At 59.8% G+C, this 115,343-nt stretch carries 104 protein-coding genes, 4 tRNA genes, 1 other RNA gene and 1 pseudogene (2 of these 110 running past the window's edge); 52 read left to right on the top strand and 58 right to left on the bottom strand.

Features of this window, described 5'->3' with window-relative positions:
* The 5 genes from A9G06_RS03265 to A9G06_RS03245 all read left to right on the top strand — a co-directional run.
* On the top strand, positions 1 to 1,271 hold the 3' portion of the coding sequence (locus tag A9G06_RS03265; protein ID WP_069554254.1) for an NCS2 family permease. It extends 88 nt beyond the left edge of the window; the window shows 1,271 of its 1,359 coding nt (coding positions 89–1,359); the start codon falls outside the window, past its left edge; it ends in the stop codon at positions 1,269 to 1,271.
* Positions 1,272 to 1,509: 238 nt separating this feature from the next.
* Positions 1,510 to 2,580: a dihydroxyacetone kinase subunit DhaK gene (gene dhaK, locus A9G06_RS03260; protein ID WP_069554253.1), complete on the top strand. Its 1,071-nt coding sequence runs from the start codon at positions 1,510 to 1,512 to the stop codon at positions 2,578 to 2,580.
* Between the two features lie 9 nt (positions 2,581 to 2,589).
* Positions 2,590 to 3,219, top strand: coding sequence for a dihydroxyacetone kinase subunit DhaL (gene dhaL / locus A9G06_RS03255; RefSeq protein WP_021231630.1), 630 nt, complete (start codon positions 2,590 to 2,592; stop codon positions 3,217 to 3,219).
* A gap of 1 nt (position 3,220) precedes the next feature.
* Positions 3,221 to 3,937 (top strand): dihydroxyacetone kinase phosphoryl donor subunit DhaM, encoded by a 717-nt coding sequence (dhaM, locus tag A9G06_RS03250; protein WP_069554252.1) that lies wholly within the window; start codon positions 3,221 to 3,223, stop codon positions 3,935 to 3,937.
* A gap of 151 nt (positions 3,938 to 4,088) precedes the next feature.
* On the top strand, positions 4,089 to 5,171 hold the full coding sequence (locus A9G06_RS03245) for a glycerol dehydrogenase (protein WP_069554251.1): 1,083 nt from the start codon (positions 4,089 to 4,091) through the stop codon (positions 5,169 to 5,171).
* A gap of 89 nt (positions 5,172 to 5,260) precedes the next feature.
* On the opposite strand, the gene dhaR is transcribed toward A9G06_RS03245, so the two are convergent.
* The gene (dhaR, locus tag A9G06_RS03240) at positions 5,261 to 7,162 is read right to left on the bottom strand and encodes a dihydroxyacetone kinase operon transcriptional regulator DhaR (protein WP_069554265.1); all 1,902 of its coding nucleotides are present in this window, start codon (positions 7,160 to 7,162) and stop codon (positions 5,261 to 5,263) included.
* Between the two features lie 73 nt (positions 7,163 to 7,235).
* A pseudogene (locus tag A9G06_RS03235) lies at positions 7,236 to 8,136 on the bottom strand (LysR family transcriptional regulator).
* 155 nt (positions 8,137 to 8,291) lie between these two features.
* On the opposite strand from A9G06_RS03235, the gene A9G06_RS03230 reads away from it, so the two are divergent.
* The 3 genes from A9G06_RS03230 to A9G06_RS03220 all read left to right on the top strand — a co-directional run bounded on the left by A9G06_RS03230 (position 8,292) and on the right by A9G06_RS03220 (position 11,330).
* Positions 8,292 to 9,422 carry an agmatine/peptidylarginine deiminase gene (locus tag A9G06_RS03230; RefSeq protein WP_069554250.1) on the top strand — a complete coding sequence of 377 codons (1,131 nt, stop codon included), beginning with the start codon at positions 8,292 to 8,294 and terminating at the stop codon, positions 9,420 to 9,422.
* A gap of 390 nt (positions 9,423 to 9,812) precedes the next feature.
* Positions 9,813 to 10,772, top strand: a complete 960-nt coding sequence (locus A9G06_RS03225; RefSeq protein ID WP_069554249.1) for an alpha/beta hydrolase — start codon at positions 9,813 to 9,815, stop codon at positions 10,770 to 10,772.
* Positions 10,773 to 10,790: 18 nt separating this feature from the next.
* The gene (locus A9G06_RS03220) at positions 10,791 to 11,330 is read left to right on the top strand and encodes a hypothetical protein (protein WP_069554248.1); all 540 of its coding nucleotides are present in this window, start codon (positions 10,791 to 10,793) and stop codon (positions 11,328 to 11,330) included.
* A 152-nt stretch (positions 11,331 to 11,482) separates the two neighbouring features.
* Here A9G06_RS03220 and ydiK read toward each other — a convergent pair whose 3' ends face one another.
* Positions 11,483 to 12,568, bottom strand: a complete 1,086-nt coding sequence (gene ydiK / locus A9G06_RS03215) for an AI-2E family transporter YdiK (protein ID WP_069554247.1) — start codon at positions 12,566 to 12,568, stop codon at positions 11,483 to 11,485.
* Complete coding sequence (locus A9G06_RS03210) at positions 12,565 to 13,953, bottom strand: phosphatase PAP2 family protein (protein ID WP_069554246.1); 1,389 nt, start codon at positions 13,951 to 13,953, stop codon at positions 12,565 to 12,567. Before A9G06_RS03210 ends, ydiK begins: the two co-directional genes overlap by 4 nt.
* A gap of 185 nt (positions 13,954 to 14,138) precedes the next feature.
* On the opposite strand from A9G06_RS03210, the gene A9G06_RS03205 reads away from it, so the two are divergent.
* The 9 genes from A9G06_RS03205 to A9G06_RS03165 all read left to right on the top strand — a co-directional run bounded on the left by A9G06_RS03205 (position 14,139) and on the right by A9G06_RS03165 (position 22,273).
* Complete coding sequence (locus tag A9G06_RS03205) at positions 14,139 to 14,519, top strand: hypothetical protein (RefSeq protein ID WP_005340143.1); 381 nt, start codon at positions 14,139 to 14,141, stop codon at positions 14,517 to 14,519.
* Between the two features lie 256 nt (positions 14,520 to 14,775).
* Positions 14,776 to 15,174, top strand: a complete 399-nt coding sequence (gene hslR / locus A9G06_RS03200) for a ribosome-associated heat shock protein Hsp15 (protein ID WP_005340141.1) — start codon at positions 14,776 to 14,778, stop codon at positions 15,172 to 15,174.
* Between the two features lie 77 nt (positions 15,175 to 15,251).
* Positions 15,252 to 16,136, top strand: a complete 885-nt coding sequence (hslO, locus tag A9G06_RS03195) for an Hsp33 family molecular chaperone HslO (RefSeq protein ID WP_005340140.1) — start codon at positions 15,252 to 15,254, stop codon at positions 16,134 to 16,136.
* Between the two features lie 149 nt (positions 16,137 to 16,285).
* On the top strand, positions 16,286 to 17,911 hold the full coding sequence (pckA, locus tag A9G06_RS03190) for a phosphoenolpyruvate carboxykinase (ATP) (protein ID WP_005340139.1): 1,626 nt from the start codon (positions 16,286 to 16,288) through the stop codon (positions 17,909 to 17,911).
* Between the two features lie 193 nt (positions 17,912 to 18,104).
* On the top strand, positions 18,105 to 18,770 hold the full coding sequence (locus A9G06_RS03185) for a GntR family transcriptional regulator (protein ID WP_005340138.1): 666 nt from the start codon (positions 18,105 to 18,107) through the stop codon (positions 18,768 to 18,770).
* A 33-nt stretch (positions 18,771 to 18,803) separates the two neighbouring features.
* Positions 18,804 to 20,606 carry an aminopeptidase P family protein gene (locus tag A9G06_RS03180; RefSeq protein WP_069554245.1) on the top strand — a complete coding sequence of 601 codons (1,803 nt, stop codon included), beginning with the start codon at positions 18,804 to 18,806 and terminating at the stop codon, positions 20,604 to 20,606.
* A gap of 87 nt (positions 20,607 to 20,693) precedes the next feature.
* Positions 20,694 to 21,098, top strand: coding sequence for a nitrous oxide-stimulated promoter family protein (locus A9G06_RS03175; protein ID WP_005356534.1), 405 nt, complete (start codon positions 20,694 to 20,696; stop codon positions 21,096 to 21,098).
* Between the two features lie 112 nt (positions 21,099 to 21,210).
* A complete protein-coding gene (locus tag A9G06_RS03170; RefSeq protein ID WP_064339292.1) occupies positions 21,211 to 21,708 on the top strand; it encodes an N-acetyltransferase in 498 nt (165 codons plus the stop codon).
* A 97-nt stretch (positions 21,709 to 21,805) separates the two neighbouring features.
* Positions 21,806 to 22,273 (top strand): glycine zipper 2TM domain-containing protein, encoded by a 468-nt coding sequence (locus tag A9G06_RS03165; protein ID WP_069554244.1) that lies wholly within the window; start codon positions 21,806 to 21,808, stop codon positions 22,271 to 22,273.
* Between the two features lie 81 nt (positions 22,274 to 22,354).
* Here the strand turns inward: A9G06_RS03165 and amt are convergent, their stop codons facing one another.
* Positions 22,355 to 23,782, bottom strand: a complete 1,428-nt coding sequence (gene amt, locus A9G06_RS03160; protein ID WP_069554243.1) for an ammonium transporter — start codon at positions 23,780 to 23,782, stop codon at positions 22,355 to 22,357.
* 505 nt (positions 23,783 to 24,287) lie between these two features.
* On the opposite strand from amt, the gene A9G06_RS03155 reads away from it, so the two are divergent.
* Positions 24,288 to 25,211: a GGDEF domain-containing protein gene (locus tag A9G06_RS03155; RefSeq protein ID WP_069554242.1), complete on the top strand. Its 924-nt coding sequence runs from the start codon at positions 24,288 to 24,290 to the stop codon at positions 25,209 to 25,211.
* A 90-nt stretch (positions 25,212 to 25,301) separates the two neighbouring features.
* Here A9G06_RS03155 and A9G06_RS03150 read toward each other — a convergent pair whose 3' ends face one another.
* Entirely contained in the window at positions 25,302 to 25,925 is a 624-nt protein-coding gene (locus A9G06_RS03150; protein ID WP_069554264.1) for an outer membrane beta-barrel protein, read from the bottom strand.
* Positions 25,926 to 26,176: 251 nt separating this feature from the next.
* Between A9G06_RS03150 and A9G06_RS03145 the strand changes: the two genes are divergently transcribed.
* Positions 26,177 to 26,815, top strand: coding sequence for an exopolysaccharide biosynthesis protein (locus A9G06_RS03145; protein ID WP_069554241.1), 639 nt, complete (start codon positions 26,177 to 26,179; stop codon positions 26,813 to 26,815).
* A gap of 63 nt (positions 26,816 to 26,878) precedes the next feature.
* Here A9G06_RS03145 and A9G06_RS03140 read toward each other — a convergent pair whose 3' ends face one another.
* Positions 26,879 to 28,153: an amino acid permease gene (locus A9G06_RS03140; RefSeq protein WP_069554240.1), complete on the bottom strand. Its 1,275-nt coding sequence runs from the start codon at positions 28,151 to 28,153 to the stop codon at positions 26,879 to 26,881.
* A 471-nt stretch (positions 28,154 to 28,624) separates the two neighbouring features.
* Entirely contained in the window at positions 28,625 to 29,515 is an 891-nt protein-coding gene (locus A9G06_RS03135) for a sensor domain-containing diguanylate cyclase (protein ID WP_069554239.1), read from the bottom strand.
* A 348-nt stretch (positions 29,516 to 29,863) separates the two neighbouring features.
* Here A9G06_RS03135 and A9G06_RS03130 point away from each other — a divergent pair, with 348 nt between their 5' ends.
* Positions 29,864 to 30,181: a hypothetical protein gene (locus A9G06_RS03130; protein WP_005355042.1), complete on the top strand. Its 318-nt coding sequence runs from the start codon at positions 29,864 to 29,866 to the stop codon at positions 30,179 to 30,181.
* Between the two features lie 23 nt (positions 30,182 to 30,204).
* Entirely contained in the window at positions 30,205 to 30,840 is a 636-nt protein-coding gene (locus A9G06_RS03125; RefSeq protein ID WP_069554238.1) for a Vat family streptogramin A O-acetyltransferase, read from the top strand.
* A 116-nt stretch (positions 30,841 to 30,956) separates the two neighbouring features.
* Here A9G06_RS03125 and ppc read toward each other — a convergent pair whose 3' ends face one another.
* The gene (gene ppc, locus A9G06_RS03120; protein ID WP_069554237.1) at positions 30,957 to 33,590 is read right to left on the bottom strand and encodes a phosphoenolpyruvate carboxylase; all 2,634 of its coding nucleotides are present in this window, start codon (positions 33,588 to 33,590) and stop codon (positions 30,957 to 30,959) included.
* 230 nt (positions 33,591 to 33,820) lie between these two features.
* Positions 33,821 to 34,966: an acetylornithine deacetylase gene (gene argE, locus A9G06_RS03115; protein WP_069554236.1), complete on the bottom strand. Its 1,146-nt coding sequence runs from the start codon at positions 34,964 to 34,966 to the stop codon at positions 33,821 to 33,823.
* 272 nt (positions 34,967 to 35,238) lie between these two features.
* Here argE and argC point away from each other — a divergent pair, with 272 nt between their 5' ends.
* From argC to argH, 5 genes are all read left to right on the top strand, one after another.
* Positions 35,239 to 36,246, top strand: a complete 1,008-nt coding sequence (gene argC / locus A9G06_RS03110; RefSeq protein ID WP_069554235.1) for an N-acetyl-gamma-glutamyl-phosphate reductase — start codon at positions 35,239 to 35,241, stop codon at positions 36,244 to 36,246.
* A gap of 22 nt (positions 36,247 to 36,268) precedes the next feature.
* Entirely contained in the window at positions 36,269 to 37,048 is a 780-nt protein-coding gene (gene argB / locus A9G06_RS03105; protein WP_033115912.1) for an acetylglutamate kinase, read from the top strand.
* Between the two features lie 25 nt (positions 37,049 to 37,073).
* Positions 37,074 to 37,985: an ornithine carbamoyltransferase gene (locus A9G06_RS03100; RefSeq protein ID WP_069554234.1), complete on the top strand. Its 912-nt coding sequence runs from the start codon at positions 37,074 to 37,076 to the stop codon at positions 37,983 to 37,985.
* A gap of 56 nt (positions 37,986 to 38,041) precedes the next feature.
* Complete coding sequence (locus A9G06_RS03095; protein ID WP_021231255.1) at positions 38,042 to 39,277, top strand: argininosuccinate synthase; 1,236 nt, start codon at positions 38,042 to 38,044, stop codon at positions 39,275 to 39,277.
* A gap of 414 nt (positions 39,278 to 39,691) precedes the next feature.
* Positions 39,692 to 41,077 (top strand): argininosuccinate lyase, encoded by a 1,386-nt coding sequence (gene argH / locus A9G06_RS03090; RefSeq protein WP_069554233.1) that lies wholly within the window; start codon positions 39,692 to 39,694, stop codon positions 41,075 to 41,077.
* 75 nt (positions 41,078 to 41,152) lie between these two features.
* On the opposite strand, the gene A9G06_RS03085 is transcribed toward argH, so the two are convergent.
* Together A9G06_RS03085 and A9G06_RS03080 are read right to left on the bottom strand one after the other, a co-directional pair.
* Entirely contained in the window at positions 41,153 to 41,608 is a 456-nt protein-coding gene (locus tag A9G06_RS03085) for a hypothetical protein (protein WP_069554232.1), read from the bottom strand.
* Between the two features lie 246 nt (positions 41,609 to 41,854).
* Entirely contained in the window at positions 41,855 to 42,370 is a 516-nt protein-coding gene (locus tag A9G06_RS03080; RefSeq protein WP_069554231.1) for a ClbS/DfsB family four-helix bundle protein, read from the bottom strand.
* 133 nt (positions 42,371 to 42,503) lie between these two features.
* Between A9G06_RS03080 and A9G06_RS03075 the strand changes: the two genes are divergently transcribed.
* Complete coding sequence (locus A9G06_RS03075) at positions 42,504 to 42,836, top strand: hypothetical protein (RefSeq protein WP_069554230.1); 333 nt, start codon at positions 42,504 to 42,506, stop codon at positions 42,834 to 42,836.
* Between the two features lie 86 nt (positions 42,837 to 42,922).
* Here the strand turns inward: A9G06_RS03075 and A9G06_RS03070 are convergent, their stop codons facing one another.
* The 6 genes from A9G06_RS03070 to plsY all read right to left on the bottom strand — a co-directional run bounded on the left by A9G06_RS03070 (position 42,923) and on the right by plsY (position 45,277).
* Positions 42,923 to 44,095 (bottom strand): nucleoside recognition domain-containing protein, encoded by a 1,173-nt coding sequence (locus A9G06_RS03070; RefSeq protein ID WP_005355060.1) that lies wholly within the window; start codon positions 44,093 to 44,095, stop codon positions 42,923 to 42,925.
* A 105-nt stretch (positions 44,096 to 44,200) separates the two neighbouring features.
* Positions 44,201 to 44,276: transfer RNA gene (locus A9G06_RS03065), tRNA-Asn, on the bottom strand.
* Between the two features lie 8 nt (positions 44,277 to 44,284).
* Positions 44,285 to 44,360, bottom strand: a tRNA-Phe gene (locus tag A9G06_RS03060).
* Between the two features lie 3 nt (positions 44,361 to 44,363).
* Positions 44,364 to 44,439 (bottom strand) — tRNA-Thr (locus A9G06_RS03055).
* Between the two features lie 52 nt (positions 44,440 to 44,491).
* A tRNA-Phe gene (locus A9G06_RS03050) sits at positions 44,492 to 44,567 on the bottom strand.
* 47 nt (positions 44,568 to 44,614) lie between these two features.
* A complete protein-coding gene (gene plsY / locus A9G06_RS03045) occupies positions 44,615 to 45,277 on the bottom strand; it encodes a glycerol-3-phosphate 1-O-acyltransferase PlsY (RefSeq protein WP_042053596.1) in 663 nt (220 codons plus the stop codon).
* Positions 45,278 to 45,434: 157 nt separating this feature from the next.
* Here plsY and folB point away from each other — a divergent pair, with 157 nt between their 5' ends.
* The 3 genes from folB to A9G06_RS03030 all read left to right on the top strand — a co-directional run bounded on the left by folB (position 45,435) and on the right by A9G06_RS03030 (position 46,930).
* Positions 45,435 to 45,806 carry a dihydroneopterin aldolase gene (gene folB / locus A9G06_RS03040; protein ID WP_069554229.1) on the top strand — a complete coding sequence of 124 codons (372 nt, stop codon included), beginning with the start codon at positions 45,435 to 45,437 and terminating at the stop codon, positions 45,804 to 45,806.
* Complete coding sequence (gene folK, locus A9G06_RS03035) at positions 45,806 to 46,315, top strand: 2-amino-4-hydroxy-6-hydroxymethyldihydropteridine diphosphokinase (RefSeq protein ID WP_069554228.1); 510 nt, start codon at positions 45,806 to 45,808, stop codon at positions 46,313 to 46,315. The genes folB and folK overlap by 1 nt, the downstream gene beginning before the upstream one ends.
* Before the next feature lie 126 nt (positions 46,316 to 46,441).
* Complete coding sequence (locus A9G06_RS03030; protein WP_069554227.1) at positions 46,442 to 46,930, top strand: YbaK/EbsC family protein; 489 nt, start codon at positions 46,442 to 46,444, stop codon at positions 46,928 to 46,930.
* Here the strand turns inward: A9G06_RS03030 and mdtD are convergent.
* From mdtD to A9G06_RS03000, 6 genes are all read right to left on the bottom strand, one after another.
* Complete coding sequence (gene mdtD / locus A9G06_RS03025) at positions 46,902 to 48,326, bottom strand: multidrug transporter subunit MdtD (protein ID WP_069554226.1); 1,425 nt, start codon at positions 48,324 to 48,326, stop codon at positions 46,902 to 46,904. The genes A9G06_RS03030 and mdtD overlap by 29 nt on opposite strands.
* Before the next feature lie 68 nt (positions 48,327 to 48,394).
* A complete protein-coding gene (locus A9G06_RS03020; protein ID WP_069554225.1) occupies positions 48,395 to 49,522 on the bottom strand; it encodes a GTP-binding protein in 1,128 nt (375 codons plus the stop codon).
* 9 nt (positions 49,523 to 49,531) lie between these two features.
* The gene (locus A9G06_RS03015; protein ID WP_069554224.1) at positions 49,532 to 50,926 is read right to left on the bottom strand and encodes a D-arabinono-1,4-lactone oxidase; all 1,395 of its coding nucleotides are present in this window, start codon (positions 50,924 to 50,926) and stop codon (positions 49,532 to 49,534) included.
* A gap of 162 nt (positions 50,927 to 51,088) precedes the next feature.
* A complete protein-coding gene (locus A9G06_RS03010; protein ID WP_069554223.1) occupies positions 51,089 to 52,675 on the bottom strand; it encodes an EAL domain-containing protein in 1,587 nt (528 codons plus the stop codon).
* Positions 52,676 to 52,955: 280 nt separating this feature from the next.
* Complete coding sequence (gene acnB / locus A9G06_RS03005; protein ID WP_069554222.1) at positions 52,956 to 55,553, bottom strand: bifunctional aconitate hydratase 2/2-methylisocitrate dehydratase; 2,598 nt, start codon at positions 55,551 to 55,553, stop codon at positions 52,956 to 52,958.
* A 229-nt stretch (positions 55,554 to 55,782) separates the two neighbouring features.
* The gene (locus A9G06_RS03000) at positions 55,783 to 58,044 is read right to left on the bottom strand and encodes a patatin-like phospholipase family protein (RefSeq protein ID WP_069554221.1); all 2,262 of its coding nucleotides are present in this window, start codon (positions 58,042 to 58,044) and stop codon (positions 55,783 to 55,785) included.
* 234 nt (positions 58,045 to 58,278) lie between these two features.
* On the opposite strand from A9G06_RS03000, the gene A9G06_RS02995 reads away from it, so the two are divergent.
* Positions 58,279 to 60,189 (top strand): methyl-accepting chemotaxis protein, encoded by a 1,911-nt coding sequence (locus A9G06_RS02995; protein WP_069554263.1) that lies wholly within the window; start codon positions 58,279 to 58,281, stop codon positions 60,187 to 60,189.
* Positions 60,190 to 60,273: 84 nt separating this feature from the next.
* Here A9G06_RS02995 and A9G06_RS02990 read toward each other — a convergent pair whose 3' ends face one another.
* From A9G06_RS02990 to ampD, 6 genes are all read right to left on the bottom strand, one after another.
* Positions 60,274 to 61,236, bottom strand: a complete 963-nt coding sequence (locus A9G06_RS02990) for a sensor domain-containing diguanylate cyclase (RefSeq protein ID WP_069554220.1) — start codon at positions 61,234 to 61,236, stop codon at positions 60,274 to 60,276.
* Between the two features lie 124 nt (positions 61,237 to 61,360).
* Positions 61,361 to 62,788, bottom strand: a complete 1,428-nt coding sequence (lpdA, locus tag A9G06_RS02985; RefSeq protein ID WP_005336123.1) for a dihydrolipoyl dehydrogenase — start codon at positions 62,786 to 62,788, stop codon at positions 61,361 to 61,363.
* 148 nt (positions 62,789 to 62,936) lie between these two features.
* A complete protein-coding gene (aceF, locus tag A9G06_RS02980) occupies positions 62,937 to 64,826 on the bottom strand; it encodes a pyruvate dehydrogenase complex dihydrolipoyllysine-residue acetyltransferase (RefSeq protein WP_069554219.1) in 1,890 nt (629 codons plus the stop codon).
* A 119-nt stretch (positions 64,827 to 64,945) separates the two neighbouring features.
* Positions 64,946 to 67,606: a pyruvate dehydrogenase (acetyl-transferring), homodimeric type gene (aceE, locus tag A9G06_RS02975; RefSeq protein ID WP_005355086.1), complete on the bottom strand. Its 2,661-nt coding sequence runs from the start codon at positions 67,604 to 67,606 to the stop codon at positions 64,946 to 64,948.
* Between the two features lie 79 nt (positions 67,607 to 67,685).
* Positions 67,686 to 68,450, bottom strand: a complete 765-nt coding sequence (gene pdhR / locus A9G06_RS02970; protein WP_005336127.1) for a pyruvate dehydrogenase complex transcriptional repressor PdhR — start codon at positions 68,448 to 68,450, stop codon at positions 67,686 to 67,688.
* 278 nt (positions 68,451 to 68,728) lie between these two features.
* On the bottom strand, positions 68,729 to 69,304 hold the full coding sequence (gene ampD / locus A9G06_RS02965; protein WP_069554218.1) for a 1,6-anhydro-N-acetylmuramyl-L-alanine amidase AmpD: 576 nt from the start codon (positions 69,302 to 69,304) through the stop codon (positions 68,729 to 68,731).
* Between the two features lie 130 nt (positions 69,305 to 69,434).
* Between ampD and A9G06_RS02960 the strand changes: the two genes are divergently transcribed.
* The 9 genes from A9G06_RS02960 (at position 69,435) to yacG (ending at position 77,200) form a co-directional block, all read left to right on the top strand.
* On the top strand, positions 69,435 to 69,905 hold the full coding sequence (locus tag A9G06_RS02960; RefSeq protein ID WP_069554217.1) for a retropepsin-like aspartic protease: 471 nt from the start codon (positions 69,435 to 69,437) through the stop codon (positions 69,903 to 69,905).
* Positions 69,906 to 69,908: 3 nt separating this feature from the next.
* Positions 69,909 to 70,784: a carboxylating nicotinate-nucleotide diphosphorylase gene (gene nadC / locus A9G06_RS02955; RefSeq protein ID WP_069554216.1), complete on the top strand. Its 876-nt coding sequence runs from the start codon at positions 69,909 to 69,911 to the stop codon at positions 70,782 to 70,784.
* A 315-nt stretch (positions 70,785 to 71,099) separates the two neighbouring features.
* Positions 71,100 to 71,483, top strand: coding sequence for a prepilin-type N-terminal cleavage/methylation domain-containing protein (locus tag A9G06_RS02950; protein ID WP_069554215.1), 384 nt, complete (start codon positions 71,100 to 71,102; stop codon positions 71,481 to 71,483).
* 3 nt (positions 71,484 to 71,486) lie between these two features.
* Positions 71,487 to 73,193: a PilB family type IVa pilus assembly ATPase TapB gene (gene tapB, locus A9G06_RS02945; RefSeq protein ID WP_069554214.1), complete on the top strand. Its 1,707-nt coding sequence runs from the start codon at positions 71,487 to 71,489 to the stop codon at positions 73,191 to 73,193.
* Positions 73,194 to 73,432: 239 nt separating this feature from the next.
* Positions 73,433 to 74,674 carry a type II secretion system F family protein gene (locus A9G06_RS02940; protein WP_005336136.1) on the top strand — a complete coding sequence of 414 codons (1,242 nt, stop codon included), beginning with the start codon at positions 73,433 to 73,435 and terminating at the stop codon, positions 74,672 to 74,674.
* Positions 74,675 to 74,735: 61 nt separating this feature from the next.
* Complete coding sequence (locus A9G06_RS02935; RefSeq protein ID WP_069554213.1) at positions 74,736 to 75,608, top strand: A24 family peptidase; 873 nt, start codon at positions 74,736 to 74,738, stop codon at positions 75,606 to 75,608.
* Positions 75,609 to 75,621: 13 nt separating this feature from the next.
* A complete protein-coding gene (gene coaE, locus A9G06_RS02930; RefSeq protein ID WP_069554212.1) occupies positions 75,622 to 76,236 on the top strand; it encodes a dephospho-CoA kinase in 615 nt (204 codons plus the stop codon).
* A gap of 37 nt (positions 76,237 to 76,273) precedes the next feature.
* Positions 76,274 to 76,996, top strand: a complete 723-nt coding sequence (gene zapD / locus A9G06_RS02925; protein WP_005355104.1) for a cell division protein ZapD — start codon at positions 76,274 to 76,276, stop codon at positions 76,994 to 76,996.
* Positions 76,997 to 77,005: 9 nt separating this feature from the next.
* Entirely contained in the window at positions 77,006 to 77,200 is a 195-nt protein-coding gene (yacG, locus tag A9G06_RS02920; RefSeq protein ID WP_069554211.1) for a DNA gyrase inhibitor YacG, read from the top strand.
* 77 nt (positions 77,201 to 77,277) lie between these two features.
* On the opposite strand, the gene mutT is transcribed toward yacG, so the two are convergent.
* From mutT to rsmI, 20 genes are all read right to left on the bottom strand, one after another.
* Complete coding sequence (gene mutT, locus A9G06_RS02915) at positions 77,278 to 77,682, bottom strand: 8-oxo-dGTP diphosphatase MutT (RefSeq protein ID WP_019444787.1); 405 nt, start codon at positions 77,680 to 77,682, stop codon at positions 77,278 to 77,280.
* 74 nt (positions 77,683 to 77,756) lie between these two features.
* Positions 77,757 to 80,477, bottom strand: a complete 2,721-nt coding sequence (secA, locus tag A9G06_RS02910) for a preprotein translocase subunit SecA (protein WP_069554210.1) — start codon at positions 80,475 to 80,477, stop codon at positions 77,757 to 77,759.
* Between the two features lie 59 nt (positions 80,478 to 80,536).
* Positions 80,537 to 81,442 (bottom strand): M23 family metallopeptidase, encoded by a 906-nt coding sequence (locus A9G06_RS02905; RefSeq protein WP_005355107.1) that lies wholly within the window; start codon positions 81,440 to 81,442, stop codon positions 80,537 to 80,539.
* A gap of 140 nt (positions 81,443 to 81,582) precedes the next feature.
* A complete protein-coding gene (gene lpxC, locus A9G06_RS02900; RefSeq protein ID WP_005336146.1) occupies positions 81,583 to 82,506 on the bottom strand; it encodes a UDP-3-O-acyl-N-acetylglucosamine deacetylase in 924 nt (307 codons plus the stop codon).
* Positions 82,507 to 82,605: 99 nt separating this feature from the next.
* Complete coding sequence (ftsZ, locus tag A9G06_RS02895; RefSeq protein ID WP_005336147.1) at positions 82,606 to 83,757, bottom strand: cell division protein FtsZ; 1,152 nt, start codon at positions 83,755 to 83,757, stop codon at positions 82,606 to 82,608.
* Positions 83,758 to 83,796: 39 nt separating this feature from the next.
* Complete coding sequence (ftsA, locus tag A9G06_RS02890; RefSeq protein ID WP_005336148.1) at positions 83,797 to 85,056, bottom strand: cell division protein FtsA; 1,260 nt, start codon at positions 85,054 to 85,056, stop codon at positions 83,797 to 83,799.
* Entirely contained in the window at positions 85,037 to 85,789 is a 753-nt protein-coding gene (locus A9G06_RS02885; protein ID WP_005336149.1) for a cell division protein FtsQ/DivIB, read from the bottom strand. Before A9G06_RS02885 ends, ftsA begins: the two co-directional genes overlap by 20 nt.
* Before the next feature lie 97 nt (positions 85,790 to 85,886).
* Positions 85,887 to 87,341 carry a UDP-N-acetylmuramate--L-alanine ligase gene (murC, locus tag A9G06_RS02880; protein WP_005336150.1) on the bottom strand — a complete coding sequence of 485 codons (1,455 nt, stop codon included), beginning with the start codon at positions 87,339 to 87,341 and terminating at the stop codon, positions 85,887 to 85,889.
* A gap of 111 nt (positions 87,342 to 87,452) precedes the next feature.
* Positions 87,453 to 88,535, bottom strand: a complete 1,083-nt coding sequence (gene murG / locus A9G06_RS02875) for an undecaprenyldiphospho-muramoylpentapeptide beta-N-acetylglucosaminyltransferase (RefSeq protein WP_005355117.1) — start codon at positions 88,533 to 88,535, stop codon at positions 87,453 to 87,455.
* Positions 88,535 to 89,716 carry a cell division protein FtsW gene (gene ftsW / locus A9G06_RS02870; protein WP_069554209.1) on the bottom strand — a complete coding sequence of 394 codons (1,182 nt, stop codon included), beginning with the start codon at positions 89,714 to 89,716 and terminating at the stop codon, positions 88,535 to 88,537. The genes murG and ftsW overlap by 1 nt, the downstream gene beginning before the upstream one ends.
* Complete coding sequence (murD, locus tag A9G06_RS02865) at positions 89,713 to 90,996, bottom strand: UDP-N-acetylmuramoyl-L-alanine--D-glutamate ligase (RefSeq protein WP_005336156.1); 1,284 nt, start codon at positions 90,994 to 90,996, stop codon at positions 89,713 to 89,715. Before murD ends, ftsW begins: the two co-directional genes overlap by 4 nt.
* 4 nt (positions 90,997 to 91,000) lie before the next feature.
* Positions 91,001 to 92,083 carry a phospho-N-acetylmuramoyl-pentapeptide-transferase gene (gene mraY / locus A9G06_RS02860; protein WP_069554208.1) on the bottom strand — a complete coding sequence of 361 codons (1,083 nt, stop codon included), beginning with the start codon at positions 92,081 to 92,083 and terminating at the stop codon, positions 91,001 to 91,003.
* Complete coding sequence (murF, locus tag A9G06_RS02855; protein ID WP_069554207.1) at positions 92,077 to 93,432, bottom strand: UDP-N-acetylmuramoyl-tripeptide--D-alanyl-D-alanine ligase; 1,356 nt, start codon at positions 93,430 to 93,432, stop codon at positions 92,077 to 92,079. Before murF ends, mraY begins: the two co-directional genes overlap by 7 nt.
* Positions 93,429 to 94,961 carry a UDP-N-acetylmuramoyl-L-alanyl-D-glutamate--2,6-diaminopimelate ligase gene (murE, locus tag A9G06_RS02850; RefSeq protein ID WP_069554206.1) on the bottom strand — a complete coding sequence of 511 codons (1,533 nt, stop codon included), beginning with the start codon at positions 94,959 to 94,961 and terminating at the stop codon, positions 93,429 to 93,431. Before murE ends, murF begins: the two co-directional genes overlap by 4 nt.
* Positions 94,894 to 96,648 carry a peptidoglycan glycosyltransferase FtsI gene (locus tag A9G06_RS02845; protein WP_005336163.1) on the bottom strand — a complete coding sequence of 585 codons (1,755 nt, stop codon included), beginning with the start codon at positions 96,646 to 96,648 and terminating at the stop codon, positions 94,894 to 94,896. The genes murE and A9G06_RS02845 overlap by 68 nt, the downstream gene beginning before the upstream one ends.
* Positions 96,645 to 96,959, bottom strand: a complete 315-nt coding sequence (gene ftsL / locus A9G06_RS02840; protein WP_005336166.1) for a cell division protein FtsL — start codon at positions 96,957 to 96,959, stop codon at positions 96,645 to 96,647. The genes A9G06_RS02845 and ftsL overlap by 4 nt, the downstream gene beginning before the upstream one ends.
* A 3-nt stretch (positions 96,960 to 96,962) precedes the next feature.
* Positions 96,963 to 97,901 carry a 16S rRNA (cytosine(1402)-N(4))-methyltransferase RsmH gene (rsmH, locus tag A9G06_RS02835; protein ID WP_069554205.1) on the bottom strand — a complete coding sequence of 313 codons (939 nt, stop codon included), beginning with the start codon at positions 97,899 to 97,901 and terminating at the stop codon, positions 96,963 to 96,965.
* On the bottom strand, positions 97,902 to 98,360 hold the full coding sequence (mraZ, locus tag A9G06_RS02830) for a division/cell wall cluster transcriptional repressor MraZ (RefSeq protein WP_013723406.1): 459 nt from the start codon (positions 98,358 to 98,360) through the stop codon (positions 97,902 to 97,904).
* Positions 98,361 to 98,803: 443 nt separating this feature from the next.
* Positions 98,804 to 99,190: RNase P RNA component class A (gene rnpB / locus A9G06_RS02825), an RNA gene on the bottom strand.
* Between the two features lie 156 nt (positions 99,191 to 99,346).
* Positions 99,347 to 100,180: a 16S rRNA (cytidine(1402)-2'-O)-methyltransferase gene (gene rsmI / locus A9G06_RS02820; RefSeq protein ID WP_069554204.1), complete on the bottom strand. Its 834-nt coding sequence runs from the start codon at positions 100,178 to 100,180 to the stop codon at positions 99,347 to 99,349.
* A gap of 199 nt (positions 100,181 to 100,379) precedes the next feature.
* Between rsmI and A9G06_RS02815 the strand changes: the two genes are divergently transcribed.
* The 4 genes from A9G06_RS02815 to dolP are packed head-to-tail and all read left to right on the top strand — an operon-like array spanning position 100,380 to position 103,663.
* On the top strand, positions 100,380 to 102,167 hold the full coding sequence (locus A9G06_RS02815; protein ID WP_069554203.1) for a penicillin-binding protein activator: 1,788 nt from the start codon (positions 100,380 to 100,382) through the stop codon (positions 102,165 to 102,167).
* Positions 102,088 to 102,480: a YraN family protein gene (locus A9G06_RS02810; RefSeq protein WP_058057529.1), complete on the top strand. Its 393-nt coding sequence runs from the start codon at positions 102,088 to 102,090 to the stop codon at positions 102,478 to 102,480. Before A9G06_RS02815 ends, A9G06_RS02810 begins: the two co-directional genes overlap by 80 nt.
* 9 nt (positions 102,481 to 102,489) lie before the next feature.
* Positions 102,490 to 103,080 carry an SIS domain-containing protein gene (locus A9G06_RS02805; RefSeq protein ID WP_005336275.1) on the top strand — a complete coding sequence of 197 codons (591 nt, stop codon included), beginning with the start codon at positions 102,490 to 102,492 and terminating at the stop codon, positions 103,078 to 103,080.
* A gap of 4 nt (positions 103,081 to 103,084) precedes the next feature.
* The gene (gene dolP / locus A9G06_RS02800) at positions 103,085 to 103,663 is read left to right on the top strand and encodes a division/outer membrane stress-associated lipid-binding lipoprotein (RefSeq protein WP_005336277.1); all 579 of its coding nucleotides are present in this window, start codon (positions 103,085 to 103,087) and stop codon (positions 103,661 to 103,663) included.
* Between the two features lie 43 nt (positions 103,664 to 103,706).
* Here dolP and A9G06_RS02795 read toward each other — a convergent pair whose 3' ends face one another.
* The 8 genes from A9G06_RS02795 to zapE all read right to left on the bottom strand — a co-directional run bounded on the left by A9G06_RS02795 (position 103,707) and on the right by zapE (position 109,880).
* Positions 103,707 to 104,132, bottom strand: a complete 426-nt coding sequence (locus A9G06_RS02795; protein ID WP_005336278.1) for a ClpXP protease specificity-enhancing factor — start codon at positions 104,130 to 104,132, stop codon at positions 103,707 to 103,709.
* Positions 104,129 to 104,758 carry a stringent starvation protein SspA gene (gene sspA / locus A9G06_RS02790; RefSeq protein WP_005336279.1) on the bottom strand — a complete coding sequence of 210 codons (630 nt, stop codon included), beginning with the start codon at positions 104,756 to 104,758 and terminating at the stop codon, positions 104,129 to 104,131. The genes A9G06_RS02795 and sspA overlap by 4 nt, the downstream gene beginning before the upstream one ends.
* An 87-nt stretch (positions 104,759 to 104,845) precedes the next feature.
* Positions 104,846 to 105,580 carry a cytochrome c1 gene (locus A9G06_RS02785; protein WP_005336280.1) on the bottom strand — a complete coding sequence of 245 codons (735 nt, stop codon included), beginning with the start codon at positions 105,578 to 105,580 and terminating at the stop codon, positions 104,846 to 104,848.
* Positions 105,577 to 106,794 (bottom strand): cytochrome bc complex cytochrome b subunit, encoded by a 1,218-nt coding sequence (locus tag A9G06_RS02780; RefSeq protein ID WP_005336282.1) that lies wholly within the window; start codon positions 106,792 to 106,794, stop codon positions 105,577 to 105,579. Before A9G06_RS02780 ends, A9G06_RS02785 begins: the two co-directional genes overlap by 4 nt.
* Positions 106,795 to 106,796: 2 nt before the next feature.
* A complete protein-coding gene (gene petA, locus A9G06_RS02775) occupies positions 106,797 to 107,387 on the bottom strand; it encodes a ubiquinol-cytochrome c reductase iron-sulfur subunit (protein ID WP_005336284.1) in 591 nt (196 codons plus the stop codon).
* A gap of 295 nt (positions 107,388 to 107,682) precedes the next feature.
* On the bottom strand, positions 107,683 to 108,075 hold the full coding sequence (gene rpsI / locus A9G06_RS02770) for a 30S ribosomal protein S9 (protein WP_005336286.1): 393 nt from the start codon (positions 108,073 to 108,075) through the stop codon (positions 107,683 to 107,685).
* Positions 108,076 to 108,090: 15 nt separating this feature from the next.
* A complete protein-coding gene (rplM, locus tag A9G06_RS02765; protein ID WP_005336289.1) occupies positions 108,091 to 108,519 on the bottom strand; it encodes a 50S ribosomal protein L13 in 429 nt (142 codons plus the stop codon).
* A 266-nt stretch (positions 108,520 to 108,785) separates the two neighbouring features.
* A complete protein-coding gene (zapE, locus tag A9G06_RS02760) occupies positions 108,786 to 109,880 on the bottom strand; it encodes a cell division protein ZapE (protein WP_069554202.1) in 1,095 nt (364 codons plus the stop codon).
* Between the two features lie 140 nt (positions 109,881 to 110,020).
* Between zapE and A9G06_RS02755 the strand changes: the two genes are divergently transcribed.
* The 8 genes from A9G06_RS02755 to A9G06_RS02720 form a co-directional block, all read left to right on the top strand.
* Positions 110,021 to 110,401: a YhcB family protein gene (locus A9G06_RS02755; protein WP_005356646.1), complete on the top strand. Its 381-nt coding sequence runs from the start codon at positions 110,021 to 110,023 to the stop codon at positions 110,399 to 110,401.
* An 81-nt stretch (positions 110,402 to 110,482) separates the two neighbouring features.
* A complete protein-coding gene (locus A9G06_RS02750; protein WP_005336295.1) occupies positions 110,483 to 111,844 on the top strand; it encodes a Do family serine endopeptidase in 1,362 nt (453 codons plus the stop codon).
* Between the two features lie 109 nt (positions 111,845 to 111,953).
* Positions 111,954 to 113,078, top strand: coding sequence for an outer membrane-stress sensor serine endopeptidase DegS (gene degS, locus A9G06_RS02745; protein WP_069554201.1), 1,125 nt, complete (start codon positions 111,954 to 111,956; stop codon positions 113,076 to 113,078).
* 314 nt (positions 113,079 to 113,392) lie between these two features.
* Positions 113,393 to 113,752 carry a transcriptional regulator gene (locus A9G06_RS02740; protein WP_005355140.1) on the top strand — a complete coding sequence of 120 codons (360 nt, stop codon included), beginning with the start codon at positions 113,393 to 113,395 and terminating at the stop codon, positions 113,750 to 113,752.
* Between the two features lie 17 nt (positions 113,753 to 113,769).
* Positions 113,770 to 114,135, top strand: coding sequence for an SFCGS family glycine-rich protein (locus A9G06_RS02735; RefSeq protein WP_005355141.1), 366 nt, complete (start codon positions 113,770 to 113,772; stop codon positions 114,133 to 114,135).
* Positions 114,135 to 114,431 (top strand): DUF4312 family protein, encoded by a 297-nt coding sequence (locus tag A9G06_RS02730; protein WP_019444839.1) that lies wholly within the window; start codon positions 114,135 to 114,137, stop codon positions 114,429 to 114,431. Before A9G06_RS02735 ends, A9G06_RS02730 begins: the two co-directional genes overlap by 1 nt.
* Before the next feature lie 39 nt (positions 114,432 to 114,470).
* On the top strand, positions 114,471 to 115,247 hold the full coding sequence (locus A9G06_RS02725) for a DUF4311 domain-containing protein (protein ID WP_069554200.1): 777 nt from the start codon (positions 114,471 to 114,473) through the stop codon (positions 115,245 to 115,247).
* Between the two features lie 11 nt (positions 115,248 to 115,258).
* Positions 115,259 to 115,343 carry the 5' portion of a DUF4310 family protein gene (locus tag A9G06_RS02720; RefSeq protein WP_011707606.1) on the top strand. Its footprint extends 566 nt past the window's final position, so the window shows 85 of its 651 coding nt (coding positions 1–85); its start codon is at positions 115,259 to 115,261; the stop codon falls past the right edge of the window.

The following is a 115,343-nucleotide window of genomic DNA, read 5'->3' as shown; positions in this document are numbered from 1 at the left end:
GTCAGGAGCTGGTCGCGGGGCTGACCACCTTCCTGGCGATGGTCTACAGCATCATAGTGGTGCCGAACATGCTGGGCGCTGCCGGCTTTGAGCAGGGCCCGGTGTTTGTGGCCACCTGTTTGATCGCCGCCTTCGGCTCCCTGCTGATGGGCCTGTGGGCCAAGCTGCCGATGGCTATCGGTTGCGCCATCTCCCTCACCGCCTTTACCGCATTCAGTCTGGTACTGGGTCAGGGACTGAGCATTCCGGTCGCGCTGGGCGCCATCTTCCTGATGGGTGTGCTGTTTACCCTGATCAGCGTCACCGGCGTGCGCCAGTGGATCCTGGACAACCTCCCCTCCGGCATCGCCCACGGTACCGGCATCGGCATCGGTCTGTTCCTGCTGCTGATCGCCACCAACGGCGTCGGCATGGTGATTAAGAACGAAGGGGCCGGTCTGCCGGTGCAACTGGGTGAAGTAACCTCCTTCCCGGTCATCATGACGGTGTTGGGTCTGGCTGCCATCTTCGGTCTGGAGCGCCGCAAGGTGCCGGGCGGCATCCTGATGGTGATTATCGCCATCTCCATCCTTGGCCTTATTTTCGACCCGAAAGTGACCTGGCAGGGCTTCTTCGCCATGCCGAGCCTGACTGGCGAGAAGGGCTCGCTGGTGGGCAGCATGGATCTGCTGGGCGCCCTCAATCCGGTGGTCATTCCGACCGTACTGGCACTGGTGATGACCGCCGTGTTTGACGCCACCGGCACCATCCGTGCCGTGGCCGGTCAGGCGGGCCTCATCAACGAACGTGGCCACATCATCAGCGGCGGCAAGGCCCTGACTGCCGACTCCGTCAGCAGCATGGTGGCAGGCGCCGTCGGTGGTGCTCCGGCAGCCGTCTACATCGAATCTGCCGCAGGCACCGCGGCCGGCGGCAAGACCGGTCTGACCGCCGCGCTGGTCGGCGTGCTGTTCCTGCTGATGATCTTCCTCTCCCCGCTGAGCTATCTGGTACCGGCTTACGCTACCGCACCGGCCCTGATGTACGTCGGTCTGCTGATGCTGGGCAACGTCACCAAGCTGGACTTCAGCGACTCGGTCGATGCGCTCTCCGGCATGCTGTGCGCCGTCTTCATCGTACTGACCTGCAACATCGTGACCGGCATCATGCTGGGCTTCGTGGCGCTGGTCGTTGGCCGCATCTTCGCTGCCGAGTGGAAGAAGCTGAACATCGGCACCGTCATCATCGCCCTGGCGCTGGTGGTCTTCTACGCCGGTGGCTGGGCCATCTAATCCATTCGCATATTCCGGTTATAGCCAAGGGCCCTGCGGGGCCCTTTTTCATAGCTGTGAGTCAGCTAACAGTTTCCCGCTCGCTTGCCTTGCGCCGTTTCAGATTGAAACACCCATCCCCCTTCTGCTGTTTCAAATCCGAACCAAAACGCCCGTCATTTTTATCCCTTTTTCTGTCGTTAGACTGGCTCCATCAACCATTTGCCCACCCGAGCGGTGGCGAGCCAAGGAGTGAGCCATGAAGAAACTGATCAATGCCGTCGATGCCGTGGTCCGTGAACAACTGATGGGGATGGCAGCCGCCCACCCCGAGCTCAAGGTCCGTATAGAACCCCACTACATTACCCGCGCCGACTCCCCCGTGATGGGCAAGGTGGCGCTGGTCTCCGGCGGTGGCAGCGGCCACGAGCCGATGCACGGCGGTCTGGTGGGTAAAGGAATGCTGGATGGCGCCTGTCCCGGCGAGATTTTTACCTCCCCGACCCCGGATCAGATGTACGAGTGCGGTCAGGCCGTTGATGGCGGCGCGGGCGTGCTGTTTCTGGTGAAGAACTACACCGGCGATGTGCTCAACTTCGAAACCGCGGTCGAGCTGCTACACGGCGATGGCGTCAAGGTCGGCTTCTCGCTGATCGATGACGACGTGGCGGTCAAAGACAGCCTCTATACCGCCGGTCGCCGTGGCGTTGCCACGACCGTTCTGTGCGAAAAACTGGTGGGGGCCGCTGCCGAAGCGGGCTATGACCTGACCCGCTGCGAGGCGCTGGCCCGCCGCATCAACAACCAGAGCCGCACCATCGGCGTTGCCACCCACGCCTGCACCGTGCCTGCTGCTGGCAAGCCCTCCTTCACCCTAGCGGACAACGAGATGGAGTTCGGCGTGGGCATTCACGGCGAGCCGGGCATCGAACGCCGCCCCTTCACCGACCTCAATACCCTGGTGGATGACATGTTCAAGGAGCTTGCTGACAACACCCCCTATGGCCGCCCCCTGCGTCACTGGGACAGAGCCTCCGGCAGCTGGCAGGAAGAGCACACCTTTATCGAACCGCTCAACAAGGGCGATAGGGTTATCGCACTGGTCAATAGCCTCGGCGGCACCCCCATCTCCGAGCTTTATGGCGTCTATGGTCGCCTCGCCACCCTGTGCGAAGAGGCTGGCATCCATCTGGTGCGCAACCTGATTGGCCCCTACTGCACCTCCCTCGACATGACCGGCATCTCCATCACCCTGCTCAAGGTGGATGATGAACTGATGACCCTGTGGGATGCCCCCGTTCACACCCCCGCCCTGCGTCGCGGCTGCTAAGGAGAACCCATGTTAAGCAAGCATCACATCGTCAACTGGCTGCTCGACTGCGAACATATCTTCACCGAGCAGCGTGACTACCTCACCGCGCTGGATACCGATATCGGCGACGGCGACCACGGCCTCAACATGCAGCGCGGCTTCGCCAAGGTGGCCGAGAAGCTGCCCGCAGTGGCGGACAAGGATATCGGTCAGGTGCTGAAAACCACCGGCATGACGTTGCTCTCCTCGGTCGGCGGCGCCAGCGGACCGCTCTACGGCACCTTCTTTATCCGGGCCGCGGCCAGCAGCGACGCCTGCCAGAGCCTGAGCCTCAGTCAGCTGTGCAAAATGCTCAGCGATGGCGTCGAGGGGATCGTCTCGCGCGGCCGTGCCGAGCCGGGCGACAAGACCATGTGCGATGCCTGGTGGCCGGCACTGGCCGCCCTGCAACAGGCGCAGCAGCAAGAGCTGCCGCTCAATGAAGCGCTGGACAAGGCGGTGGCAGCCGCCGCAGCCGGTACCGAGGCCACCATCCAGATGCAGGCTCGCAAGGGTCGCGCCAGCTATCTTGGCGAGCGCAGCATCGGCCATCAGGATGCCGGGGCCACCTCGACCCTGCTGCTGCTGACCGCCCTGCGTGACAGAGCGAGGTTGTGACATGATCGGAATCGTAGTTGTCTCTCACAGCGCCATGCTGGCGGCCGGTTTGAAAGCGCTGGCCGACCAGCTCGGCAGCCCGGCCCGATTGCTGCTGGCGGCCGGGGTCGATGACCCCGACCACCCCATCGGTACCGATGCCATAGCGGTGATGAGTGCGATTGAAGAAGCGGATGACGGCAGCGGCGTGCTGGTGCTGATGGACTTGGGCAGCGCCCTCCTGAGTGCCGAAACCGCCCTCGAACTGCTGCCCCCGGAGCTGAGCGCGAGGGTGCGGCTCTGCCCCGCCCCGCTGGTCGAGGGTACTCTGGCCGCCGTGGTGGCGGCCGGTTCCGGCCTGACGCTGGACGAGGTGGCCGCCGAGGCGCTCGGTGCCCTTGGCCCGAAGCAGGCGATGCTGCCTGCCAGCGCGGCGCAGGCCGCCACCGAGACAGCCCCCGTTGCGGACGACGGCTGGCTGCGCTGCGAGGTGGTGGTGGATAATCCCCATGGCTTGCATGTGCGCCCCGCCGCCCGACTGGTGGCTGCCCTCAAGCCCTTTGCCGCCGAACTCAAGCTGCAAAAGGGGGATAAAGAGACCAATCCCCGCAGCCTGACCCGGCTCGCCATGCTCAACGTGCGTCAGGGCGATGCGCTCACCCTGCTGGCGCGCGGGGAGGATGCCAACGCCGCCCTGGCCTGCTTCCAGCAGCTGGCCGCCGAGCGTTTCGGCGACTGAGCTGCCTGTTTGAAGGCGCGGCAGCGACCTTATCGGCCAGCCGCTGCGCCACTGTTGTGCAAGTAAAAGACGAAGGAGTCCCCGGCACCGCCGCCCCTTCGCCCCTGTTAGTTTCAAAAGAAGTCTTATGAACTAGAGAGAGGGATAGAATATGGACCGCATCATCATCAGCCCCAGCAAATACGTGCAAGGCAACGGGGCCCTCGCCAATATCGGCAACTACGTCAAAGCGCTCGGCAGCAAGCCGCTTATTCTGGCCGACGCCTTCGTCACCAAGCTGGTGGGCGATACCGTGGCCACCAGCTTCCACGGCGCCGGTATCAAACCGGAGTTCGACTGCTTCAACGGCGAGTGCTCTCGCCCCGAGATCGACCGTCTGCTGGCCCGCTGCAAGCAGACCCCGTTTGACGTCATCATCGGCATCGGCGGCGGCAAAACGCTGGATACCGCCAAGTCGGTCGCTTTCTATCAGAAGGTGCCGGTGGTCATAGTGCCCACCATCGCCTCCACCGATGCCCCCACCAGCGCGCTGGCGGTCATCTACACCCCACAAGGGCAGTTCAGCGAATACCTGATGATCCCGACCAACCCCAACATGGTCATCATGGATACCGGCGTGGTCTCCCGTGCGCCGGTGCGGCTGCTGGTCTCCGGCATGGGGGATGCGCTCTCCACCTACTTCGAGGCGCGCGCCAACAAGGTCTCCGGTTGCCAGACCATGGCCGGGGGCGCCTCGACTCTGGCGGCGCAGGCCATCGCCGAGCTCTGCTACAAGACCCTGCTGGCCGATGGCTACAAGGCCAAGCTGGCGGTGGAACAGGGGCTCTGCACCAAGGCGGTGGAGAACATCATCGAGGCCAACACCTATTTGAGCGGAATCGGCTTCGAGAGCAGCGGACTGGCCGCCGCCCACGCCATCCACAACGGCCTGACTCAGCTGGCCGAGTGTCACCACCTCTACCACGGTGAGAAAGTGGCGTTCGGCACCCTGGTGCAGTTGGTGCTGGAGAACGCGCCGATGGCGGAGATCGAAACCGTTCTGGGTTTCTGCCGCTCGGTGGGCCTGCCGACCAACCTGCATATGATGGGGGTCAAGGAGCTGGATATGGCGCGCCTGATGGAGGTGGCCAAAGCCTCTACCGCCGAGGGCGAGACCATCCACAATATGCCGTTCAAGGTCACGGCCGAAGATGTGCTGGCGGCCATCGTCACCGCCCATCAGCTGGGGCTGTAACCACGCCACGACTGACTCTGCCATATAACACGGCCCCGCAACTGCGGGGCCGTTTCGTTTTCTGCGGGCCTCTTGGCGACGGCTCACCATCAGCCGTGATAGTCGGCGGGATCGATCTCGAGCAGCTTGAGCCGCCGCCACAGGGTGGTGCGGCTGATGCCAAGATGTTGGGCCATCTGGCTCACCTGCCCCTTGCAGGCATGGGCGCAGCGCAAGATGGCTTGCCGCTCCAGCTCCGCCAGCGTGAGCAGCGGCTGCCCCACCACCTCGTCGGCCACCCGCTGATAGCCGTGGCGAATGGCAGCGGGCAGCGCCTCGGGCGGGATCGGCCCCTGACCGGCATGAAGCAGCGCATGCTCGACGGCGCTGCGCAGCTCCCCCAGATTACCGGGCCAGGGATAGGCGAGCAGACAGTCGAGGGCCGCCGGACTGAACTGGCGCACCGGCTCGCGTCCCTGCGCCGCCAACTGCTGGCTGATCAGGCCCGACAGATCCGCCGCGCGCTCCCGCAATCCCGGCAGCCACAGCTCGCACGCCTGCAAGGCATAGAGCAGCTGGCGGCCAAACAGCCCCTCCTGCACCAGCTGCTCCAGCGGGGCGCTGCTGGTGGCGATGATCCGCACCTTAAGCGGCAGGATTCGGGCCGAATCGAAGCGCTGGATGCGGCCGGTCTTGAGCAGTTGCAGCAGCGCCGCCTGCATGGGGGCAGATAGACACTCCACCTGCTCCAGTACCAACGTGCCGCCGTGGGCCAGCTCGAACTTGCCCGCCCGCTCCTGCCCCGCCTCGTCGGAGCCCATCAGCTCCAGCGCCATCCGCTCGCTCGGCAGCGCCTTGCAGTTGAGGGTAATAAGCGGCCCGGCGGCCCGTTCGCTGCCAAAGTGGATCGCCTCCGCCAGCTGGGCCTTACCCACCTCCTCCTCGCCGCGCAGCAGGATCGGCCCCTGACTCTGGGCCGCCTGCCGGGCGTAGCGCAGCAGCTTGCGCATGGCGCTCGATTCGCCCACCAGCGCCGACAGCTCGGGCACCGTCTGGCGCAGCTGGTGAATGGCCCGCAGCCGATCGACCGGGTGCAGCAGGGCGATAAAGCTGACCCCCTCCGGCCCCGGCAGCGGCTTGAGGCTCACCAGCGCATTGATAAACTCACCCTCCTGCGCGCCGAGCCGCTCCAGCGTCACCTCCACATGGCTGAGCGGCGTCTGCCCCCTGATGGCCAGCTGCAACCGCTGGGGCAGCAGCAGATGCTGCTCCAGCGGTTGGCCGAGACAGAGCGCCGGATCGAGCCGCAGCCGTTGGGCCGCCAGCGCGTTGAGGTAGCGCAGCCGCCCCTGCGGATCCCAGGCCAGCACGCCGTCATCCATGCCATCGAGCAGGGCGTAAAGTTCGCTCAGGTGGTGCTGGGACTCCTGCATCAGGGTCTCCATCTGCAGCAGATGGGCCAGCTCGCGCCCGGCGCTGACGGTGAGCGCCAGATCGCCGGCGCTCGCCTCCTCCACCTTGCAGATCAACGCAATGATGGCGACCTGACGACCATTGCTGTTGTAGACCGGGCTGGCGCAGCTGTGCCAGGGGTGGAGGGTCTGGTTGAAGTGCTGAGGGCCGCTGACGCAGAGCGGCACCCCCTCCAGCGCCGCCAGATTGATGGCATTGGTGCCGATGCGCCCCTCGCTGAAAAAGGCGCCGGGGCCAAACCCCAGCACCGCCAGCTCGTGCAGGGTATCCGGGTGGCCGGTTTGGGCCAGCAGGCAGCCGCTCTCGTCGGTGAGCAGCAGGGCGCAGGGGCGCCCCTCCATAAATTCGTAGAGATCTTCGAGGGCCATCTCGCCAGTGGTGAGCAGGTCGCGCTTGCGCTGGCGCAAGCTCTGCAAGGTCTGCCCCTTGGCGCTGTGAGGCGGATGCCAGAGGGTGGCACTGGTCTGGTGGGCGCAGCGCAGCCAGGATGCCTGCAGATAGTCGGGCCAAGCGAGCAGCGGCTGAAGGTCAGATGGCATGGTCACAGCAATATCCGGCAAGATGTGAGCCGACCATTTAACCACGCCAGCGCACCCGATTCAGTGACCTGCCTCAGAGGGTGGCAAGCCCGTCCTCCTCCCGCTCGGCTTCACCGTCGGCAAATTGCTGGCCGAGCCAGTGACAGAAGGCACGGCACTCCGGCATCCCCTCGCTATCCTGATGCACCAGCAGATCCCACTGCGGCCCCTTGACCCGACGGGTGGAGAGCGGCAACAGCAGCCCCTGCTGACGAGCGGGACGGGAAAGCAGTTCGCTCACCAGCGCCACACCGAGTCCGGCGCTGGCGGCCTCCAGCAGCAGGCCGGGATCGGAGAAGTTGAGCCCACGGGTCTGCAGATGCAGATCCTCTCCCCCCCCTCAGCGTCCAGTGATGCCAATCCAGTTCTCGCTCGCCGTGCAGGGTGGTGCGCTCCCCCGCGGGTCGGGACAGCACGGTTGCGGTGGCCACCGGCAGCAAGCGATCCGCCAGTAGGTGCTGATGGCGACACTCGGCCTGCGGCCCGAGATCCCAGCGCAGGGCGAGATCAACGGTCTGCTCCGCCATATCGGGCTCTTCATCGCTGGTAAACAGCCAGAGATCGATGTCGGGATGCAGGCGATGAAACTCCCCCAGTCGCGGTAGCAGCCAGTGGCGAGCGATGGCGGTGCTGGTGTTGAGCACCAGCTGGTTCGGTTTGCGGTGCTGCTCCAGCCGCTGGATCCCCATCGCCAGCTGCAACAGCACGCTCTGGGTGGTCTCCAGCAGATCCTGCCCCGCATCGGTCAGCACGACCGAACGCCCCTGCCGGTGAAACAGCGGCTGGCCGAGCAGCTCCTCCAGCGAGCGGATCTGCTGGCTGATGGCGGACTGGGTCAGGTGCAGCTCCTGCGCCGCCTGATGAAAACTGCCGAGTCTGGCCGCCGCCTCAAAGCCCCGCAGCACGTTGAGCGGGGGCCACTGCTTGAACACCATTGATTAGCTCCACTTATCACTTTTACGGAAAATTGATCGTTTGTTCGCAGCCACAGCCACAGATAGTCTATTACTCAACGCAATTCGATTAACAGCGCTTGTCACTTCCGGTCATTCAGCGACAGCAAAGAACGCGCTTATCCAAGGAGTTTTTCATGCCATCCCGACGCAACGTATTGAAACAGCTGGCGGCCATTGGCGTGCTGGCCGGGCTCGGCAATCTGCCGGGCAAGGTCCACGCGGCCAGCGGCAATGCCGATGAGGATGCTGCCAGCGGCGAACCGTTCCATATGCCCGATGAGGCTGGCCCTCAGGCGCAGGTCTGGGTCGCCTTTGCTGCCAGTGCCGATATCTGGGGCCGCGACTACAAAGAGGTGCAGGCGACCATAGGGCGGCTGGTTAAAGCCATGACCCCTTACACCAAGGTGAGTGTGCTCTGCCGCGAAGAGGAGGAGGCGCTGGCCCGCCAGCTCTGTGGCGAGCAGAACACCCGCTTTATCGTCGCCGAGCTGGACGATATCTGGCTGCGCGATACCGGCGGGGTCTTCGTCCAGAACGGCGAAGGGGAGCTGGGGCTGGTGGATTTCAACTTCAACGGCTGGGGCGACAAGCAGGAGCACGAACAGGATGCGGGGGTAGCCGAACTGGTCAGCAAGCAGGCGGATGCCCACTATCTGCAGAGCAAGCTGACTGGCGAGGGGGGCGGCATCGAGGTGGATGGCAACGGCACCGCCATCATGACCGAGAGCTGCTGGCTCAACAGCAACCGCAATCCGGGGGTGAGCAAGGCGCAACTGGAGGCGGAGCTGAAAGCCAATCTGGGGCTGCGCAAAATCATCTGGCTACCGGGCATCAAGGGCAAGGACATTACCGATGCCCACGTCGACTTCTACGCCCGCTTTGTCCGCCCCGGGGTGGTGGTGGTCAATATGGACAACGACCCTGAGTCCCACGACTACGAGGTGACCCGCCAGCATATGGCCATCCTCAAGCAGGCCACCGATGCCGACGGCAACAAGCTGGAGCTGCATGTGCTGCCGCCCCCGCTCGATGTGCGGGACAACCGCTTTAGCCGCAGCCGCGACTTCGCCGCCGGTTATATCAACTATCTGCCGATCAATGGCGCGGTGATCGCCCCCGAGTTTGGCGACAAGGCCGCCGACAGCTACTGCCACGAGCTGCTGGCACGCCTCTACCCCGGCCGCGACATCGTGCAGATCAATATCGATCCGGTCGCCGCCGGTGGTGGCGGCATTCACTGCATCACCCTGCACCAGCCAGCCTGACCTTCCCCTACCCACTGATAACCCGGGGCGTTGCCACGCCCCGGGTTATTTATCCACGCCAATTACTAACCCCCAGCCCCGTATCTTGGCTAACTACGCAATATATTGCGTTATCCCGATCACACTCCAAGCATATTCACGCAAACAAGGTTGGGCGACGCTATCCATTGTAGAACCTGTAATCTACTTTTAATCAACGATAAAAATGTCAAAGGAGGACGTTGCATGAATACGTTCAGTATCAGAGATAGTAATAATGTGATTCAAAGTCACCTTTTCATGGCGGTTATCTGGATGATTCTGAGTTACATGGATGGTTATATTGACGGGTTAGTATTACCTTCTCTCTAACTACTGTTAGACCCGATATATTTTACTGGGGATAAAATTATGCTTGTAATTACGAATCGGAACATTGAAAGGAATTTCCTGAAGACAGGCATTGGAAATGAAAATTCATTTGGTGAAGAGTTAAATGCTAACGGTCCGAATGAAGTTCGTCTCGCTAATGCCACAAAATTGAATGGTATTTGGTCTTTGACTTTGGTGATGGAGCCTAAAATCCTCACAAGTGAAAACTTGCCGAGCCGCATCCAGTTCCAAGAAGTGCTGCATAGATGCAAAGAGAACAATCGCAATTGCCTTTTTTATGTTCATGGCTTTAACAAGCCCTTTGATGAGACACTTGAACAAGCATGGAAGCTCCAGGAAAGATATAACCTAGAGGTAATATTATTGTCATGGCCATCAAACACAGGTGGCTTCCCAATAAAAGAATATAAGAACGTAAAACGTATCGCCAGAACTTCTACCGGTGCAATGGATTCATCCTTTGAGAAATTGGCGCAGTACGTTCAAATGCCATTCAATCGAGATGCCCTCTTGTCATGTAATGTTACACTCAATTTGATGACGTACAGCATGGGAAATTTTTTGTTTCAAAGTTATGTTGAGGGTTCGCTGTATGATAATGAAACACGAATGTTCTCTAACGTAATTATTTGCCAAGCAGATTGCGACAATGAGGGGCACGAGAGTTGGGTAGATAAAATCCAAGCTGGGAAAAGGGTTTACATTACGATTAACGAGAATGACAAGATACTTGGTTGGTCTGATGCCAACTTTCAGAAAGATAGACTTGGAAGAACCGCTAAAAACCTGACATCGAAAAATGCAGTATATTTCGACTTTACTGAGAGTCCTGGCATGGGTAACACACACCAGATTTGGGGACAAGATACAAACAATGTTGTTAAAGATTTTTTTGCACGTGCTTTTAGCGGGTTGAAGGCAGAAGAAACACCAGGTCTTATTTTTGATCAACGTATTAACGCATTTAGAGTAGAGTGATATATACATGCGAAAGGGATGTCAAAAATCATTGTTACTTTTGACATCCCTAACATCCATGTTAAGCAATTATATATTACATCGCGTGGGGGATTAATTGTGCCGGATTTAACACTAAAGGAAGCATTTGATATATATCAAAAGCAAAGTGATAGTATTCATAAGATTTGGACATATTTTCAGATGATCTCCGTTGCAGTTCTTGGTTATACCATTGGCAGCAATAAGGACCAATGGAGCGCTGAAACATATTGTCTTATCGCTGGAAGCTATCTATTATTTGCAGTCGCAAATCAAGCGGCTATTATTCTTTCTCAAAAAGAACTTTATAAATTCGGATGTGCAGTAAAAGTCGTGGCGGAAAACAGTGGGGTAGTTGGAAAACAACTTGTCATCGAAACAATAATGCCATGGAAAGTAGCTTTATTTCATACACTTGCTACAACAGTAATCCTAGCCGCAATATTCGTAACATGGCACGATAAGAGCTCAAAAGCGGCATCCAATCCCATAACCAAAGCTGAAATTAGGATGCCCACATGTCTAAGCAAGATGTAGCCTAATCAGCACAGATAATTGGGTATCCTCTTTTGCCGCGACATAACCCTGAATCAACCTTCCTAATGCTATCACCATAAACAAAAGAGCCGCCCTTATGGGCGGCTCCTGGCATCAGCGATGGATGGCTGAATCGTCTTTTTACTGAATCGTCACTCGGCCTTGGGTGCTTCAACCGCCGCGGTCACCGGTTGCTCATCTTCCTTGATCCAGGCATCCAGCAGGGTGTAGCCCACCGCCAGCACCACGGGGCCGATAAACAGACCGATGATCCCCATGGTCAGCAAGCCGCCGATAACCCCCACCAGAATGAGGATCAACGGCAGATTGGCGCCGCGTTTGATCAGGAAGGGGCGCAGGAAGTTGTCCATGGTGCCCGCAAACAGTGACCAGACCAGCAGGAAGGTGCCCCATGTGGTTTCGCCGCTCCAGTAGAGGTAGCTGATACAGGCCAGCAGCACCGGGAAGGGGCCGATCTGGGCGACGATCAGCAGGAACATCACCACCACCAGGATCATGGCGTAGGGGATACCGGCAATCAGCAGGCCGACACCGGCCACCGAGGATTGCACCAGCGCGGTCACCACCACCCCCATCGCCACGGCGCGGATCGCCTGTGAGGCGAGCACGGTTGCATTGTCACCCCGTTGGCCCGCTAGCCGGTGGGCGAAGCGGCGAATGCCGGTCGCCACCACTTCACCGGAGTGATAGAGCAGGCCGCAGATACCGACTGTCAGCAGGAAGTGAACGAACAGCAGTCCCAGATTACCGGCCTGAGAAGCCAACCAGCGGGCAGTCTGGCCGAAATAGGGCGCCAGCTTGGCAAACAGCACCTGACCGCCGCTCGCCAGAATTTGCTGCCAGAACTCATAGAGCTTGCCGCCCACCAGCGGGATCTGTTGCAGCCAGAGCAACTCCGGCGGCGGTGAGTGGCTGATACTGGTGCCCAGTTCGATCAGCATGGGCGCCTTCTCCGCCACATTGGCCAGCGTCATAAAGAGCGGGATGACAAACATCAGCAGCAGCACCAGCGTCATAAACAGGGCTGCCAGCGAACGCTTGCCCCACAACAGCCGCTGCATCATCAGCATCAGCGGCCAGGTGGCGATGGTGATCATGGTGGCCCACACCAGCGCAGGCAGGAAGGGCTGCAACACCAAGAAACAGGAGATAATCAGGAGGCTGATAAACAGCACCCCGAGGGTTATCTTGGCCAAATCCACTTTTTTCACATTCATAGAGTTCCCTTGTCTGAGCCGTTGCCCTTGGGTCGTGTGTCGCATTTCAAGAAAGAGAGTATCCACCAGAGACCAGCGCTCAACCAGAGCCCCAGCCCGAAAAAGAGCACAAACTGACCAAGCAATATGGTCAGCGAACTGCTGGTCAGCAGCGGCAGCGCCCAGAGTCCCGCCCCGATCACCGCGCCCCCCGCCAGCGTGACCGCACCGGTCAGGATGGGGGGATAACCGCCGCGAGCCAGGGAGCGCAAACCGCCAACCCAGAGCCCGAAGGCCGCCAGGCCGATCCCGGCCAGATGGGCCGATTGGGTCAGCCCCCCGAGCGCCAGCGCAGATGCAATCAGCAGCAGCCAAGCCGCCGAATGCCTGTCGGCACGCCAGCAGGGACGCGCGGCCAGCAGCAAGGCGCCGAGCAGCAGGCCAACCGCCACATCGGAGATAAAGTGCACCCCAAGCCAGACCCGCGCCAGACCTGTGGTGAGCGCCAGCAGCAAGGCCAGCGAATAGGCCAGCCCGCGCCGGGCAGGCCAGAACCAGCCAAGCAGCGCCCCCCAGAACAGCAGGGCCGAAGCGGTATGGCCGCTCGGCATGCCAAAGCCTTGCGCGCTCTGGGTTGCCAGCAGCGGTTGCAGATGGAAGGGGCGCGGCCAGCCGATCCCCTCCTTGCTTGCCTGCACCAGCAAGCCGAGCCAGAGCATGGCGAACAGCAGCTGGCGCAGCCGCGGCCACCCCAGCAGCGTGAGCAGCAAAGGTATCAGGGCAAGCTGAAAGCCGCCTGAACCAAACAGATTGCTGACCGACAGCCACCAGATATCGGGCCCCAGCCACTGCTGCAGGCGCAGCATCAGCGGGATCTCGACCTGATGCAGCGCATTGCCCTGCGCCACGAAATCGGCCTGCCAGCGCACCTCGCTCTCGGGCACCTTATCCAGTCGGGATTGCAGCCAGTCGAGCTGATCCGGGAAGCGGCGCTGCTCACGGGGCAGCTTGTCCACCGCGACCAGCCTGGCATTGAGTATCTCCCCGCCCAGATTGGGGGCCTTCAGCAGCGAGACAAAATCGGAATCTTGCTGCGCGACAATCGGCTCCAGAGTGCGACAGGCAAAGATAACCGCCCGCTGCCAGCGGCCCAACTCCTGCACCACCTCCCCCTGCAAGCCGGTCTCCTCATAGAGTTCGCGCAGCGCCGCCTGCCCGGGGCGCTCGCCGCCATCGATATAGCCACCGCTCAGGCTGTAGCGGGAGGAGATGCGATCCTGCACCAGCAGCAGTTGATCCTGATGGCGGATGGCGCAGGCCGCTGCCGTGGGGGCTGCCGATTCGGCACTCAGGGCTGGCTGAGCGGCAAACAGCGCCAGCAAGAGTAAAAAGAGGGTTCTCGACATCAATTTGCTTTCCCTATGCACAATGGCGACAAGCCTCCCAGAAATCAGATAGTTGGGCAACGGTAGCGGCCGGATCGCCGCCGTTCCCGCCGCGCTGACGGCGTACGGAAGATTGCGATGAAGCAGGGCACTCCCTACTATTGGCGGCTATCTTCAATTTCATGCAGCAAACGCTGGAGCCCTCCATGAGACAGTTCGGCTTTTTCCTCGGCATCGCCATCGGTGTCATTTTGATCCTGTTCGGCAGCATCGTCATCTTCCAAGCGCTCCCTGCCGCACTGGATGTACTGGAGATGCCAAGCCGCATCCCGTTCGTGCGCGAGGTCTACACCTGGCTGATGACCAGCGCCAACGGCCTCACCGCCCAGCTGGAGCAGAACTTCCTGGAAGCGTTCCAGACCGTGCTCAAGCTGATCCTGCTCATCACCTTCATGTGGGTCTGCGTCAAGCTGGTCAACATGGGGGTGCTGATTATCCGCGCCGGGGTTGATCTGATCCGCACCGCCATCGCCCACAGCGAAGGCCCCCACGACCAGAAGAAGCCGGATCAGCACGATCACTTCTGACTCTGACATGGTTGATGGATGTGAACGCTGCCGCCCCCAACCGGGGCGGCTGTGTTATATGCGCGGTATGAAGGCCCCTCCCAGCCCCCATGGATACCCGATAAAGCAGCGGCTTTCCCTTGTGAATCAGCAAACTGCCCATATGTTGCATCACCTTGACATGGTTTGCGCCCCGCGCGGCGGCGGCCCGGTTTCTATCCCGACCCCGTGCTCTGGTATAATCGACCACCTCTTTTCCCCGTTATGGAGCCTGTTCATGCCCAATCATGCAGAAAGTGCCCTCGAGGTTCGTCTCGACAAGTGGTTGTGGGCAGCCCGTTTCTACAAGACCCGCTCCATTGCTCGGGATCAGATAGACGGGGGCAAGGTGCACTACAATGGTCAGCGCAGCAAACCGGGCAAACAGGTGGAAGTGGGTGCGCTGATCCGCTTCTGGCAGGGGCAGGACGAACGCGAAGTGCGGGTGCTGGCCTTGAGCGAGCAGCGCAAATCGGCACCGCTGGCCCAGCAGCTCTATGAAGAGACCGCCGAGAGCCTGAAAAAACGGGCCGAGAACAGCGAGGCGCGCCGCTTCAACAGCCAGTTTGCCCCCAGCCCCGAGCGCCGCCCCGACAAACAGGAGCGACGCCAGTTGCTCAAGGTCAAACAGTACTGACCGACCCCGATTTGATACCGGGCTGGCATCAACCCCAGTCCGCCCGATTTACCTCACCGAAAATCCAGGAATACATGATGAGCAACCAAGATCTGCTGTATCGCTATCTGTTTGAAGAGTACGAAGTGCGTGGCGAGCTGGTCCAGCTGGATCACACCTACCGCCACGTAGTGGAAGCCCAGAACTACCCGGTGCAGGTGCAAAAACTGCTGGGCGAGCTGCTGGTCGCCACCAGCCTGCTGACCGCCACCCTCAAGTTTGAAGGCTCCATCACGGTGCAGCTGCAGGGCGATGGCCCGGTGCGTCTGGCCGTGATCAACGGTGACAACAACCAGCAGCTGCGCGGCGTGGCCCGCTATGAAGGCGAGCTGCCGAGCGATGGCAAGCTGCAGAGCCTGATTGGCAACGGCCAGCTGATCATCACCATCACCCCGGAGCAGGGCGAGCGCTATCAGGGCATCATAGCGCTGGACGCCGATACTCTGGCGGGCTGCCTGGAGCACTACTTCGCCCGCTCCGAACAGCTGGCCACCAAGCTGTGGATCCGCACCGGCTATCACGAAGGTGCGCCGCGCGCTGCCGGCATCATGCTGCAGGAGCTGCCCGCCCAGAGCGAGGATCACAGCAACGATTTCGATCACCTGACCCAGCTCACCAGCACCATCAAGGATGAAGAGCTGTTCGGCCTGCAGGCAGAAGAGATCCTCTACCGTCTCTACCATCAGGACAAGGTGCGGGTGTTCGATCCGCAGGCGGTCGAGTTCCGCTGCACCTGCTCCCGCGAGCGCTGTGAAGGAGCTCTGCTGCAGATAGAAAAGGAAGAGGTCATGGAGATGGTGCAGGAGCTCGGCAAGATCGACATGCACTGTGATTATTGCGGCGCCCAGTACCAATTTAATGGGATCGATGTCGAAACCCTGTTCAGCAGGGCTCCCGGCAATGATGCAAACCAGTTACACTAATTAAAGGCGGGCAAAACCCGCCTTTAACTTTAATAACAAAAAAATACCCTATTTTATAAAGTTTGATGGCGATCGCTAAACTCTACCACCTAAGTGATAGGATGACCGTCAGATAGAACCCTACCAACCTCTGAACCCAGGAGAATACAATGACAATCGTGGCAGAACCCACCCTGGCCCAACAATTAGGACTGGACCAGTACGGCATCAAAAACAGCCAAGAAATCGTTCGCAACCCCTCTTACGAGCAGCTTTTCGCGGAAGAGACACGCCCTGACCTGGAAGGGTTCGAGCGCGGTGTGGTGACCGAGCTGGGCGCCGTCAACGTAAACACCGGTATCTTCACCGGTCGCTCCCCGAAAGATAAATATATCGTCAAAGATGCCACTACCCAGGATACTGTGTGGTGGTCTGACCAGGGTAAAAACGATAACAAAGCCATTACCCCGGAAGTGTGGTCACATCTGAAAGGGCTGGTCACCAAACAGCTCTCCGGCAAGCGCCTGTTTGTAGTCGACGGTTTCTGCGGTGCCAACCCGGATACCCGCCTGGCCGTGCGCATCATCACCGAGGTGGCCTGGCAGGCACACTTCGTGAAAAACATGTTCATCCGTCCGAGCGATGAAGAGCTGAAAACCTTCAAGCCTGACTTCGTGGTGATGAACGGTGCCAAGTGTACCAACCCGAACTGGAAGGAGCAGGGTCTCAACTCCGAGAACTTTGTTGCCTTCAACATGACCGAGAAGATGCAGCTCATCGGTGGCACCTGGTACGGTGGCGAGATGAAGAAGGGCATGTTCTCCATGATGAACTACTTCCTGCCCCTGCGCGGCATTGCCTCCATGCACTGCTCCGCCAACGTGGGTCAGGACGGCGACGTCGCCATCTTCTTCGGCCTCTCCGGCACCGGCAAGACCACCCTCTCCACCGATCCCAAGCGTCAGCTGATCGGCGATGACGAGCACGGCTGGGATGACCACGGCGTGTTCAACTTCGAAGGGGGCTGCTATGCCAAGACCATCAAGCTCTCCGAAGAGGCCGAGCCGGACATTTACCACGCCATCCGTCGCGATGCGCTGCTGGAGAACGTGACCGTTGCCGCCGATGGCACCATCGACTTCGATGATGGCTCCAAGACCGAGAACACCCGTGTCTCCTACCCCATCTATCATATCGACAACATCGTCAAGCCGGTCTCCAAGGCAGGTCACGCCACCAAGGTGATCTTCCTGACTGCCGACGCCTTCGGCGTGCTGCCTCCGGTCTCCAAGCTGACCAAGGAGCAGACCAAGTACCACTTCCTGTCTGGCTTCACCGCCAAACTGGCCGGTACCGAGCGCGGCATCACAGAGCCGACTCCGACCTTCTCCTCCTGCTTCGGCGCAGCCTTCCTCTCCCTGCACCCGACCAAGTACGGTCAGGAGCTGGTGAAACGGATGGAAGCGGCAGGTGCAGAGGCCTATCTGGTCAACACCGGCTGGAACGGCACCGGCAAGCGCATCTCCATCAAGGATACCCGCGCCATCATCGACGCCATCCTGGATGGCTCCATCGAGAAGGCCGAGACCAAGGTGCTGCCGATCTTCAATCTGGAGATCCCGACCGCGCTGCACGATGTGAACCCGGCGATCCTCGACCCGCGCGACACTTACGCCGACAAGGCCGAGTGGGATGCCAAGGCCGTCGATCTGGCAGGGCGCTTCATCAAGAACTTCGAGCGCTTCACCGATAACGACGAAGGCAAACGTCTGGTTGCGGCAGGCCCGCAGCTGTAACAGGCTCGCTTCGTATCAGTGACATCATGCCGGTCAGCCCCGCTGACCGGCATTTCTGTTTTTGTGGAGCCCCGAACGCCGCCATCGCCCCCGTTAAAGGGGCCAAAACCTTGCCTTTGCCCATTGTGACAGGTTAGATTCAGCCAAACTTTATACAATATACAATTCTGTAACGCCCAATCGTGACCCGACCATGACCCCACCCTACAAGACCCGAACCCAGATGGTGATGGAAAACCTCCGTGGCCGGATCCTCCGTGGGGAGTTCCCCGCTGGCGCCCCCTTGCGTCAGGATGCCATTGCCAAAGAGCTGGCCGTGAGCCGCATTCCGGTACGCGAAGCCCTGATGCAGCTGGAAGCGCAAGGGCTGGTGAAGTTCGAAGCCCATCGCGGCGCTGTGGTCACCATGCTGGACGCCTCGGCCATTGAAGAGCTCTTTTATTTGCGAGCGCTGCTGGAAGCCGATACCCTGTTTCACGCCGTCGACAAGATGACGGAAGCCACCTTCGCACAAGCGGAGGCGATCCTCGCCCAGTTTGATCACGCCCTGGAGTCAGGCACCCAGATCGAACATTGGGCCGAGTTGAACCACAGCTTTCACGCCACCCTCTATCAGGCAGCCGGTCGCCCCCAGGCACTTGAACTGATCGCCCAGATCAATCTGAGCTGTGACCGCTATGTCCGCTTCGAGCTGCTCTTTGCCAGCGACGGGGTGGACAAGGCGGAGCGTGAACACGCCCAATTGCTGGAACTGTGCCGCGCCCGGCGCAAGCACGAGGCGGTGGTGCTGCTCAGGCAGCATATCGAAGCGGCGGGTCAGTCGATCAAGCGGATCCTGGCCAGCGGCCATAAAAACTGAACACTCATATAGCAACCATCTGGCACTAACGACATGAATAATTTCGAGATAATTGAAACCCGCGTCGCCCAAGTCAGGGCCGAGCTGGCCATGCAGGAGTTGGACGCCTTTATCGTCCCCCACGATGATGAGCACCTCGGCGAGTACATCCCCGCCTATGCCGAGCGGCTTGACTGGATCACCGGTTTCAACGGCTCTGCCGGCGTCGCCATCATCATGGCCCAGCGGGCAGCCCTCTTTGTCGATGGTCGCTATACGGTGCAGGCGCGGATGCAAACTCCCGCCGAACTGTTCGAATTCCTCCACCTCATTGAAAATCCCCATGTGCAGTGGCTGGCCGAGCAGCTGCCGTCAGGCTCCCGGGTTGGCTTCGATGCCCGCCTGCACAGCCTGACCTGGTACAAGAACGCCAAGGCCGTGCTGGCCGATCGCGGTATCGAGCTGATCCGCGTCGAGCAGAACCCCATCGACCTGAACTGGAGCGATCGCCCGGAGCCGACCAAGAGCCCGGTCATCCTCTACAGCGAGGAGTTGGCGGGCCAGTCCAGCCAGTCCAAACGTGAACAGCTGGCGGCCGACCTGCGCAAGCGCGGGCTGGATGCCGTGCTGCTGACCCAGGCCGAGCCCATCAACTGGCTGCTCAACCTGCGTGGCCGCGATATCGACCGGCTGCCGGTGGTGCTGGGCTTTGCCGTGCTCTACGCCAACACCAGCATGGATTTCTTCGTCGATACCGACAAAATTGACTGCTTTGCTTTCACCCAACACGTTGGCCAGGATGTCTCCGTCTACCCCATCGACAAGCTGGGCGACGTGCTGCAGCGCATCGGTGAAGATCAGCAGAAGGTGCTGGCCGATCCGGACAGCGCCAACGCCTGGACCCAGCTCGTCATGGAAGAGGCGGGCGCCATTCTGGTGGCTGGCCAAGACCCCACCATGCTGCCGAAAGCGTGCAAGAACGAGATCGAACTGACCGGTATGCGTGCCGCTCACCTGCGTGATGGCGTGGCCATGACCCGCTTCCTCGCCTGGCTGGATCGGCTGGTCGCCTCCGGCGAGTTCGAAGGGGTGGATGAAGGCACCCTGGCCGATCAGGTGGAAGCGTTCCGCCGCGAGCAGGAGCACTACGTCGAGCCGAGCTTCGATACCATCTCGGCGCTCGGCCCCAACGCCGCCATGTGCCACTACCACCACACCAATGGCACCCCCCGTGCGTTTGGTCAGGACAGCCTCTATCTGCTGGACTCCGGCGCCCAGTATATGGATGGCACCACCGACATCACCCGCACCATCAAGGTGGGTGAGGTGAGCGACGAGCAGAAAGCGATGTTTACCCGGGTACTGCAGGGCCATATCGCGCTGGATCAGGCCCGCTTCCCCCGCGGCACCGCCGGAATCCAGCTCGACGTGCTGGCCCGCATGCCGCTGTGGCAAGCCGGTTACAACTACGACCACGGCACCGGCCACGGCGTCGGCCACTTCCTGAGTGTCCACGAAGGGCCCCAGCGCATCGCGCCGAAAGGGAGCATGGTCGCCCTGCAACCGGGCATGGTGCTCTCCAACGAGCCGGGCTACTACCGTGAAGATGGCTTCGGCATCCGCTGCGAGAACCTGGTGGTGGTGACCGAGCTGGAACAGGTTGGCGAGCTGCCGATGCTGGGCTTCGAGCGTCTGACCTACGTGCCGTTCGATACCCGCCTGATCGACCGCAGCCTGCTGAGCCCGGCCGAATTCCGCTGGATCAACGAATACCACGCCGAGGTGTTCCGCCGCCTGAGCCCGCTGCTCGAGGGCGAAGATCTCGCCTGGCTGGAGCAGGCAACCAGCCTCATCTGATAACACAGGGCCTGCGGGCCCTGTTTTTTATCCCCCCTTTTGACCTGTATCAACACCCAAAGCGAGCAGGTCAGGAGAATGGCGGCCATGAAAAGTCATCATGCCAGCCCAGCCCGGGGCTCACACGCCGCAGCCAGCAAAAAGGCGAGTGACCATCCCAGACTCATGCGCGAGCAGCAGACGGTCAGCGCCATGATCCGCCTCTACTGCCAGCACCATCATCAGGATCCCCATTGCCGCCACTGTCGCCAGTTGCGGGATTTCGCCCATCAGCGCCTTCGTCGCTGCCGTTATGGCCACGGCCACAAACCCACCTGCGCCAACTGCAATATCCACTGTTACGCACCGGCGATGCGCAAACAGATCCAGCAGGTGATGAAGTGGAGCGGCCCGCGCATGTTGCTGCGCCACCCCTGGCTCACCCTTCGCCACCTGCTCGACGGCTTGCGCAAGGCCCCCAAACTGCCCCAGAGCCGCCCCCTGCCGCCATAACCGCCAATCCCTTGCATCCGGCAGGGGATGACCACTACCCTATGACTCCTTTTTTGCCGTTGACCCCAAGGTCAGCGGCGTTGCCGATCCGTTTGCTGCCAATGGAGTCCTGATGCACCACAACCCGCCCCTGCTACGCACCGCTACCCACCATGACATGCACGCCATCTGGCAGATCGATGCCAAGGTGTTTGGCGAAGATGTCTATCCCGCCTTCTTCTTCCGTCAGGCGATGGATTTGTGGCCCGAGTTGTTGCTGGTGGCCGAATACGAGGGGCAGCTGGTGGGGTATGTGCTGGGGGGATTCGGTCAGGAGCGGTCGCAAGGCTGGGTGCTCTCGCTGGCGGTGCTGCCCGAGGCGCGCGGTTTTGGTCTGGCCGAGCGAATGATGCGCCAGATGGAGGCCAACCAGCAGGCACTGCAGATCAGCGAACTACGGCTCACGGTCGATCCGGCCAATCCGGCCCAGCGCCTCTACTACCGGCTCGGTTACACATTGCAGGCGGAAGTAGCCGACTATTTCGGCCCCGGAGAAGACCGTCTGCTGCTGGTTAAAACCCTCTCCGGTACAGCTGCGATTCAAGGACAAAACCGGTTACAGAACGCATAATTGGTTACATTTTGCCGATTTCATGTGTGACGTGGTTGGAGTAAAGTTCACTCATCAACCGGATTGTTCAAATTACGTGCAGCCCAGGAGGCCCACCATGTTGAAGCGTATGACCCTTATTGCCCTGCTGGCAGCGACTACCATCACCGGATGCGCCAACAGTGACGTTTACTCTGGCGATGTCTACACCAAAGACCGCGCCAAACAGGTGCAGACCGTCAGCTACGGCACCATCATCTCCACCCGCCCGGTGAAGATCCAGGCCGATGAGAACTCCCTGATGGGCACCATTGGCGGCGCCGTAGTCGGTGGCCTGCTGGGCAGCACAGTCGGTGGCGGCACCGGACGCGACATCGCAGCCGCAGGCGGCGCCATCGCCGGTGCAGCGGCAGGCAACGCCATCGGCAACAAGATGAATCAGGTCGACGGCGTCGAGCTGGAGATCAAGAAAGAGAACGGCGAAGCCATCGTGGTGGTGCAGAAAGCCAGCCCCACCTTCACCCCGGGTGCGCGTGTGCGCATGACCCAGGGCAATGGCAGCATCAACGTGGCCGTCGTGAATTAAGCGTGTGAACTCAGGCTTTGCAGCTCTCGAGTAACAAAAAACCGCCGGTTTCGGCGGTTTTTTGTTGTCTGACGTTCGGGATTACATGCTGTAAGCCTTCTCGCCGTGGGAGGTGACATCCAGCCCTTCCCGCTCGGCATCGCCGTTCACCCGCAGGCCCACCAGCATGTCGACCGCCTTGAAGGCAATCGCCGCCACGGCACCGGACCAGAGCAGGGTGACACCGACCCCGATAGCCTGGATCTTCACCTGAGTCAGGATGGAGTAACCCTCGGCCACCTGATTGGTGACATAGTCCCACACCCCGGTGCCGCCCAGATCCGGGCTGGCAAAGACGCCGGTCAGCAGGGCGCCGAGAATGCCGCACACCCCGTGCAGACCGAAGACATCCAGGCTGTCATCGGCCCCCAGCAGACGCTTGAGACCGTGGACACCCCACAGACCCGCCACACCACTGATAAGGCCCATCACCAGACCACCGCCCACACCGACGAAACCGGCTGCCGGGGTGATCACCACCAGACCGGACACCGCACCAGAGGCGGCCCCCAGCAGGGAAGGACGTCCCTTCATCACCCACTCGGCCAGCGTCCATGAGAGAGCTGCCGCAGCCGGCGCCACCCAGGTGTTGATAAAGGCGAGTGCGGCGATACCGTTGGCTTCCAGCGCGGAGCCCGCGTTGAAACCGAACCAGCCGAACCAGAGCAGGGAGGCGCCGATCATGGTCATGGTCAGGCTGTGCGGGGTCATGGGATCACGACCGTAGCCCAGACGCTTGCCCACCAGATAAGCCCCCACCAGACCCGCCACGGCGGCGTTGATGTGCACTACGGTGCCGCCTGCAAAGTCCAGCGCACCATGCTGGAACAGATAACCGGCAGTGGCGGTCGCCGTGGCCGCAGCCTCTGCGCTGGTATAGGCATCCGGACCCGCCCAGTACCACACCATATGAGCCAGCGGGATATAAGCAAAGGTGAACCAGATCACCGAGAAGAGCAGCACGGCAGCGAACTTGATGCGCTCGGCAAACGCCCCCACGATAAGGCCGCAGGTGATGGCGGCAAAGGCCCCCTGGAACACCACATAGATCAGCTCGCTGATCCCGACCCCCTTGCTGAAGGTGGCGGCGATGGAGTCAGGGGTTACATCCTTGAGCAACACCTTGCTGAAGGAGCCGTAGAAATTGCCCCCTTCGGTAAAGGCCAGCGAATAGCCGTAGATCACCCAGAGCACGCAGATAAGGCAGAACAGGGTAAAGACCTGCATCAGCACGCTCAGCATGTTTTTGGCCCGCACCAGACCACCGTAGAAGAGGGCCAGACCGGGGATCGACATCAGGATCACCAGCACCGCCGAGAGCAGCATCCAGGTGTTGTCACCCTTGTTGATTGTCATGGCGGCAACCGGTGCCACCGCCGCCTGTACCTGAGCGACCTCTTCGGCCCAACTTGGGGTAACCAGCAAGGCAGGCAACATCGTCAGACCCGCCATCATCCATTTTTTGACCATAGAGCACTCTCCTTCCCTGTCGTACCGGTACAAGACCGGCTCCGTTTCCCTGATTGAATCTGTGGCGAACCGCAAGGTGTTGCTGCAACCCGCCAGAATCACACCCGCGCCCTGCACGGGGATGCCTCTTGCCACTTCCTCATCACTGCATCTGCCGCCGATGACCGCAAGAGACCGTCTGACATGTAAAAAGCATAAAGCGGGCCACAAATTTAAATCCTTTTAAATCATTGCATTAGTAAGATCATGCATTATCAATGCACCAATTTGGCGCATGAGCTGCGCTAACCTGCCCAGGGTCGCCCTGTCGCAGGGCAGGCGATAACGTCCGCACCACAAGTGCGCAAACCCTGAGCCAGCCCACAAGCTGACGTCATCGATATCGCGCGCTGCAGGCCCGCTCGTTTACACTGACAGACCAGCCGTTTCCTGTTATCCGACCACGGCATGCCATTACGCAGTCTCTTGTTTGCAACCTGATGGCAGGCCCAATCCGAGGAACACCATGCAGTTCGATCGTCTCGACATCAGCCTCTCCCACTACCGTCATCTCGACCGGGAGCATCGCGCCCACATCGCGCTGCTGGGGATAGTGATGCTGGCCATCATGGCCCTTCATCTGTTGCTGTTGCCCCACTTCCCCTACGAGCGTTTTTACGCCGTCAGCTTTGGCTTCGAGGTGATCAACTGGCTCACCATGCTGTTCCTGTTCTGGGTGGTGCAGTGCGCCCACCTGCCCACCCACACCTACCGCATGCTCTCCTGCGGTCTGATGTTGTGGATCATGGGGGCCACCGCCGACATCATGGATGAACTGGTGGCGCAGCCACTCTGGCTCGCCATCTATGCCGAGGATCTGCTGCGCTCCAGCGGCATCCTGCTCAGCAGCATCGGCATCCTGAGCACCATGCACCACCTCTTCCACATCAATACCCAGCTCAGACAACAGGCACTGTTCGACGATCTGACCCAGCTGCCAAACCGGCGCTACTTTCATCAGCAGCTGTTTCTGGAGCAGGGGATTTGCCACGCCCTCATCCTGCTGGATCTGGATCACTTCAAGGTGATCAATGACAACTACGGCCACGATATCGGGGATCGGGTGTTGCAGCAGTTTGGCGAGCTGTTGCAACAGCACTGCCCGCCCGGTGCGCTGGCGGCCCGTGTCGGGGGTGAAGAGTTTGCCCTGCTGCTGCCCGTCGCCCACGAAGCCGAGCTGCAGCAACTGGCCAACGCCCTGCTCACTGCGACCCGCGCCATCGCCCCCGACCCGGCCCATACCATGACGGTCAGTCTGGGAGTGGGAGTCCGCGAGCCCAAGGAACCGGCAGTCTCGCTGTTCAAACGGGTGGATCAGGCGCTTTATGGCGCCAAGGAGGCGGGCAGAAACTGCGCGGTATGGGCGATGCCGACTAACAAGGAGGCATGAAGATCTGCAGGTTAATTGCCGATCACGGCGGAAGATTGCTGCTGAGACAGGGGCCCAATGGCCCCTGTTTTATGGGGAAAATCCCCTCGCCTAAAAGCGGAAGGTAAGACCGATATTGGCCTGCCATTGGGTTACCAGCTCCCCGCGCACCTTGAACACGCACTGCTCCGGGTTGCAGAGAAACTGGTTGTTGTCGTTGACCAGCGAGCCATAACCGCGCACCTCGGCCCGCAGCGCCAGATGCTCGGCGAGGTGCGGTTGCACCCCAAGCGCCAGCGACATGGAAGGGGTCACCTCGCTGTCGTAGGCGGCAAAGCGGGTCACCCCGATCCCGGCGCCGATATAGGGCGCCATCAGGTTGTCAGAGAGAGTAAGCGCACCGGCAAAGTGCAGGATGTCCACCGTCAGGCGGTCAGGCTGGTCGGGAGAGAGGGTGGTGGACTGATGGCTGTAAAGCAGTTCAATCATGCCGGGATCATCCACCTCCTTGCTGATAAAGAAGCCCCAGCTGCCGGAGCCCTGCCCCTGCAGTGAATCGAGCGAGGCCGAGACCGGCACCGGCTGCACCACCTCGTCACTCTTCTCGAAGTCGATGGACGAGCTGTAACCGAAAAACGGCGTCACCTGCCAACCGGATGTGGTCGCGGCCTCGGCACTCCAGACCGGCCCCAGTGGCAGCAACAACCCCATCATCGCTATCCCGGCTCTCTTCATCATCATCCCCTGCTCCCTGTGTGATTGTGCAGAAAGCATACCAGAGGCGTCCTAGGCCCATCCTAAACGGCGGCTGTACCGGACCACTTTCATCGCGGGATTCCCCCCTCGCCTGAACCCCTGCCACTCCGCCCCACTGGCACCGTTATGCGCCTCCGCCACCATTCATCGACGGTTAACCTCTGCCACGTATGCTGGCGCCAAATCGGGTCATCGGGGCCCGAGATCACCACTCAGAAGGACATCAGGGAATGGTTGCCGCGCAACTCAACGACCCCAAAACTACCCTAGCGGATACCCTGCGGGCCACCGCGCATGCCATCGACGAGAGCCACATCAGCCTGCGCCAGATGCTGGAGCTAGTGGGCGAGCAGGGGATGCTGCTATTTTGCGTGCTGCTCACCGTCCCCTTTCTGTTGCCGGTCTCCATTCCCGGCGTCAGCACCCCGTTTGGCCTGTTGATCCTCTTTATCGGGATCGGCATCACCCTCAATCGGGTGCCCTGGCTGCCCGCCATGCTGATGGAGCGCCGCTTCGCCGCCGACCAGCTCAAGCCGACCCTGCACAAGGGGGCGGATCTGCTGGCCCGGGTCGATCGCGTTATACGCCCGCGCCTGCTGGTGCTGACCGGCAGCAACACGGTCAACCGCTGCAACGGCCTGCTGATCATGCTGGCCGCCCTGCTGCTGATGCTGCCCCTGGGCGCCATCCCCTTCACCAACGCCATGCCTGCCTGGGCCATCCTGCTGCTTGCCACCGGCATGTTGCAGCGGGATGGTCTGTTTGTCGCCGGTGGCTATCTGCTGGTGAGCGCGACCCTGATCTGGTTCGGCGTACTGGCAGCCGGCCTGCTGATGGCGGGCCAGAGCGCCACCAGTTTGCTCGGGTAAATGCGAGACAAAGAAAAAGGGCGACCTGATGGTCGCCCTTTTTGACTTGTGCGGGATCCGCCGTTACAGCAGATCGTAGATAAGGGCCGAGATGGCCAGCAGCCCGATCACCAGCACGAAGAGGGTACTCGCCCCGCGATAACGCTTGAGGGCGGGCAGACGATAAATGGAACAGGCCGGCAGCAGGAACAGGATCACCGCGATGAGCGGCCCGCTCACCTTCTCGATGATCTCCAGCACGTTGGGATTGAGGTAGGTAATGACCCCGGTCACCACGAACAGAATCACCGACGAGACCCGAGCGATGGTCGCTTCACGCAGGGAGAGTCCCAGCCCCTGACAGGCACCGCTCACCATGCTCACCGTCCCCTCGCTCACCCCCATGGAGGTGCCGAGGAAGGATTTGGACATGGCCAGAATGGCGATAAGCGGCCCCACATAGGCGATCAGCGGATTGGAGAACTTGTTCGCCAGCGCCGACAGCACCGAGATATTGTCGATGCGCGCCTGCGCCATCTCGGCCTGACTCAGGCTCATCACGCAGCTCACCACGAAGAAGAGCACGCTGCCGCAAATCAGCAGGCTGCTGCACTTGATGATCCGCTTGGCGCGCAGGTCGGCACTCTCCTGACAACGCTTCTTCTGCGCCGCACTGAAGGAGGAGATGATGGGCGCATGGCTGAACGAAAACACCATCACCGGCACGATCAGCCAGAGGGATTTCCAGAACGCCGGATCACGCCAGTCCACCGCCTGACTCTCGCTGAAGTAGGAGAGGCTCCACTGGGGCAGCAGATAGATGGAGAGGCCGATCAGAAAGGCGACCATCGGTAGCGCCAGCACGCTGATGGCCGATACCACGATCTGTTTGCCGGCCAGCAGCACCAGATGCAGGCCCAGCATCACCCCCAGCACCAGCAAGCCGCGCGGCAGCTCGGCATCCCCCAGCTGGTGAACCACGAAGCTCTGGATCGCGTTGGTGATGGAGATGCTGTAGACCAGAATGATGGGGTAGAAAGCCATCAGATAGACCAGCATCAGCAGTTTGCCCGCCTTGGCACCGAAGTGCTCCTCCACCACATGGGTGATATCCCCTTCCCGATGGGAGCTGGAGAGCACAAAGCGGCTCAATGCCCTGTGGGAATAATAAGAGAGCGGAAAAGCCAGCAATAAAATAAACAGCAAAATAACCGGGGAATTACTGCCAACCGTAATAGGGAGAAATAACGTACCGGCACCGACAGCAGTGGCATATAGGCCCATGGTCCATACCGAATCGCTTTTCTCCCATTTCAATTTTGAAACAGGGTTACTCTTTTCAGCAATAGAAACACTCATTGCAATATATACCTTATTAATCTGTCATCATTATTTTTATTGGCCCGAATAACAGGCTGGAGATATGTCGTTGCATATCGCCCTGCACATGAAAAAACAACGCCGCCAGCGGCCAACAGGGCCACCGGAGAGAAACGGAGCTGCCACGCTACCATCGTTGAAATCGCTATCCGGGTCAAGGTTAATAATTCATGACTGTTTGAATCAGAATGTTTCAAAAGACAACGGGATGTATCACATTCGTCACCCAAAACCAGATTCACGCCTGTTTGATAACATACCGATAAAACCTCATGCTGTTGCCCAACAACACAAATAAGACCAGCGATCAGGCCAATAATATTAACACCTTAAGCTGTGGAATATGAGTTAAATAATACGGCCAACTTTTCTACTAATTGACAGTGATGTCAGCCAATTTATTCAGGGTAAAAGCGCAGGCTATTTCCCACAGCGACCGGGGTGGCACTCTCAACCTACCGGGCAGTGCGCCACCCGGTTGCGCCCTGCCCGCTTGGCCCGATAGAGCCACTCGTCGGCCCGGGCCAGCGCCTGATTGATCTCCTCCTCCGGCTGCACCAGAGTTGTGCCCAGACTGACCGTGATGGCAACCGGATCGGCAGGCAGCGCTTCGACGGCGGCGCGGATCTGCTCCGCCATCTGCTGCAAACCGGCTTCATCGATCCGCGGCAGCAGGATCAGAAACTCCTCGCCACCGCTGCGCACAAAGAGGTCATCCGCCCGCAACAGGGCATCGATGCAGCCACTGAATCGCTGCAAGGCCCGATCTCCCTGCTGATGGCCGTAGTGATCGTTGATCTGCTTGAAGTGATCGATGTCGAGCATGATAAGACCGCAGGGGGTCTCCCCTGCCCGCAACGGCTGGCAGTGCTCGAAGAAGAACCGGCGGTTGTAGAGGCCGGTCAACTGGTCGGTTTCACTCTGGCGCAGCAGTCGCTGCTGCAACTCGTACTGGCGGGTGATATTGCGGGTCACCCAGGCCACCGCCCGCTTGCCGTCATAGAGGGAGGGTAGCGGCGCAATCTTGCCCTCAAAACGCTGTATCCCTTGCGGCCCGGCGGCGGCATTGATCCCCCCCACCTCGGCGGCGGAGAGTTCATACTCCACCACTCGCACCTGACCGCTCGCCAGCGATTCGGCTACCTGCGCCTTGACCCATATTGCCATCTCGGGTGGCAGCACATCGGCCAGCTGCTTGCCCGCAAGCGGATTGCCATCGTGATAGGATTGTTGCTCCATGCCGCCGATATATTCCACGTAATAGCCATCTTCACTGAGGATAAAGACGGGGTCTGGCAGTTGGGCCATCACTTCATAAAGCTGGGTTACCGAAAGCGCCACGAAGACTCCTGTACTTCAACGTCAAACAGGGGGGAGATATTCTGCCTCAAGAGGAATCACACGCCCTCATCGGCAGAACAGAAAAATCTGCGGCCACAGCCAACAATCCTTTACATCTAGCAGCCTGCCAGCCTCTCGGCCACCACGGGTGGCCAGCGCGTTGCTACTCCCGCCACTGCGCTCGCTCACAGTAGCGAAAGCCCCCTCCCCCGGTCGCGCATATCCCATTGTTTCAACTCACAAGTTCATTTACGCTGGCCGTCCTGAGTCCAGTTTTCACCTCATCAGCCATCAGGGAGCCAGCCACCCGCAACCGCAGGGGCTGTACCACGGAAAAGGAATCGCCAGATGAAAAACGCCATCGTTACCGCCCGCTTCGACGCCATCAGCACCGAAGGGGAACAGCTCACCCTCAAGATCGCCATCAAGGCCCCCGAGCCGGATCCCAAGTCCGCCAGCGGTGACTGGCGCTGCAAGGTGAAGCTGGCGGGGCTGAGCGACAAGACCTTTATCTACGGCATCGACAGCCTGCAGGCACTGAGCCTCGCCATCAAGTTTGTCGAAACCGAACTGCGCGCCTTCTCCGATGCGGGCTGGCAGTTCTATCTGCCCAATTGCCCCGATCACCCCATCGACATGAGCGCCTGTTACTTCCCGGCGCTCTAGCCCGGCCAACCCAAGGAGACCAGATGCACGGACCCAATCCCGCCAATCCCCACCCCATGAACGGCTTTCCCCAGGTGTGCTTTATCAAGAACACCATCAAGGGGCCCAATATCGAGGTGGGTGACTACACCTATTACGACGACCCGGAGGATTCGGCGGGCTTTGAGCGCAACGTCCTCTACCACTTCCCCTTCATCGGCGACAAGCTCATCATCGGCAAGTTCTGCGCCATCGCCCGCGGGGTGAAGTTCATCATGAACGGCGCCAACCACCAGACCTCCGGCTTCTCCACCTACCCCTTCTTTATCTTCGGCAACGGCTGGGAGAGCGCCGCCCCCGCCCCGGGCAGCCTCCCCTACAAGGGCGATACCGTCATCGGCAACGATGTCTGGATTGGCTATGACGCCCTGATCATGCCGGGAGTAAAAGTCGGCAACGGCGCCATTATCGCCGCCCGCTCCGTGGTCACCGGCGACGTGCCCGCCTATGCAGTGGTCGGCGGCAACCCTGCCAAAGTGATCCGCTACCGCTTCGACGACGACACCATCGCCCGTCTCAACGCCATCGCCTGGTGGGACTGGCCGGTGGAGCAGATCAGCCGCAACCTGCCGCTTATCAGCGGCGGCGAGATAGCCGCGCTGGAAGCGGCAATTCGTTAGAGACAACCACTACGACAACAACATGACCCGCAAGATAGTAGAAACAACAAAGGGCGCCTTGTCGGCGCCCTTTGGCTTGATGGATATCGCAGAAACCTGCGGGCTCGGGCTGGCTATCAACCGGTGTTGCGCATCCCTGCGGCGATACCGGCGATGGTGACCATCAGCGCCTTGTCCAGCTCGGGGTGCAGGGTCTCCGGGTGGTTGCGGGAGCGGTTGAGCAGCTCGGCCTGCAGCACGTTGAGCGGGTCTGTGTAGGGGTTGCGCAGCTTGATGGACTCCTTGATCCACGGCTGATCCTCCAGCAGATCCCCGCGCGGGCTCAGTTTCAGCACCACCTCGATGGATTCGGCGAGCTCCTGACGCAGCTGTTTGCCAAGGCCCCACAGCTCCTGCGGTACCAGACGGGTGTCGTAGTACTCGGCGAGCCAGACGTCCGCCTTGAGGAACACCATCTCCAGCATTTCGAGGCGAGTGCGGAAGAAGGGCCACTGGGCGCTCATCTCTTCCAGCACCGCCAGCTTGCCGCCGTCGATCGCCTGTTGCAGCGCCTTGTGGGCACCGAGCCAGGCCGGCAGCATCAGGCGGTTCTGGGTCCAGGCAAAGATCCACGGAATGGCGCGCAGGCTCTCGACGCCGCCGTTGGGTTTGCGCTTGGAGGGACGGGAGCCGAGCGGCAGCTTGCCGAGCTCCATCTCCGGGGTGGCGGCACGGAAGTAAGGGACGAAGTCCGGATGACCGCGCACGATACTGCGGTAGTGCTCGCAGGAGTCGGCGGCCAGCTGTTCCATCACCTCGCGCCAGCACTCTTTAGGCTTGGGCGGCGGCAGCAGGTTCCCTTCCAGCACGGCGCTGGTGTAGAGCTCCAGACTCTTGATCGCCACTTTCGGCAGACCAAACTTGAAGCGGATCATCTCTCCCTGTTCGGTGGTACGCAGACCGCCACGCAGGGATCCCGGCGGCTGGGAGAGGATGGCCTGATGGGCAGGAGCTCCACCACGACCGACGGTACCGCCACGGCCATGGAACAGGGTGAGGCGGATATTGTTGGCTTCGGCAAGTCCCACCAAGGATTCCATGGCGGCGTACTGGGCCCAGCCAGCAGCCATCATGCCGGCATCCTTGGCAGAATCGGAGTAGCCGATCATCACGTACTGACGACCCTGAATGTAGCCGCGATACCAGTCCACCGAGAGCAGACGCTCCATCACGGCGGTGCCTGCCATCAGGTCATCCTGGGTTTCAAACAGCGGGGCGACCGGCATGCGGAACTTGCAGCCCGCCTCTTTGAGCAGCAGTTGCACCGACAGCACATCGGACGGCGCACCGGCCATGGAGATGATGTAGATGCCGAACGCATCGGGGTCGTGCTCGGCGATGACCTGACAGGTATCCAGCGTCTCGCGCACCTCGGCGCTCGGTTCCCAGTCGTGGGGAATGAGCGGGCGACGGGAGTTGAGTTCGTTGAGCAGGAAGGCCTGCTTGTCATCTTCGCTCCACTCGGCGTAGTCACCCAGACCCAGATAGCGGGTCAGCTCGGAGAAGACCAGCCCGTGACGCTCGCCATCCTGACGGATATCCAGCTTGACCAGATGGATGCCGAAACAGGCGACCTTGCGCAGCACATCCAGCAGCATGCCATCGGCGATGTTGCCCATGCCGCAGGCGTGCAATGAGTGGTAGCAGAGCTCTAGCGGCTCGCGCAGCTGGGCGGTAGTCTTGACCAGATCCTGGCTCTCGCTCGCCTGACCCTGCACCTTGGCAGTGAGGTGCTCCTTGGTTTCGCGCAGCGCTTCACGCAGCTCGCGCACCAGCGCGCGGTAGGGCTCGGGGTGATCGCCAACGCGAGCGCGCACGGCGTCGGTACAGTCGGACATGGAGAGCTCGGAGGTGAGCTCCTTGATGTCTTTGTAGAAGAGGCTCACCGCCATCCAGCGGCCCAGCTCCAGCACTTCGGCAGTCACTTTCGCGGTGACGAAGGGGTTGCCGTCTCGGTCACCGCCCATCCAGGAGGTGAACTTGACCGGCGCGGCATCCAGCGGCAGCCGCACACCCAGATGGTGTTGCAGACGCTCGTCCAGATTGCGCATGAATTCGGGGATAGCAGGCCACAGGCTGTTCTCCACCACAGCGAAGCCCCACTTGGCCTCGTCGACCGGAGTCGGGCGCTGTTCGCGGATCTCGTTGGTGTGCCACGCCTGATTGATCAGCTGTTCGATGCGATTGAGGATCTTGTCCCGCTCGCGGGGCAGCAGGTCGGAGAGCTCCAGCGCCTCGAGGCAGTCGTTGAGCTGTACGTGCTTGTGGATCAGGGTGCGACGGGTCACCTCGGTTGGGTGAGCGGTCAGCACCAGATCGATATCCAGCTCGCGCACGGCCTGAATGATGGCCTCTTGCGACAGGTTGGAGGCTTTCAGTTTGTCGAACATCTGCTCCAGCGGGTCCGGGGTGCAGACCTGCTCTTCGCAGCGACGGGAGATGGTGTGGAACTGTTCCGCCACGTTGGCCAGATTGAGGAACTGGCTGAAGGCGCGGGCCACCGGCAGCAGTTCATCATCGCTCAGGGTGCGCAGGGTATCGAGCAGACGTTCCCGGTCTGATTCATTGCCCTTGCGGGAGGACTTGGCCAATTGGCGAATGGTTTCGATCTTGTCGAGAAAGGCCTGACCCTGATGATCCTTGATGGATTTACCCAGCAGCTGACCCAGCATACCTACGTTGGCGCGTAGTGCGGCGTACTTTTCGTTCATTCCACATCCTTATCTTGTTGGTGCCTGACACCCATCCGGGGTGCTAGACGACCTCACTTATTGTTGTGCGATTACAACATATGCTCCGTCATCTTAGGGTGACAATCTACCCAGATTGTCTGCGCAAGGTCAAATAACAGGCCGATTCAGAACATGTATTTCCATCACCACTCCACAACCGGCTTGTTATGTAACTTACTTACAGTTTTACGCCCCTTTCATCGCCGCCGCTACAGGCAAAAACGTCTGATCAGGTGCTGCAACACCGTGGTGGTCGGCTTGACGAACGAGAGGTCGAGATACTCGTCAGGCTGGTGCGCCTGGGTGATATGGCCAGGGCCCATCACTATGGTTTCGCAGCCAAGCTGCTGGATAAAGGGTGCCTCGGTGCAGTAGTTGACCGACTCGGCGGCGCGACCACTCGCCTTCTCAGCTTCGCGCACCAGCACAGAGTCATCGGCGCAGGCATAGGCAGGGATAGGCTCGTGCAGATGTTGCAGATGCAGGCAGCCCGGCTGGTGAATTTCGATGGGAGAGAGCGCCTCTTTGAGCATCCCCATCAGCTCGTCCGGCCCCACCTGCGGGGTGGGTCGCAGGTCGATATGCAGCTCGCAGCAGCCGCAGATCCGATTCGGGCTGTCACCGCCCTGAATGTAACCCAGGTTCAGGGTCGGCTGCGGCACGGCAAAGCGGTGGTCGGCGTAGCGATCTTTCAGATCCTGCTGCAAGCGCAGCACCTGCCCCATCGCCTTGTGCATGATCTCCATGGCGTTAACGCCGTTGGCGGGATCCGAGCTGTGACCGCTCTTGCCGGTAATGCGGATCGCCTCCGACATATGCCCCTTGTGGGCTACCACCGGCACCAGCCCGGTCGGCTCGCCAATCACGGCGTAGTCGGGTTTGAGCTCGGCCGCCGCGGCGATGGCGCGAGCCCCCGCCATGGTGGTCTCTTCATCGGCAGTGGCCAGAATGCGCAGCGGCTTGCTGAGCGTCTTGAGGTCAATATCTTTCAGCGCCTCGACGATAAAGGCGAAGAAGCCCTTCATATCGATGGTACCGAGGCCATAGAGGCGGTTGCCCTCTTCGGTCACCTTGAAGGGATCCTTGCTCCAGCCCCCCTCATCGAACGGTACCGTATCGGTATGACCCGCCAGCAGCAGACCGCCCTCCCCCTGACCGATCGTCGCCACCAGATTGAACTTGCCCGGCAAGTCGGGGAGCGCTGTCACCTCGCACTGAAAACCGAGCTGACCGAACCAGTCGGCCAGCAGCCGGATCACCGCCTCGTTGCTCTGATCCCACTTGGAATCCGTGCTGCTGATAGAGGGAATCGCAATAATATTCTTATAAAGTGAAAAAAAATCCAGATTGGCCATCAGCTCCTCCTTGCGTCCCCGGAATGTTTCTGTTAGAAAATACAAATGCAAAGTGAGTGCATGAATATTCTGTAATTTTACCTGAATATCTGGCTCATCAACAAAGGCTTCTAGTTGTAAGGGAAAGTTAATGTTCTGTCACCTGATCTATAACCGACGACACACACCCGCCTGAATTTCCCCTCCGCACTTGTGCAAAGGGGCGATCGAACACCCTTGTGCACTGCAGCGTCATGCTGTGAATCTCGAACTCTGACTTGGAATATTCAAACATGCTCAACACCGTTATCGTCGGTGCCAGTGGCTACGCGGGAGCTGAACTGGCCGCACTGGTACAGAACCATCCACAACTCAAACTGTTCGGCCTCTATGTCTCCGCCGGCAGTCAGGATGCCCACAAGCGCTTCTCTTCCCTGCATCCCCAGTGGGTCGGCGCCCTCGATCAGCCGCTGCTGCCGCTGGACGAGGATGGCATGACCCGGATCATGACCCAGGCCGATCTGGTGCTGCTGGCCACCGCCCACGAGGTGAGTGCCGAGCTGGCACCCAAGTTTCTCGCCAAGGGGCTGCCGGTGTTCGATCTCTCCGGCGCCTTCCGGGTCAAGGATCAGGGCTTTTACGACAGCTTCTACGGCTTCACCCACCAGAGCGAACAGTGGCTGGATCAGGCCGCCTACGGTCTGGCCGAGTGGAATGCCGATGCCATCGCCAGCGCCCAGCTGATTGCGGTGCCGGGTTGCTACCCGACCGCCTCCCTCTGCGCGCTCAAGCCGCTGCAGCAGGATGGCCTGATTGCCAAGGGGTGGCAGCCCATCATCAACGCCGTCTCCGGGGTCTCCGGCGCCGGGCGCAAGGCGGCCATCAATACCAGCTTCTGCGAAGTGAGCCTTAACCCTTACGGCACCTTCAATCACAGACACCAGCCGGAGATCAGCCATCACCTCGGCAAGGAGGTGCTGTTCCAGCCCCACCTTGGCAACTATGTGCGCGGCATCCTGGCCACCATCTATGTGCAGCTGGCGGACGGCGTCACCCCCACGCAAGTGGATCAGGCCTTCCTCAAGGCTTACGAAGGCAAGCCGCTGGTGCGCCTCACCGGCCAGATGCCCTCTATTCGCGGTGTGGCAAACACCCCTTACTGCGATATCGCCTGGCAACAGCAGGGCAACATGCTGGTGGTGGTCTCTGCCATCGACAACCTGCTCAAGGGCGCTGCCTCGCAAGCCATTCAGTGCATAAATATCAAATTCGGATTTGAACCGGCCACCGGCCTGATTTAAGGACTTAGGAAGGATCTCGAACATGGACAAACAGACGTTGGTAATCAAGCTGGGCGGCGCCCTTATCGAGAACGACGAGGCGCTGACCGCCCTGTTCGCCACCCTCAAAACCTTTCTCGACGATCAGCACCGTCCGCTGGTGCTGGTGCACGGCGGTGGCTGTCTGGTGGATGACCTGCTCAAGGGGCTGGGTCTCACCTCTACCAAGAAGAACGGCCTGCGGGTGACCCCGTTCGAGCAGATCCCTTTCATTGCCGGGGCGCTGGCGGGGACGGCCAACAAGCAGATGATGGCCAAGGCGATCGCCACCGGCATTCCGGCGGTGGGGCTCTGTCTGGCTGATGGCGGCCTCTGTCAGGTGACCCAGCTCGACCCGGATCTCGGCGCCGTCGGCGAGTGCAAGCCGGGCAATCCGGCACTGGTGGCGGGCATCCTCGGTCAGGGCTTCCTGCCGGTAGTGAGCTCCATCGGCATCACCGCCGAGGGGCAACTGATGAACGTCAACGCGGATCAGGCGGCCACCGCCATTGCCGAGGCGCTCGGTGCCGATCTGGTGATGCTCTCCGACGTGAGCGGCATCCTCGATGGCAAGGGCAAGCTGGTGCCCCAGCTCGACAAGCTGACCGCGCTGGATCTGATGGAGAAAGGGGTGATCCGCGATGGCATGGCGGTCAAGGTAGAAGCCGCCCTGCACGCCGCCCAGACCCTCGGCAAGCCGGTCTGTGTCGCCAGCTGGCGTTACCCGGACCAGCTGCTCAAGCTGCTGGCTGGCGGCGCCGTCGGCACTCAAGTGGCCATTTGATCTCCACCGGAACAAGGAACATCCGATGCAACATCTTCTGAAAGACAGTGACCTGAACAAAGCCCAGATTGAAGCGCTGATTGCGCTGGGCAAAGCGCTCAAGGCCGACCCGAAGAAGTACAGCCAGGCGCTGGCCGGCAAGAGCGTGGTCACCCTGTTCGAGAAGCCCTCCCTGCGTACCCGGGTCACCTTCGACATCGGCATCGCCAAACTGGGCGGCCACAGCGTCTATCTGGATCAGCAAAACGGCGCGCTGGGCAAGCGGGAGTCGGTGAAGGATTTCGCCGCCAACCTGTCGCGCTGGTGTGATGCCATCGTCGCCCGGGTGTTCGATCACCAGACCCTGGTCGAGCTGGCAGAGCACGGCACAGTGCCGGTGGTGAACAGCCTGTGCAACCTCTACCACCCCTGTCAGGGGCTGGCCGACTTTATGACCATTGCCGAGCACTACGACGATCTGTCTAAGGTGAAGCTTGCCTACCTCGGTGATGGCAACAACGTCAGCCACTCTCTGCTGCTGCTGGGGGCGACCCTCGGCACCGACGTCACCCTGATCTGCCCGAAAGGCCACGGCCCGGATACCCAGATCTTCCTGCAAGCGCAGGCACTGGCGGCCAAGTCGGGAGCGACCATCCACATCAGCGATGACGTGGCGGATATCGAAGGGTTCGACGTGGCCTACACAGATACCTGGGTCTCCATGGGCGACAACACCCCGATGGAGCAGGTCAAAGACCTCTTTATGCCTTACCAGATCAACCAGGCCCTGCTCGACCGTACCGGCATCCAGCACGTGCTGCACTGCCAGCCGGCCCACCGCGAGCTGGAGATCACCTCGCAGGTGATGGATGGCCCCGCCTCCCTCATCATGGACGAGGCCGAAAACCGGATGCATATCCAGAACGCCGTTTTGCTGACCCTTCTTGGCGGCAAGTAACGCGACACTCAACCTGAATCACGACCCTTTATCGAATCATCATGGAGAGAAGTAAAATGAGCGGAATCAACAAGATCGTACTGGCTTACTCGGGTGGACTGGATACCTCGGCCATCATTCCCTGGCTGAAAGAGCACTATGACGCCGAAATCATCGCCTTCGTTGCCGACGTCGGTCAGGAGCGTGACGATCTGGAAGGGATCGAGCAGAAGGCCATCGCCTCCGGCGCCACCAAGTGCATCATCAAGGATCTGCGCGAAGAATTCGTCAAAGAGTACGTCTACCCGACCCTGAAGACCGGCGCCGTCTATGAGGGAACCTATCTGCTGGGCACCTCCATGGCCCGTCCGGTGATCGCCAAGGCGATGGTGGAAGCGGCGCTGGCGGAAGGGGCCGATGCCATCTCCCACGGTTGCACCGGCAAGGGTAACGATCAGGTGCGTTTCGAAGGCGCGGTCGCCGCGCTGGCGCCCCAGCTGAAAGTGATCGCCCCGTGGCGGATCTGGGACATGCGCTCCCGGGAAGATCTGCTCTCCTATCTGGAGACCCGCAACATCCCCTGCAAGGCGACCCTGAAGAAGATCTACAGCCGCGACGCCAACGCCTGGCACATCTCCACCGAGGGTGGCGAGCTGGAGAGCACCTGGAACGAGCCCTCCGAAGCGGTCTGGCAGTGGACCGTATCGGCCGAGCAGGCTCCGGATCAGCCGGAGTACGTCAAGCTGACCGTGGCGCAGGGTGAAGTGGTGGCCGTTGACGACCAGCCGCTGAGCCCGCACCAGATCCTGATGACCCTGAACGAGCGTGCCGGCAAGCACGGCGTGGGCCGCATCGACATCACCGAAAACCGGATGGTGGGGATGAAGTCCCGCGGCTGCTACGAGACCCCGGGCGGTACCGTGATGGTCGCCGCGCTGCGCGCCGTGGAAGAGCTGGTCTTGGATCGCCCGACCCGCGCCTGGCGGGAGAAGCTGGGTGCCGAGTTCTCCCATCTGGTTTATGACGGCCGCTGGTTCACCCCGCTGTGCAAAGCGATCCTCGCCTCTGCCAACGCCATCGCCGAAGATCTCGACGGTGAAGTGGTGCTGAAGATGTACAAGGGTCAGGTCACTGCGGTGCAGAAGAAGTCACCGAACAGCCTCTACTCCGAAGACTTCGCCACTTTCGGCGCCGATGAAGTGTATGACCAGAGCCATGCCGAAGGCTTTATCCGTCTCTACACCCTGGCCAGCCGGATCCGCGCCATGAAGGAACAGCATCAAGCCATCGGTGGCGACCACACCCACGGTTAAGCAAGCGCGATAACCCGTTGATTCCATTGAGGGGGCATGGCCCCCTCTTCTACAGGCAGAGAGCATAGCCCCCTGACCCATCATCGGCGGTGTGACAAGAGGGGCAGCGCCTCGGCCGCTTCTGTGAGATAACAGGGGCTGTGTGAATATGATGCTGACGTATTTTCTCCCTTCTCCCCTTGCGGGAGAAGGGGCGGGGATGAGGGGGGAATTACCCTCACCCTAGCCCTCTCCCAGAGGGAGAGGGAACCGATTCGCAGTTGCTGGATTTGACGTGTTCAACGGCAACAGCACTCATCACCACCGCACTGTTATTCAGGAAAATACAGGGCAAGATTTCTGCGCGCAGGCCAAGAGGCCGCGCGAGTACGGCAGGCGTAAACGCCTACCGACAACGCATTCAAGGAGAGCAGTATGGCACTTTGGGGTGGACGCTTCAGTCAGGGAGCCGATAGCCGGTTCAAGCAGTTCAACGATTCGCTGCGGTTCGATTACCGCTTGGCGGAGCAGGATATTCAGGGCTCCATGGCCTGGGCCAAAGCGCTGGTGAAGGTGGGGGTCTTGACTGCCGATGAACAGGGCAAGTTGCAGCAGGCGATGGAGGTGCTGCTCGCCTCGGTACAGCAGGATCCCCAGCAGATCCTGAGCTCGGATGCCGAGGATATCCACTCCTGGGTCGAGAGCCAGCTGATTGCCGCCGTCGGCGATCTTGGCAAGAAGCTGCACACCGGCCGCTCGCGCAACGATCAGGTCGCCACCGACCTGAAACTCTGGTGCAAGGCGCAGGGCGAGCTGCTGCTCGGCTCCATCACCGCCCTGCAACAGGGGCTGGTCGCCTCTGCCCGCGCCAATCAGGCCGCCGTGCTGCCCGGTTACACCCACCTGCAGCGGGCCCAGCCGGTCACCTACGCCCACTGGGCGCTGGCCTATGTGGAGATGCTGGAGCGGGACTACTCCCGCCTGCAGGATGCCCTCAAGCGCCTCGACACCAGCCCGCTCGGCTGCGGCGCGCTGGCGGGTACTGCCTACGCCATCGACCGCGAAGCGCTGGCGCTGGACATGGGCTTTAGCGGCGCCACCCGAAACAGCCTGGATTCGGTATCCGATCGGGATCACGTGGTGGAGCTGATGCACGTCGCGTCCCTCTCCATGACCCACCTGTCGCGGTTTGCCGAAGACCTCATCTTCTACAACACAGGTGAAGCCGGTTTTGTGGAGCTGTCCGATGCGGTCACTTCCGGCTCGTCGCTGATGCCGCAGAAGAAGAACCCCGATGCGCTGGAGCTGATCCGCGGCAAGACTGGCCGGGTGGTCGGCGCCCAGATGGGCATGCTGATGAGCCTCAAGGCGCTGCCACTGGCCTACAACAAGGACATGCAGGAAGACAAGGAGGGGCTGTTCGATGCCCTCGACACCTGGCACGACTGCCTCGATATGGCGGCGCTGGTGCTAATCGATCTGAAGGTCAACGGCGAGCGCACCATGACGGCGGCACAGGGCGGCTATGCCAACGCCACCGAGCTGGCAGACTATCTGGTAGCAAAGGGCATTCCTTTCCGTGAAGCGCACCATATCGTCGGCGAAACCGTGGTATTCGCCATCAGCGTGGGCAAACCGCTGGAGGAGCTCTCCATCGGCGAATTCCAGCGCTTCAGCCCGGTGATCGAGTTCGACGTCTACCCCAATCTGGAACTGGAAGCGACCCTGGCCAAGCGGGTTGCCAAAGGCGGCGTCGCCCGCGAACAGGTTGAGGCAGCCCTGACTGCCGCCGAAACATGGCTGGCCAAACGGGTGGGTTAAGCCAACCGGCTTGTCATCCAAAGTTGAAAGCAAAACGGCAACTCGAGGTTGCCGTTTTTTATTGCTCACCGCCGTTCAGGCACTGGCATTGAGCAATTTGCCAACCCCCTCGCCCTTACCATTGGGCAGGGTCTGTTTAAAGGCGCCAAGCAGCTGATCGAGATTGAGATGGCTGGCACCGAGGGAATCCTTGAGGGTATCGAGTTCACTTTGCAGCGCATCGAGGCGGGTGCTCTGGGTGCCATTGGCCAACTGGTTGCGGGCGGTATCGATGGCGGCCGGGAGTGACTGACCGCTATTTTCCTGTCCCAGAGTCTGCATCAGCTCCCCCATAAAGTGGTTGATGGCCGAGCGGTTCTGTTCGCTATCGGCATCCTTGATACCGAGCCGCTGGAACAGGCTCTGGACTGTCGGGGCTAGGTGCTCCTCCTGTACGGCAGGCTGCACGGGCTGGGGTTTGCTACTGTTGCCAAGCAGCTGGTTGCCCAGCTTGAGGGCGAGCAAGGCAAGGGGAAGCAGGCTGCTGATCATGATAACTCTCCGCGACAACGACCCTTGATGGTGTTGCCAAGAGGTCTGCATAAGCGGGGCCAGCACGATGATAAAACGCACAGCACCGGCTAATCCCTTGAATGGCAGATCTATTTGTTCAAGCAGCACGCAGGAGATAGTCGAGCGCAAAGGGGAGTCAAGCGGCCAGTAGCTGCCGCCACGGGCGGTAGTGGCAATATGGTGGCAAAGCGTTTTGCCGCCCACCCGAGCCGCGCCCCCTTCCTTTCACACCCTGATCGCCAACTCTTTAAGCCACTTGCGCAGCCGCCCGTTGGCGTTGAGATAGGGGGAGGCGCTATTGAACTGGATCATCCGCCCGAGCGTCCACTTCTCATACCAGAGGCAGCCATACAGCTGCAAGTCGCTGCGCGCCTCCACCAGTTCAATGATGTGCCCTCTGGCGGCCACCAATCGCTGTAACAACGCCGGATAGCTGAGCCCCTCGTAATCCCGATAGAACTTTTGGGCCAGCCCGCCCAACTCGTTCCACTTAAAACCGGTTTCAGGAAAATCCACTGGCAGACCTGCCGCATCCCGCTCGATCCACTTGATCAGCAGTTCGTTCCAGCCGATAAGGTAGGCCAGCAGATTGACAACGCTCATCGTGGTTCCCTTGCTGTGCCCTACTAGGTTCGGCTCCCGCACCCGGCTCTCGGGGACGGCCTGCAACGCCTTGAACAACTTGCTGAAATTGGTATCGATCGCGAGTAGCAGCTCGGCCTTGTTTTGCGGGATCCCCATTGCTCTCCCCTTTTCAGATTTGCTTGCGGTGCAGCCGAGGCGATTGCCGCAACCCCGGCAGCACGTTACGCTAGCCCTCTTCCATCCTGTGCAGCTCATCCAGTGCAGGCCAACCATCACGGCAAGATCGGCAATGAATCAACTAATCAGCTATATCAGGGCCATTCATCGACAGGAGAGCCCCGTCACTCTCTCCCGCCAAGAGAGTGAACACTATAGCGAGCATGATGAGAGCGGCACTGTGATCCAGCACCAGATAACCACCAGCTGGTTTACCAATGGAGTCGTCATCCGCCGGCAAACCGAACAGGACGAAGCGCCATCGCAGCAGCTTTGTGCCGAGTGCTGGATCAGCTATCGAGTCATCGCCAGCCCCATCCCCATCACTCCAGCCAGCAAGCTGTTTCACAACCACTGCCAGGAGCGATTCTGGTTGAAGGTGCAGGGCATCACGCCGCAAAGGTGATTGGTGCGCCCGTGAGCAGGGCGCGGCAGGGGGAAACGCAAAGAGGCTCCGAAGAGCCTCTTTTTGTTTCCGCGTCGGAACCCGACTCAGCCCAGCAGTAGATAGAGCTGGTGAGCGGCTACACCGGCGCACAGGCCGCCGATGGTGTGGGCAACGATGGCGCGGGAGGTGAGGTGGCGATAGCCGAGGGCATCGAGCATGGCGGTGTGGGTGCTCAGAAAGCCACTCCAGCACATCCCCATGGCGGTAAACACCGCGACCTCGTTACCGGTGATCCACCCCTTGGCGATAAAGGGGGGCACCAGTGACATGGCGGCACCGACCGCACCGAGGGAGGTAGCCGGGAAAGCGACCAGCTCCGGCTGCTGGAAGCCAAACAGCAGGTCAAACAGCCAGCTCACCTTGGCGGCCAGCACTGGCAGCAGGGCTACCCCCTGAAACGCTTCGCCGGTATAGCCCTTGTCGCCGGGGCCGAAGGTGAGCAGCATGACGAAGGTGCTGATGATCAGCACCCCGGGGATCACCGCCATCCCCAGCTCCACACCGGATTTGCCGCCATCGAGCAGAGAGTTGAGGATCCGCAGCCAGCCGGGAGCCGCCTCTTTGGTCACCCCTACCTTGCGGCCGTCGGACGATACAGCGTCATCGTTCAGCACTTCCCCCACCAAGGGGCGGATCATCCGCTGCATCAGTCGGGTAGAGACCACCGAGCCCACCAGCGCGCCAAGCAGCCCGATCAGTGCTGCGCTGGCGGTGGATTCGCCGCTCGGCAGTTGCAGGGTGGCCATAAAGGTGACCACGATCAGCCCCATGCCAAAGGCGGTACCGAAGTTGGTGAGCGACACCAGCTGCCACGGAGTGAAGCCCTTGCGAAAGCGGCTGTCCTTGGCGAGGCTGATCACCGCCGGGTTGTCGGAGAAGAAGGTCATCAGCGCCGCCAGCGCGGTGCGACCGGGCAGACGAAACACCGGCTTCATCAGGGGGGCCAGCAGTACCTCCAGCAGGCGGATCACCCCGAACTCGCTCAAGAGCTGACTCAGGGCACCGGAGAGCACCGTGATCCCCATGATAAAGAGCACGGTATTGAGCAGCAGCTGGTGGGCGGTATTGAACAGGGTGTTGACCATGGCAGAGAGGCCCATCTGGCTGCCGAGGTAACCGAACAGGCTGCCTAGAATAAGCAGTACCAGCACGGGTTCCATCCAGTTCCTAATGGCGGCAAGTCGCCCCTTTGACTCTATAACTACATGATTTTCCATATCTATCCTGCGGTTCATCTGTGCGTGTGTGGTTGTTTTTATGGTTAAAAAATGGCTGCGCCAAATAGAAAAAAGCCCTTGTCTTGCGACAAGGGCTTTTTGAATTGGCTCCTCCTACTGGACTTGAACCAGTGACATACGGATTAACAGTCCGCCGTTCTACCGACTGAACTAAGGAGGAATTGTAATTGGTGCCCAGAGACGGAATCGAACCGCCGACACGGGGATTTTCAATCCCCTGCTCTACCGACTGAGCTATCTGGGCAAATGGTGCCGGCTACCGGAATCGAACTGGTGACCTACTGATTACAAGTCAGTTGCTCTACCTACTGAGCTAAGCCGGCACACTTTAAACCATTGTGCATGAACAAATTTTTTATTTCATGGCACCAAAATTGGTGCCCAGAGACGGAATCGAACCGCCGACACGGGGATTTTCAATCCCCTGCTCTACCGACTGAGCTATCTGGGCGTGGGCGCTATTAAACGGATTTTAAGGCGGATGGTCAACGGGAAATTTCACTTTTTGTCTCGTTCGTCTCTTTTTTGCGCAACATCGTCCATTTCTGCCACTTCTTCGGCACAGGCCGCGCCTTTTCGCCCCCAGACTCTGGGTTCCTCCCCCTTGAGCAGGCGGGAGATGTTCTCGTGATGGCGGATCAGGATAAGGCAGGAGAGCAGCGATACAGGGAGGGTGTATTCGGGTTTGAGCAGGTAGGTAAAGAGCGGCGTCAGCAGCACGGTAATGATGGAGGCCAGCGAGGAGTAGCCGCTCACCAGCAGCACCAGCAGCCAGGTGCCAATCACGGCGCCCCCCATGGTGAAACCGATGGGCATCATGGTCCCCAGCGCCGTCGCCACCCCTTTGCCACCACGAAAATGAAAGAAGATGGGATACATATGGCCGAGGCAGGCGGCGACCCCGATAAAGCCGAGGTAGACGGGTTTGATCTGCAGATACCAGGCGAGATAGACAGGCACAGTGCCCTTAAGCACATCAAGCAGCAGCACCACCAGCGCCGCCATCCGGCCACCGAGGCGCAGCACATTGGTTGCCCCCGGATTGTGGGAGCCATGATCCCGCGGGTCGGGCAGACCGGTGCAGCGGGAGACCAGCACAGCACTGGATAGTGAACCACCCAGGTAGGCCAGAATAATCATCAAAATCGTCAGGGCCGTCATCTTGGTCGTTTTTACCACGATATGAATGGGGTATGATGCGGGCCACATACGCTGGCATGGGCCCATGCCCACCCAGAGCGCCTCGGCAAGCCTGTTGCCCAGCCAGCATCCCTGCGCTGTCATCACAGCCCATCAAGAGTAAAGAAGAAGTACAGTCATGGACAAGGTGTTTATTCGCGGACTCGAAGTTTTGACCACCATCGGTGTATATGAGTGGGAGAAGGGCATTCGCCAAAAGCTCCATTTTGACCTCGAGATGGGGTTCGACAACCGCCCCGCGGCAGCAACCGACGACATCAATCTGGCACTGGATTATGCCGACCTCTCCAACAAGATTTGCGAGCATGTCAGCGGCAAGGTGGTCGAGCTGGTCGAGACCATGGCCGAGCAGGTCGCCATGCTGGTGCTCGCCGACGAGCGGGTGCAGTGGGTCAAGGTGACCCTCACCAAGCCGGGCGCCGTGCCCAATGCCGCCGGGGTCGGCGTCGAGATCCTGCGCCATCGCACGCCGGCCGCGAGCAGCAACTGATGACCACCATCTATATCAGCCTCGGCTCCAACATCGAGCGGGATCGCCATATCCGTGCCGGACTCGATGCCCTGCACACCGAATTTGGCGAGCTGCGGGTCTCCCGGGTATTCGAGAGCGAAGCGGTCGGCTTCAACGGCCGCCCCTTCTACAACCTGGTGGCGGCTGCCGAGACCGATCTGCCGCTGACCACCGTCTGCCAGCGACTGCGGGCCTTGGAGTTCGCCCACGGCCGCGAGCCGGATGCCAAGAAGTTCGCCCCGCGCACCCTGGATCTCGATCTGCTGCTCTATGGCGATCTGGTCTGTGACACCCCGCTGGTGCTGCCGCGCGGTGAAGTGCTCACCAACGCCTTCGTGCTCTGGCCGCTGGCCGAACTGGCACCCAAACTGCGCCACCCCGTCGATGGCCGCACCATGGGCGAGCTGTGGCAAGCCTATGACAAGGTCTCCCAGCAGCTGTGCCCCATTCCCTTTCACTGGGAAGCGTGCGAATTGCAGCATCACTGATCCGCAAGGGCGCCTCACGGCGCCCTTGTTGTTTCCACAGACAGGGTTGCTTATCACGGATAAGAAAGTGTCATTGGGCCTGACCCTGCGAGGCTGGCAGGATAACGCCCACTACAGGAGAACCCCATGCCACTCGATACCATTCACCACTTTAACTGCCAGCTGCTGGCCGAACTGCCCCACCAGCGCTATGAGCATGAACCTATTCTCGACTACGCCACCGACGAAAAGGTCAAGGCCCGCCTCGGCTGGCAGGCTGAGTTCAGCAAGACCCTGTTTCTCAAGTTCAAGGATGGCCGCTTCGCCCTGCTGCTGACCCACAGGGACGGACGGCTCGACAACAAGGCGGTCAAGGCCGCGCTCGGCGCTAAACCCTCCATCTGCACCGCCGAAGAGATGCAGGCGGAGATTGGCTGCCTGCCGGGGGCGGTCTGCCCCTTCCTGCCCCGCGCCGATATTCCGCTACTGGTGGATCCGCAACTGCTCAACCACCCCGCCTTCACCTGGACTCCGGGCCACCCGGAGCAGACCTTTCTGCTGGCGACCGAGCATCTGGCCGAAGTGCTGGCGCAGCTCCCCTGCGAGGTCAGCTATCTGCCCGCGCCAACGGCGTAGCCCCATCGCGCGCCAGCTGGGCGAAGATGAGCGCCGCCAGCATGGAGAGCAACCCGACACAGAGGTAGGTAAGGTGGAACCCGGCCAGCCACTGCCCCTCGGCCACTAAGGTGCCCGCTGAGGTGCCCGCCGAGAAGAGCCCGAGCAGGCTGGCGGCAATCGCCACCCCCAAACTCATGGAGAGCTGCATCACCACCGAGAGCAGACCGTTGCCACTGCTGGCCAGGGTCGGGCTGAGATCTTGCAGCGTGAGCGTGTTCATGGCGGAGAACTGCAGCGAGTTGATGGCGCCGAAGATCGCCAGCCACCCCAGCAAGACTCCGTAAGGGAGCTGGTTGTCGATGAAATAGAAGCTGGCGATCATCGCCCCCAGCAACAGGGTGTTGCCGATCAGAATGCGGCGATAGCCCACCTTCGGAATCAGCTTGTTCACCAGCGTCTTGGTCAGCATGGCGCCAATCACGGTGGGGATCATGGTCATCCCCGCCTTGCTCGGGGAGAAACCGAGCCCCAGCTGCAGAAACAGCGGAGTGAGGAAGGGCATGGCGCCGCTGCCGAGGCGGGCAAACAGGTTGCCCCAGATGCCGATGGCAAAGGTGGTGGTCTTGAACAGGTTCAGGCTAAAGAGCGGCTGCGGTGCATTGGCGGCATAGAGCCAGTAGCTCGCCATCGCCGCCAAGCCGAAGATCAGTGCAAACAGCGCCCAACCGGTGGAGATGCTGTGCTCCCCCAGCCCCTGCAAGCCGACCGACACCAGCACCATGCCAACGCTGAACATCACAAAACCCTGCCAGTCGAACCGGGCGGTCTGCTGCCGCAGCTCCGGCATAAAGTGCCAGCTCGCCATAAAGCCGAGCAACCCCACCGGCAGGTTGATGAGAAATACCCAGTGCCAGCTCGCCACTTCCACCAGCCAGCCACCGAGCGCCGGCCCCATCAGCGGGCCGAGCAGCCCCGGGATGGTGACAAACGACATCACCCGCAGCAGCTCGTGCTTGTCATAGACCCGCAGCACCGCCAACCGTCCCACCGGCATCAGCAGCGCACCGCCAATCCCCTGAAGCACACGGGCGGCCACCAGCATGGAGAGCGAATTGGAGGCGGCACAGGCGAGCGAGCCGAGTGTAAAGAGCGAGATGGCGGCCAGATAGATGCGGCGGGTACCGAATCTGTCTGCCAGCCAGCCAGAGGCCGGGATCAGCAACGCCACCGTCAGCATGTAGGCGATGATCACCGACTGCATCTGCAGCGGGCTCTCCCCCAAGGTCTCGGCCATGCTGGGCAGGGCGGTGTTGAGAATGGTGCCATCCAGCGCCTGCATAAAGAAACCGACCGCCGCCAGCAGGGGCAGCCACTTGCGCTGGGCCGGGGTCACCCCGAGTGAAACTTCCGCCATAACAGACCACCTCCACTTCAGGAATAAAAAGACCCGCTCTCGTTGTTACGGGCGGGTCATGTCAGACATCATGCATCCGGCTGGCCAAGCATGGCCTTGAGCCGCTCTTCGAGGCTGGGCTCGGGGGCTTTGAGCGTATCAAGGAACAGCCGCTCTATCCCGGCCTTGTCCTGACTTTTCACGATAAACACCAGTCGGGACTGGGCCTTGCCCTCCGGCCAGTCGCCCAGCGCCTGCAGCGGATAGAGCTGGCCGTGGACGCCGTGGATCACCACCGGCTGGCTCTCCCCCTCCAGCTGCAAAATCCCCTTGAGGCGCAGCAGGGCATCGCCATACTGCGCCTGCACCGCATCGATGGCGGCCAGCAAGCGAGAGGGCTTGAGCGGCTCTCCGATACGCAGGGAGAAACTCTCGATGTTGCCGTGATCGAAGTGGGTGGGCGCAGCTGTGCCCACCTTGGCGGCGAACGGTTGCATCTTCGGCTGCATCGGTGACGCCAGCCCCTGCTTGGGGGATTCGGTGCGCAGCCAGGCCAGCAGCTGGCGCACATCGCGCCCGGCCGCTTCGTTGTAGGCGCCCAGCTTCTCCAGCACCGCTGGCGACAGTTCGCCATTGGTCACCTGCTGGATGGGGGCCGCAGGATTGAGGGCCGCCAGCTGTGCTTCGACCCGCGCCAGCTGCTCGCCGTCAACCAGATCCCCCTTGCTCACTACCAGCAGATCCGCCAGCGCCACCTGTTTCACCGCTTCATATTGAGCCGCCAACTGCTGCTCGATATGGCCGACATCCACCACGGTGACGGTGCCATCGAAGCGGTAGCGCTGGGCGATAAAGCCCTCTTCGCGCAGGGTAAATAGCACGGGGGCCGGATCTGCCAGACCGGTGGTCTCGATAATCAGCCGCTTGAACGGTTTGATCTTGCGCTGGATGGCCTTCATAAAGAGCCCCTGCAACGCCTCCACCAGAGAGCCCTGCACCGAGCAGCAGATGCAGCCGGAGTCGAGCAGCATCACCTGCTCATCCACCTGTTGCACCAGATGGTGATCCAGCCCCACCGAGCCGAACTCGTTGATCAGCACCGCGCACTCGCCGAGCTCCGGCTGCTTGACCCAGTGGTTGAGCAGCGTTGTCTTGCCGCTACCGAGAAAGCCGGTCAGCAGGGTCACAGGGATACGGGTATCTTGCATATCGGTCATGTCAGATCCTTACCGGTTGGCAAACAGGTCGCTGAGCCAGCGGTTTTCAAAGCGGCCGTGGGGGTCTAGCTCGGCTTTCAACGCCACGAAGTCGTTCCAGCGTGGCAACAGGGCCGGGAAGTCGTAGAGATCCATCGCCAGATGCTTGCCGAAGTGGGGAATGCCGCCAAGCGGCGCCAGCAGTTGTTGCAGCTCGCGCATCTGCTCCATGGAGCCGTTGACGAAGGTGCCGTCCGCCGCCAGATAGACCAGAAAACCGATCCAGCAGACCGGCTGGCCGTAGGCGGCACTGAGCCAGGCCTCGGAAGGGCCGGTGCAACGCAGGATAAAGGGGTAGTGCAGCACGCCCGGGTTGGCCTCCTGCCAGGCCTGCAGGGTCTCCAGTGCCTCGTTCATGCGATGAAGCGGCACCGCCACCTCGCAGTTGATCTGGGGCGCCGGGATCCCCTTGCAGAGGATCTGATAGACGTTGCCCACCAGATCGGAGGCATCCTTGAAGCGGCGCACCGTCTCGAAGTGCTCCCCCGCCAGCGCCTCATCCTTGGTGTCTTTCGCCATCTTCTGCAAAGTGGCATCAATGGTGGCATTCATGCGGGCGTCGATATCGCCATCCAGCAGCAGCGGCTCGCTGCCGCCTGCGCGGTAGCGGGCAACCTCCTCCTCGGAAGCGGGATCCACCAGCCAGATGTGGCTCTCACCGGTCCAGGCAAACCACCAGCTCTTCACAAAGCCGTGCTCACGGTTGAGCCGCTCGTTGTGCTCCAGGAGGAAGGGGTAATCGGTGGTGAACTTGGTGCAGCGCATGATGCGGTTGGGCACGGTGCGCAGGGTGACGTCGAGCAGGATGCCGAGCATCCCCATCCCCATCACGAAGGCGCCGAAGCGCGGATCGGTGCGATCGACCCGGATGATGTCGCCATTGGCCTGCATCACCGTCATCACCTCCACCGCATCGCAGAGGGCAGACTGGTGCAGCCCCTGACCGTGGGTGCCGGTGCTGAGGGCGCCGCCCAGGGTCTGGATGCCGATAACGCCCGGGGATGCGGGCAGCATCCGCTCCATGGCGATCAGCTCGGCATAAACGGTATCGAGTGGCGTCCCCGCCTGATAGGTCACGGTATCGGCAGTTTTCGCCAGCTGGCCGCGCAGGTGGTGCAAGTCCACCAGCAGCGCCTGGCTACCCTCGGCATAGACGCTGTGGATGGGTTCGAAGGAGAGGCCGGAGCCGATAAGGCGCAGCTTGCGCTCGGGGTGTTCCCGCAGCAGCGCTTGCAGCTCGTCGCGGCTTTTCGGGCGCCACACCTGATCCAGCGCCCCGAGGGGATTGGTTCTCGACCAGTTGAACAGCACCTCCCGATTACCGATCGCCTTGATGCTGTGAAATGCCTGGAACTGAACCGTCATACCGCGCCTCATCTTTTACTGACGTCAAAATGAGCGCCGATTCTACCGAAAAGTGAGCCACAAGGCATGGAAAACAAGCCCCTGCACTCGAGGGGGGATAGGGAGAGAGCACCTCCCTACCCTACCAGACGGATGCGTGGCCGCCCGTCTGTCACCGATAGATCAGGTGGCGTTCGGGATGCCTCGCACCCCATCTGGCTGGCGGGTCTGCGCCTCTTCCGGCAGCAGCCCCTCACAGAACTGGCGCAGCGGCATGGGGCGGGCAAACAGGTAACCCTGCAGATAGTCGACCCCTTTGGCCCTGAGGTAGTCAGCCTGACGCTCGCTCTCCACCCCTTCCGCCACCAGCGCCAGACCGAGCCGGGTCGCCAGATCGATCACATTGTCCACGATATGTTCCGAGAGCGACTCGGTACCGATGCGGGCGATAAAGGATTTGTCGATCTTGAGGTAATCCACATGAAACTGCTGCAGGTAAACCAGGCTGGAGTGGCCGGTACCAAAGTCGTCGATGGCGAGTTTGACCCCCATCTCGTCCAGCTGGCGGAACAGGGAGAGGGTCTGGGGATCTGACATCAACAGCTCCCGCTCGGTCAGCTCCAGCACCAGTACCACCTTGCCGGGGAGGAAGTGACCGAGGAAGGCGCGGCACTCGGCCAGCAGGGCAAAATCGTGGCAATGAGCGGCACTGATGTTGAAGCTGATATGAAACCCATCGGGCAACTGCTCCTGAGAGCGGTTCAACCGTGTCGCCACCTGCTTCATGATATGGGTGGTCATGGGGACGATCAGTCCCGACTCCTCCGCTTGCGGGATAAAGAGATCGGGCCGGATCACCCCTTCATTGACATGCTCCCAGCGCATCAGCACCTCGGCGCCCATCATCTTGCCATCGTGGCTGGCAATCAGCGGCTGCAGATAGGGAACAAACTCCCTGGCCCGCAGGGCGCGTCGCAATTCATCTGTTGGCGAGCCGGGACGCCCCAGCACCCACCACACCAGCCAAGCCAGCAAAAGAGAGGAAACCGCCAGCCACGACAGCGCCACATGCCGCGCGGCCCACAGCGACTTCCAGTAGACCGGCATGACATAACCGGCATGGATGGTGAAAGGATAATGGGACGAGGTGAGGGCCTGGCTGATCCCGCGATGGAGGGTGGGTGCCTCGCTCAGATAGCGGCCAGCCTCATCAAGCCAGGCCGACCCCACCTGCAGATAGAGCGCACTGGATTTTCCGCTCATGGTGAGCATGAAGCTGAGCTGGGTACTGTCGATGGCACTCAAGGCGGCATCCTTGCCCTGTTCGGTGCGCACCACCAGCAGCGGGTGATTTTGCCGCACCCGGTTGCCACTCATCAGCAGCAGCTTGCGGCCGGTGTAGATGGAACCGTCATCGGCATCATTGGCCTCGCCAAACAGCGAGGTGCAATTGATGATGCCGTTTCGCACCAGATTGACCGAACGCAGGAAGGGCTCGATGGCGACCTTCTTGCGCAGCACCAGCAGATTGTCGCGACAGGGAGCATTCACCAGAGGCAGCACGGAGCGGTTGGCCTGCTCCGCATGATCCAGCATCGACTCCATCAGGGTTCTGGCCTTGTGGGCCGAAGCGCTGGATTCCGCTTTCAGCTCCTGCACATAATTGCTGTGGATGAGCCAAGCTCCCACCAGCAGCGGCAGGGTAAAGACCAGCAAGGCACCGCCGAAGCGTAACCCGGTTCGGGAGAGATCGATCCTGAACAGAAACATAAAGAACCACGCCGCAATTCGTCAGGCCTGCCAACGCAAGCACCCAGTGAACAGATATCCACTTTCCCTCGATAACGATGCCTCATCATTACCGCACATAACCGAACAACATAACCCAAAGCGTTTATAAAACGAACCACCAAACAGGTGGTTGGATCTCTCTAGCAAGGATCGTGCAAACAGTCTTCAAAAAAGACGGTGAATAACACACAAATAAATAATGCCGCGTAAATACGCGGCATTATTGGCTTCTTATCGCGCAAATCGCGCAAGAACTCAGTTAAACGGCTTGCTGCAGGATCACCGCATCGGCCTTCTTGGTGTAGGAGGCGATCTCGTTGAAGTTGAGGTAGCGGTAAGTATCTGCCGCAGTGGCATCGAGCGCCTTGGCGTATTGCAGGTACTCCGCCACGGTCGGGATCTTGCCGAGGATGGCGGCAACAGCGGCCAGCTCCGCAGAGGCCAGATAGACGTTGGCACCTTTACCCAGACGGTTCGGGAAGTTACGGGTGGAAGTGGAGACCACGGAGGCTCCTTCCGCTACCCGGGCCTGGTTGCCCATGCAGAGGGAGCAGCCCGGGATCTCGATGCGGGCACCGACGCGACCAAAGATGCCGTAGTAGCCCTCTTCGGTCAGCTGATCCTTGTCCATCTTGGTGGGCGGCGCGATCCACATGCGGGTCGGCAGCTCGCCTTGATACTTCTCGAGCAGTTTGCCGGCGGCACGGAAGTGACCGATGTTGGTCATACACGAACCGATGAACACCTCGTCGATCTTGTCGCCAGCCACGTCGCTAAGCAGACGGGCATCGTCCGGATCGTTCGGCGCGCACAGGATCGGCTCCTTGATGGTGGCCAGATCGATCTCGATGATTTCGGCGTACTCGGCATCCTTGTCCGCTTCCATCAGCACCGGGTTGGCCAGCCACTCTTCCATCCCCTTGATGCGACGGGTGATGGTGCGTACGTCGCCGTAGCCTTCGGAGAGCATCCATTTCAGCATCACGATGTTGGACTTCAGATACTCGATGATCGGCTCTTTATCCAGCTTGATGGTGCAACCGGCAGCGGAACGCTCGGCGCTGGCATCTGCCAGCTCGAACGCCTGCTCTACTTTCAGGGTCGGCAAACCTTCGATCTCGAGGATGCGGCCGGAGAAGATGTTCTTCTTGCCCGCTTTCTCGACGGTCAGCAGCCCTTTCTGGATGGCGGCATAGGGGATGGCATGGACCAGATCACGCAAAGTGATACCCGGTTGCAGCTCGCCCTTGAAGCGCACCAGCACGGACTCCGGCATGTCCAGTGGCATCACGCCGGTAGCGGCGGCGAAAGCCACCAGACCGGAGCCCGCCGGGAAGGAGATGCCGATGGGGAAACGGGTGTGGGAGTCACCACCGGTACCCACGGTATCCGGCAGCAGCATGCGGTTCAGCCAGGAGTGGATGACGCCGTCACCCGGACGCAAGCTCACACCGCCGCGGTTCATGATGAAGTCCGGCAGGGTGTGGTGGGTCTGTACGTCGATGGGCTTGGGATAGGCCGCGGTGTGGCAGAAGGACTGCATGGTCAGATCGGCGGAGAAGCCGAGGCAGGCCAGATCTTTGAGCTCGTCGCGGGTCATCGGGCCCGTGGTATCCTGGGAGCCGACCGTGGTCATCTTGGGCTCGCAGTAAGTACCCGGGCGAATGCCCTTCACGCCGCACGCCTTGCCCACCATCTTCTGGGCCAGGGTGAAGCCTTTACCAGTATCGGCCACCGGCTGCGGGCGACGGAATACGGTGGAGAACGGCAGACCCAGCGCTTCGCGGGCCTTGTCAGTCAGGCCACGACCGATGATCAGCGGGATACGGCCACCGGCGCGCACTTCGTCGATCAGCACGTCGGTTTTCAGTTCAAACTGCGCCAGCACCTGTTCGGTGCCGTGTTTGCAGATCTTGCCGGCATAGGGGTAGATGTCGATCACATCGCCCATTTCCAGCTTGGAGACGTCCACTTCGATGGGCAGTGCGCCGGCATCTTCCATGGTGTTGAAGAAGATCGGGGCAATCTTGCCACCCAGACAGACACCGCCAGCGCGCTTGTTCGGCACGAACGGAATGTCGTCGCCCATAAACCAGAGCACCGAGTTGGTGGCGGATTTACGGGAAGAACCGGTACCGACCACGTCCCCCACATAGGCAAGCGGGAAGCCTTTCTCTTTCAGGGCATCGATGGTCTTGATGGGGCCGACGGCGCCATCCTTGTCCGGAGTAATGCCGGGACGGGCGTTTTTCAGCATCGCCAGGGCGTGCAGCGGAATGTCCGGGCGGGACCAGGCGTCCGGTGCCGGAGAGAGGTCGTCGGTGTTGGTTTCGCCGGTCACCTTGAACACGGTGACGGTGATCTTCTCGGCCAGCTCCGGGCGGGAGAGGAACCATTCGGCATCAGCCCAGGACTGCATCACCTGTTTGGCGTGGACATTGCCCGCCTTGGCCTTCTCTTCCACGTCGTGGAAGGAGTCAAACATCAGCAGGGTATGGGAGAGCCCCTTGGCGGCAAGCGGCGCCAGAGTGGCGTGATCCAGCAGGTCGATCAGCGGCTGAATGTTGTAACCACCCTGCATGGTGCCCAGCAGCTCGACAGCTTCGGCGGCAGTCAGGATGGGAGAGTGGGCTTCGCCCTTAGCGACGGCGGTGAGGAAACCGGCTTTGACATAGGCCGCTTCATCAACACCGGGGGGAATACGGGAGGACAACAGCTCTTTCAGAAAGTCTTCTTCGCCAGCGGGCGGGTTCTTGAGCAGCTCAACCAGGGCGGCGACCTGCTCTGCATCCAGAGGTTTGGCAACCACGCCCTCGGCGGCACGTTCTGCGACGTGTTTACGGTATGTTTCAAGCACGACTAATTCCTCTTTGGTCTTTTTTTGGGGTTCGCCCACGCTCGCGGCGATCGTCCTTGCGGGACACCCCGTAGGGTGCTCCCCACTATATAAGTTTTAACGACTAATTAAAATCCAAACCCTGTTTACTTATTCACCACAAAATCGTAACCAATTAAACAGACTGGTATTTTTTGAAAATTAATTGAACGCTCTCAACCAGAGTTAACAAATTGGCATCATTTCGGCATTATTCGAACGTGCTGCCCAATTGCAGATAGAAGACGTCATTGCCCCCCTCCGCCATACCGTAGCCGAGGAACACAGGGCCGAGGAAGCTCTCCACCCCGACATAAACCGACCCGGCGGTAAACGAGCTCTCCAGACTGATATCCTCCCCCTTGTTCCAGACCCCGCCCTGCTCCAGAGATCCGCCCAGATAGAGCGGCATCTTGAGGGCACCGAAGTCATTGTCTGCCACCCGATAGATGTAGCGCAGGCCACCAAACAGGCTGTAGCGACCGCTCAGCTGGTAGCGCTGGAAACCGGAGAGGCGGAACAGTCCGCCCAGATCCTGAATATGCAGCGGCACCACCTCTTCACTGCCCGAGCCACCCCCTTCGAGGATCAAGTTGAGGCTGTGCCTGTCCCATGACCAGGGCTTGATCATCGAGAGCTGATAATTCCAGCCTTCACTGCGGCCATCTGCTGACTCGAGTCCATCCACACTGACGTGGGAGTGGCCCAGTTTCATGTCCCATTTCATCCCCTGATAGGGGAAATAGCGGCTATCCAGATTGTCGTGTTCAAAGCGGACATAGGGGCCCCACGCCGTGGCATCCATCTCCAGCCCCTTGAAGTTCTTCACATCAATCGTACCCAGTTGTCCCTCCAGCCCCATCGACAACCGGCTCCAGGGCTGGCGGTTCCAGCCCACCGCCAGATCACCGCTGAAGAAGGAATAATCGGAGTCGAGATAGCTTATCGAAACCGCCTCGGGATCCGGATTGGGGAAAAACAGACGGCGCAGGGTCTGGTCATAGGCCAGACTCGCCTCACCATAGAAGGTCTGGGAGGGTTCGAGCGGGGTATAGAAGTCGGTCTTGATATGTTTGGCCGTGCCCAGCGACGCCTCGGTCAGCCACTCCGCCCCCCAGTCATTGACGTTGGTGAGGGTATAGGACATGCCAACGTTGTAGTTGGAGGTGTTCTCGAAGTCATCGGTGAAACCGAACTGGAAGTTGAGGTAGCCCGGCCCCCAGTTCTTCTCGCTGGCATCCACCAGCAGCACGTTCTCCCCGTCACGCTCCTCCACCTCGTAGGTGATGCGGTCAAACGACTCAAGGGCATAGAGGCGGCGAATGCCCGCTTCCAGACTCTCGTTGGTCTGGATCTTGTCAGGCCGCACTTTGAGCATGGCGCGCACCGTCTCGTCGGAGAGACGAGACTTGTTGATGATTTCCACCTTGTCGATGAAGTAGGCGGGCTGACCGCTACGCTCGGCACGGCGGCTCAGCTTCTGGTTGCGATAGGCGTTGTACTGCGCCTTGGTGAGCGACAGCTTATCGAGTTGCAGCGACAACTTGTCAGCCGCCGTCTCACCGATCTTGATCCCCTCCGGCATCCGGGCAAAGTCGGCGATCCCCATATCGCCAAACTCGGGGGCGATCAGAATATCCTTCGGTCCCATCAGCGCCTTCTGCTTGTCGGTGCCCACTTGGGTCATGTAGGTGGTGAGCTGGTCGATCATCGCCAACCCTGACTTGAGGGATTCACGGGTACGCAGCTTGGCACCAATATCCACCGCAATCACCACGTCGGCCCCCATCGCCTTGGCGACATCCACCGGCATGTTGTTGACGCTGCCGCCGTCCGCCAGGATGTGCCCCTCCCACTCCACCGGCTTGAGGGCACCGGGAATGGACATGGAGGCCTGCATCGCCTTGGCGAGGCTGCCGTGATCGAGCACAAAGGGGGTGACCGTCTCCATGTCGGTCGCCATGGCGCGGTAGGGGATCGGCAGATCGTCGAAGCTCGCCTGCACCGGCAGGTTGGAGGTGGCCCCCCGCAACAGGCTGGCCATGGATTGGCCCTGGAAGAAACCGTCCGGCAATTGGGTGGTGTCGCCATTCACCCCGATATCGGTGCGCAGCTGATACTGCTCGTTCTGCTGCTTCTTGCGCAGCGACAGCTCGTCGCGGCCAACCTTGTCCTGATACCCCTTGTTCCAGTCGATGGCCAGAGTGGTGCGCTCCACCTCCTCGGCACTGAGCCCCATGGCGTACATCCCCGCCACATAAGAGCCCATGCTGGTGCCGACTATGATGTCGACCGGGATCCGTTTCTGCTCCAGCACCTTGAGGATGCCGATATGGGCCGACCCCTTGGCGCCGCCGCCGCTGAGCACCACCGCAATTTTCGGACGATCCCCCTGTGCCGCCACAGCCAGCAGAGGCATCGCCGCCAGCATCACCAAAAGCAGACGGGTCCATCCCGCACCTAAGCTGCGCATCATATTTTCCATATTATTCAGAGGGTCAGTCACCAAGGATGGCCTCTACTATAAGGGGCCGGGCAGTTAGCGCAACCGTCAATCCGCCTCCCACCTGTGCTGCATGGCGAAGGGGCACGCCGCCGCCCCTGTGAGCGCAAACGTAATCCGCAAATAAAGGGCTGCAAGCCTCATGGGTAGCGCCGCGCTGCCGCTAATATGAGCGTCGTCAATCTCAACCTTTTGAGCACCTTTATGCTGGCAACCCTCACGCTTAAACAGAAAATACTGGCCACGGTCACCCTGGCCGTGGTCGTCTCCTGCCTGCTGGTAGGCTACTTCAGCCAACGTTCGGCCCAGCAACTGATCGAAAACCGGATGTTCGAGCAGGAGCTGCCCAACCTGACCCAGCGGATCAGCAAGGAGATTGAGCAGGATCTCCACGGCATCGCCCAGGCCGCCCGTCAATTGGCCACCGACCGCTTCATCCTCGACTGGGTGGATCGGGGCATGCCCAAAGAGCAGGAGCCGATCCTTATCAACCAGCTCAAGGATGTGGCCAACCAGTATGGTCTGGTGACCGCCTCCTTCGCCGATCGCCAGAGTGCAGCCTACTACAACCAGGATGGCTTTCTGCGCAACCTGACACCCACGCAAGACGCCTGGTTCTATGACTACACCAAGAGCCAGAAAGAGATGACCCTCAGCATCTTCCGCGAGAGCAATGGCGAGGTGAAGCTGTTCGTCAACTTCCAGCAGCTCAACGGGCGCGGGCTGGCCGGCTTTGCCAAATCCCTCGACACCATGGTGACCATGGTCTCCAACTTCCGGCTGGAAGAGAGCGGCATCGTCTTTATGGTCGATGGCAGCGGCAAGGTGAAGCTGCACCCCGAGGCCAACCGCATCGAGCGTGACACTCTTAGCAACATTGCCAGCGGAGATACCGGCAGCCTGCTGGCCAAACGTCCCTTTGCCGTCATCAACGCCGAAGTCAATGGCGAGCCCATGGTACTGGCCAGCAGCTATATCCCGCTGCTCGACTGGTATCTGGTGGCCCAGGTGCCAGAAGCCGAGATCTATGCCGAACTGGATCAGACCCGCAACGAGATCCTGATGATCTCGCTGGTGATTGCGCTGGCCATGGGGCTGATGGGGATGTTGCTGGCAGGCTCGGTCAGCCGCCCGCTCAACGAGCTGGCCCGCCTGTTCAAGGAGCTGGGCAGCGGCGATGGGGATCTCACCCAACGCCTCAAGGTGGAAGGGCGTGACGAGCTGAGTCAGGTCGCCACCGGCTTCAACAACTTCGTCGCCAAGATCCACGGCTCCATCGAGCAGGTGGCGGAGAACTCCCGCCAGCTCGCGGCCACCGCCAACGAGGTGGCCAACAAGGCGCAGCTGACCCAGCATAACTGTACTGCCCAGCGTGACCGCACCGTGCAGGTGGCCACCGCCATCCACGAAATGGGGGCCACGGTGAGCGAGATCGCCGGTAACGCCTCGCTGGCAGCCGAAGTCGCCAGACAGGCCAACGATCAGGCCGATGCGGGTGCGGTAGTGGTGGCGCAGGCGCGCCACGGCATCGTCGACCTCTCCGGCGAGATTGAGCAGGTGGCAGGGGTTATCGAGTCGCTGGCCAGCCAGACCGACTCCATCGGCAGTATCCTCGAAACCATCCGCAGCATCTCGGAGCAGACCAACCTGCTGGCATTGAACGCCGCCATCGAGGCCGCTCGCGCCGGTGAACAGGGTCGCGGTTTCGCCGTGGTGGCAGATGAAGTGCGCAATCTGGCCAATCGCTCCGCCGCCTCGACTGCCGAGATCCAGGGGATGATCAACCGCTTGCAGGAGCAGAGTGCCCGCGCGGTCAGCGCCATGGCACAAGGGCGTAACCAGAGTCTGGAGGTGGTGAGTCAGGCCGATGAGGCCAACGCCGCCCTCGGCCAGATCACCGCACACATCACCCAGATCAACGACATGAATATCCAGGTCGCCACCGCCACCGAGGAGCAGTCCAGCGTGGTCGGCGAGATCAACCGCAACGTGGAGGATATCAACCAGCTCACCATGGAGACCGCCGACATCGCCCACCAGCTGACCGAATCGAGCCGCAGCCTGCAGCAGCTCTCCGGTCAGCTGGACAAGCTGGTTGGCAACTTCCGGCTCTGACCCCGACCTTGACCTGAGTCCTCAACAACAGAGAGCGCCGTGGCGCTCTCTGTTGTTTTGGTGGCGGCTAATCCGGCATAGCAGTCAGCCCTTGCCATCCCGTTTGCGCTGATACATCAGCTCATCTGCGCGGGTGAGCAGCTCGGCCAGAGACACACAACCGCGCCCGTCGTAGCAGACAATCCCGGTGCTGCAGGTCAGCGCATAACCGCAACCACTGTGCTGATTGTGCTCGGCCAACATGGTATTGAAACGCTCATAAGCCAGTTGTGCCTGCGCCTCCACTACATTGGGCAACAGGACGGCGAACTCATCGCCGCCCATTCGGGCAAACACGTCTGCGCCACGAAAAGCCTGCTTGAGCAGAGTGGCAAAGGCGATCAGGGCCCGATCCCCTTCTGCATGCCCCCACCGATCGTTGATCCCCTTGAAGCCATTGAGATCCAGATAGAGCAGTGCCAGTGGCATCTGCAAGCGACTGGCCAGCGAGAGGCTCTTCTCCGCCAGCATCACGAACCCGCGCCGATTGGAGATCAAGGTCAACTCATCAATGGTGGCCAACTGCACCGCTTCGAGCTCCCGCACCACCATCGCCGCCAGATCCTTGAGCAACCCCACATCCTCGTCGCTCAATTCCCGTGGCACCGTATCGATGATGCAGAGCGTCCCCAGTTTGCAGCCGTTGGCGATCCGCAGTGGCTGTCCGGCATAGAAGCGGATGCCGGGCCCGCCCACCACCAGCGGATTGTCGGCAAAGCGGGGATCCTGCGAAGCATCCGGCACGATGAAAGTCTCATTGCCCATGATGGCGTGGCCACAAAACGAAATGTCCCGGGCGGTCTCACGGACCTCCAATCCGATACAGGATTTGAACCACTGGCGATCTTCATCCACCAGACTCACCAGCGCGATGGGGACATTGAACACCCGTCGGGCCATGCGGGTCAGCCGGTCAAACCGCTCCTCGGCCTCGGAATCCAGCAAAGAGAGCCGCCGCAGGGTCTCCAGCCGCAATGCCTCATCGGGTGGAATAGGTGCTTCTAGCATCGTGCCTCTCTCGTCAGTGCCAAAACCTATCTTTAGCATATTGGGCTTTGCTGAAGTCGGGGCAGCAAGGAGAAAACAAAAAGCCGCTCATTCGAGCGGCTTTTTAGACAAGCAGGGAAGAAAATTACTTTTTCTTCTTGGCCTTGGCGTTCGGCAGGTCGGTGATGGAGCCTTCGAACACTTCGGCAGCCAGACCCACGGACTCGTGCAGAGTCGGGTGAGCGTGGATGGTCAGCGCGATATCTTCGGCGTCAGCACCCATTTCGATGGCCAGACCGATTTCACCCAACAGTTCACCGCCATTGGTACCCACGATGGCACCACCGATGACGCGGCCGCTCTCCTTGTCGAAGATCAGCTTGGTCATACCGTCAGAGCAGTCGGACGCAATGGCACGGCCGGAAGCAGCCCACGGGAAGGTGGCGACTTCGAAGTTCAGGCCCTGTTGCTTGGCTTCCTTCTCGGTCAGACCAACCCATGCCATCTCTGGCTCGGTGTAGGCGATGGACGGGATCACTTTCGGGTCGAAGTAGTGCTTCTTGCCGGCGATAACTTCAGCGGCAACGTGACCTTCGTGAACACCTTTGTGTGCCAGCATCGGCTGACCCACGATGTCACCGATGGCGTGGATGTGCGCCACGTTGGTACGCAGCTGCTTGTCCACCTCGATGAAACCGCGCTCGGTCACGGCAACGCCAGCTTTCTCGGCATCCAGCATCTTGCCGTTCGGCACACGACCTACGGCAACCAGCACGTTGTCGTAACGAACCGGCTCGGCCGGGGCGTGCTTGCCTTCATAGGAGACGTACAGGCCGTCTTCGCGCGCTTCAACTGCGGTGACCTTGGTCTCCAGCATGATGTTGAATTTCTTGGCCACACGCTTGGTGTAGATCTTGACGATATCTTTGTCGGCAGCCGGAACCAGTTGGTCAGCGAATTCCACCACGTCGATCTCGGAACCCAGAGAGGAGTAAACGGTACCCATCTCCAGACCGATGATGCCGCCACCGATAACCAGCAGTTTGCCAGGAACGGTTTTCAGCTCCAGCGCATCGGTAGAGTCCCATACGCGGGGATCATCGTGGGGGATGAACGGCAGCTTCACCGGACGGGAACCGGCCGCGATGATGGCGTTGTCGAAGGTCACGGTAGTCTTGCCGTCGGCACCTTCCACTTCAAGGGTGTTCGGGCCGGTAAATTTACCCAAGCCGTTAACAACCTGAACTTTACGCATCTTGGCCATGCCAGCCAGACCGCCGGTCAGCTGGTTGATAACCTTCTCTTTCCACAGACGGATCTTGTCGATGTCGGTCTGCGGGGCACCGAAGACAATGCCGTGCTCGGCCAGCGCCTTGGCTTCTTCAATCACTTTGGCAACGTGCAGCAGCGCCTTGGAGGGGATGCAGCCCACGTTCAGGCAGACGCCACCCAGGGTGGAGTAACGCTCGACGATAATAGTATCCAGACCCAGATCGGCTGCACGGAAAGCAGCGGAATAACCGGCAGGGCCAGCACCCAGTACTACGACCTGGGTTTTGATTTCTTTACTCATCATGACCTCTTTGTCGTTCTTATATCCCCGGACAGCGCAGTCTTATACCGAAACGGGTGGCTGCAGCCGTGAAAAAAACGGGGCAAGTTTACGATCATGTTAATGAAATGAGAAGTAAAAAGGGCAGGCTCTGGGCCCGCCCTCTCACTTACAGGACCAGTCGACGAATGTCGGACAGCACGCCGTTCATGGTGGTGATGAAGCGAGCCCCATCGGCACCATCGATCACGCGGTGGTCGTAGCTCAGAGCCAGCGGCAGCATCAGGCGCGGCGCAAACTCTTTGCCATTCCACTTCGGCTTCATCTCGGACTTGGAGACACCGAGGATGGCCACTTCCGGCGCGTTGACGATCGGGGTAAAGCTGGTACCGCCGATGCCACCCAGGCTGGAGATGGTGAAGCAACCGCCCTGCATGTCGGCAGCGGTCAGTTTGCCGGCACGGGCCTTCTTGGAGATCTCGGCCAGATCGCGAGACAGCTCCATGATGCCCTTCTTGTTAACATCGCGCACCACGGGCACAACCAGACCGTTGGGGGTATCCACCGCCACACCGATGTGGATGTACTTCTTCATGATCAGCTTGCTGCCATCTTCGGACAGGGAGCTGCAGAAGCGCGGGTGAACTTCCAGTGCCTTGGCGGCGGCTTTCAGGATGAACACCAGCGGGGTGATCTTCACGTCTGCCTTCTGCTTCTCGAGCATCGCGTTCTGCTCTTTGCGGAACGCTTCCAGCTCGGTGGTATCGGCTTCGTCGAACTGGGTGACATGAGGGATCATAACCCAGTTGCGGTGCAGGTTCGGACCAGAGATCTTCTGGATCCGGGTCAGCTCGACCTCTTCCACATCACCGAACTTGCTGAAGTCTACTTTCGGCCACGGCAGAACGCCCAGACCGTTGCCACCGGCTACGCCGGCAGAGGCAGGAGCGGACTCGGCACGCTTGATGGCATCCTTCACGTAGGCTTGCACGTCTTCTTTAACGATGCGGCCCTTGCGACCGGAGGCTTTCACCTTGGCCAGGTTGACGCCGAACTCGCGCGCCAGACGGCGTACCGCCGGAGAGGCATGTACGTAGGCATCGTTGGCAACGAAGTCGGTCGCAGCGGCAGCAGCCAGGGCAACCGGAGCCGGAGCTGCGGCAACAGGGGCTGCAGCGACCGGAGCGGCAGCTTGTGCAACCGGCGCGGCGGCAGGGGCTGCGCCAGCCACTTCGAATACCATGATCAGGGAACCGGTGGAGACCTTGTCACCCGCCTTCACCTTGATCTCTTTGACCACACCGGCGAACGGCGCAGGCACCTCCATGGAGGCCTTGTCACCTTCCACGGCGATCAGGGACTGGTCGGCTTCAACCTTGTCACCCACAGCAACCATGATCTCGGTGACTTCCACTTCGTCGCCACCGATATCCGGTACATTGACCTCTTTGGCAGCAGCGGCAACCGGGGCAGCAGCCACCGGCGCGGCAGCTTGAGCCGGAGCAGCAGCGGCAGCAGGCGCAGCGCCAGCTACTTCAAAGACCATGACCAGAGAGCCGGTAGAAACCTTGGCACCAGCGGCAACTTTGATCTCGACTACGCGGCCTGCGAACGGTGCCGGTACTTCCATGGAGGCCTTGTCACCTTCCACGGCAATGATGGACTGGTCGGCTTCAACCATGTCGCCCACGGCAACCATGATTTCAGTCACGTCCACTTCGTCGTCACCGATGTCCGGTACGTGCACATCTTTGCGCACGACTGCGGCAGGTGCGGCGGCCGGAGCAGCAGCAACCGGTGCAGCCACTTCTGCAGGAGCAGCAGCGCCTTCGGCTTCGAAGATCATGATCTGGGAACCGGTGGCAACCTTGTCGCCCACCTTGATCAGGATCTCTTTGACGATACCGGCGGACGGAGCCGGTACTTCCATGGAGGCCTTGTCGCCTTCTACCGCGATGATGGACTGGTCCAGCTCGACCTTGTCACCCACGGCCACCATGATCTCGGTGACTTCAACCTCATCGGCGCCGATATCCGGCACCATAATCTGTTTGGACATTGTGCTTTATCCTCTTGCGTCGATCCGCATGGCTGGCTGATGCCGCCACGCACATCTCGCGTTAACCGTTTTAAATCCTGGCAGGGTCGCGCCGTCATACGGCGCGACCCTTGATCCACTTACGCGTACAGCGGGTTGACCTTGTCGGCATCGATGCCGTACTTGGCGATGGCGTCGGCCACAACCTGCTTGTCTACCTCGCCGCGCTTGGCCAGTTCGGTCAGGGCAGCAACCACCACGTAGAACTCGTTCACTTCGAAGTGACGACGCAGGTTGGCACGGCTGTCGGAACGGCCATAACCGTCGGTACCCAGCACACGGTAGTTCTCGGTCGGAACGAAGGCGCGAACCTGATCGGCGAAGGACTTCATGTAGTCGGTCGCAGCGATGGTGGCTTCGGAACCCAGTACCTGAGCGATGTACGGTACGCGAGCTTCGGCAGTCGGGTGCAGCATGTTCCAGCGATCCGCGTCCTGACCGTCACGGGCCAGCTCGTTGAAGGAGGTGACGCTGAACACATCGGAACCGATGCCGTACTCGCTGGCCAGGATCTGGGCAGCCTTGCGCACGTGACCCAGGATGGAACCACAGCCCAGCAGCTGAACTTTCGCCTTGGCACCGGCGACGGATTCCAGCTTGTAGATACCCTTGCGGATGCCTTCCTCGGCGCCTTCCGGCATGGCCGGCATGGCATAGTTCTCGTTCAGGGTGGTGATGTAGTAGAACACGTTCTCCGGGTTCTCACCGTACATGCGGCGCAGGCCATCCTGTACGATCACCGCCACTTCATAGGCGTAGGACGGGTCGTAGGAGATGCAGTTCGGGATGGTGTTCGCCAGGATGTGGCTGTGACCATCTTCGTGCTGCAGACCTTCGCCGTTCAGGGTAGTACGACCGGAGGTCGCACCCAGCAGGAAGCCACGGGCTTGCTGGTCACCGGCTGCCCACGCCATGTCGCCGATCCGCTGGAAGCCGAACATGGAGTAGTAGATGTAGAACGGGATCATCGGGCAATCGTTGGTGCTGTAAGAGGTCGCAGCAGCCAGCCAGGAGGACATGGCGCCCAGCTCGTTGATACCGTCTTGCAGAACCTGACCCTGCTTGTCTTCCTTGTAGTAGGAGACGATGTCGCGGTCTTGCGGGGTGTACTGCTGACCGTGCGGGCTGTAGATACCGATCTGGCGGAACAGACCTTCCATACCGAAGGTACGGGCTTCGTCAGCGAGGATCGGAACGATGCGCTTGCCGATGGACTTGTCTTTCAGCATCACGTTCAGGGAACGTACGAACGCCATGGTGGTGGAGATTTCGCGCGCCTGCTCGCCCAACAGCGGGCCGAAGGCATCCAGTGCCGGGATTTCCAGCTTGGTGGTGCTTTCGCGCAGACGGGTCGGCACATAGCCTTTCAGGGCGGTGCGACGGTCGTGCAGGTATTTGTGCTCGGCAGAACCGGCTTCGATCTTCAGGTAAGGCAGATCGGCCAGTTGCTCGTCGGCCACCGGCAGGTTGAAGCGGTCACGCAGGTGACGCACGGAGTCCAGCTCCATCTTCTTGACCTGGTGAGCGATGTTCTTGCCTTCGGCCGCTTCACCCATGCCGTAACCCTTGATGGTCTTGGCCAGAATAACGGTCGGCTTGCCCTTGGTCTGGGTCGCCTTGTTGAATGCAGCGAACAGTTTGCGAGGATCGTGACCACCGCGGTTCAGGGCGAAGATCTCCTCGTCGGTCATATCTTTGACCAGCGCGGCAGTTTCCGGATAACGGTTGAAGAAGTGCTCGCGGATGTAGCCACCGTCGCGGGACTTCATGGTCTGGTAGTCACCGTCCACGGTCTCGTTCATCAGCTGGATCAGCTTGCCGGAAGTGTCTTTCTTCAGCAACTCATCCCACTTGCGACCCCAGATCACCTTGGTCACGTCCCAACCGGCGCCAGCGAACAGGCCTTCCAGCTCGTTGATGACCTTGCCGTTACCGACAACCGGACCATCCAGACGCTGCAGGTTGCAGTTAACCACGAACACCAGGTTGTCGAGCTTTTCACGCACGGCAACGGTCAGGGCGCCCTTGGCTTCCGGCTCGTCCATCTCGCCGTCACCCAGGAAGGCGTAAACGGTCTGCTCGGAGCAATCCTTGATGCCACGGTCGGTCAGATACTTCAGGAAACGAGCCTGATAGATGGCGGCGATGGGGCCCAGACCCATGGAGACGGTCGGGAACTGCCAGAAGTCCGGCATCAGTTTCGGGTGCGGATAGGAAGGGATACCCTTGCCGTCCACTTCCTGACGGAAGTTGTCCAGCTGCTCTTCGGTCAGACGACCTTCAGCAAAGGCGCGAGCATAGATGCCCGGGGAGATATGACCCTGGAAGTAAACCAGATCGCCACCATCCTTCTCGTTGCGAGCACGGAAGAAGTGGTTGAAGCAGACATCATAGATGGTCGCAGAAGAAGCGAAGGAAGACATGTGACCACCCAGGTCCAGGTCTTTCTTGGACGCGCGCAGCACGATCATCATGGCGTTCCAGCGGATGATGGCGCGAATGCGGCGTTCCATCTCCAGGTCACCCGGGTAGTCCGGCTCGTCGCTGGACGGGATGGTGTTGATGTAATCGCGATTTGCCTTGGCAGCCACGTCCACACCGCTTACGCGGGCTTTCTCGGCCAACTGTTCAAGGATGAACTGAGCGCGTTGCGGACCCTCTTCACGCAGCAGGGATTCCAGAGAGGCAAGCCACTCCAGCGTTTCTATCGGGTCCACATCGTTCTTCAGGATATCAGACATGGCTGGTTCCTATGTTGTTGTGATTGCACGGCATTGCACGGCGAAGGGCGCAAGCATTCGACAATAAAGCCTTGTGGGATTAGTTTTCCTGCTGACGGATCCGACGCATGGATCGCTGGATCCGGCTGTCTTCCCTCTGCATATCCAACAAGGTGTCCTCGATAAAGGCCAGATGCTCATGACAAGCTGTTCTGGCCCGCTCCGGAGCCCCCGAAAGAATAGCCTCGATCAGATTCGCGCGATGGCGACGTATCTTGGCCACCACTCCCGGGCGGCGATTCAAAATCTCGTTATTCTGCAGAATGTTCTGCTCGAGCATCGGGCTCATGGCCCGCAGCAGGTGCAGCAGCACCACGTTGTGGGACGCCTCGGCCACCGCCAGATAGAACTGGGTCACGGCTGCCGATTCAGCCACCAGCGAGCCCAGCTGGCCCGCCTCTTCGATGGTGGTTTGCACCTGACGAATGCGCTCGAAATCAGACCCGGTTCCCCGCAAGGCCGCGTAGTAGGCACAGATGCCTTCCAGCGCGTGGCGAAACTCCAGCAGGTCATACTGGGCTTCCGGGTGGGTACTGAGCAGTTCGAACAGAGGATCGGCGATCCCCTTGCTCAGGGCATTCTGCACATAAGTGCCGCCGCCCTGACGGCGATAAAGCAATCCGCGCGCTTCCAGTCGCTGGATGGCTTCGCGCAAGGAGGGGCGCGATACCTGAAACTGGATGGCGAGTTCCCGCTCGGGAGGCAATTTCTGCCCCGGCTGCAGGCTGCCTTCCAGAATCATCTGTTCCAGCTCGGCGACAATGGAGTCGGCCAACTTGGGTTGCGTAATCTTGCGATAGGGCATGAGGCTACTTTGTTAAATTGGTATTACCAATTTTATGGATGGGGCGAAAATTAGCAGAGGCCTTTTGAAAAGTCCACTCAAAAGATGATCTGAGTCAAGAATCAACCCCACCACTTAAGGGGTAAAGCAGGGGAAACATGATTTAGCTCATAGAAAATGGTCTGACCAATATTCTTGACCACGCTCACAAATAACATTTGCGCAACCAGAGGCAAAAATGGCCTGCCAGATAGGCAAGCCATTGATTTTAAAATCCAAACTAAATTTGAATATTTACTTTAGCTGTTTAGTAACTGACGGTAGTAATCCCACTGGAAACTGGCTCCAGGATCCGTCTTGCGCCCTGGTGCGATATCGCAATGGCCGACAATTTTTTCGTGGGTGATGGCCGGATAGCGCTCCGAGATAGCTCGAGTGAGCCCTGCCAATGCCCGGTATTGAGCCTCGGTGTAGGGGATTTCGTCGGTCCCTTCCAGCTCGATGCCAATGGAGAAGTCATTGCATGCCTCCCTCCCCTGCCAGCTCGAGACACCAGCGTGCCAGGCGCGCGCGCCGAATGGCACATACTGCACCAGCTCGCCATCACGGCGGATCAAGCAGTGGGCCGAGACCCGCAACTGATGGATACCGGCAAAATAGGGGTGAGCCTCGGGGTCGAGTCTCCCCATAAAGAGATCGTCGATAAAGGGGCCACCGAACTCCCCCGGCGGCAGGCTGATGCCATGCACCACCAGCAGGGAGATATCATCCGGCGCTGCCCGTTCGTTGTGATGGGGAGAAGGTACCCGGCGCGCCTGCTGGCACCAGCCTGCGGCATCGATAGAGAAACAAGGTTGCGAAGCGAGTTGAGTCATCGGCTACTCGAGTTGGCTGATAAATGGCGAAAAAACGAAGATACGCGATAGGCAACCCGGCACCAACTCACTGAATCAACGGGAAGTGGTATGTTAGGCTGAGTCATCTTCCGCTCGATATGGATGGGGTATGCAGCACACGGCACGCTGGATGTGGTTACTGGCCTGGCTCTCTTTGATGGGTCTGCTGACCCTCTATTTTCACTCCCGCAGCCAACCAAGCGTCACCGCCAGCGGCGAGCTGTTGCTGCGGGCCGACCAGAGCGGCCACTATCGTCTGGAGGGTGCCATCAACGGCCAACCGGTGCAACTGCTGCTCGATACCGGCGCAACCCGCATCACCATTCCGCAGCAGGTTGCCGAGCGCCTCAGCCTGACCGCTCATGGCAGCAGCCAGGTCAATACCGCCGCGGGGCAGATCCGGGTCGGCAACGGCACCATCGAAACGCTGGCGATGGGGCCATTGACCTTGTACGATCTGGCCATCTTTATCAATCCGGTGGCAGACGGTGACGAAGTGCTGGTTGGCATGAACGCCCTCGGTCGGCTGGAGCTGGTTCAAAAGGAGCGGCAACTGCTGCTCAGACCCTTGCAGGAATAAGGCATGTTTCAACAGGATGTCAGCCGCGCCGTGCGCGCCGCACTACTCGAAGATCTGGGCGATGCCCTCACCACGCTGGACCAACCGGACGCCAGCGCCGATATCACCGCCCAGCTGATCCCGGCCGTTCGGATGGCCAGCGCCCGGGTCATCACCCGTGAAGCCGGCGTATTCTGCGGCCAGCCCTGGGTGGATGAAGTCTTCCTGCAACTGAAGGCCCAGCTCGGTGGCGAAGTGAAGGTGGAGTGGCTGGTGCAGGATGGGGAGGTACTCTCCCCCAATCAGGAGCTGTTCCGCCTCCACGGCCCTGCCCGCTTGCTGCTGACTGGCGAGCGCAATGCACTCAACTTCGTCCAGACCCTCTCCGGCGTCGCCACCCTCACCGCCCGCTATGTGGCAGAGCTGGAGGGCACTGACTGCCGCCTGCTCGACACCCGCAAGACCATCCCCGGGCTGCGCACCGCCCAGAAGTACGCGGTCACCTGTGGCGGCGGCAAGAATCACCGCATCGGCCTCTACGACGCCTATCTCATCAAGGAGAACCATATCCTCGCCTGTGGCGGCATTGCCGAGGCGATTAATGAGGCTCGTCATCTCAATCCGGGTAAACCGGTAGAGGTGGAAGTGGAATCACTGGCAGAACTCGAACAGGCGCTGGCGGCAAAGGCCGATATCGTGATGCTGGACAACTTCGACGTGACCATGATGCGCGAAGCCGTCGCCATCAATCAGGGCCGCGCCAAGCTCGAAGTCTCCGGCAATGTGACGCTGGACACCTTGGCCGAGTTTGCCGCCACCGGTGTCGATTTTATCTCTGTCGGGGCGCTGACCAAGCATGTACGGGCGCTCGATCTCTCCATGCGCTTTATCCAGCAGTGAGATTTACCCCGCAGGCCTGAGCAAATACTCGAGCTAACCGGATAAACAACTTGCAAAAGGCGCCATGGGCGCCTTTTCTTTATGCAGGATCCCTCAGCAAAGGAGTGTAATGACGGACCCGCTTTCACCCGTAATAAAGAGTCATAAGAAGCCACTTATTTTATGACTCGCATCAAGTTTTTGGTAAATGACATGAAAGTGGTTAACAAAGGCAGCAATCTCTGTTGCCACCCCTGACAGCTCGGATAAGATACTGACGTGCGGATGATTTTCCACCGACACTTCCCAGGAACCAAGGATAAAAGGATATTTCAAATGAAGAAACAATCGGGTTTTACCCTTATTGAACTGATGATCGTGGTCGCGATCGTGGCCATTCTGGCGGCAGTCGCGCTGCCGGCTTATCAGAACTATGTCAATAAGGCCAAAGGCGCAGAGTTGAGTGCGGCAATGGGGTCAGTAAAAACAGCGATGGAAGTTTGTGCTGCTTCAAGTAACTTCACTGGTTGCACAATGCCCACATACACCGCGACCCAATATGTTGGTTCTGTATCCGCAACAACATTTACGGCATCTAGTGCGGTAATTACCGCTACAGGTGCAGGTGATCTAAGTGGTAATAGTTGCACCCTTTCTTCAACCAGCATTACGAATGGGCAAATTGTCTGGGGGAAAGTATCTGGTGCCGTTTGCCAATAATCGATGACATCTAGCCCCAATAGCGGCCTGGCGTTAAGCCTGGCCGCCTCTTCACTGATCAGTGAAGAGGACTCCCAGCGCTATCTGAGCCAGGCCAAGGCCCAGCGCAAACCCTTTGTGACATTTCTGATAGAGAACGAGATCCTCGACAGCAAGGCGCTCGCCGATTTTTGCGAGCTGGAGTATGGGGTACCTCTGCTGGATCTTGCCGCCTTCGATTTGGCCGAGATCCCGCAGAAGTACCTCAATCAGAAGCTGATTGAGAAACACCACGTCCTGCCCATCTACACCCAGGGCCACACCCTCTATATCGCCATGTCGGATCCGACCAATGTCTCGGCGTTGGAGGATTTTGGCTTCAGCTTCGGCCTTCATACCGAGGCGCTGCTGGTGGAGGAGAACAAGCTCACCGCCGCCATCGGCAAGCTGCTGGAGAGCGAAAATGACGCCCTCGGTATGGAGGATATCGACGAGTCCGAGATTTCGGATCTCGAGGTTTCCGACGAGAACAGCCGGCTGGACGAGAGTGTCAATACCGCCGATGACGATGCTCCCATCGTCAAGTACATCAACAAGATCCTGATGGATGCCATCAAGCGCGGTGCCTCCGACCTGCACTTCGAGCCCTATGAGTTCAAGTATCGGGTGCGCTTTCGCATCGACGGCATTCTGCATGAAATTGCTACGCCGCCGGTCAACCTCTCCAACCGCTTCTCCGCCCGCCTCAAGGTCATGGCACGACTCGATATCGCCGAACGGCGGCTGCCACAGGATGGCCGCATCAAGTTGAAGTTGTCGCGCAACAAGTCGATGGATATGCGGGTCAATACCCTGCCCACCATGTGGGGGGAGAAGATCGTTATCCGTCTGCTCGACTCCTCGGCAGCACGCCTCAATATCGAGCAACTCGGCTTTGATGACCGGCAGAAGGCGCAATACCTGCGCGCCCTCTCCAAGCCACAAGGAATGATCCTGGTGACCGGCCCCACCGGCTCGGGCAAAACGGTCTCGCTCTATACCGGCCTCAATATTCTCAACACCACCGAGGTAAATATCTCCACCGCAGAAGATCCGGTGGAGATCAACCTGCCCGGCGTCAACCAGGTGCAGGTCAACCCCAAGGCGGGGCTCACCTTTGCCAGCGCCCTGCGCTCCTTCTTGCGGCAAGATCCGGATGTGGTGATGGTGGGTGAAATTCGCGATCTCGAAACCGCCGAGATCGCTATCAAGGCGGCCCAGACCGGTCACCTGGTACTCTCCACCCTGCATACCAACTCCGCCGCCGAGACCCTGACCCGGATGATGAACATGGGGGTTCCGGCCTTCAACATCGCCTCCTCGGTGACCCTGATCATGGCCCAGCGGTTGGCCCGTAAACTGTGCGACCACTGCAAAGCGCCGGAAGTGGTGCCGGAATCCGAACTGCTGGAGCTGGGCTTTACGCCGCAGCAGCTGGCAGCCGGACTGCGACTGTTCAAACCGGTCGGTTGCAAGGAGTGTTCCGGCGGCTACAAGGGGCGGGTCGGCATCTACGAAATCATGTTGATGTCGGAGAACATCGCCAAATTGATCATGCAGGGGGCTAACTCCCTGCAAATCGCCGCTATCGCGCAGAAGGAGGGGATGCGCACCCTGCGCACCTCAGGACTGGAGAAGGCCCGGCTCGGGGTCACCAGTCTGGCCGAGGTCAACCGGGTCACCACCAACTGATCCGTGTGCGGAACGACCCGCCGGTTTGGTTGGCAGAGCGAATTCGTCGTTCACGAACACGGAACGGATGATAGTCCGAACGACAGAGTAATCAGATATTCAAGTGACCGGGCTGGCGCCAAGAAGGTACCACACACCCTATCAGTACCCCGCAGGCATCAAGCCAGTCGGGCACCTTGACCAGGTTGGTGACGTGCAGAGCAAGGCTCTGACAACCAACCCCATTGCAGGATGCAAAGATGGCAACCCTAACGAAAAAGAACAATGCCCCCAAGAAAGTCTTCGCCTTCCGCTGGCACGGGGTAAACCGCAAGGGGCAGAAGGTCTCTGGCGAGCTGCAGGCCGACAGCATCAACACCGTCAAGACAGAACTGCGCAAGCAGGGGGTCAACGTCACCAAGGTAGCCAAGAAATCCCAGGGGCTCTTCTCCAAGGGCGGCGCCAAGATCAAACCGATGGATATCGCCATCGTCTCACGCCAAATAACTACCATGCTCTCCGCCGGTGTACCGCTGGTGCAGAGCCTGCAGATCATCGCCCGCAGCCACGAGAAAGCCTCGATGCGCGAGCTGATGGGGCAGATTGCCGCCGATGTGGAGACCGGTACCCCCATGTCGGAGGCACTGCGCCGCCATCCTCTCTATTTCGATGATCTCTACTGCGATCTGGTGGAAGCCGGTGAGCAATCCGGTGCACTGGAGACCATCTACGACCGTATCGCCACCTATCGGGAAAAGTCGGAAGCGCTCAAATCGAAGATCAAGAAGGCGATGTTCTACCCCACCATGGTCATTCTGGTCGCCATTGTGGTCACCTCCATCCTGCTGCTGTTCGTCATTCCGCAGTTCGAGGATATCTTCAAGAGCTTCGGTGCCGAGCTGCCGGTGTTCACCCAGTTTGTTATCGGCATCTCCCGCTTTATGCAGAACTGGTGGTATGTCTTCTTTGGTGGCACCGCCCTTGGGATCTTCCTCTATGTGCGGGCCTGGCGGGCCTCCCAGAAGGTGAAAGACAATACCGACAAGTTCGTCCTGACCATTCCGGTGGTCGGGATGATCCTGCACAAGGCGGCCATGGCTCGCTTTGCCCGCACCCTGTCGACCACCTTCTCCGCCGGTATCCCGCTGGTAGATGCGCTGATTTCGGCGGCTGGGGCCTCTGGTAACTATGTCTATCGCACCGCGGTCATGGCGATCCGCAACGAGGTGGTGGCCGGTATGCAGATCAACGTGGCAATGCGCACCGTCGATCTCTTCCCCGACATGGTGATCCAGATGGTGATGATCGGTGAGGAGTCCGGTGCCATCGATGATATGCTCTCCAAGGTCGCCACCATCTTCGAACAGGAGGTGGATGATCTGGTCGATGGCCTCACCAGCCTGCTGGAACCCCTCATCATGGTGGTGCTCGGGGTGCTGGTCGGCGGCATGGTTATCGCCATGTACCTGCCCATCTTCAAGCTGGGCGACGTGGTAGGCTGATTTATCTGGGCATGGCACCACAACCATGCCCTCCCCCTCATTCAATAACTGACGGTTGGTTATGACACTTCTTCTCGAGCTGGCTCACAGCTTGCCCTGGCTCTACTTCTCGCTGGTTTTTCTCTTCTCCCTGATGATCGGCAGCTTCCTCAACGTAGTGATCCACCGCCTGCCCATCATGTTGGAGCGGGAGTGGCAGGCCGAGTATCGCAGTTACTTCGCCCCCGATGAGGAGGCCACTGCGCCAGAGCGCTACAACCTGATGGTCCCCCGCTCCGCATGTCCTCACTGTGGCCACGCCATCACTGCGCTGGAGAACATCCCGCTGCTGAGCTGGCTCTGGCTCAAAGGGCGTTGCCGCGACTGTCAGGCGCCCATCTCGGCCCGCTATCCGCTGGTAGAGCTGCTGACCGCCCTGCTATCGCTGGCCGTAGCCATGGTGATCTCACCGGGTTGGGGGACCCTTGCTGCCCTGCTGCTGACTTGGGTATTGGTGGCCCTCACCTTTATCGATCTCGACAAGATGTTGCTGCCCGACCAGCTGACCCTGCCGCTGCTGTGGGGCGGTTTGCTGTTCAACCTGAGCGGTGGTTTTGCACCGCTTGCTGATGCCGTGATCGGTGCCATGGCGGGCTATCTGGTGCTCTGGAGCCTCTACTGGGCCTTCAAGCTGCTCACTGGCAAGGAGGGGATGGGCTATGGCGACTTCAAGCTGCTAGCGGCGCTGGGCGCCTGGCTCGGTTGGCAGGCGCTGCCCATAATTCTGCTGCTCTCATCTCTGGTCGGCGCCGTGATCGGCATCAGCCTGATCGCCTTGCACAAACATCATCAGGGCAAGCCCATCCCCTTCGGCCCCTACCTCGCCATCGCGGGCTGGATTGCGCTGCTATGGGGCGATACCATCACCCGCTGGTATCTCTCTACCCTGCTTTGAGCAAGAGGCCCCCATGTATGTAGTTGCTATCACAGGTGGTATCGGCAGCGGCAAGACCACTATCGCCAATCAGTTTGCCGCGCTGGGTATCGAGGTGGTGGATGCCGATGTGATCGCCCGCGAAGTGGTCGAGCCGGGCACCCCGGCCCTTGCCGCCATCGCCGACCATTTTGGCCCGAATGTGATTGATTCGAACGGTCAACTCGACCGTCGCGCCCTGCGCGACCGGGTCTTCAGCGACCCGCAGGCCAAGGGGTGGCTCAATGCCCTGCTCCACCCGCTGATTCGCAGCGAAATGCTGCGCCAGTGTGCCGCAGCCAGTTCACCTTACTGCCTGCTGGTGGTGCCACTGCTGGTGGAGAACAAACTCACCGGCCTCGCCAACCGGGTGCTGGTGATCGATGTAGACGAAGCCACCCAGGTTGAGCGCACCTGCCGCCGGGATGGGGTATCGGCCGAGCAGGCCCGAGCCATCATCGCCGCTCAGGCGAGCCGGTCGGAACGTCTCGCGGCGGCGGATGATGTCATCGAAAACCACAATGGCAGCGAAATGGCGATTAAAACGCGGATTTTGGCGCTGCACGAGACATATCTGGCAATTGCCTCTCAACAAGCCCGCCAAGTGTGAGTACACTAGGCCGGTTTATGGCTGGCCAGGATTAGGCATGATTTACGATTTCCCCCTCAATGAAAAAAGCCGGACCTATCTTCGTCTGGAGTCCCTGTTTTCCCAGATCCGCGACAATCTGGAGAGTGAACAATCCTGGGCACATATCGCCTTCTTCAAAGGGCTGTTCGATCTGCAGGAGTTGCTGGAGCGTGGTGACCTGCGCGCCGACCTCATCAAGGATCTGGAGCGTCTCGGCCAGCGTCTGAGTCACTGGGCCAGCCTGCCCGATGTCGATCTGGAGCAGATCAAACTGATGCAGCAAGAGAGCAGCCAGCTCTCCCGCAACCTGCTCAACTCGCCACGCCCGGGTGCCCGCCTGAAAGAGGATCGTCTGCTCGGCTCCATCCGCCAGCGCTTCTCCATCCCAGGTGGCCTGTGTGCCTTCGATGTGCCACAGCTGCACCACTGGCTCGGCACCCCGGCCATCGCCCGTCACCAGCAGATGCAGGGCTGGCTGAGCGATATCAACCTGCTGATGAATGCCATCACTCTGCTGCTGCGCCTGTGGCGGGAATCAGGCAGCTTCAGTGAGCAGGTTGCCAGCAACGGTTTCTTCCAGGACACCGCCGAGAGCGCCGAGCTGATCCGCATCAAGCTGCCGGGCAATCTGTTCTGCTACCCGACCCTTAGCGGCCACAAGAACCGCTTCGCCCTGCGCTTTCTGCCCACCGCAGAGCAGCCGATTGGCGACGTGCCGTTCCAGCTCGCCTGCTGCTAAGGAGTTGCCATGGTCACCACGGTCAAGTGCCCGACTTGCCAAACCGAACTGGAATGGGGTCCGCAGAGTCCGTTCCGCCCCTTCTGCAGCAAGCGCTGTCAGCTGATCGATCTCGGCGAATGGGCAGATGAAGAGAAGCGGATCCCGGGGGAGATCAACCCGGATCTGCTGCCGGAGCCGGAAGAGGGCGATCAGTGGCTATAAGCCTCAGATCACTCACCTCCGCAATATGAAAAAAGGGCCGATTGGCCCTTTTTTCATACTTGTTGATTGCTACCGGCTCACGCCAGCAGACCCTGTAGCCGCGCTACAATCGGGCCATTGGCATCGGGGAAGTGGTAGTTGTGCAGCTCGGCCACCGGCACCCACAGACACTCCTGCCCCTCTTTGCCGAACGGCTCACCGCTGAAACGGGTCACCTTCCAGATATCCAGCAACACCTGCTTCTCGGGGTAGTCGTGCTGCAGTTCCATAAAGGGGGCACAATCCAAAACCCGGATGCCGATCTCTTCCCACAGCTCCCGATCCAGCGCGGTGAGCAGATCCTCGCCCGACTCCACCTTGCCACCGGGAAACTCCCAGCGATCCCCCTGATGGCGATCGGAGGAGCGTCTGGCGATGAAGATATCGCCCCGTTCATTCTCGATGACGCCAACCGCCACCCAGATCCGTTTTTTCTGTTCCATCAATTACCTCTGTTCGCTTGTTGCCACCAATAACAAGGCGGGCACTTGGCCCGCCTGTTATGGCATAGCGTCGATCAGGTCAACTGACCGTGGCAGTGCTTGTACTTCTTGCCGGAACCACACGGGCAGGGATCGTTGCGACCGACCTTCTGCTCGTCGCGTACGAAGGTGGTGTGACCCTCTTCGCCTGCAGCCTGTTCATCGGCCAGCTGGCTCTCAGCGGCGGCGTGGGTATAGGTGCGGGGAGCGGCTTCCGCCTGCTGGCGTTGCTGCTCTTCCATCGCTTCCACATCGCGCTCCTGCACCTGAACACGGCTCAGGATGCTGACCACGTCGCGCTTGAGGGTTTCCAGCATCTGGGTGAACAGATCGAAGGATTCGCGCTTGTACTCCTGCTTGGGGTTCTTCTGGGCGTAACCGCGCAGATGGATGCCCTGACGCAGGTGATCCATGGCCGCCAGATGCTCTTTCCACAGACCATCCAGAGTTTGCAGCATCACTGCCTTCTCGAAGTTGCGCAGCACCTCTTTGCCGACCAGCTCTTCCTTGTGGGCATAGAGCTTGGTGACTTCGTCCAGAATGCGCTCGCGCAGCTTCTCTTCATACAGCTTGTCATCATCCGCCAGCCACTGTTGCAGCGGCAGATCCAGCGCAAAGTCCGCCTTCAGGCGTGCTTCCAGACCCGGCACGTCCCACATCTCTTCCAGAGACTGGGGCGGGATGTACTCGTCGATAACCGCGCCGTACACGTCGTCACGGATAACGTGGATGGTCTCGGAGATGTCGTTGGTATCCAGCAGCTCATTGCGCTGCTCGTAGACCACCTTGCGCTGGTCGTTGGCAACGTCATCAAACTCCAGCAAGCTCTTGCGGATGTCGAAGTTGCGACCTTCCACCTTGCGCTGGGCGTTTTCGATCGCCTTGGTGACCCACGGGTGCTCGATGGCTTCGCCCTCTTCCATGCCCAGCTTCTTCATCATGCCGGTCACGCGATCGGAGGCAAAGATCCGCATCAGGGTATCTTCCATGGAGAGGTAGAAACGGGATGAGCCCGGGTCACCCTGACGACCGGAACGGCCGCGCAGCTGGTTATCGATACGACGGGATTCGTGACGCTCGGTGCCGATAATGTGCAGGCCACCGGCGGCCAGCACCGCATCGTGACGCACCTGCCAGGCGGCTTTCAGCTCGGCAATCTGTTCGCTGGTCGGGTTCTCCAGCTTGGCAATCTCTGCCTGCCAGTTGCCGCCCAACACGATGTCGGTACCACGACCGGCCATGTTGGTGGCGATGGTCACCGCACCAGTCTGACCCGCCTGAGCAACGATCTCCGCTTCCATGGCGTGGAACTTGGCGTTCAGCACCTTGTGCGGGATCTTCTCCTTGGTCAGGATGCCGGAGAGCAGCTCGGAGTTCTCGATAGAGACAGTACCGACCAGTACAGGCTGGCCCTTGGCCACGCACTGACGGATATCTTCGATGATGGCGGCATACTTCTCATTGGCGGTCAGGTAGACCAGATCGCCCATGTCCTTGCGCACCATCGGCTTGTTGGTCGGGATAACCACGGTATCCAGGCCATAAATCTGTTGGAATTCAAAGGCTTCGGTATCTGCAGTACCGGTCATGCCCGCCAGCTTGTTGTAGAGACGGAAGTAGTTCTGGAAGGTGATGGAGGCCAGCGTCTGGTTCTCGTTCTGGATCTTCACCCCTTCCTTCGCTTCAACGGCCTGATGCAGACCATCGGACCAGCGACGACCCGGCATGGTACGGCCAGTGTGCTCGTCGACGATGACGATCTCGTCTTTCTGGACGATGTAGTCCACGTTGCGCTCGAACAGAGTGTGAGCACGCAGACCCGCATTGACGTGGTGCAACAGGCTGATGTTGGAGGCGGAGAACAGGGAATCGTTCTCGTCCAGCAGCCCCTCTTTCTTGAGCAGCTCTTCCACGAAGATCTGGCCGTTTTCGGTCAGCAGGGCCTGACGGTTCTTCTCGTCTACTGTGTAGTGACCGTCGCCGGTGTACTCTTCGGTGTCTTCCTTGTCCTGCTTGACCAGCAGCGGGATCAGCTTGTTGACGCGAATATAGAGCTCGGAGCTGTCTTCGGCCGGGCCGGAGATGATAAGCGGAGTCCGGGCTTCATCGATAAGCACCGAGTCCACCTCATCCACCAGCGCGTAGTTGAGCGGGCGCTGTACGCGCTGCTCCGGCGAGAACGCCATGTTGTCGCGCAGGTAGTCAAAACCGAATTCGTTGTTGGTACCGTAGGTGATGTCGGCGGCGTAGGCGTCACGCTTCTGGGATGCATCCATACCGGGCACGTTGCAATCGACGGTCATGCCGAGGAAGGCAAACAGCGGGCGGTTCGCCTCAGCGTCACGTTTGGCCAGATAGTCGTTCACCGTCACCACGTGCACACCACGGCCACTCAGGGCATTCAGGTAAGCTGGCAGAGTCGCAGTAAGAGTCTTACCTTCACCGGTTTTCATTTCCGCGATGCGGTTGGAGTTCAGCACCATGCCGCCGATCAGCTGCACGTCGAAGTGACGCATGCCGAACACCCGCTTGGAGGCTTCACGCACGGTCGCGAACGCTTCCGGCAGCAACTGCTCCAGGGTCTCACCCTGCTCGATACGCTGACGATATTCAGCCGTTTTGGCCTGCAACTCGGCATCGGAGAGAGCCTCGAACTGCGGCTCCATGGCATTGATCTGTTTTACAATTTTGCGCAAAGCCTTGAGCGTTCTGTCGTTCCGGCTGCCGATAATCTTGGTAAGCAGTGTGCTAATCATGGGTACCAACTATTTCTGGTTATAAAAGCGTTCCGTCACTGGAACCTGAAGAAAAAAACCTAACCCCGTCTGGCACTGAGAAAGCGTGCGGGGTTGACCTGACGACCATCTTTCAACACTTCGTAATGCAAATGGACCCCGGTCGCGCGACCGGTGCGTCCCATCAAGGCAATCTTCTGACCCTGATCAACCAGGGTGCCCACCTCGACCAGCAACTTGGAGTTGTGGGCATAGCGGGTGACCAGGCCATTGCCGTGATTAATCTCCACCATATTGCCAAATTCCGGATGACGGCCCGCCCAGCTGACAATGCCGGGCCCGGTGGCCAGAATCGGGGTTCCGGGTTTGCCACGGAAATCGACCCCTTTGTGCATCTTGGCACGCCCGTTGAACGGATCGACCCGTCCACCAAACCCGGACGAGACCCAAACTCGCTCCTGTTTGACTGGCGTGCCGGAAATAAAACCGGCATCGGTGATATGGTGATTCATGATGAAAGATTCAAGTACCGACAGCTGCTCTTCGCGGCTGCTGAGCTGCTGGCTGAGGTGTTTCATCGAGGCCTGCAGCTCGTTGAGGCTCACTTCCAACTCTTCATCATAAGAAGGGCCGCCCATCGGAGGCAGCTCTTTGAAATTGAACTCGTCGGGATCGAGATCGGCCTGCTCGGTCAATCGTTCACCGAGGGCATTGAGACGGCCAAGCTGACCCTGCATGGTGCCCACCTGAGCAGCCAGCATCGCCAACTGTTCACGGGCTTCGTCACCACTCTGGTCAACGGACTGTTGCTCGGCAACGGCAAGCGCCACTTCCAGCGCCTCCATTTTCTGGTGCCAGCTCTGCCAGAGCCAACCACCACCAAGGGCCAACAGGGAGAAGAGAATACCGCCGACCCAGGCCAGACGTTGTTTGGGCAGGTGCAACTTGCGTCGCTGCTTGCCGTGGAGGATCAGGGTAATGCTCATAGAAATCAGTCTGCTCGGTCAGGTGCGGCCAGGAGCCTGCACGGGAAATAAAACCGGGAGATAATCGGTATTAAAGGATGGAGTAAACAAATGACGGAACGTCGGTGCGGAGAGAGGACCGACGTTCCGTTGCACAGCTATCAGGCCAGAACCAGACCGTTATCGTAGTAAGCGATAGGCGCTTTGTCGCCCTCACCCTCGAAGGTCACCAGTTCCCAAGCCTCCTGCTCGGCCAGCAAGGCACGCAGCAGCTTGTTGTTCAGGGCATGTCCGGTCTTGTAGGCACGGAACTCACCGATGATGCTGCGGTTACACATATAGAGATCACCGATCGCGTCCAGCATCTTGTGCTTGACGAACTCGTCCTCATAACGCAAACCGTCTTCGTTCAGCACCCGATAGTCGTCCAGTACCACGGCGTTTTCCAAGCTTCCGCCCAGCGCCAAGTTCTGGGAACGCAGGTACTCGATATCACGCATGAACCCGAAGGTACGGGCACGGCTGATCTCTTTCACGAAGGAGGCACCGGAGAAGTCCAGTACGCAACGCTGATTGCGCCCTTCAAAAACCGGATGCTGGAAATCGATCTCGAGATCCATCTTGAAGCCGTTGCGATAGGGGTGGAATTCCGCCCACTTGTCGCCGTCTTCAACCCGGATGCTCTTCTTGATCCGCACAAACTGCTTGGCAGCATTCTGCTCACGGATCCCGACTTCCTGCAGCAGGTAGATAAAGGGATGCGCACTGCCGTCCATCACCGGGATCTCGGGCGCGTCAACCTCAACGTAGAGGTTGTCGATCCCCATCCCGGCCAGCGCGGCGGAGAGGTGCTCAATGGTAGAGACACGGACACCGGCTTCGTTGACCAGAGCGGTACAGAGCACGGTATCGCGCACCTGATCGGCATTGGCTGGCAGCTCCACCACAGGATTCAGGTCGGTACGCAAGTAAACGATCCCTGTGTTCACAGGCGCCGGACGGAACGTCATGGTGACTTTCCGGCCCGAATGCAGGCCGACACCAGTCGCCTGTACACTCGTTTTCAAGGTTCTTTGTCTAATCATGGGTGTACCCTAAACAGCTTAAAATCCGGACCAGATGGTCGTTGGCAGGCCATCTTAGCACATTCCTTGAACAACAAACAAACGAGAGCCATAAGAGGCTTAGTCAGCTTGCTTGCGCAGGAACGCCGGAATATCCAGGTAATCCGGTTCACGACGAGCTTGCGGCTCGGCGTTGACCACCTTGGCCGGGGCTTCGTCCATCACGCGGCCTTGCATCATGTCGCTAACCAGCGGCTGACGCACCGGGCGCTCTTGCACCTGGCTGCTCTTGACCAAAGTGATGTCCGGCTTGCGCTCGGCACCGATACCGGTAGCAACCACAGTCACACGCAGTTCGTCGTGCATTTCCGGATCGATTACGGTACCCACAACTACAGTGGCGTTCTCGGAAGCGAAGGCCTTGACCGCGTTACCCACGGTTTCGAACTCTTCGATGGTCATGTCCATACCGGCGGTGATGTTGACCAGGATGCCACGGGCACCGGCCAGATCCACGTCTTCCAGCAGCGGACTGGAGATGGCTTTCTCGGCCGCTTCTTCGGCACGGTCATCACCTGAGGCGGAACCGGTACCCATCATGGCAGTACCCATTTCACGCATCACGGTACGCACGTCCGCGAAGTCGACGTTGATCAAGCCCGGACGGGTGATCAGCTCGGCAATGCCCTGTACCGCGCCAAGCAGTACATCGTTGGCCGCCTTGAAGGCATCCAGCAGGGAGATACCGCGACCCAGCACCTTCAGCAACTTGTCGTTGGGGATGGTGATCAGGGAGTCGACGTTTTTGGAGAGCTCTTCGATACCGTGGGCGGCGAAGCCCATCCGCTTCTTCCCTTCGAAGGAGAACGGCTTGGTCACCACAGCAACGGTCAGGATGCCCATCTCGCGCGCCACTTCGGCCACGATCGGCGCAGCACCGGTACCGGTACCACCACCCATACCGGCGGCGATGAACACCATGTCGGAACCGGTCAGCAGCTCACGCAGCGCTTCGCGATCTTCCATGGCCGCATCACGACCCACTTCCGGATTGGCGCCGGCACCCAGACCCTTGGTGATGCCACCGCCGATCTGCAGGGTAGTGTTGGCGCTGGAGTTACGCAGTGCCTGGGCGTCGGTGTTGACGGTAATAAACTCAACACCCTCAATATTTTGACGAACCATGTGCTCGACAGCGTTACCGCCGCCGCCACCTACACCGATCACTTTAATGACGGCTTCGTCAGTGTGGCTATCCATAAATTCAAACATGTTGTCTCTCCGCTTTATTTGCCTGACTCAGCAAAATTCTTAGAACTCGCCACGCAGCCAGTTGCTAACCCGTTTGACCAGGCCACCGACGCTTGCCTTGGCGGCATATTCTTTGTTGCTACCTGTGGCTTGATGGGTGCGGCCATATTGCAGTAACCCGACCGCAGTCGAGTACACCGGTGCCTGCACGTAATCACTCAAACCACGTATGTTCATGGGCTCTCCCACCCGGACCTGGCTCTGGAAGATCTGCTCTGCACACTCCACAATGCCTTCAATCTGGGCAGCGCCGCCGGTCAAGACCACACCGGCTGCCAGCTGATGCTTGACCCCCTGCGCTTTCAACTCGCTTTGTACCCGCACCAGCTCATCATTCACCATGGAGAGCAACTCGGTGTAACGGGGCTCAATCACTTCAGCCAGTGTCTGCCGTTGCAGGCTGCGCGCCGGACGACCGCCGACACTGGGTACTTCAATATTGTCTTCCTTGCTGACCAGGCGGCCGAGGGCGCAACCGTAGCGCACCTTGATCGCTTCCGCGTCGAGCGGCGGCGTGCCGAAGGCGTAGGCGATGTCGCTGGTCACAGTGCTGCCAGCATACGGGATCACCTTGGTGTGGCGCAGGGCACCGCCGGTAAACAGCGACATATCCATGGTGCCGCCACCGATGTCCACCACGCAGACACCCAGCTCTTTCTCGTCTTCCGTCAACACGGCATAGCTGGAAGCCAGCGCGGAGAAGATCAGTTGATCCACGCGCAAACCGACCTTCTCCACACACTTCTCAATGTTGCGAGCCATGTCGTTGTGGCAGGTGATCAGGTGAACCTTGGCTGCCATCCGCACACCGGAGAGGCCGACCGGATTCTTGATCCCTTCCTGATAATCGATGGCAAACTCCTGAGGCAGCACATGCAGCACGCGCAGCTCGTCGGAGAGGCGAACCGACTTGGCAGTGTGGATCACGTTGTCCACATCCTCCTGGGTCACCTCTTCATCGGAGATGGGCACCATACCGGTCTCGTTGCGGCAGTCGATATGCTTGCCGGACAACCCCAGATAGACCGAGCTGATCTGGCAGTCTGCCATCATCTCGGCCTCTTCCACCGCGCGGCGCAGTGACTTGACCACGGAGTCGAGGTCATTGACCCCGCCCTTCTCCATTCCGCGAGAAGCGTGACTGCCCATACCGATGACGTTCAGTTCACCGTCCGGCAATACTTCCCCGACCAGAACCGCCACCTTGGTTGTGCCGATATCCAGTCCGACAATCAAATTCCTATCTGCGGTGTTGGTCATGCACTTTCTCTTCGCTCTTCTTCCAGCCAACTGCCATTCCGGTGTCGTATCGAAGATCCACGTAAGCGACTTGCGCACGGGGTTCGATAACCGGGAAGGCATCGATAAACCGCTGCAGCCGGAGCGCAATGTCATTGCGTCCCAGGAACAGCTTGATATTGCCATCCAGGGTCAGTTCCCAGGCATGGCGGGGGGTCAGATTCACCCCCAGCAACTTGTATCCCTTGGCAGCCAGTTGCGACTCGTACTGCCGACTCTCTTTCAACACCCGGGCGGCCTGGTCATCCGGCCCTGACAGCTGCAACAGCGGCGTCTTGACCCGATCCGGAGCACTGAATACCTTGCCCTTGGTGTTGACGAAGCGGTTGCCATTCCAGCGCGCCGCCACATCTTGTTCCGTGAGGTAGATCTTGATCTTGTTCGGCCACTTCTTTCGTACCGAGACCGAGGCCACCCATGGCAAGGCATTGAGCCTTGCCTGCAATTCGTTAACATCCAATTCGAAGAAGTTGCGCAGCTCGGCGCCATCCAGCACGGCCATCCGCAGCTCTTCGGTTTGCAAATACTGGTGTTGCCCCTGCAGCAACAGCTCGCTCATGGGCAACCGGTTGGCATCTGTCAGCCAACCTTTAACATCCAGCGCCGTCCGGTAGCAGCCCCATATCACCAGCAGGAAAAATGCTACCCCTGCGATGAAGCCACCCTTGGTGCGCCCCTGTGCCCTTGCCTCCACCCGATCGATCCCCGTGTAACGCGCTAAACCGGCCTTTGACAGACCGGTTCGCCATTATATAGGCCCCGGCTTGGCGGTCAAAATACTCATTGGGCCCTCAGGCGCCAGATTTCATGCTATCTATGCTCAATTTCATCTCTCCGAGACGACGGGCCAGCGCCCCGACGTTCCCGGCGCCTTGAGTCAGCACCAAATCCCCCTCGCCGATCAGGTCGGCCAGCACGGCTGGCACGTCATCCGGTGTAGCGACGAAGATGGGTTCCAGGTTGCCGCGCGAGCGAATGGAGCGGCACAGTGCCCGCCCATCAGCGCCCGGGATCGGCTCCTCACCGGCAGCATAAACCTCCAGCATCACCAGCACGTCTACCTTGGAGAGCACATCGGCGAAATCCTCGTAGAGGTCGCGGGTGCGGGTATAACGGTGCGGCTGGAACACCATCACCAGACGCTTCTCGGGCCAACCGGCACGGGCAGCATTGATCGTGACCTTCACTTCGCTCGGGTGGTGACCGTAATCGTCCACCAGCATCGCCTTGCCGCGACCGGTTTCAAACTCGCCATACTGCTGGAAGCGACGGCCAACACCTTCAAACTTGGCCAGTGCAGAGATGATGGCCTCATCGCTAACACCGTCCTCTGTCGCGACAGCTATCGCCGCTGCGGCGTTCAATGCGTTGTGAATACCCGGCAAATTGAGGGTCACCTGCAGCTCACCCGCCTCTTTGCGGCGAACACGGAAGCAGCTGTGGTTGGTGGTCTGGACAAAATCCAGCACCTGCACATCGGCATCGTCAGAGAGACCGTAGGTCAGGGTCGGGCGGGCAATCTCGGGCAACATGCCACGGATCACCGGATCATCGATGCAGACCACCGCCAGCCCGTAGAAGGGCAGATTGTGCAGAAACTCGATGAAGGTGGCCTTCAGCTTGGAGAAGTCACCGCCGTAGGTATCCATGTGATCCGCTTCGATATTGGTCACGATAGAGACCATCGGCTGCAGATGCAGGAAAGAGGCATCGCTCTCGTCCGCCTCTGCAATCAGGTAGCGGCTGCTGCCCAGGCGGGCATTGGTGCCGGCACTGTTGAGCAGACCACCGATGACGAAGGTCGGATCGCGGTCGGCTTCGGCATAGATGCTCGCCACCAGACTGGTGGTGGTGGTCTTGCCGTGGGTACCGGCGATGGCGATACCGTGGCGGAAACGCATCAGCTCGGCCAGCATCTCGGCGCGGCGCACCACCGGGATCCGCAGTTCGCGGGCAGCCAGCAGCTCCGGGTTGTCCTGCTTGATGGCGGTAGAGACCACCACCACGCTGGCACCCTCAACGTGTTCGGCACTGTGGCCGACGAAGATGTGGGCGCCCAGTCCGGCCAACCGCTCGGTCACGGCGTTGCGAGCCAGATCAGAACCCGTTACCTGATACCCTTCGTTGGCAAGCACTTCGGCGATCCCGCCCATACCGGCACCACCGATGCCGATAAAGTGGATGCGACGCACGCGGCGCATTTCGGGGATCACAGTACGCAGTTTTGCCAGTTCAACCTTGGTCATAATCGTCTCTTTAGTCTGCCACAGGCCATGTGCCGTCAAAGCGCGGCTGCACGGCGGCATCAATACATACAGGTACAAGGCAGCACGGTGTCACCGCTGCAACCTTGCTCATCAATCTTTACCACGCTGCCCGGTTGCGAGCTGTTTGCACTCATCGGCAACCCGCTCGGCCGCATCGGTGATAGCGACCCGGCGAGCCGCTTTCGCCATGTTAAACAGGGTCTCCCTGCGACCAGCCAGCCAGGTCAGACGCGCCGCCAGCGATGCGGTATTCAGCTCGGACTGGGGCAGAAACTCGGCCGCTCCGCCGTCGACCAGGGTCAAGGCGTTTCGGGTCTGGTGATCATCCACCGCATGGGGCAGCGGCACGAAAATGGCGGCCACACCGGCGGCAGCCACTTCGGAAACAGTCAGCGCACCGGCACGGCAGACCACCAGGTCGGCCCAAGCGTAGGCGCTGGCCATATCCTTGATAAATTCGCTCACCTCGGCATTGATGCCGTGCTGGGCATAGGCAGCAGAGACAGCCTCGGCATTGCCCTTGCCACACTGGTGACGCACTTCAATGGGCACGCCGGATGCCGCCACCGCAGCAGGTACCTGCTCGTTGAGCACCCGCGCCCCCAGACTGCCACCCACGATCAGCAGATGCAGTGGCTCATCCCCGCTGCGCAGTTGTGGATCCGGCAGAGCGACCACTTCGGGACGTACCGGATTGCCCACCACGGCGGTGCGACGGCTCGGCGCGAAGGCACCCGGAAATGCCATCAACACCCGCCTGGCGATACGGGCCAGCAACTTGTTGGTCATGCCTGCAGCAGCATTCTGCTCATGGAGCAGCAACGGGATGCCGGAGAACCAGGCCGCCACTCCACCCGGGCCGGAAGCAAAACCGCCCATGCCGAGCACCACATCAGGGCGAACGGTCTTGAGTACCTGACGCGCCTGCAGGATCGATTTGACGATGCGATAGGGCGCCACCAGCAGTCGCTTGATGCCGTTGCCACGCACCCCCTGAATATCGATGAAGGAGATGGGATAACCGTGGGCGGGCACCAGCTCCGCCTCCATCCGGTCGGCAGTACCGAGCCAGTGGACAGTCCAGCCCTGGGCCTTCAGGCGATCGGCCACGGCCAGACCGGGGAACACATGCCCACCGGTACCACCTGCCATCACCAACAGAGTCTTGCTCACTAAACCTCCCGCACGCGCGCCTGGGCTGTCGCCTGACGCAACTCAAAATCGATTCGAATCAACATGCTCACCGCCACCGACATGATGATGAGACTGGAACCACCGTAACTGACCAGCGGCAGGGTCAAGCCCTTGGTCGGCATCATACCGCTAGCCGCGCCAACGTTGACGAAGGTCTGGAAGCTGAACCAGATGCCGATGCCGATCGCCAGATAACCGTCATAGAGCCGCTCGGCCACCAGCGCGCGATGCCCCAGCTTGAGCGCCTTGACCGCCAGCGCAAAAATCAGGAACAGGGCGACCAGCACACCGACATAACCCAGCTCTTCACCGAGGATCGCAAACACGAAGTCGGTGTGCGCTTCCGGCAGGTACTCCATCTTCTGGATGGAGTTGCCAAGCCCTTCGCCAAACCAGCTGCCACGGCCAAACGCCATCAGCGACTGGGTCAACTGGTAGCCACTGCCAAACGGATCGGCCCAGGGATCCATAAAGGAGGTCACCCGCCGCATCCGGTAGGGCTCGACGATGATCAGCATCACCACCGAGACGAGACCCGCGCCTATCAGGGTCAAAAACTGTCCCAGTCGGGCTCCGGCCAGAAACAGCATGCCAAACGAGGTAACGAACATCACCACGGTGGAACCCAGGTCAGGCTGCAACAGCAGCAAGACCGCCAGCACCCCGAACACCGCCAGCGGTTTCAGGAAGCCGATCCAGGCTTCGCGCACTTCGCTCTGGCGCCGCACCAGATAACCGGCCAGATAGACAAACAGCGCCAGCTTGCCAAACTCGGCAGGCTGCAGGTTGAAGGGACCGAGCGGCAACCAGCGCACCGCACCGTTGACGTTCCGCCCCACCAGCAGCACCAGCACCAGCATCAAGATCGCCAGCAGCAACATGGGGCCGTTGTGCTGTTGCCAGCGCGCCATCGGCACCTGCAACACAAACCAGGAGATACCGAGCGCCATCACCAGAAACAGGGCGTGACGCTTCACAAACATGAAGGGGTCATCCCCCAGCGCAATCCCTTCGGGGATCGACGCCGAGGCCACGATGACCACCCCGACCGCCATCAGGGAGAGCGCCAGCAGTACCAGCTGCCGATCGTAGAGACCGGCAGGACGCGCTGGTAACAACCAGCGCTGGAACAAACTTGCTGCTGCGCGAAGGGCGTTCATAGCGCCAGCACCATTTCGGTGAAGCGATCGCCGCGCACCTCGAACGACTTGAACTGATCGAGGCTGGCACAGGCTGGCGCCAGCAGCACCCAGTCACCGGGCTTGGCATCGGCCGCCGCTTTGGCAACTGCAGCGGCCAAGTCGGCCACCCGTTCGGTCTGCTCGCCCAGTGCCAGCAGCACCTCGGCATCCTGACCAAAGCAGTACATGTGATCGATCTGGTTGCCTAGCAGCGCCTGGATCGGACCAAAATCCTGCCCCTTGCCCTGACCACCGGCCAGCAGCAGCAGGCGCCCCTTGACCGACTCGCGCACACCGGCAACGGCAGCCAGCGTGGCTCCTACGTTGGTGGCCTTGGAGTCGTTGATCCAGCGCACCCCGTTTACCTCGCGCACGAAGCGGGCGCGATGGGGCAAGCCCTCGAAGCGGCGCAGCACGGTAAGCTGAGCCGCACGAGGAATGCCGACCGCATCACACAGCGCCATGGCGGCCAGCGCGTTGGCCTGATTGTGGGCACCGACGATCTTCATCTCGTCTACCGCCAACAGTGGTTCACCGTGCAACGTCAACCAGTAGCGGCCATCCAGCAGGCAACGGCCATAGCCATTGCAATCGAGACCAAAGCTCTGCCACACCTGACCCACATCGGGCAGGGTCTGGGCATCGTCACGATTGACCAGAATGTGTTTGGAGTGCTGATGGATCTCCATCTTGGCGGCGCGATAGTCGGCCATGCCCTGATAGCGATCCATGTGATCTTCTGAGAGGTTCAGCACCACGGATGCAGCAGCACGCAAACTGTGAGTAGTTTCCAGCTGGAAGCTGGAGAGCTCCAGCACGCAGAGATCCATCGGCTGCTTGAGCAGCTCCAGCGCCGGTGTACCGATATTGCCGCCCACGCCGACATTGAGACCGGCTTCGGCAATCATCTCGCCCACCAGGGTAGTGACGGTGCTCTTGCCGTTGGAGCCGGTAATGGCGATGACCGGAGTCTGGGTCTCGCGAACAAACAGTTCGATGTCACCGACGATCTGCACGCCACACTCGGCAGCCGCTTTCAGTTCAGGGGTCGCCAGCGCGATACCCGGGCTCGCGACGATCATGTGCGCCTGCTTTAGCAGTGCCTCGTCGAGACCGTGAATGAGCTCTACCTCAGGCGGCAATTGATCCTTGCCGGGCGGGTTGGCACGGGTATCCATCACCAGTGGCGTCACGCCACGGCCGAGGAAGTAATCGACACAGGAGAGTCCGGTTTTGCCCAATCCGATGATGATGACCATGGCCTTACCTCACCTTCAGGGTGGCAAGACCCAGCAGCACCAGCACGAGGGTGATGATCCAGAAGCGCACGATGACGCGCGGCTCCGGCCAGCCCTTCTTCTCGTAGTGGTGATGGATCGGCGCCATGCGGAAGATCCGCACGCCGCGCAGCTTGTATGAACCCACCTGCAGGATCACCGAAACGGTCTCCATCACGAAGACGCCGCCCATGATCACCAACAGGAACTCCTGACGCACCAGCACTGCGATGGTGCCGAGCGCGCCGCCCAGCGCCAGGGAACCGACATCCCCCATAAAGACCTGCGCCGGATAGGTGTTGAACCAGAGGAAACCCAGACCTGCGCCGACAATGGCGGTACAGACGATCACCAGCTCGGAGGTATAGGGCACGTAAGGAATGTGCAAGTAGTTGGCAAAGTTAACGTTACCGGTAGCCCAAGCGATCAGGGCAAAGCCCCCCGCCACCATCACTGTCGGCATGATGGCCAGGCCGTCGAGACCGTCGGTCAGGTTGACCGCATTGGAGGTACCGACGATGACAAAGTAGGTCAGCACGATAAACATCAGGCCAAGCTGCGGCATCACATCCTTGAGGAAAGGCACCACCAGCTGGGTCTGCCCCTCATGGGTTGCGGTCGCATAGAGGAATACCGCCACTCCCAGCGCTACCGCGGATTGCCAGAAGTACTTCCAGCGCGCGATCAGGCCGTCGGTGTTCTTGCGTACCACCTTGAGATAGTCGTCGGCAAAGCCGATGGCGCCATAGGCACCCAGCACAAACAGCACCAACCAGACATAGGGGTTATCGAGGCGGCACCAGAGCAGCACAGACGTGAAAATCGCCGCAATGATCATCAGGCCACCCATGGTCGGGGTACCCCGCTTGCTGAGGTGGGACTCGGGACCATCGTTGCGGATCACCTGACCGAATTTCAGGATCTGCAGGCGACGGATCAGGCGTGGCCCCATCCAGAGGGCAACCCCCAGTCCGGTGATGATCGACAGGATGGCGCGAAACGTCAGATAGGAGAAGACGTTGAAAAAGGTGAAGTGCGGGGTGAGCAGTTCGGCCAGCCAGACTAGCATGTGGCTGACTCCTGATGGCCTTTGACCATCTCGACGATATCTTCCATGCGGGAGCCACGGGCCCCCTTGACCAGAATCGAAATTTCCTGATGTGTATTTATCATTTGCGCAAGCACTTCAAACAACGATGCCTTGTTATCGAAATGTCGGCCCGCCGCGGCATCTGCGGTATGGCGACTATCTTCTCCCACTGTCAGCACGGCATCCAGACCGCGCTCGCGGGCATGACGGCCAACCCGGGCGTGTTGCTCGGCAGACTCCTCACCCAGTTCCCGCATATCACCGAACACCAACACCTTGAAGCCGCTCATGGCGGTCAGGGCATCGATGCCCGCCAGCACGGACTCCACGCTGGCATTGTAGGTATCATCCACCAGGGTCAGACCGCCCCAGCGCTGCACGCAGAAGCGCCCCTTGACCGGCGCCATCTGCTCCAGCCCCGCCTTGACGGAGCCGAGGGATGCGCCGAGGGCCAGACAACCCGCGGCGGCAGCCAACGCATTGGCCACGTTGTGGCGACCCGGGATCGCCAAGGTCAGGCTCAGCTCGCCCTGCGGGGTCACCATCACGAACTCGGCGCAGCCTTGCTCGTTGAGCACAAGGTTGCGCGCGTGGAACGGCTGGCTCTGATCGTCGATGGAGAAGGCGCACTGAATGCCGCGTTCCCGCCACTTCGGCCAGAATTCGTTGTCGGCGTTGACGATGGCGGTGCCACCCTCGCTCAAGCCCTCAAAGATTTCGCTCTTGGCGTGGAACACCCCTTCCAGCGAGCCGAAGCCCTCCAGATGGGCCGCCGCCACGTTGTTGATGATGGCGGCATCGGGTTTGGCCAGTGAAGTAGTCCAGGCGATCTCGCCCGGATGGTTGGCACCCAGCTCCATCACCGCAAACTTGTGTTGCGATTCGAGGCGCAGCAGGGTGAGCGGCACGCCCACCTCGTTGTTGAAGTTGCCAGCGGTGGCTAGCACTTCCCCTTCATTGCGCAGGATGGCGGTCGCCATCTCCTTCACCGTGGTCTTGCCGCAGCTGCCAGTGATAGCCAGTACTTTCGGGTTGATGCGCTCGCGCACCAGTCTGCCGAGATGGCCCAACCCCTTGAGGGTATCGGCTACCACCAGTTGGGGAATGGCCAGCGGCAGTTCACGCTCGACCAGCAGGGCAGAGGCCCCTGCCTGAACGGCCTGCTCGCAAAAATCGTGGGCATCGAAGCGCTCGCCGCGCAGGGCAACGAACAGGGCACCCGCGCCCAGAGTGCGGGTATCGGTACTGACGACGGTGATCTCGCCGTCGTCACCAATCAGACGGGCATCGAGTACCTGCGCCAGCTCGGCAAGCCTGAGGGTCATCATTTGAATGACTCCAATAATGTGTGCAAGGCGGCCGCGACGGTTTCCCGGTCGCTGTAGTGCCGCTTGTCGGTTCCAATGATCTGATAATCCTCGTGACCTTTGCCGGCCACCAGGATGATGTCCTGTTTGCTCGCCTGACCGATGGCCAGCGCAATCGCCTTGACCCGGTCGTGCTCCACCTGCACCGCAGCAGGATCGCGAAGACCCGCCACCATGTCGGCCATGATCCGGGCCGGTTCCTCGGTACGGGGATTGTCGTCGGTCAGGATCACGCGATCCGCATACTGCTCGGCCATGGCTGCCATCATGGGGCGCTTGCCGCGATCGCGGTCGCCACCACAACCGACCAGACACCAGAGCTGGCCTGTGCAGTGCACCCGCAGGGCCTGCAATGCCTTCTCCAGTGCATCCGGGGTGTGGGCGTAATCGACCACCGCCAGCGGCGTATCGCCACCGCCGAAACACTCCATGCGACCGGTCACTGGTTGCAATTTCGGGGCAGTTGCCAGCAGCTCGTTGAAGTCATAACCAAGCACCAGCATCACGCCCATCGCGGCCAGCACATTGCTGACGTTGAAGCGCCCGAGCAAGGGGGCGGATAATACACCATTCCCCCAGCTGGAGTTAATCTGCGCGCGAAAACCTTGCTGGTGAAAATCGAGCTGCTGCGCCGTTAATTGACGGCCAGAATGGTGTTCAATCGGGCCATTAACGCTGAACGCCACCGCTGCTGGATACTTTTTGAGCCACTTGGCACCCAGCTCGTCATCGCGATTGATCACTGCATTAGACTCATCGACCAGCTGCAACAGCTGCTCTTTGGCCGCGCCATAGGCTTCCATGGTGCCGTGGTAATCGAGGTGATCCCGGCTCAGATTGGTGAAAACGGCAGCGGCAAAGGGCAAAGCTGCCACACGGTGCTGTACCAGACCGTGGCTGGAGACCTCCATCGCCACCAGATCCGCCCCCTGCGCTTGCAGCGCAGCCAGATTGGCTTGCACCTGCACGGCGCTGCCGGTGGTATTTTCCGCTTCGATCAGATGGCCAAACAGGCCATTGCCGATGGTGCCCATCACGCCCGCTTTACCGCCCAGCAGGGTGCGCCAGTTAGCGACCAGCAGTGCCGTAGTGCTCTTGCCGTTGGTGCCGGTGATCCCGACCAGATCCAATTTTTGGGCTGGCTGATCGTAGAAATAGCCCGCAAGAGCAGAGAGGTGAGCGGGCAGATCCCGCATCCCGATACAGGGAACCGGAGTCGATGGTGGGATAAATTCACCATCCTCCTCAAACACAACAGCGGTCGCTCCCTGAGCCACCGCCTGTTCGATAAACCGTCTGCCATCCACCTGATGGCCGCGAATGGCCACGAAGAGCGAGCCGGGGCCAACCCGCCGACTATCCAGCTGGATATCGGTCAGGGTGAGCGCCGGCGCCTGGATACCGAAGGGGCGCAGTAATGCATCAAGTGCGCGGGACAAGAGAAGCCTCCGTACGGGCAAGTTTGGTGGGCACCGCTGGCGGCACCGCATCGGGACGAATATTGAAGAGCTGCAGCACCCCGCCCATGGCCTCTGCAAACGGTGGGGTCGCCACGGCGCCGCCATAATAGGCGCTGCCTTTTGGCTCGTTGATCACCACCACCATGACGAAACGGGGATCACTGGCGGGTGCGAAACCGGCAAACCAGGCCATGTAATCCTTGCCATAGCCACCGGCGACGGCGACCTTGGCGGTACCACTCTTGCCGCCGACCCGATAGCCAGGGATCTTGGCTTTTGGAATGGCGTTGTCGACCACATACTCCAGCGCTTGCAACATGGCAGCGGCGTTGTTGTGATCAATCACCTGCTCACCCTTGGGCGGCGTAGTCACCTTGACAATGGAGAGCGGCACCCGTTTGCCCTTGTTAGCCAGGGTGGCGTAGGCGGAAGCCAGCTGCAGCGGGGTGACTCGCAGACCATAACCAAACGAGAGGGTCGCACGCTCGATATCGGACCAGCGACGACGCTGGGGCAACATGCCGCTGCTCTCGCCCATCAGCCCGCTGCCAGTATCCATGCCGAAACCGAACATGCTGAGGGTATTGATCATCTCCTGCGCCGGCATCCGCAGCGCGATGCGTGACATACCGATGTTGGAGGAGTAGCGCAGGATGTCGTAGAGGTTGGTCGCCTTGTGGATACTGACGTCCTTGATCTGCTTGGCACCGATAAAAAGCGGCCCACCGGGAATGAAATCCTTCCAGCTGGTGACACCTGCCTGCAAGGCACTGAGCAAAATCAATGGCTTGACGGTCGAACCCGGCTCGTAGGTATCGGTCACCACCCGGTTGCGTACCCGGAAGCTCTGATACTGGCCACGGTTGTTCGGGTTATAGGAGGGGGTGTTGACCATGGCGAGTACTTCACCTGTCTTGATATCCAGCATCACCATGGAGCCGGAGGTCGCCTTGTTCTCGTCGGTTGCCCGCTTGAGGGCACGGTAGGCCAATGCCTGCACCCGCTGATCGATACTGAGCTGCAGATCGTTGGCGTTCTTGCCCTCTTTGACGATGCCAAGCCGCTCGATGACGCGCCCCTGACGATCCTTGCGCACCCGCATTTCGCCGGGTGTCGCAGTCAACCACTCGTTGTAGCTGCGCTCGATCCCTTCAATACCGCTGCCATCGATGTTGGTCACCCCCACCAGATGAGCGCTGATCTCGCCGGTCGGATAGAAGCGGCGCGCTTCGGGGCGTAGGTAGACGCCACCCAGCTTGAGCCCCTTGATATATTCCGCCACCGCAGGAGTAACCTGACGCTGCAGATAGACGAAGCGCTTGCTGGGGTTGGCGATGCGGTGTTTGAGGGTATTGATGTCGAGCTTGAGCACGGCGGAGAGCGCCAGCCAGGCTCGCTCATTATTGATGGCACCGGATTCATGCACTGTCTTGGGATCGGCCCAGACCGCTTCGACCGGCACAGAAACCGCCAGCTGCTCGCCGTTGCGATCGGTGATCATGCCGCGCACCGCCTGGGTAGAGGTGGTACGCAGGGAGCGCATGTCACCCTCCTGACGCAGACGATCCGGATTGATCACCTGGATCCAGGCCAGACGCAGGATCAGACCCACAAACGCGATGCCGATAAACACCGCAAGCGTGCGAAAGCGCCATGGATAGATAGATGGCGCTTTGACATTCGCTTTGGCAGCTTTGGCTGTAGCCTTGCGTTTCATGGTTGGGTAATTACCTTCTCGGTGGTCACCAGCGGACGACCCATCTGCAACTTGTCCATCGCCAGACTCGCCACCCGGGAGTGTTCAGCCAGGGTGCCCTGTTCCAACAACAGGTGGCGCCATTCGATATTGAGGCGATCCTCTTCTGCCATCAGATCGTTCTGCTTGGCCGTCAGACCACGGGTCATGTTGGTCACCAGGATCACGGCAAACGCGGTCACCAGCACGGCGACCGACAGAAAAATCTGCAGCTTGTGCCGCCAGAGATCGGCAACGATCTCCTTGGCCAGATGAACACGCACTTCGCTCATCGCTTACTCCGCCAACCGTTCGGCAACCCGCAGCACCGAGCTGCGTGACCGGCTGTTTTCAGATACTTCATGATCAGAAGGCTTGAGCGCCTTGCCGACCGACTTCAATTTGCGACCGCCAGCCAGTTGGGCCTCGGTCAACGGAATGCCGTAAGGCACTTCCGGCCCCTTCTCGTGCTTGCGGATGAAATGCTTCACCAAGCGGTCTTCCAGCGAATGGAAGCTGATCACTGACAGACGGCCATGTGGTGCCAACACTTCCAGTGCACCGTTGAGCGCGGTTTCGATCTCGTCCAGCTCGCTGTTGATATAGATGCGAATGGCCTGGAAACTGCGGGTTGCCGCATGCTTGCCCTTCTCCTTACTCGGATTGACCCGGGCAATCATCTCCGCCAGTTGGCGAGTGCGCACATAAGGCTCGGTCACCCGGTCGTGCACAATGGCACGGGCGATCTTCTTGGCAAAACGTTCCTCACCGAAGGTCTTCAGCACCCAGGCGATGTCATCCACATCGGCCTTGGCCAGCCACTCGGCGGCGCTCTGGCCGGAGGTGGGGTCCATCCGCATATCGAGCGGACCATCTTTCATAAAGCTGAAACCGCGCTCGGCATCATCCAGCTGGGGTGAAGAGACCCCCAGATCCAGCAGGAAGCCATCCACCTTGCCCAGCAAACTGCGCTCATCCAGATAGGAGGCGATGCCGGAGAAGGGGCCGTGCACGATTTCGAAACGGGGATCCTGGATCTTGGCCGCTTCGGCGATAGCCTGGGGATCGCGGTCGATGGCGATCAGGCGGCCATTGGGGCCAAGGTGCTGCAGGATCAGACGAGAATGACCACCACGGCCAAAAGTACCGTCGACGTAGACACCATCCGGCTTGATGGCCAGACCTTCAACGGCTTCGTGCAGCAGCACTGTGATGTGTTCAGCGGCTTGGGTCATTTATAAAGAGAAATCCTGTAGTCGTGGTGAGCTTGCCCAATCGTCCCCGGGCAGACCCAAGATGTCGTCATTGACCTGTTGTTGCCAGCGGGCTTCATCCCACAACTCAAACTTGTTGAGCTGGCCCACCAGCATAATTTTCTTGTCCAGTCCCGCATGGTTGCGCAGTGGCTGACTGAGCAGCAGACGGCCATTACCATCCAGCTCGCATTCGGTTGCATGTCCCAGCAGCAGTCGCTGCAAACGGCGCTCTTGCGGATTCATGCTGGAGAGAGTCTTGAGCTTTCGCTCGACCTCTTCCCATTCATTCAGGGGATAAAGCAGCAAACAGGGATGGGCAATATCGATGGTGCAGACCAGCTGGCCGTCGCTTTCGTCGCGCAGCCAATCACGGAATTTGGTCGGAATTGCCAGCCGCCCTTTACTGTCCAGGCTGATGGCATGAGCGCCACGCAACAAATTGCAGTCCCTGAAGGTGAGTGAGCAGGCTGATTGCCCCTCTAAAAACCACTTTGATCCACTTTTCCCCACCTTGAAGTTTAAGGACGTGCAGGGGGCTTTTCAAGCAAGGAGATGGGACAGAGGGAACATATTGACGCAGCAATTGCATACCGCGGATTGAGTGGGTTGATTTTCCACAAGTTATTTGGCGTTAAACTCTGGTGATTAATTGAAATAAGTGAATGAACTGAGAACATACACAATATGTGGGTGCGAACAACCATCCTCGGTTCTATCACCATCTATCGCTGCCATCGTGCCAAATACAAAACTATTCGATTGATTTAAAACATATAATTTCATTCAAAATGACAAGGTCGAAAATATCCTGCCAACGAAGCCATATTTTCTCATGCATAAAAAAAGAGCCCCGCGATAAATCGCGGGGCTCTTCGGAATGAGGTCGGAGTCGGCCTGTAAGCCGGGTTCTGTACCGGGTTGCCCCGGGTAGCAATCATTCCTCTAGGCCAGCAATCGCTCGCTGGCTCAAGCAACCTACCCGCCCCCAACGCGGGCCGCGCCAATAGGGGCCTATTTGGTCTTGCTTCGGGTGGAGTTTACCGTGCCACGAACTGTTGCCAGTCGCGCGGTGCGCTCTTACCGCACCCTTTCACCCTTACCTGATCCCTTGCGGGCCATCGGCGGTCTGCTCTCTGTTGCACTGGTCGTAGGCTCACGCCCCCCAGGCGTTACCTGGCACCCTGCCCTGTGAAGCCCGGACTTTCCTCCCCTCCGCCCGTCTGTCCCTAGGGACACAACGACGAAGCAGCGATTGCCCAGCCAACTCCGAGGGGCGGATTATAGCCTTGCGATACGCACGGGGTAAACCGGCAATTCCCGTTTACAGCCATTTATCGCGCTTTGGCCCCCGTTTACATGCTGAATGCTCGCCGGTTCGGGGGATTGCACAGGTCAGAAAACAGCCTTACGGCCTATTAACCGGCTCAATAGTGCTCGAGGCCGTATTTGTAGAGGGCATTCTTCTTCACGCCGTGGATCTCGGCGGTCAGGGCGGCCGCTTTTTTCAGTGGCAGTTCTGCCACCAGCAGACCCAGAGTGCGGATCGCCTCGGCCGGCAGATCCTCTTCCTCTTTGGAGGCGCCAGCCACGACCAGCACGATCTCGCCGCGGCAGCGGTTGTCATCTTCACCAAGCCAGACCAGCATTTCGGAGGCTGGCAGACCGTGGATCGACTCAAAGGTCTTGGTCAGCTCACGGCACACCACCACCTGACGCTCGCCGAGAATGCGAGCAATCGCTTCCACTGTATCCTGCACACGGCGCGGGGATTCGTAGAACACCAGCGAGCGGGTGTCTTCAATAACGGCTTGCAGGCGATCGTCACGTCCCTTGCTCTTGGCGGGCAGGAAGCCTTCAAAGGCAAATCGATCAGTGGGCAGACCGGCCGCGCTCAAGGCGGTGATGGCGGCACAGGGGCCGGGCAGCGGCACCACCTTGACCCCGGCTTCACGACAGCGGGTGACCAAGTGATAACCGGGGTCGCTGATGAGCGGAGTGCCGGCATCGGAGACCAGCGCAACACTCTTGCCCTCTTTGATCCGACCGATCAGTACATCGGCCTTCTGCTGCTCGTTGTGATCGTGCAGGGCGAAGGTCGGCACCGAGATTTGGTAGTGGCTGAGCAGGATACCGGTATGACGGGTATCTTCGGCTGCCACCAGATCGACACTGCGTAAAATGTCCAATGCACGCTGGGTGATGTCCGCCAGATTGCCGATCGGAGTGGGGACTATATACAGGGTTGGGATGTCACTCATGGGATCTCCGAGTGCCCCGACAATTGTGTCGCCATATTGGCCCGTTTACACTATGGGGAACTTCAACACTGGTCGGGGAATGAACTTGAACCGGGTTACAAAGCAGCTAAGTGTATCACGACTCTTCGGCATCATACTCGCGGCAGTACTGCTCGCCGCCTGTGCGTCGGAGCCCAATCAACCGTCAGGGCAGTCAGGCATGCCCTCTGCGTTCTCCAATCTGACCAAGAATGCCCAGTGGTATCTTGAGCAGGTGGACCCGGCCAAGCCGGCCGAAGCCTTTACTTGGCAGATGCTGGCGGCACGCAGCTATCTGGCGCTGGGCCAGGCCAAACCGGCCTCGGCACTGTTCCAGCAATTGCAGAAGCAGGCCAAGGATCCCGTTCAGAAGGCGCAGTTGCAACTGCTGCAAGCCCATCTGTTGCTGGCACAAGGCCACGCCAATCAGGCGCTGATCCTGCTGGAAGGCAAGCCTGAGGTTGCGCTGGATGCCGATACCCAGAAGGATTGGTATCGTCAGCGCGTGGTACTGCAGCTCGACATCAACAACAAGTTTGGTGCCGCCAAGTCCCTGATTGCGCTGGAGCCCTACCTCAACCAGAGCGAGCAGGCCACCAACCATCAGCAGATCTGGTCGCTGCTCAAGAGCATGACTCCTTCCACCCTGCAGGCGCTGGAAGAGGCACCGGCCCCTGACGTAACCACCGGCTGGCTGCGTCTGGCGGCACTGGTCAACGAGTTTGGCGCCCAGCCGAACTTGCTGGCCCGCCAGCTGGCAGGCTGGAAGCGCGACTTCCCCAACCATCCAGCCCAGAAAGATATGCCGGCAGGATTGGGCGATCTGGCGGCCACTGCCAGCACCTCGGTGCAACAGATCGCTGTGCTGCTGCCCCTCTCCGGCAATCTGGAGCCGCAGGGCGCTGCCATCCGTAACGGTATGCTGATGTCTTACAAGGAAAATCAGGGGCAATTCACCCTGAACTTCTACGACACCCAGAGCAAGTCGACCGGCGACCTTTATAAGCAGGCGATTCAGGAAGGGGCAGACATGATCATAGGCCCGCTGCTGAAAGACCGGGTCGAGGAACTGCTCAAGGCCAATCCGACCGTGCCGGTACTGGCGCTCAACGAGCTGGACAAGCCGGTCGTCAACGACACCACCTACTACTTCTCCCTCTCTGCCGCCGCAGATGCTGCGCAGGCAGCCCAGTACCTCTACACCCAGGGCTACCGCAAACCGCTGCTGATCGCCGCTCAGGGGCGGATCGGTTACAGCAGTATCAAAGCGTTCGAGCAGAGCTGGGCCACCCTGAGCCAGGATAAGCCGGTGGTTGCCACCTTCGGTGCCCGCAACGAAGTGCAGGGGATGGTCAAGAATGCCCTGAGCGGCCGCTCTACCGCCCGAGCTGGTGAAGTGGTGCAACTCTCTGATGCCGCACCGCGCAGCATCGATGCCGTATATGTGGTGGCCAACAGCCTGGAAACCCGGATGATCAAGCCCTACGTGGATGTCTCGGTCAATCCGATGGGCAGCCTGCCCATCTACACCAGCTCCCGTGGCTACGACAGCGCAGCAACCGAGGTCGCCTCCGAGCTCAACGGCATGCATATCGCCGATATGCCGCTGCTGCTGGGCGGCTACGAGAAACAGCGCGAGCAGATCGCCCTGCTCTGGCCGCAGACCCAGGGTGACCTGTTGCGCCTGTTTGCCATGGGCTACGATGCAGTCAGTCTGGCAGAGAACCTGCAGCAGATGCGCAAGGTGGGTGGCATGCAGCAGGCCGGCATGAGCGGTCAGCTGAGCGTGGATGCCCAGGGTAATATCGTGCGGATGCTGAGCTGGGGTACTTACCAGAACGGCAAACTGGTCGACGAGAACGCCGTTCAGCAGCTGGAGGAGCCTTCCAATGAAGGAACTATGGAAACGGATACGCCAGCAGTTGCCGAGCCTGTTCCCCTCACCAACGAGCAAGGGACAGCACTTTGAGCAAGTCGCTGAACGCTGGTTGCAGGCCCGGGGCCTGCAACCGGTAGCTCGCAACTACCGCTGTCGTGGCGGCGAAATAGATCTCATCATGCACCAGGGCCAGACCCTGGTGTTTGTTGAGGTGCGCTACCGGGCCACCGGCAGCCATGGCGGGGCCGCCAGCTCGGTCACCCGCAGCAAACAGCACAAGATCATGCTGGCAGCGCGCCACTATTTGAAGCAACATGCCATCAACGAGGCCAATCAGGCCTGCCGATTCGATGTGATTGCGTTCGAGGGCGACCAGCCAGCCTGGATCCAGAACGCTTTTTAAGAGGACCCTATGACTGACCGCATCAAAGAGAACTACACCGAAAGCATCCAGACCAAGATAGCCGCCGCCGAGGCGTTGCCGGATGCCATCCATACTGCAGCCCAGATGATCACCATCTGCCTGCTCAATGGCCACAAGGTGCTGGCATGCGGTAACGGTCCTTCTGCCGCACTGGCGCAACTGTTCATCTCCGAGCTGGTCAACTGCTACGAGACCCAGCGCCCCTCCCTGCCCGGCATGGCCCTGACCCCGGACATGGCGACCATCAGCGCCATCGCCACCGACCACGGTTTTGAAGAGGTCTACGCCAAGCAGATCCGCGCGCTGGGCCAGCCTGGCGACATTCTGGTGGTCATCACCACCTCCGGCCACAGCCGCAGCCTGATCAAGGCCGCCGAGGCTGCCCTCTCCCGCGACATGACCATAGTGGTGCTGAGCGGGGGTGACGGTGGCGAAATGGCAGGTCTGCTCGGCCCGAACGATGTAGAGATCCGTGTTCCCTCCGCCCGTCGCCCTCGCATTCTGGAGGTGAACCTGTTGACCCTGCACTGCCTGTGTGATCTCATCGACCAGACACTTTTCCCGCAACAGGAAGATTGAAACCATGAAAAAGCACACTATCCTGCTCGGTCTGCTGGTTAGCACCCTGCTGCTGCAAGGCTGCGCAGCCCTGGTTGTTGGCGGCGCAGCAGGGACTGCCAAGGCCTCTGGCGATCGCCGAACCCTGGGCGCGCAGTGGGATGACCAGACCATCGAGCTGAAAGCGGCCAATCTGCTGGCCGACAACAAACCCCTCAGCGCAGCCAGCAAGATCAGCGTCTACAGCAACAATGGTCGCGTCCTGCTGGTCGGCCAGACACCTTCTGACGTTTACAAGATTGAGGCTGGCAAAATTGTCAGTCGCATCGAAGGGGTCCGCCACGTCTACAACGAATTGCGCATCGGCCAACCTGCCAGTTTCACCACTCGCAGCAATGACTCCTGGATTACCTCCAAGGTGAAAGCCGACATGTTCGGCACCAAGAATTTCGACAGCACCAAGGTCAAGGTGGTCACCGAGAACGGTGAGGTGTTCCTGATTGGTCTGGTGACTCGCCAGGAGGGAGAGCAGGCCGTCAACATCGCCCGCCATGTCACCGGCGTGAAGCGCGTGATCAAGGCCTTCGAGTTCGCCCAGAACTAAGCCAACGCGGCATAAAAAAAACGCAGCCAATCGGCTGCGTTTTTTATTTGATCACCTTCAGGGTCGGACGACCGCTTGGACGCGGCGGTTCCGGCTCAGGCTCCACCGGCGCTTCGGCCTGTTCCAGCCATATGTCGTAACCCGGCTCGGGCGGAAACATGGTGCCCACGCCGTTCTCCCGGGCATGAATAGCCAGCACGGCCGCCATCGGGATGTAAACCTGCTGGGATACCCCGCCAAAACGGGCACTGAAGCTGATAGCCTCGTTATCCATGTGAAATTGCATCACGGCTCGGGGCGCGATGTTCAGCACTATCTGCCCGTCCTGAGCAAACTGCATCGGCACCATCACATGGGGAATGTTGACGTTGACCACCAGATGGGGGGTCAGGTCATTGTCCAGCAACCAGTCAAAGAACGCCCGTAACAGGTACGGGCGGCTCGGTGTCATTGTCGGTTCCATGCTCATACGCCAGCACGGATCTCGCGTTCGGCTTCGGTCAGGGAAGCCTGGAAGGACTCACGCTCGAACAGACGAACCATGTAGGCCTTCAGCTCTTTGGCGCCACGACCGGTCAGGTCGATGCCAAGGCTCGGCAGACGCCACAGCAGCGGGGCCATATAGCAATCCACCAGACCGAACTCTTCGCTCATGAAATAGGGCATTTCACCGAAGATCGGCGCGATGGCCAGCAGGTTGTCACGCAGTTCGTTGCGTGCCGCTTCAGCATCGGTACCGGCCATGATCTTGTCGGCCAGGGAGTACCAGTCCAGCTCGATGCGGTGCATCATCAGACGGCTGTTACCACGGGCAACCGGGTAAACAGGCATCAGGGGCGGATGCGGGAAGCGCTCGTCCAGATACTCCATGATGATGCGCGAGGTGTAGAGCGCCAGCTCACGATCAACCAGGGTCGGTACAGAGTTGTACGGGTTCAGCTCGGCCAGCTCATCCGGCAGATTGGCTGGATCAACCTGGCAGATATCCACGCTAACACCCTTCTCCGCCAGGACAATACGCACCTGATGGCTGAACATATCGTTGGCACCGGAAAACAGCGTCATTACCGAACGCTTATTGGCAGCTACAGCCATTGAACCCTCCCGTCATTAAAAAGCAGAAACGGCAATGAAGCATCTTGGTCTTCATTGCCGTGCATTATATTACCCGGATCTGGTCGCTTAGTGAACGTCGCGCCAGAATTCCTTCTTCAACAGCACAGTGAAGATGAAGAAGATCACGATGAAACCAAGCACCCAGAAGCCCATGCGTTCACGCTCCTGTTGTACCGGTTCAGCCGAGTAGACCAAGAAGTTTACCAGATCCAGTACCGTCTGATCATACTCTTCGTCATCCATTTCACCATTACCGTCAGATTTGATGCTGACAACCTGCTGGGTTTCCACTCCGTCGACCGTGTGCGTAGCGAACTCGGCACGGGGGGTTCCCTGCAACGGTTCCAGCACATGGGGCATGCCCACGGACGGGAACACGGCGTTGTTCACCCCGAACGGACGGGTCTCATCCACGTAGAAGGAGCGCAGATAGGTGTAGATCCAGTCTGCACCGCGCACCCGGGCAACCAGCGTCAGATCGGGGGGCGGCGCACCAAACCACTTGGCGGCATCCTTCTCTGACATGGCGCTCTTCATCAGGTCACCGACCTTTGCACCGGTGAAAATCAGGTTCTCTTTCATCAAATCTTCGGGGATCCCGAGATCTTCTGCGACCCGGTTATAGCGCTGATACTGGGTAGAATGGCATCCGGCGCAATAGTTCATGAAGGTGGCCGCGCCGCGTTGCAGCGATGCCTTGTCACTCAGATCGTAATTGGCTTTGTCCAGATGAACAGCTCCGCCACTTGCAAATACCAGAGATGGCAGCAGGGTCAGCACTGCAAATATTATTCTTTTCATTTAAATGTCACCCTCTCCGGCAGCGGCTTGGTGCTTTCATTCTTGCTATAGAAGAACAGCAGGACGAAGAACCCGAAATATCCCAGTGAACAGATCTGGGCAACCAGCGTCAACGTCGGCGTCGATGGCAGCACCCCCAACACCCCCAGGATGATAAAGCAGACCACAAACTGGGCAATGTTCAGCTTGTGCAGCATGCTGCGATAACGCACCGAGCGCACCTTGCAGCGATCCAGCCACGGCAGCAGGAACAGCACCACGATGGAGAGACCCATCATGATGACGCCAAGCAGCTTGTCCGGCACCGCCCGCAAAATGGCGTAAAACGGCGTGAAGTACCACACAGGGGCGATATGCTCCGGAGTTTTCAGACCGTTGGCCACTTCAAAGTTCGGCTTCTCGAGGAAGTAACCCCACATATCCGGTTTGAAGAAGATGATGGCACAGAAGAAGAACAGGAAGCCTGCCACACCGATCATATCCTTGACGGTGAAGTAAGGGTGGAACGCCACCGCATCCAGCGGCCAGCCGTTCTCGTCCTTGTGCTTCTTGATGTCGATACCATCCGGGTTGTTGGAGCCCACTTCGTGCAGCGCCAGAATGTGCATGGCAACCAGCATCACTAGCACCAGCGGCAACGCGATGACGTGCAGCGCGAAGAAGCGGTTCAGGGTCGCACCGGAGATCACGTAGTCACCGCGGATCCACAGGGTCAGATCGTCACCAATGACCGGAATGGCGCCAAACAGCGAGATGATGACCTGAGCCCCCCAGAATGACATCTGGCCCCAGGGCAACAAGTAACCCATAAAGGCTTCCGCCATCAGCACCAGGAAGATCAGCATGCCGAAGATCCACAGCAGTTCACGAGGCTTCTGATAAGAGCCATAGATCATGCCGCGGAACATGTGCATGTAGACCACGATGAAGAATGCAGAAGCGCCGGTTGAGTGCATGTAACGCAGCAACCAGCCGTACTCCACATCGCGCATGATGTACTCCACGGACGCAAACGCACCTTCCGCGGAGGGGTTGTAGTTCATGGTCAGCCAGATACCGGTGATGATCTGGTTGACCAGCACCAGCATGGCCAGCGAGCCGAAGAAGTACCAGAAGTTCAGGTTCTTCGGTGCCGGATACTTGGCCATGTGGTCGTTGTACATGGCCGTGAGCGGGAATCGATAATCGATCCAGCCCATCAGTTTACTCAACATGGTCAGGCCTCCTTGCCATCGGCACCGACCTGGATGGTGGTGTCATTAATGAATTGATAGGGCGGAATGACCAGGTTCAGCGGTGCAGGCACCCCCTGGAACACACGGCCGGCCATGTCGAACTTGGAGCCATGACACGGGCAGAAGAAGCCGGACGTAACGCCCTGCACCTGCTCGCCAAAGCTGTCAGGCAGATAGGAAGGTGAACACCCCAAGTGGGTGCAAATACCGACCGCGACAAAAATCTCGGGCTTGATCGATCTGTACCCGTTATGGGCATAGTCAGGCTGCTGCGGCTCTTCAGATGAGGGATCCCGCAGCTTGTCATCATGCGCGGCCAAGGCATCCAGCGTCTGTTTGGTGCGTTTCACCACCCAGACAGGCTTGCCTCGCCACTCGACACGGATGAGCTGACCCGGTTCCAACTTGCTGATATCGACTTCAACCGGCGCACCGGCTGCTTTGGCCTTGGCGCTCGGATTCCATGACTTTATAAACGGCACTGCGGTAAACGCAGCTCCTACCCCACCAACGGCAACCGTTGACCAGGTAAGAAATCTGCGGCGACCGGTATCAACTGGCGCATTGCTCATCCAAAAACTCTCCCATGTGGACTCCGCACATTCTTATAGTGTCCCTGTTCCCCATTTTTCCCGTGACAACAGCGGCGGAAGCTGGATTTACAATTGCCACAGAAAACAGGGGAAATTTTAAAGAAAAGATAACAACTTGACAAGAAAGAGCGGTGAGCAATGAAAACAATAAAGAAACAATTTTTTGTCTTTTGTGACGCGTGGTTAGCATTGATGTCGGTAATATTACCAATAAAAAAAGCCTGGCGGTTGCCAGGCTTTTTTGACACTCGAAAGAGTGAGTACCAAAAGCGAATTAACGCTTGGAGTACTGCGGACGCTTACGAGCTTTGTGCAGACCAACTTTCTTACGCTCAACCTTACGGGCATCGCGAGTAACAAAGCCAGCTTTACGCAGTTCGGAACGCAGGGTTTCGTCGTACTGCATCAGAGCACGAGTGATACCGTGGCGGATCGCACCAGCTTGACCGGAGATGCCACCACCGTTAACGGTGATGTACAGATCCAGTTTCTCGGTCATCTCAACCAGTTCCAGCGGCTGACGAACTACCATGCGGGCAGTCGGACGGCCGAAGTACTGCTCCAGGGAGCGCTGGTTGATTACGATCTTGCCGCTACCCGCTTTGATAAATACGCGAGCAGTGGAGCTTTTGCGACGGCCGGTACCGTAGTATTGATTTTCTGCCATGTTGCCAGTTCCCGATTAGATATCCAGTACTTGAGGTTGCTGAGCAGCATGAGCATGCTCGGCGCCTGCGTAAACTTTCAGTTTACGGAACATGGCACGGCCCAGAGGACCTTTCGGCAGCATGCCTTTGACGGCTGCTTCGATTACCATTTCCGGTTTACGCTGAATCAGCTTGTCGAAGCTGATTGACTTGATACCACCCGGGAAACCGGAGTGAGCGTGGTACATTTTGTCGGTAAATTTCTTACCGGTTACGTGTACCTTCTCAGCGTTTACAACGATGATGTAATCACCGGTGTCAACGTGCGGAGTGTACTCAGCTTTGTGCTTACCACGCAGACGAGCAGCGATCTCGGTTGCGATACGACCCAGAGTTTTACCTTCTGCGTCCACAATGTACCAGTCACGTTTTACGGTTTCTGGCTTGGCAACGAAAGTTTTCATTAAGTTAAACCCAATTACCTGTTACAGACCCAATTGCTTATGGGGGCTCTCCCACAAACAACAAACGATGGCCTACCTGTACCCCTTCGAATACAAGTAAAGCTTAAAGTGTTGCTGTCTTATCGACAGCTGTAACGTGGGCCGGGCGATTATAAGTGAAGTTGCCTTAAATATCACCTGCTAATTTCACTGCCATGAAACCAGCAAATGTCGCCCGGCCCTACCTGCCGCAGATGCCCATCCGACTGGCAGGCGCGGTATTGTGACTAAGGAAGGTGCACTCTGGCAAGGTATTCGTGCGATTGCATTTCCTGAAGCCGTGAAAGACAGCGTTTGAATTCGAAATTCAGCAGCCCTTCGCCGTAAAGTTCTGTCATGGGAACCGCCGCCGACATGATGAGTTTGACGTGCCGTTCGTAGAACTCATCGACCATGGCAATGAAGCGGCGAGCCGCGTCATCCGTGCCTGTGCCCATTGGCTGCACATTGGCCAGCAGAACGGTATGGAACAGCCTGGCCAGCTCGATATAGTCGTTCTGGGAGCGGGGAGTACAGCAAAGTTGCTCAAATTCCATGTAGAGCACCCCTTCCCCCATCCCGAGCGACGCCAGCTGACGATGATTGACCTCGAACGTCCCCTCGCAAGCCGTGTGCCCACCAGTTAATTGCTGAAAATAGTGGTCAAGATTGGCTTTTGCCTGCAAGTCCAGCGGGCAGTGATAAATCTCGGCTTGTTCCAGCGTACGCAGGCGATAGTCGATACCGCCATCCACGTTAAGTACCTCGCAATTGCGCTCGATAAGCTCGATAGCTGGCAGAAAACGGGCTCGCTGCAGCCCGTTGCGATAAAGATCCTGCGGCGGAATATTTGAAGTGGCAACCAGCACGACACCGTGACCAAACAGCTCCTGGAACAGCGTACCCAGCAACATGGCGTCGGTGATGTCGGAGACAAAAAATTCGTCGAAACAGATGATGTCTGTCTCGCTGGCAAGCTTGCTGGCCACCAGCTTGAGGGGATCGGGCTGCCCACTCAACCCCTGCAGTTCATCGTGAATGCGGTGCATGAAGCGGTGGAAATGGCTGCGCATCTTGCGCGTCCCCGGCAGGCTGTCGAAAAAAGTATCCATCAGCCAGGTCTTGCCTCGGCCCACTCCGCCCCACATATAGATACCGAGGACGGGCTCCGGCGGCTTGGGCTTTTGCAGCCAACCCAGCAGCCCTCGAGATCTGGTCGGAGTCGGGCGCCGTAGCAAATCCTGATACAGTCGCTCCAGCCTGCTAATGGCCATCCCCTGCGCGGGGTCGGCCACAAAGCCGGGGCGCAGCAGATCCTGCTGGTATTTTTGCTGCGGTGTCATCCTTGAGCGCCTCTCCAAGTCCCTGAATCGAGGACAAAATGGTATCACGGCCTCAGGACGCACGGTATAGTGCAATCAAGGCATGGCGGTTATGACGACCGCATAAACCCACTCTGTTTTAGCTGTAACAAGGAGCATCTATGAGTCTGTTAACTGGGATCCTGCTGGCTGTCGCGGCCTTGATTATCGGTATCGTTCTCGGCCGTTTTTCGGTGCGTAGCCGCGATGCTGGCCGTCTCGAACAGGAACTGAAGAAGGCCCACAAGGAGCTCGAGAGTTATCAGGGCCAGATCAACACCCACTTCGCCGACAGTGCCGCTCTGATGGAGCAACTGGCCGAGCAGTATCAGACCCTCTATCGCCACATGGCCGAGCAGAGCAAATTCCTGGCCAAGGCGCAGGAACCGCTGTTCCGCGAGTCATTGGTAGAAGAAGCCCCTGCCAATGTGGCAGAAGAGCCGGGCGTTCCGCCTCGCGACTATGCTGGCGCCTCTTCCGGACTGCTCAAGCAACCAAACTAGTTCCTCGCGGAACTAATTGGCCAGTCCCGTGGTCTGACCTTGACGATTGCAATGCAACTTTTTCTGGGAGCTGTTTTTCATATGCGTAAACCTCTTTCCATGCTCAGTGTGCTAGCCCTCAGTGTCGGTATCGCCATGTCTGCGGCCCCTGCTCAGGCTGCACTGCCTTCCCTGTTAGGTTCAAATCAGGAGATGCCAAGCCTGGCGCCTGTTCTCGAACAGGTCACCCCGGCGGTGGTCAATATCTCGGTTTCTGGCAAAAAAATTACCCGTCAGCGTCTGCCGGAACAGTTCAAGTTCTTCTTCGGCCCCAACATGCCCGATGAACAGGTGAGCGAGCAGCCGTTCCAGGCGCTCGGCTCCGGTGTCATAGTCGATGCCAAGAAGGGTTACGTGATCACCAACGCCCATGTGGTTCACGAGGCGGACGAGATCAAGGTCAACCTGAAGGATGGTCGTGAGTACGCGGCCAAGAAGATCGGTGAAGACAAGCAGTCCGACATCGCCCTGCTGCAAATCAAGGCCGAGGATCTGGTGCAGATCAAGTTTGCCGACTCCGACGAGCTGCGGGTGGGTGACTATGCGCTGGCCATCGGCAACCCGTTTGGTCTGGGTCAGACCGTCACCTCCGGTATTGTCAGTGCGCTGGGTCGCAGCGGCCTCAACATCGAGAATCTGGAGAACTTCATCCAGACCGATGCGGCCATCAACTCAGGTAACTCCGGCGGCGCCCTGCTCAACCTGCGTGGCGAGCTGATCGGTATCAACACCGCGATTCTGGGCCCGAACGGCGGCAACATCGGCATCGGCTTTGCCATCCCATCCAATATGGTACGGGATCTGACCGAGCAGATCGTCAAGTACGGCGAAGTGCGTCGCGGCCAGCTGGGTATTACCGGCACCGAGCTCACCTCCGACATCGCCAAAACCTTCGGCTACAACAAGAAGGATGGTGCCTTCGTCAATCAGGTCATGCCTGATTCGGCGGCCGACAAGGCGGGCATCAAGGCCGGCGATATCATCGTCAGCATCGATGGCAAACCGGTTCGCTCCTTCGGCGAGCTGCGTGCCAAGATCGCTACCATGGGCGCTGGCAAGCAGGTCGAGCTGGGACTGATCCGCGATGGCAAATCACAAACTGCCAAGGTGACCCTGAAGCAGGCCGATGACAGCGAAGTGCGCGCCAGTGCGCTGCATCCGGCACTGGAAGGGGCCAAGCTGAGCACCACTACCGACCCGGTCTCCGGCGTCGCGGTGGCCGATATTGATCCTCGCTCTCCGGCAGCCGCTTCCGGCCTGCAGAAGGGTGACATCATCATCGGGGTCAACCGCCTGCGCATCAACACCCTGGGCGAGCTGACCAAGGCGCTCAAGAACAAGCCTGACGTGCTGGCACTCAACATCCAGCGCGGCGACTCCTCGCTCTATCTGGTGATCCGCTAACGCTCAAGTTGTTCGCCAACCCCTCCATCACCCGCGGCCTTCACCGCGGGTGATTTTTATCCATCGATAGTGTTATTCTCTGCGCGCAGCCTGTACGGATGAGAATGACATGAAAATCCCCCCTTTAGTCAGTTACTTGGGCAAGTCTGTCGGTTTTGGATTGACCGTCGCGGCGCTGCTGTTGCTGCTGTTTCCCCATTTTCGCGGTGGTGCCCAACTGCCCGGCATCATCACCAATGCCCGTGAACTGAGTTTCTCCTATGCAGCCCATCGGGCAGGCCCTGCCGTCGTCAACATCTACACCCGCAGCTTTGCCCCCAATCAGGGCAATCAGGGGGAACTGCGCCCGCAAGGGCTGGGTTCTGGCGTCATCATGAACCAGCGCGGCTATGTACTAACCAACTACCACGTCATCGCCGATGCCGACCAGATCATCGTCGCGTTGCAGGATGGCCGGGTCTTCAGCGCCGAGCTGATCGGCACCGATCAGCTCACCGACCTCGCCGTGCTCTATATCGAGTCAGACAACCTGCCCGTGATCCCGCAGGATCCGGAGCGGCTACCAGAAGTGGGGGATGTGGTACTCGCCATCGGCAACCCCTACAACGTCGGCCAGACCATCACCCAGGGCATTATCAGCGCGACCGGCCGTACCGGCCTCTCCAGCATGGGGCCCGACAGCAATGGCCGTCAGGATCTGCTGCAGACCGATGCCGCCATCAACGAGGGCAACTCGGGTGGCGCGCTGGTCAACGGCCGTGGCGATCTGGTGGGTATCAACACCGCCACCTATCACCTCAACGGCAATCAGGAGAGCTACGGCATCAGCTTCGCCATCCCCTACCGGCTGGCAAAACGGATCATGGATGAGCTGATCGCCAACGGCCGGGTGATCCGCGGCTACCTCGGGATCTCCAGTGTCGAGATCAACCCCATAGTCGCGCGGATGATGAACCTCGGCGACCTGCGTGGTCTGGTGGTGGAGAGTCTGGATCCCAACGGCCCGGCGGCCAAAGGCGGCCTGCAGCGAGGGGATGTGCTGCTCAAGATCAACGGAGAGGCCATCAGTGGCGTACGCAGCGCCATGGACAAGATTGTCGAGAGCCGCCCCGGCACCAAGCTGACCATCTCGGTATTCCGCTCCGGCAAGCCGCTGGAAGTGGTGGTCACCATAGAAGAAGACCTGCGCTATCAGCAGAGAACGGCCAGCTCGAGCGCCGCATCGGCCAGCTAGCGTCAGTCCTTGTTATGAGAAGGGCGGGAAACCGCCCTTTTCCATATCTGCCCTCTCGACAACGTCTCTTACCGTGAGATGACTCACAGTTTCCCGCAACGCTTGCCCTGCCCCCGCCCCCCGATTTGTGCGCTACCGATCACACAAAACCAGCTTCAATAAGCACTCTTTTTGCCTTTTCAGTATCCAAACGATCACTTCGGGGCCATTTCATCAGGAATTTCCGCTTCGAATCGGAAAAACGCTGCCTCCTCCACATCGACGCGCAGGCTTAGGGTAACGCCATACCTTCTGCCAGCCTTGGAGAGCAGACATTGCAAACAGAGACTCACGACCAGACCCTGACCCCGAACAGCCCGGAGTTGCTGCGCCAGACCGATCATATCCTCGCGCGCATTTATCCCCTGCTGGCCGAACAGGGCATCATCCCCAACGAGGTGCAACGGCAGATGCTGGCCTCCCATGTCAAAGCCATGGTGTGGCGCTCCCACAGCGGCGAGCCCCTGCCAGAAGTTGACCTCAGCCTGTTTGAAGAGATCTCCCCCCTCTCACTGCGTCTCGCCGAACAGGTCGTCAGCTGGCTGGATCAGCTTGCTTATGAGGAGGCACACCTCTTGTCCGTCCATTTTGAAGTCGCCAAAGAAAACGAACTCAGCTCGGTGCAGAACCCGTAACTCAAGGAGAAATCGATATGACAGCCATCAAACTCGTGATTGGAGACCGTCTCGGCAAGGGTCAGAAAGTGGGCGCAGGCGCGGAAGCTGCCGGGGCCAACGTGACCATCATCCCAGGCATGGCCGCTGACATGAAGCTCGGCGATGTGATGAACAAGGAGCAGGCGGATCTCGGCATCTCCTTCTGCGGCAGCGGCGGCGCCGGGGCGATCACCGCCCAGACCAAATACGGCTACAAGTGCCGCTACGGCATGCGCTCTGTTGAAGAGGGCGTCACCGCCATCAACGAAGGGTGCGTGGTGCTGGGCTTCGGTTTCATGGACAAGGAAGAGCTGGGCCAGAAGCTGGTCGAAGCCTTCGCCAAGAAGCACGGACGCGCCTGATGAAAGAGAACTTCACCACCCAGGTCATCGTCAACGGCAAGGGGACGACACGCCAGCAGGCGTTTGCCTCCGCCCTCAGCCAGGTGCAACCCACACTGCTCAAGGACAACCAGCAGGTACTGCTGCGCATTGAGCCGGTCGATGTACAGGTGCTCAAAGCCGAGGAGTCGGTCCGGGTGGAGAAGTTCCTGTTCTTCTTCCTGCCGCGCCAGCGCCGCGAATACCGCGTCCAGCTGGAGATCAAGGTTCAGGTCACCAGTCTGGATGTCGCCAAGGTGACATTCACCCAGGTGTGATGCCTGCGCAGGCACAACCCCACAAGAAGGATACGTTGGATGTTTCTAATCATTTTTATCAAGTCACTCATCATTGGCGGCCTGGTTGGCGTCGGGGTGGGGGCCGGCGCGGCGCGGATGTTCCACGCCCCGACCGTACAGGGCATGGGTGCCTTCCGCACCCTGGGCGAACTTAACTCCTGCGAGGGGGATCCCGCTTCCCACTTCTCGTTTGGCCTCGGCTTCTTCTTCAACGCCTGGGCCTCCACCGTGGCGGCAGGCGCCTTCACCCAGGATGTGGATCACCGCATCATCCCGCACTGGGCCACGGCGGCACTGCTGTTCAAAAATCGGGATCTCGCCACCACTCTACACGACCCGAAAAAGATGGCCATCGCCGGCGGCATCATAGGTGCCATCGTGGTCGCCTTCCTCAACAGCACAGCCGCAGCCGTCCCTGCAGCATTGCAGGTCACAGCGGTCAAGGTGCTGGTACCGGCAGCCAACTTGCTGGTCAACACCGTTATGCCGGTGATCTTCTGGCTGGCCGCCATCGAGGCGGGCAAGAAATCCGGTTTCTGGGCCACCATCTTCGGCGGTCTGGCACAGCTCATCATGGGCAACGCGGTACCGGGTCTGGTGCTCGGCATCCTGATCGGCAAGGGTGTGGAAGAGAGCGGGTGGAACCATGTCACCAAGGTGATGATGGCAGCCATCGTCCTGCTGTTCGTGCTGAGCGGCTTCTTCCGCGGCTTCGACATGAAACTGATTGAATCCTTCCAGATGGGTGTCCCCCTGTGGCTGGAAAACGTCCATAACCTGCTGAGCGGCAAATAAGGGGTCACACCATGGATGAGAAACTGAAAAACAACTTCTGGTATGCCGACTGGTCATTCCCCATCTTCGTCGGCCTGCTGTCGGCCGGGGTCTTTG

Origin of the sequence: Aeromonas sp. DNP9 (assembly GCF_001728955.1) — a bacterium.
GTDB lineage: Bacteria > Pseudomonadota > Gammaproteobacteria > Enterobacterales > Aeromonadaceae > Aeromonas > Aeromonas veronii.
The sequence above is the reverse complement of the archived record's forward strand: the minus strand, read 5'-3'. Positions and strand labels throughout refer to the sequence as shown.

Coding starts and splice junctions, on each gene's coding strand:
- A9G06_RS03010 (WP_069554223.1), bottom strand. CDS start 52,675: ATGTTTCTGTTCAGGATCGATCTCTCCCGAACCGGGTTACGCTTCGGC.
- A9G06_RS03225 (WP_069554249.1), top strand. CDS start 9,813: ATGCTTGTAATTACGAATCGGAACATTGAAAGGAATTTCCTGAAGACA.
- A9G06_RS03230 (WP_069554250.1), top strand. CDS start 8,292: ATGCCATCCCGACGCAACGTATTGAAACAGCTGGCGGCCATTGGCGTG.
- A9G06_RS03140 (WP_069554240.1), bottom strand. CDS start 28,153: ATGAGTGTTTCTATTGCTGAAAAGAGTAACCCTGTTTCAAAATTGAAA.
- rplM (WP_005336289.1), bottom strand. CDS start 108,519: ATGAAAACTTTCGTTGCCAAGCCAGAAACCGTAAAACGTGACTGGTAC.
- argH (WP_069554233.1), top strand. CDS start 39,692: ATGGCACTTTGGGGTGGACGCTTCAGTCAGGGAGCCGATAGCCGGTTC.
- murC (WP_005336150.1), bottom strand. CDS start 87,341: ATGACCAAGGTTGAACTGGCAAAACTGCGTACTGTGATCCCCGAAATG.
- A9G06_RS02845 (WP_005336163.1), bottom strand. CDS start 96,648: ATGAAACGCAAGGCTACAGCCAAAGCTGCCAAAGCGAATGTCAAAGCG.
- A9G06_RS02735 (WP_005355141.1), top strand. CDS start 113,770: ATGACAGCCATCAAACTCGTGATTGGAGACCGTCTCGGCAAGGGTCAG.
- A9G06_RS02755 (WP_005356646.1), top strand. CDS start 110,021: ATGAGTCTGTTAACTGGGATCCTGCTGGCTGTCGCGGCCTTGATTATC.
- A9G06_RS02750 (WP_005336295.1), top strand. CDS start 110,483: ATGCGTAAACCTCTTTCCATGCTCAGTGTGCTAGCCCTCAGTGTCGGT.
- tapB (WP_069554214.1), top strand. CDS start 71,487: ATGACATCTAGCCCCAATAGCGGCCTGGCGTTAAGCCTGGCCGCCTCT.
- A9G06_RS03015 (WP_069554224.1), bottom strand. CDS start 50,926: ATGACGGTTCAGTTCCAGGCATTTCACAGCATCAAGGCGATCGGTAAT.
- dhaR (WP_069554265.1), bottom strand. CDS start 7,162: ATGCCATCTGACCTTCAGCCGCTGCTCGCTTGGCCCGACTATCTGCAG.
- murD (WP_005336156.1), bottom strand. CDS start 90,996: ATGGTCATCATCATCGGATTGGGCAAAACCGGACTCTCCTGTGTCGAT.
- amt (WP_069554243.1), bottom strand. CDS start 23,782: ATGGTCAAAAAATGGATGATGGCGGGTCTGACGATGTTGCCTGCCTTG.
- ftsA (WP_005336148.1), bottom strand. CDS start 85,056: ATGACCAACACCGCAGATAGGAATTTGATTGTCGGACTGGATATCGGC.
- ftsW (WP_069554209.1), bottom strand. CDS start 89,716: ATGAACGCCCTTCGCGCAGCAGCAAGTTTGTTCCAGCGCTGGTTGTTA.
- lpxC (WP_005336146.1), bottom strand. CDS start 82,506: ATGATTAGACAAAGAACCTTGAAAACGAGTGTACAGGCGACTGGTGTC.
- A9G06_RS02950 (WP_069554215.1), top strand. CDS start 71,100: ATGAAGAAACAATCGGGTTTTACCCTTATTGAACTGATGATCGTGGTC.
- ppc (WP_069554237.1), bottom strand. CDS start 33,590: ATGAACGAAAAGTACGCCGCACTACGCGCCAACGTAGGTATGCTGGGT.
- dhaK (WP_069554253.1), top strand. CDS start 1,510: ATGAAGAAACTGATCAATGCCGTCGATGCCGTGGTCCGTGAACAACTG.
- A9G06_RS02935 (WP_069554213.1), top strand. CDS start 74,736: ATGACACTTCTTCTCGAGCTGGCTCACAGCTTGCCCTGGCTCTACTTC.
- aceF (WP_069554219.1), bottom strand. CDS start 64,826: ATGTCCAAACAGATTATGGTGCCGGATATCGGCGCCGATGAGGTTGAA.
- rsmI (WP_069554204.1), bottom strand. CDS start 100,180: ATGAGTGACATCCCAACCCTGTATATAGTCCCCACTCCGATCGGCAAT.
- A9G06_RS02990 (WP_069554220.1), bottom strand. CDS start 61,236: ATGCTAGAAGCACCTATTCCACCCGATGAGGCATTGCGGCTGGAGACC.
- A9G06_RS03000 (WP_069554221.1), bottom strand. CDS start 58,044: ATGCGCAGCTTAGGTGCGGGATGGACCCGTCTGCTTTTGGTGATGCTG.
- A9G06_RS03185 (WP_005340138.1), top strand. CDS start 18,105: ATGACCCCACCCTACAAGACCCGAACCCAGATGGTGATGGAAAACCTC.
- zapD (WP_005355104.1), top strand. CDS start 76,274: ATGATTTACGATTTCCCCCTCAATGAAAAAAGCCGGACCTATCTTCGT.
- A9G06_RS02795 (WP_005336278.1), bottom strand. CDS start 104,132: ATGAGCATGGAACCGACAATGACACCGAGCCGCCCGTACCTGTTACGG.
- A9G06_RS03220 (WP_069554248.1), top strand. CDS start 10,791: ATGTCAAAAATCATTGTTACTTTTGACATCCCTAACATCCATGTTAAG.
- A9G06_RS03095 (WP_021231255.1), top strand. CDS start 38,042: ATGAGCGGAATCAACAAGATCGTACTGGCTTACTCGGGTGGACTGGAT.
- A9G06_RS02730 (WP_019444839.1), top strand. CDS start 114,135: ATGAAAGAGAACTTCACCACCCAGGTCATCGTCAACGGCAAGGGGACG.
- yacG (WP_069554211.1), top strand. CDS start 77,006: ATGGTCACCACGGTCAAGTGCCCGACTTGCCAAACCGAACTGGAATGG.
- nadC (WP_069554216.1), top strand. CDS start 69,909: ATGTTTCAACAGGATGTCAGCCGCGCCGTGCGCGCCGCACTACTCGAA.
- secA (WP_069554210.1), bottom strand. CDS start 80,477: ATGATTAGCACACTGCTTACCAAGATTATCGGCAGCCGGAACGACAGA.
- A9G06_RS02725 (WP_069554200.1), top strand. CDS start 114,471: ATGTTTCTAATCATTTTTATCAAGTCACTCATCATTGGCGGCCTGGTT.
- mutT (WP_019444787.1), bottom strand. CDS start 77,682: ATGGAACAGAAAAAACGGATCTGGGTGGCGGTTGGCGTCATCGAGAAT.
- zapE (WP_069554202.1), bottom strand. CDS start 109,880: ATGACACCGCAGCAAAAATACCAGCAGGATCTGCTGCGCCCCGGCTTT.
- A9G06_RS03170 (WP_064339292.1), top strand. CDS start 21,211: ATGCACCACAACCCGCCCCTGCTACGCACCGCTACCCACCATGACATG.
- hslO (WP_005340140.1), top strand. CDS start 15,252: ATGAGCAACCAAGATCTGCTGTATCGCTATCTGTTTGAAGAGTACGAA.
- A9G06_RS03180 (WP_069554245.1), top strand. CDS start 18,804: ATGAATAATTTCGAGATAATTGAAACCCGCGTCGCCCAAGTCAGGGCC.
- mraY (WP_069554208.1), bottom strand. CDS start 92,083: ATGCTAGTCTGGCTGGCCGAACTGCTCACCCCGCACTTCACCTTTTTC.
- A9G06_RS03075 (WP_069554230.1), top strand. CDS start 42,504: ATGAATCAACTAATCAGCTATATCAGGGCCATTCATCGACAGGAGAGC.
- aceE (WP_005355086.1), bottom strand. CDS start 67,606: ATGTCTGATATCCTGAAGAACGATGTGGACCCGATAGAAACGCTGGAG.
- A9G06_RS02805 (WP_005336275.1), top strand. CDS start 102,490: ATGACTGACCGCATCAAAGAGAACTACACCGAAAGCATCCAGACCAAG.
- mdtD (WP_069554226.1), bottom strand. CDS start 48,326: ATGGCGGAAGTTTCACTCGGGGTGACCCCGGCCCAGCGCAAGTGGCTG.
- argE (WP_069554236.1), bottom strand. CDS start 34,966: ATGGCCAATCTGGATTTTTTTTCACTTTATAAGAATATTATTGCGATT.
- A9G06_RS02960 (WP_069554217.1), top strand. CDS start 69,435: ATGCAGCACACGGCACGCTGGATGTGGTTACTGGCCTGGCTCTCTTTG.
- folK (WP_069554228.1), top strand. CDS start 45,806: ATGACCACCATCTATATCAGCCTCGGCTCCAACATCGAGCGGGATCGC.
- pdhR (WP_005336127.1), bottom strand. CDS start 68,450: ATGCCCTATCGCAAGATTACGCAACCCAAGTTGGCCGACTCCATTGTC.
- hslR (WP_005340141.1), top strand. CDS start 14,776: ATGCCCAATCATGCAGAAAGTGCCCTCGAGGTTCGTCTCGACAAGTGG.
- argB (WP_033115912.1), top strand. CDS start 36,269: ATGGACAAACAGACGTTGGTAATCAAGCTGGGCGGCGCCCTTATCGAG.
- sspA (WP_005336279.1), bottom strand. CDS start 104,758: ATGGCTGTAGCTGCCAATAAGCGTTCGGTAATGACGCTGTTTTCCGGT.
- ftsZ (WP_005336147.1), bottom strand. CDS start 83,757: ATGTTTGAATTTATGGATAGCCACACTGACGAAGCCGTCATTAAAGTG.
- A9G06_RS03175 (WP_005356534.1), top strand. CDS start 20,694: ATGAAAAGTCATCATGCCAGCCCAGCCCGGGGCTCACACGCCGCAGCC.
- A9G06_RS02780 (WP_005336282.1), bottom strand. CDS start 106,794: ATGTTGAGTAAACTGATGGGCTGGATCGATTATCGATTCCCGCTCACG.
- A9G06_RS03080 (WP_069554231.1), bottom strand. CDS start 42,370: ATGGGGATCCCGCAAAACAAGGCCGAGCTGCTACTCGCGATCGATACC.
- A9G06_RS03020 (WP_069554225.1), bottom strand. CDS start 49,522: ATGACCGATATGCAAGATACCCGTATCCCTGTGACCCTGCTGACCGGC.
- A9G06_RS02995 (WP_069554263.1), top strand. CDS start 58,279: ATGCTGGCAACCCTCACGCTTAAACAGAAAATACTGGCCACGGTCACC.
- A9G06_RS03210 (WP_069554246.1), bottom strand. CDS start 13,953: ATGTCGAGAACCCTCTTTTTACTCTTGCTGGCGCTGTTTGCCGCTCAG.
- petA (WP_005336284.1), bottom strand. CDS start 107,387: ATGAGCAATGCGCCAGTTGATACCGGTCGCCGCAGATTTCTTACCTGG.
- A9G06_RS03245 (WP_069554251.1), top strand. CDS start 4,089: ATGGACCGCATCATCATCAGCCCCAGCAAATACGTGCAAGGCAACGGG.
- rpsI (WP_005336286.1), bottom strand. CDS start 108,075: ATGGCAGAAAATCAATACTACGGTACCGGCCGTCGCAAAAGCTCCACT.
- lpdA (WP_005336123.1), bottom strand. CDS start 62,788: ATGAGTAAAGAAATCAAAACCCAGGTCGTAGTACTGGGTGCTGGCCCT.
- A9G06_RS03155 (WP_069554242.1), top strand. CDS start 24,288: ATGCAGTTCGATCGTCTCGACATCAGCCTCTCCCACTACCGTCATCTC.
- dhaL (WP_021231630.1), top strand. CDS start 2,590: ATGTTAAGCAAGCATCACATCGTCAACTGGCTGCTCGACTGCGAACAT.
- A9G06_RS03100 (WP_069554234.1), top strand. CDS start 37,074: ATGCAACATCTTCTGAAAGACAGTGACCTGAACAAAGCCCAGATTGAA.
- A9G06_RS03165 (WP_069554244.1), top strand. CDS start 21,806: ATGTTGAAGCGTATGACCCTTATTGCCCTGCTGGCAGCGACTACCATC.
- murE (WP_069554206.1), bottom strand. CDS start 94,961: ATGCGGTGCCGCCAGCGGTGCCCACCAAACTTGCCCGTACGGAGGCTT.
- pckA (WP_005340139.1), top strand. CDS start 16,286: ATGACAATCGTGGCAGAACCCACCCTGGCCCAACAATTAGGACTGGAC.
- dolP (WP_005336277.1), top strand. CDS start 103,085: ATGAAAAAGCACACTATCCTGCTCGGTCTGCTGGTTAGCACCCTGCTG.
- coaE (WP_069554212.1), top strand. CDS start 75,622: ATGTATGTAGTTGCTATCACAGGTGGTATCGGCAGCGGCAAGACCACT.
- degS (WP_069554201.1), top strand. CDS start 111,954: ATGAAAATCCCCCCTTTAGTCAGTTACTTGGGCAAGTCTGTCGGTTTT.
- ydiK (WP_069554247.1), bottom strand. CDS start 12,568: ATGAATGTGAAAAAAGTGGATTTGGCCAAGATAACCCTCGGGGTGCTG.
- A9G06_RS03150 (WP_069554264.1), bottom strand. CDS start 25,925: ATGAAGAGAGCCGGGATAGCGATGATGGGGTTGTTGCTGCCACTGGGG.
- plsY (WP_042053596.1), bottom strand. CDS start 45,277: ATGACGGCCCTGACGATTTTGATGATTATTCTGGCCTACCTGGGTGGT.
- dhaM (WP_069554252.1), top strand. CDS start 3,221: ATGATCGGAATCGTAGTTGTCTCTCACAGCGCCATGCTGGCGGCCGGT.
- ampD (WP_069554218.1), bottom strand. CDS start 69,304: ATGACTCAACTCGCTTCGCAACCTTGTTTCTCTATCGATGCCGCAGGC.
- A9G06_RS02810 (WP_058057529.1), top strand. CDS start 102,088: ATGAAGGAACTATGGAAACGGATACGCCAGCAGTTGCCGAGCCTGTTC.
- A9G06_RS03085 (WP_069554232.1), bottom strand. CDS start 41,608: ATGATCAGCAGCCTGCTTCCCCTTGCCTTGCTCGCCCTCAAGCTGGGC.
- murF (WP_069554207.1), bottom strand. CDS start 93,432: ATGATGACCCTCAGGCTTGCCGAGCTGGCGCAGGTACTCGATGCCCGT.
- A9G06_RS03130 (WP_005355042.1), top strand. CDS start 29,864: ATGAAAAACGCCATCGTTACCGCCCGCTTCGACGCCATCAGCACCGAA.
- A9G06_RS03070 (WP_005355060.1), bottom strand. CDS start 44,095: ATGGAAAATCATGTAGTTATAGAGTCAAAGGGGCGACTTGCCGCCATT.
- A9G06_RS03205 (WP_005340143.1), top strand. CDS start 14,139: ATGAGACAGTTCGGCTTTTTCCTCGGCATCGCCATCGGTGTCATTTTG.
- folB (WP_069554229.1), top strand. CDS start 45,435: ATGGACAAGGTGTTTATTCGCGGACTCGAAGTTTTGACCACCATCGGT.
- A9G06_RS02815 (WP_069554203.1), top strand. CDS start 100,380: ATGCCCTCTGCGTTCTCCAATCTGACCAAGAATGCCCAGTGGTATCTT.
- rsmH (WP_069554205.1), bottom strand. CDS start 97,901: ATGACCCAAGCCGCTGAACACATCACAGTGCTGCTGCACGAAGCCGTT.
- argC (WP_069554235.1), top strand. CDS start 35,239: ATGCTCAACACCGTTATCGTCGGTGCCAGTGGCTACGCGGGAGCTGAA.
- A9G06_RS02905 (WP_005355107.1), bottom strand. CDS start 81,442: ATGAGCATTACCCTGATCCTCCACGGCAAGCAGCGACGCAAGTTGCAC.
- A9G06_RS03030 (WP_069554227.1), top strand. CDS start 46,442: ATGCCACTCGATACCATTCACCACTTTAACTGCCAGCTGCTGGCCGAA.
- A9G06_RS03125 (WP_069554238.1), top strand. CDS start 30,205: ATGCACGGACCCAATCCCGCCAATCCCCACCCCATGAACGGCTTTCCC.
- A9G06_RS02785 (WP_005336280.1), bottom strand. CDS start 105,580: ATGAAAAGAATAATATTTGCAGTGCTGACCCTGCTGCCATCTCTGGTA.
- ftsL (WP_005336166.1), bottom strand. CDS start 96,959: ATGAGCGAAGTGCGTGTTCATCTGGCCAAGGAGATCGTTGCCGATCTC.
- A9G06_RS02940 (WP_005336136.1), top strand. CDS start 73,433: ATGGCAACCCTAACGAAAAAGAACAATGCCCCCAAGAAAGTCTTCGCC.
- A9G06_RS03145 (WP_069554241.1), top strand. CDS start 26,177: ATGGTTGCCGCGCAACTCAACGACCCCAAAACTACCCTAGCGGATACC.